Source organism: Haloarcula marina (assembly GCF_024218775.1).
Classification (GTDB): Archaea; Halobacteriota; Halobacteria; order Halobacteriales; family Haloarculaceae; genus Haloarcula; species Haloarcula marina.
In genome coordinates this window covers 2,638,362-2,747,378 of record NZ_CP100404.1, presented here as the reverse complement: position 1 = coordinate 2,747,378, position 109,017 = coordinate 2,638,362, and the positions used below count along the sequence as shown (strand labels likewise).

Annotated in this window: 120 protein-coding genes, 2 tRNA genes and 1 pseudogene (2 of these 123 running past the window's edge); 66 read left to right on the top strand and 57 right to left on the bottom strand. The window is 67.5% G+C overall.

Annotation, left to right across the window (positions count from 1 at the left end):
* The 5 genes from NJQ44_RS14455 to NJQ44_RS14435 all read left to right on the top strand — a co-directional run.
* On the top strand, positions 1-1,200 hold the 3' portion of the coding sequence (locus tag NJQ44_RS14455; RefSeq protein ID WP_254272057.1) for an ATP-binding protein. 663 nt of this gene lie to the left of the window's left edge; only the last 1,200 of its 1,863 coding nucleotides appear in the window; the start codon falls outside the window, past its left edge; it ends in the stop codon at positions 1,198-1,200.
* Positions 1,201-1,261: 61 nt separating this feature from the next.
* Positions 1,262-1,963: a Bax inhibitor-1 family protein gene (locus tag NJQ44_RS14450; protein ID WP_254272056.1), complete on the top strand. Its 702-nt coding sequence runs from the start codon at positions 1,262-1,264 to the stop codon at positions 1,961-1,963.
* 93 nt (positions 1,964-2,056) lie between these two features.
* Complete coding sequence (locus NJQ44_RS14445) at positions 2,057-2,485, top strand: ester cyclase (RefSeq protein WP_254272055.1); 429 nt, start codon at positions 2,057-2,059, stop codon at positions 2,483-2,485.
* Positions 2,486-2,533: 48 nt separating this feature from the next.
* A complete protein-coding gene (locus tag NJQ44_RS14440; protein WP_254272054.1) occupies positions 2,534-3,544 on the top strand; it encodes an N-acetyltransferase DgcN family protein in 1,011 nt (336 codons plus the stop codon).
* On the top strand, positions 3,541-4,584 hold the full coding sequence (locus tag NJQ44_RS14435; protein ID WP_254272053.1) for a dipeptide epimerase: 1,044 nt from the start codon (positions 3,541-3,543) through the stop codon (positions 4,582-4,584). The genes NJQ44_RS14440 and NJQ44_RS14435 overlap by 4 nt, the downstream gene beginning before the upstream one ends.
* Positions 4,585-4,638: 54 nt before the next feature.
* On the opposite strand, the gene NJQ44_RS14430 is transcribed toward NJQ44_RS14435, so the two are convergent.
* A complete protein-coding gene (locus NJQ44_RS14430) occupies positions 4,639-5,112 on the bottom strand; it encodes a redoxin domain-containing protein (RefSeq protein WP_254272052.1) in 474 nt (157 codons plus the stop codon).
* 98 nt (positions 5,113-5,210) lie between these two features.
* On the opposite strand from NJQ44_RS14430, the gene NJQ44_RS14425 reads away from it, so the two are divergent.
* A complete protein-coding gene (locus NJQ44_RS14425; protein ID WP_254272051.1) occupies positions 5,211-5,936 on the top strand; it encodes a hypothetical protein in 726 nt (241 codons plus the stop codon).
* Position 5,937: 1 nt separating this feature from the next.
* On the opposite strand, the gene NJQ44_RS14420 is transcribed toward NJQ44_RS14425, so the two are convergent.
* The 3 genes from NJQ44_RS14420 to NJQ44_RS14410 all read right to left on the bottom strand — a co-directional run bounded on the left by NJQ44_RS14420 (position 5,938) and on the right by NJQ44_RS14410 (position 9,136).
* Positions 5,938-7,854, bottom strand: coding sequence for a glutamate-cysteine ligase family protein (locus NJQ44_RS14420; protein WP_254272050.1), 1,917 nt, complete (start codon positions 7,852-7,854; stop codon positions 5,938-5,940).
* A gap of 254 nt (positions 7,855-8,108) precedes the next feature.
* A complete protein-coding gene (locus NJQ44_RS14415; RefSeq protein WP_254272049.1) occupies positions 8,109-8,621 on the bottom strand; it encodes a gamma carbonic anhydrase family protein in 513 nt (170 codons plus the stop codon).
* Between the two features lie 83 nt (positions 8,622-8,704).
* Positions 8,705-9,136: a universal stress protein gene (locus NJQ44_RS14410; RefSeq protein ID WP_254272048.1), complete on the bottom strand. Its 432-nt coding sequence runs from the start codon at positions 9,134-9,136 to the stop codon at positions 8,705-8,707.
* Between the two features lie 162 nt (positions 9,137-9,298).
* Between NJQ44_RS14410 and NJQ44_RS14405 the strand changes: the two genes are divergently transcribed.
* From NJQ44_RS14405 to NJQ44_RS14390, 4 genes are all read left to right on the top strand, one after another.
* On the top strand, positions 9,299-9,880 hold the full coding sequence (locus tag NJQ44_RS14405) for an HTH domain-containing protein (protein WP_254272047.1): 582 nt from the start codon (positions 9,299-9,301) through the stop codon (positions 9,878-9,880).
* A 61-nt stretch (positions 9,881-9,941) separates the two neighbouring features.
* Positions 9,942-11,870 (top strand): threonine--tRNA ligase, encoded by a 1,929-nt coding sequence (gene thrS, locus NJQ44_RS14400; RefSeq protein WP_254272046.1) that lies wholly within the window; start codon positions 9,942-9,944, stop codon positions 11,868-11,870.
* Positions 11,871-11,951: 81 nt separating this feature from the next.
* Entirely contained in the window at positions 11,952-12,995 is a 1,044-nt protein-coding gene (locus tag NJQ44_RS14395; protein WP_254272045.1) for a DUF7972 family membrane protein, read from the top strand.
* A 48-nt stretch (positions 12,996-13,043) separates the two neighbouring features.
* Positions 13,044-14,957: an SLC13 family permease gene (locus NJQ44_RS14390; RefSeq protein ID WP_254272044.1), complete on the top strand. Its 1,914-nt coding sequence runs from the start codon at positions 13,044-13,046 to the stop codon at positions 14,955-14,957.
* Here the strand turns inward: NJQ44_RS14390 and NJQ44_RS14385 are convergent, their stop codons facing one another.
* A complete protein-coding gene (locus tag NJQ44_RS14385) occupies positions 14,958-15,812 on the bottom strand; it encodes a PspA/IM30 family protein (protein WP_254272043.1) in 855 nt (284 codons plus the stop codon).
* Between the two features lie 38 nt (positions 15,813-15,850).
* Positions 15,851-16,117: a hypothetical protein gene (locus NJQ44_RS14380; RefSeq protein ID WP_254272042.1), complete on the bottom strand. Its 267-nt coding sequence runs from the start codon at positions 16,115-16,117 to the stop codon at positions 15,851-15,853.
* 2 nt (positions 16,118-16,119) lie between these two features.
* Between NJQ44_RS14380 and NJQ44_RS14375 the strand changes: the two genes are divergently transcribed.
* Positions 16,120-16,719, top strand: coding sequence for a dienelactone hydrolase family protein (locus tag NJQ44_RS14375; RefSeq protein WP_254272041.1), 600 nt, complete (start codon positions 16,120-16,122; stop codon positions 16,717-16,719).
* Here NJQ44_RS14375 and NJQ44_RS14370 read toward each other — a convergent pair.
* Positions 16,703-17,953 carry an outer membrane protein assembly factor BamB family protein gene (locus NJQ44_RS14370; RefSeq protein ID WP_254272040.1) on the bottom strand — a complete coding sequence of 417 codons (1,251 nt, stop codon included), beginning with the start codon at positions 17,951-17,953 and terminating at the stop codon, positions 16,703-16,705. The two genes, NJQ44_RS14375 and NJQ44_RS14370, sit on opposite strands and share 17 nt — an antisense overlap.
* A 102-nt stretch (positions 17,954-18,055) precedes the next feature.
* On the opposite strand from NJQ44_RS14370, the gene NJQ44_RS14365 reads away from it, so the two are divergent.
* From NJQ44_RS14365 to NJQ44_RS14340, 6 genes are all read left to right on the top strand, one after another.
* A complete protein-coding gene (locus tag NJQ44_RS14365) occupies positions 18,056-19,432 on the top strand; it encodes a hypothetical protein (protein ID WP_254272039.1) in 1,377 nt (458 codons plus the stop codon).
* 63 nt (positions 19,433-19,495) lie between these two features.
* Entirely contained in the window at positions 19,496-19,678 is a 183-nt protein-coding gene (locus NJQ44_RS14360; protein ID WP_254272038.1) for a hypothetical protein, read from the top strand.
* Between the two features lie 57 nt (positions 19,679-19,735).
* Positions 19,736-20,017 carry a DUF7972 family membrane protein gene (locus tag NJQ44_RS14355; RefSeq protein WP_254272037.1) on the top strand — a complete coding sequence of 94 codons (282 nt, stop codon included), beginning with the start codon at positions 19,736-19,738 and terminating at the stop codon, positions 20,015-20,017.
* A gap of 91 nt (positions 20,018-20,108) precedes the next feature.
* A complete protein-coding gene (gene pyrG, locus NJQ44_RS14350) occupies positions 20,109-21,770 on the top strand; it encodes a glutamine hydrolyzing CTP synthase (protein ID WP_254272036.1) in 1,662 nt (553 codons plus the stop codon).
* Positions 21,770-22,687, top strand: a complete 918-nt coding sequence (guaA, locus tag NJQ44_RS14345) for a glutamine-hydrolyzing GMP synthase (protein WP_254272035.1) — start codon at positions 21,770-21,772, stop codon at positions 22,685-22,687. Before pyrG ends, guaA begins: the two co-directional genes overlap by 1 nt.
* Entirely contained in the window at positions 22,684-22,995 is a 312-nt protein-coding gene (locus NJQ44_RS14340; protein ID WP_254272034.1) for a DUF7126 family protein, read from the top strand. The genes guaA and NJQ44_RS14340 overlap by 4 nt, the downstream gene beginning before the upstream one ends.
* Here the strand turns inward: NJQ44_RS14340 and NJQ44_RS14335 are convergent, their stop codons facing one another.
* Positions 22,996-23,670 (bottom strand): MBL fold metallo-hydrolase, encoded by a 675-nt coding sequence (locus NJQ44_RS14335; RefSeq protein ID WP_254272033.1) that lies wholly within the window; start codon positions 23,668-23,670, stop codon positions 22,996-22,998. It abuts the gene before it with no gap.
* Positions 23,671-23,741: 71 nt separating this feature from the next.
* Here NJQ44_RS14335 and NJQ44_RS14330 point away from each other — a divergent pair, with 71 nt between their 5' ends.
* On the top strand, positions 23,742-23,945 hold the full coding sequence (locus NJQ44_RS14330) for a hypothetical protein (RefSeq protein ID WP_254272032.1): 204 nt from the start codon (positions 23,742-23,744) through the stop codon (positions 23,943-23,945).
* Here the strand turns inward: NJQ44_RS14330 and NJQ44_RS14325 are convergent.
* From NJQ44_RS14325 to NJQ44_RS14315, 3 genes are all read right to left on the bottom strand, one after another.
* Positions 23,934-24,758 (bottom strand): aldo/keto reductase, encoded by an 825-nt coding sequence (locus NJQ44_RS14325; RefSeq protein ID WP_254272031.1) that lies wholly within the window; start codon positions 24,756-24,758, stop codon positions 23,934-23,936. The two genes, NJQ44_RS14330 and NJQ44_RS14325, sit on opposite strands and share 12 nt — an antisense overlap.
* Before the next feature lie 67 nt (positions 24,759-24,825).
* Positions 24,826-25,788, bottom strand: a complete 963-nt coding sequence (locus NJQ44_RS14320; RefSeq protein ID WP_254272030.1) for a WD40/YVTN/BNR-like repeat-containing protein — start codon at positions 25,786-25,788, stop codon at positions 24,826-24,828.
* Between the two features lie 207 nt (positions 25,789-25,995).
* The gene (locus tag NJQ44_RS14315) at positions 25,996-26,982 is read right to left on the bottom strand and encodes a MogA/MoaB family molybdenum cofactor biosynthesis protein (protein ID WP_254272029.1); all 987 of its coding nucleotides are present in this window, start codon (positions 26,980-26,982) and stop codon (positions 25,996-25,998) included.
* Positions 26,983-27,099: 117 nt separating this feature from the next.
* Between NJQ44_RS14315 and NJQ44_RS14310 the strand changes: the two genes are divergently transcribed.
* The 4 genes and pseudogenes from NJQ44_RS14310 to NJQ44_RS14295 all read left to right on the top strand — a co-directional run bounded on the left by NJQ44_RS14310 (position 27,100) and on the right by NJQ44_RS14295 (position 29,821).
* Entirely contained in the window at positions 27,100-27,264 is a 165-nt protein-coding gene (locus NJQ44_RS14310) for a hypothetical protein (RefSeq protein ID WP_254272028.1), read from the top strand.
* A 57-nt stretch (positions 27,265-27,321) separates the two neighbouring features.
* Positions 27,322-27,524 (top strand): annotated as a pseudogene (locus NJQ44_RS14305) (zinc-binding dehydrogenase); the annotation flags it as partial.
* Positions 27,525-27,643: 119 nt separating this feature from the next.
* Positions 27,644-27,958 carry a DUF7977 family protein gene (locus NJQ44_RS14300; protein WP_254272027.1) on the top strand — a complete coding sequence of 105 codons (315 nt, stop codon included), beginning with the start codon at positions 27,644-27,646 and terminating at the stop codon, positions 27,956-27,958.
* 60 nt (positions 27,959-28,018) lie between these two features.
* On the top strand, positions 28,019-29,821 hold the full coding sequence (locus tag NJQ44_RS14295; RefSeq protein ID WP_254272026.1) for a sensor histidine kinase: 1,803 nt from the start codon (positions 28,019-28,021) through the stop codon (positions 29,819-29,821).
* On the opposite strand, the gene NJQ44_RS14290 is transcribed toward NJQ44_RS14295, so the two are convergent.
* Genes NJQ44_RS14290 through idi form a run of 3 tightly spaced genes read right to left on the bottom strand, consistent with a single transcriptional unit; the run spans position 29,822 to position 31,982 of the window.
* Positions 29,822-30,520 (bottom strand): SDR family NAD(P)-dependent oxidoreductase, encoded by a 699-nt coding sequence (locus tag NJQ44_RS14290; RefSeq protein ID WP_254272025.1) that lies wholly within the window; start codon positions 30,518-30,520, stop codon positions 29,822-29,824.
* A 29-nt stretch (positions 30,521-30,549) separates the two neighbouring features.
* Positions 30,550-31,380 carry a hypothetical protein gene (locus NJQ44_RS14285; RefSeq protein WP_254272024.1) on the bottom strand — a complete coding sequence of 277 codons (831 nt, stop codon included), beginning with the start codon at positions 31,378-31,380 and terminating at the stop codon, positions 30,550-30,552.
* Between the two features lie 41 nt (positions 31,381-31,421).
* Positions 31,422-31,982, bottom strand: coding sequence for an isopentenyl-diphosphate Delta-isomerase (idi, locus tag NJQ44_RS14280; protein WP_254272023.1), 561 nt, complete (start codon positions 31,980-31,982; stop codon positions 31,422-31,424).
* A gap of 150 nt (positions 31,983-32,132) precedes the next feature.
* Here idi and NJQ44_RS14275 point away from each other — a divergent pair, with 150 nt between their 5' ends.
* The 3 genes from NJQ44_RS14275 to NJQ44_RS14265 are packed head-to-tail and all read left to right on the top strand — an operon-like array spanning position 32,133 to position 34,554.
* Entirely contained in the window at positions 32,133-32,771 is a 639-nt protein-coding gene (locus NJQ44_RS14275; RefSeq protein ID WP_254272022.1) for a helix-turn-helix domain-containing protein, read from the top strand.
* A gap of 59 nt (positions 32,772-32,830) precedes the next feature.
* Positions 32,831-34,270, top strand: a complete 1,440-nt coding sequence (locus NJQ44_RS14270; protein WP_254272021.1) for a lamin tail domain-containing protein — start codon at positions 32,831-32,833, stop codon at positions 34,268-34,270.
* The gene (locus tag NJQ44_RS14265) at positions 34,267-34,554 is read left to right on the top strand and encodes a DUF3006 family protein (RefSeq protein WP_254272020.1); all 288 of its coding nucleotides are present in this window, start codon (positions 34,267-34,269) and stop codon (positions 34,552-34,554) included. Before NJQ44_RS14270 ends, NJQ44_RS14265 begins: the two co-directional genes overlap by 4 nt.
* 19 nt (positions 34,555-34,573) lie before the next feature.
* Here NJQ44_RS14265 and NJQ44_RS14260 read toward each other — a convergent pair whose 3' ends face one another.
* Complete coding sequence (locus NJQ44_RS14260) at positions 34,574-35,023, bottom strand: TRAM domain-containing protein (RefSeq protein WP_254272019.1); 450 nt, start codon at positions 35,021-35,023, stop codon at positions 34,574-34,576.
* 254 nt (positions 35,024-35,277) lie between these two features.
* Here NJQ44_RS14260 and NJQ44_RS14255 point away from each other — a divergent pair, with 254 nt between their 5' ends.
* Positions 35,278-35,847 carry a hypothetical protein gene (locus NJQ44_RS14255; RefSeq protein ID WP_254272018.1) on the top strand — a complete coding sequence of 190 codons (570 nt, stop codon included), beginning with the start codon at positions 35,278-35,280 and terminating at the stop codon, positions 35,845-35,847.
* A gap of 179 nt (positions 35,848-36,026) precedes the next feature.
* Here the strand turns inward: NJQ44_RS14255 and NJQ44_RS14250 are convergent.
* The 3 genes from NJQ44_RS14250 to NJQ44_RS14240 form a co-directional block, all read right to left on the bottom strand.
* Positions 36,027-36,100: transfer RNA gene (locus tag NJQ44_RS14250), tRNA-Ile, on the bottom strand.
* A gap of 85 nt (positions 36,101-36,185) precedes the next feature.
* A complete protein-coding gene (locus NJQ44_RS14245; protein WP_254272017.1) occupies positions 36,186-36,749 on the bottom strand; it encodes an FxsA family protein in 564 nt (187 codons plus the stop codon).
* 164 nt (positions 36,750-36,913) lie between these two features.
* Positions 36,914-38,293, bottom strand: coding sequence for a cytochrome P450 (locus NJQ44_RS14240; RefSeq protein ID WP_254272016.1), 1,380 nt, complete (start codon positions 38,291-38,293; stop codon positions 36,914-36,916).
* A 97-nt stretch (positions 38,294-38,390) separates the two neighbouring features.
* Here NJQ44_RS14240 and NJQ44_RS14235 point away from each other — a divergent pair, with 97 nt between their 5' ends.
* Both NJQ44_RS14235 and NJQ44_RS14230 read left to right on the top strand, forming a co-directional pair.
* Positions 38,391-40,004 (top strand): DUF255 domain-containing protein, encoded by a 1,614-nt coding sequence (locus NJQ44_RS14235; protein ID WP_254272015.1) that lies wholly within the window; start codon positions 38,391-38,393, stop codon positions 40,002-40,004.
* A 91-nt stretch (positions 40,005-40,095) separates the two neighbouring features.
* Positions 40,096-40,902, top strand: a complete 807-nt coding sequence (locus NJQ44_RS14230; protein ID WP_254272014.1) for a TrmB family transcriptional regulator — start codon at positions 40,096-40,098, stop codon at positions 40,900-40,902.
* A gap of 36 nt (positions 40,903-40,938) precedes the next feature.
* Here NJQ44_RS14230 and mptA read toward each other — a convergent pair whose 3' ends face one another.
* The 3 genes from mptA to ahbB form a co-directional block, all read right to left on the bottom strand.
* Positions 40,939-41,865 carry a GTP cyclohydrolase MptA gene (gene mptA, locus NJQ44_RS14225; protein WP_254272013.1) on the bottom strand — a complete coding sequence of 309 codons (927 nt, stop codon included), beginning with the start codon at positions 41,863-41,865 and terminating at the stop codon, positions 40,939-40,941.
* Between the two features lie 62 nt (positions 41,866-41,927).
* Positions 41,928-42,521, bottom strand: a complete 594-nt coding sequence (locus NJQ44_RS14220; protein WP_254272012.1) for a response regulator — start codon at positions 42,519-42,521, stop codon at positions 41,928-41,930.
* Between the two features lie 90 nt (positions 42,522-42,611).
* On the bottom strand, positions 42,612-43,658 hold the full coding sequence (gene ahbB / locus NJQ44_RS14215; RefSeq protein ID WP_254272011.1) for a siroheme decarboxylase subunit beta: 1,047 nt from the start codon (positions 43,656-43,658) through the stop codon (positions 42,612-42,614).
* A 109-nt stretch (positions 43,659-43,767) separates the two neighbouring features.
* Between ahbB and NJQ44_RS14210 the strand changes: the two genes are divergently transcribed.
* From NJQ44_RS14210 to NJQ44_RS14185, 6 genes are all read left to right on the top strand, one after another.
* The gene (locus NJQ44_RS14210; protein WP_254272010.1) at positions 43,768-44,850 is read left to right on the top strand and encodes an anthranilate phosphoribosyltransferase; all 1,083 of its coding nucleotides are present in this window, start codon (positions 43,768-43,770) and stop codon (positions 44,848-44,850) included.
* 36 nt (positions 44,851-44,886) lie between these two features.
* Positions 44,887-45,492, top strand: coding sequence for an NADPH-dependent F420 reductase (locus tag NJQ44_RS14205; protein WP_256557218.1), 606 nt, complete (start codon positions 44,887-44,889; stop codon positions 45,490-45,492).
* Positions 45,493-45,586: 94 nt separating this feature from the next.
* Entirely contained in the window at positions 45,587-46,672 is a 1,086-nt protein-coding gene (locus tag NJQ44_RS14200; protein WP_254272008.1) for a S1C family serine protease, read from the top strand.
* A gap of 45 nt (positions 46,673-46,717) precedes the next feature.
* On the top strand, positions 46,718-47,647 hold the full coding sequence (locus NJQ44_RS14195; protein WP_254272007.1) for an alpha/beta fold hydrolase: 930 nt from the start codon (positions 46,718-46,720) through the stop codon (positions 47,645-47,647).
* A 247-nt stretch (positions 47,648-47,894) separates the two neighbouring features.
* Positions 47,895-48,647 carry a potassium channel family protein gene (locus NJQ44_RS14190; protein ID WP_254272006.1) on the top strand — a complete coding sequence of 251 codons (753 nt, stop codon included), beginning with the start codon at positions 47,895-47,897 and terminating at the stop codon, positions 48,645-48,647.
* Positions 48,648-48,700: 53 nt separating this feature from the next.
* Positions 48,701-49,249: a peptidylprolyl isomerase gene (locus tag NJQ44_RS14185; RefSeq protein WP_254272005.1), complete on the top strand. Its 549-nt coding sequence runs from the start codon at positions 48,701-48,703 to the stop codon at positions 49,247-49,249.
* Here the strand turns inward: NJQ44_RS14185 and NJQ44_RS14180 are convergent.
* The gene (locus tag NJQ44_RS14180) at positions 49,246-51,603 is read right to left on the bottom strand and encodes an amino acid permease (protein ID WP_254272004.1); all 2,358 of its coding nucleotides are present in this window, start codon (positions 51,601-51,603) and stop codon (positions 49,246-49,248) included. The two genes, NJQ44_RS14185 and NJQ44_RS14180, sit on opposite strands and share 4 nt — an antisense overlap.
* Before the next feature lie 150 nt (positions 51,604-51,753).
* Here NJQ44_RS14180 and NJQ44_RS14175 point away from each other — a divergent pair, with 150 nt between their 5' ends.
* Positions 51,754-52,530, top strand: coding sequence for an MOSC domain-containing protein (locus NJQ44_RS14175; RefSeq protein WP_254272003.1), 777 nt, complete (start codon positions 51,754-51,756; stop codon positions 52,528-52,530).
* Between the two features lie 96 nt (positions 52,531-52,626).
* Here NJQ44_RS14175 and NJQ44_RS19490 read toward each other — a convergent pair whose 3' ends face one another.
* Positions 52,627-52,755, bottom strand: a complete 129-nt coding sequence (locus NJQ44_RS19490) for a hypothetical protein (protein WP_256557173.1) — start codon at positions 52,753-52,755, stop codon at positions 52,627-52,629.
* A 294-nt stretch (positions 52,756-53,049) separates the two neighbouring features.
* On the opposite strand from NJQ44_RS19490, the gene NJQ44_RS14170 reads away from it, so the two are divergent.
* The gene (locus tag NJQ44_RS14170) at positions 53,050-53,391 is read left to right on the top strand and encodes a ferredoxin (RefSeq protein ID WP_254272002.1); all 342 of its coding nucleotides are present in this window, start codon (positions 53,050-53,052) and stop codon (positions 53,389-53,391) included.
* A gap of 40 nt (positions 53,392-53,431) precedes the next feature.
* Positions 53,432-53,516 (top strand) — tRNA-Leu (locus NJQ44_RS14165).
* Positions 53,517-53,648: 132 nt separating this feature from the next.
* Here the strand turns inward: NJQ44_RS14165 and NJQ44_RS14160 are convergent.
* Positions 53,649-53,891, bottom strand: a complete 243-nt coding sequence (locus NJQ44_RS14160; protein ID WP_254272001.1) for a hypothetical protein — start codon at positions 53,889-53,891, stop codon at positions 53,649-53,651.
* Between the two features lie 96 nt (positions 53,892-53,987).
* Entirely contained in the window at positions 53,988-55,730 is a 1,743-nt protein-coding gene (gene ilvD / locus NJQ44_RS14155; protein WP_254272000.1) for a dihydroxy-acid dehydratase, read from the bottom strand.
* Positions 55,731-55,905: 175 nt separating this feature from the next.
* On the opposite strand from ilvD, the gene NJQ44_RS14150 reads away from it, so the two are divergent.
* From NJQ44_RS14150 to NJQ44_RS14115, 8 genes are all read left to right on the top strand, one after another.
* Positions 55,906-56,082 carry a hypothetical protein gene (locus NJQ44_RS14150; protein ID WP_254271999.1) on the top strand — a complete coding sequence of 59 codons (177 nt, stop codon included), beginning with the start codon at positions 55,906-55,908 and terminating at the stop codon, positions 56,080-56,082.
* A gap of 134 nt (positions 56,083-56,216) precedes the next feature.
* Positions 56,217-57,182 carry a beta-ribofuranosylaminobenzene 5'-phosphate synthase family protein gene (locus NJQ44_RS14145; protein ID WP_254271998.1) on the top strand — a complete coding sequence of 322 codons (966 nt, stop codon included), beginning with the start codon at positions 56,217-56,219 and terminating at the stop codon, positions 57,180-57,182.
* Between the two features lie 241 nt (positions 57,183-57,423).
* On the top strand, positions 57,424-58,260 hold the full coding sequence (locus NJQ44_RS14140; RefSeq protein ID WP_254271997.1) for an RAD55 family ATPase: 837 nt from the start codon (positions 57,424-57,426) through the stop codon (positions 58,258-58,260).
* Between the two features lie 93 nt (positions 58,261-58,353).
* A complete protein-coding gene (locus NJQ44_RS14135; protein WP_254271996.1) occupies positions 58,354-59,274 on the top strand; it encodes a flagellar biosynthesis protein FlhF in 921 nt (306 codons plus the stop codon).
* The gene (locus NJQ44_RS14130) at positions 59,267-59,923 is read left to right on the top strand and encodes a DUF8135 domain-containing protein (RefSeq protein ID WP_254271995.1); all 657 of its coding nucleotides are present in this window, start codon (positions 59,267-59,269) and stop codon (positions 59,921-59,923) included. The genes NJQ44_RS14135 and NJQ44_RS14130 overlap by 8 nt, the downstream gene beginning before the upstream one ends.
* A gap of 38 nt (positions 59,924-59,961) precedes the next feature.
* Complete coding sequence (locus NJQ44_RS14125; RefSeq protein ID WP_254271994.1) at positions 59,962-60,285, top strand: transcription factor S; 324 nt, start codon at positions 59,962-59,964, stop codon at positions 60,283-60,285.
* A 24-nt stretch (positions 60,286-60,309) separates the two neighbouring features.
* On the top strand, positions 60,310-60,840 hold the full coding sequence (locus NJQ44_RS14120) for an NUDIX hydrolase (protein WP_254271993.1): 531 nt from the start codon (positions 60,310-60,312) through the stop codon (positions 60,838-60,840).
* 63 nt (positions 60,841-60,903) lie between these two features.
* On the top strand, positions 60,904-61,827 hold the full coding sequence (locus NJQ44_RS14115) for a hypothetical protein (protein ID WP_254271992.1): 924 nt from the start codon (positions 60,904-60,906) through the stop codon (positions 61,825-61,827).
* 23 nt (positions 61,828-61,850) lie between these two features.
* On the opposite strand, the gene NJQ44_RS14110 is transcribed toward NJQ44_RS14115, so the two are convergent.
* From NJQ44_RS14110 to NJQ44_RS14100, 3 genes are all read right to left on the bottom strand, one after another.
* Positions 61,851-62,900 carry a PAS domain S-box protein gene (locus NJQ44_RS14110; protein WP_254271991.1) on the bottom strand — a complete coding sequence of 350 codons (1,050 nt, stop codon included), beginning with the start codon at positions 62,898-62,900 and terminating at the stop codon, positions 61,851-61,853.
* Positions 62,901-62,997: 97 nt separating this feature from the next.
* Positions 62,998-63,870 carry a ZIP family metal transporter gene (locus tag NJQ44_RS14105; RefSeq protein WP_254271990.1) on the bottom strand — a complete coding sequence of 291 codons (873 nt, stop codon included), beginning with the start codon at positions 63,868-63,870 and terminating at the stop codon, positions 62,998-63,000.
* Positions 63,871-63,915: 45 nt separating this feature from the next.
* Entirely contained in the window at positions 63,916-64,605 is a 690-nt protein-coding gene (locus NJQ44_RS14100; protein ID WP_254271989.1) for an SDR family NAD(P)-dependent oxidoreductase, read from the bottom strand.
* A gap of 145 nt (positions 64,606-64,750) precedes the next feature.
* On the opposite strand from NJQ44_RS14100, the gene crtD reads away from it, so the two are divergent.
* The 4 genes from crtD to NJQ44_RS14080 all read left to right on the top strand — a co-directional run bounded on the left by crtD (position 64,751) and on the right by NJQ44_RS14080 (position 69,136).
* Positions 64,751-66,238, top strand: a complete 1,488-nt coding sequence (crtD, locus tag NJQ44_RS14095; protein WP_254271988.1) for a carotenoid 3,4-desaturase — start codon at positions 64,751-64,753, stop codon at positions 66,236-66,238.
* Positions 66,235-67,116: a prenyltransferase gene (locus NJQ44_RS14090; protein WP_254271987.1), complete on the top strand. Its 882-nt coding sequence runs from the start codon at positions 66,235-66,237 to the stop codon at positions 67,114-67,116. Before crtD ends, NJQ44_RS14090 begins: the two co-directional genes overlap by 4 nt.
* On the top strand, positions 67,109-67,969 hold the full coding sequence (gene cruF, locus NJQ44_RS14085; protein ID WP_254271986.1) for a bisanhydrobacterioruberin hydratase: 861 nt from the start codon (positions 67,109-67,111) through the stop codon (positions 67,967-67,969). The genes NJQ44_RS14090 and cruF overlap by 8 nt, the downstream gene beginning before the upstream one ends.
* A gap of 63 nt (positions 67,970-68,032) precedes the next feature.
* Positions 68,033-69,136 carry an NADH:flavin oxidoreductase/NADH oxidase gene (locus NJQ44_RS14080; protein WP_254271985.1) on the top strand — a complete coding sequence of 368 codons (1,104 nt, stop codon included), beginning with the start codon at positions 68,033-68,035 and terminating at the stop codon, positions 69,134-69,136.
* Between the two features lie 134 nt (positions 69,137-69,270).
* On the opposite strand, the gene NJQ44_RS14075 is transcribed toward NJQ44_RS14080, so the two are convergent.
* The 3 genes from NJQ44_RS14075 to NJQ44_RS14065 all read right to left on the bottom strand — a co-directional run bounded on the left by NJQ44_RS14075 (position 69,271) and on the right by NJQ44_RS14065 (position 72,302).
* Complete coding sequence (locus tag NJQ44_RS14075) at positions 69,271-70,275, bottom strand: DUF368 domain-containing protein (RefSeq protein WP_254271984.1); 1,005 nt, start codon at positions 70,273-70,275, stop codon at positions 69,271-69,273.
* A 91-nt stretch (positions 70,276-70,366) separates the two neighbouring features.
* Complete coding sequence (locus tag NJQ44_RS14070) at positions 70,367-70,618, bottom strand: Hsp20/alpha crystallin family protein (protein ID WP_254271983.1); 252 nt, start codon at positions 70,616-70,618, stop codon at positions 70,367-70,369.
* A 367-nt stretch (positions 70,619-70,985) separates the two neighbouring features.
* Entirely contained in the window at positions 70,986-72,302 is a 1,317-nt protein-coding gene (locus NJQ44_RS14065; protein ID WP_254271982.1) for a phosphoribosylglycinamide synthetase C domain-containing protein, read from the bottom strand.
* Between the two features lie 566 nt (positions 72,303-72,868).
* Between NJQ44_RS14065 and NJQ44_RS14060 the strand changes: the two genes are divergently transcribed.
* Positions 72,869-73,141, top strand: coding sequence for a DUF7553 family protein (locus NJQ44_RS14060; RefSeq protein WP_254271981.1), 273 nt, complete (start codon positions 72,869-72,871; stop codon positions 73,139-73,141).
* 22 nt (positions 73,142-73,163) lie between these two features.
* Here the strand turns inward: NJQ44_RS14060 and NJQ44_RS14055 are convergent, their stop codons facing one another.
* From NJQ44_RS14055 to NJQ44_RS14030, 6 genes are all read right to left on the bottom strand, one after another.
* Complete coding sequence (locus NJQ44_RS14055; protein ID WP_254271980.1) at positions 73,164-74,057, bottom strand: hypothetical protein; 894 nt, start codon at positions 74,055-74,057, stop codon at positions 73,164-73,166.
* Positions 74,054-74,482, bottom strand: coding sequence for a hypothetical protein (locus tag NJQ44_RS14050; RefSeq protein ID WP_254271979.1), 429 nt, complete (start codon positions 74,480-74,482; stop codon positions 74,054-74,056). Before NJQ44_RS14050 ends, NJQ44_RS14055 begins: the two co-directional genes overlap by 4 nt.
* Positions 74,483-74,725: 243 nt before the next feature.
* Positions 74,726-75,964, bottom strand: coding sequence for an ornithine cyclodeaminase, nickel-pincer nucleotide-dependent (locus NJQ44_RS14045; protein ID WP_254271978.1), 1,239 nt, complete (start codon positions 75,962-75,964; stop codon positions 74,726-74,728).
* A gap of 63 nt (positions 75,965-76,027) precedes the next feature.
* Positions 76,028-76,414 carry a hypothetical protein gene (locus tag NJQ44_RS14040; RefSeq protein WP_254271977.1) on the bottom strand — a complete coding sequence of 129 codons (387 nt, stop codon included), beginning with the start codon at positions 76,412-76,414 and terminating at the stop codon, positions 76,028-76,030.
* Positions 76,415-76,470: 56 nt separating this feature from the next.
* Positions 76,471-77,205 (bottom strand): class I SAM-dependent methyltransferase, encoded by a 735-nt coding sequence (locus NJQ44_RS14035; RefSeq protein WP_254271976.1) that lies wholly within the window; start codon positions 77,203-77,205, stop codon positions 76,471-76,473.
* 3 nt (positions 77,206-77,208) lie between these two features.
* Entirely contained in the window at positions 77,209-78,093 is an 885-nt protein-coding gene (locus NJQ44_RS14030) for an aldo/keto reductase (RefSeq protein ID WP_254271975.1), read from the bottom strand.
* Positions 78,094-78,174: 81 nt separating this feature from the next.
* Here NJQ44_RS14030 and NJQ44_RS14025 point away from each other — a divergent pair, with 81 nt between their 5' ends.
* On the top strand, positions 78,175-78,927 hold the full coding sequence (locus tag NJQ44_RS14025; RefSeq protein ID WP_254271974.1) for an SOS response-associated peptidase: 753 nt from the start codon (positions 78,175-78,177) through the stop codon (positions 78,925-78,927).
* 57 nt (positions 78,928-78,984) lie between these two features.
* Here NJQ44_RS14025 and NJQ44_RS14020 read toward each other — a convergent pair whose 3' ends face one another.
* Both NJQ44_RS14020 and NJQ44_RS14015 read right to left on the bottom strand, forming a co-directional pair.
* Positions 78,985-79,395 (bottom strand): hypothetical protein, encoded by a 411-nt coding sequence (locus tag NJQ44_RS14020; RefSeq protein WP_254271973.1) that lies wholly within the window; start codon positions 79,393-79,395, stop codon positions 78,985-78,987.
* Positions 79,396-79,467: 72 nt separating this feature from the next.
* Entirely contained in the window at positions 79,468-80,079 is a 612-nt protein-coding gene (locus NJQ44_RS14015) for a translation initiation factor IF-2 subunit beta (protein WP_254271972.1), read from the bottom strand.
* A 170-nt stretch (positions 80,080-80,249) separates the two neighbouring features.
* Between NJQ44_RS14015 and NJQ44_RS14010 the strand changes: the two genes are divergently transcribed.
* The gene (locus NJQ44_RS14010) at positions 80,250-81,425 is read left to right on the top strand and encodes a hypothetical protein (protein WP_254271971.1); all 1,176 of its coding nucleotides are present in this window, start codon (positions 80,250-80,252) and stop codon (positions 81,423-81,425) included.
* Positions 81,426-81,428: 3 nt separating this feature from the next.
* Here the strand turns inward: NJQ44_RS14010 and NJQ44_RS14005 are convergent, their stop codons facing one another.
* On the bottom strand, positions 81,429-82,532 hold the full coding sequence (locus tag NJQ44_RS14005; RefSeq protein WP_254271970.1) for a CapA family protein: 1,104 nt from the start codon (positions 82,530-82,532) through the stop codon (positions 81,429-81,431).
* A gap of 231 nt (positions 82,533-82,763) precedes the next feature.
* Positions 82,764-83,084: a DUF5658 family protein gene (locus tag NJQ44_RS14000; RefSeq protein ID WP_431357794.1), complete on the bottom strand. Its 321-nt coding sequence runs from the start codon at positions 83,082-83,084 to the stop codon at positions 82,764-82,766.
* A gap of 117 nt (positions 83,085-83,201) precedes the next feature.
* On the opposite strand from NJQ44_RS14000, the gene NJQ44_RS13995 reads away from it, so the two are divergent.
* Both NJQ44_RS13995 and pdhA read left to right on the top strand, forming a co-directional pair.
* Positions 83,202-83,858, top strand: a complete 657-nt coding sequence (locus NJQ44_RS13995; protein ID WP_254271968.1) for a sugar phosphate isomerase/epimerase family protein — start codon at positions 83,202-83,204, stop codon at positions 83,856-83,858.
* Positions 83,859-83,903: 45 nt separating this feature from the next.
* Positions 83,904-85,010, top strand: coding sequence for a pyruvate dehydrogenase (acetyl-transferring) E1 component subunit alpha (gene pdhA, locus NJQ44_RS13990; protein ID WP_254271967.1), 1,107 nt, complete (start codon positions 83,904-83,906; stop codon positions 85,008-85,010).
* 6 nt (positions 85,011-85,016) lie between these two features.
* Here pdhA and NJQ44_RS13985 read toward each other — a convergent pair whose 3' ends face one another.
* Complete coding sequence (locus tag NJQ44_RS13985; protein ID WP_254271966.1) at positions 85,017-86,354, bottom strand: cation:proton antiporter; 1,338 nt, start codon at positions 86,352-86,354, stop codon at positions 85,017-85,019.
* Positions 86,355-86,454: 100 nt separating this feature from the next.
* Here NJQ44_RS13985 and NJQ44_RS13980 point away from each other — a divergent pair, with 100 nt between their 5' ends.
* Positions 86,455-86,982 (top strand): Rrf2 family transcriptional regulator, encoded by a 528-nt coding sequence (locus tag NJQ44_RS13980; RefSeq protein ID WP_254271965.1) that lies wholly within the window; start codon positions 86,455-86,457, stop codon positions 86,980-86,982.
* On the opposite strand, the gene NJQ44_RS13975 is transcribed toward NJQ44_RS13980, so the two are convergent.
* Positions 86,983-87,228, bottom strand: coding sequence for a DUF7861 family protein (locus tag NJQ44_RS13975; protein ID WP_254271964.1), 246 nt, complete (start codon positions 87,226-87,228; stop codon positions 86,983-86,985). It abuts the gene before it with no gap.
* Positions 87,229-87,302: 74 nt separating this feature from the next.
* Between NJQ44_RS13975 and NJQ44_RS13970 the strand changes: the two genes are divergently transcribed.
* Positions 87,303-87,773, top strand: a complete 471-nt coding sequence (locus NJQ44_RS13970) for a nucleoside deaminase (RefSeq protein ID WP_254271963.1) — start codon at positions 87,303-87,305, stop codon at positions 87,771-87,773.
* Here NJQ44_RS13970 and NJQ44_RS13965 read toward each other — a convergent pair whose 3' ends face one another.
* Complete coding sequence (locus NJQ44_RS13965) at positions 87,774-87,929, bottom strand: hypothetical protein (protein WP_254271962.1); 156 nt, start codon at positions 87,927-87,929, stop codon at positions 87,774-87,776.
* Between the two features lie 169 nt (positions 87,930-88,098).
* Here NJQ44_RS13965 and NJQ44_RS13960 point away from each other — a divergent pair, with 169 nt between their 5' ends.
* Positions 88,099-88,827, top strand: coding sequence for a GIY-YIG domain-containing protein (locus NJQ44_RS13960; protein ID WP_254271961.1), 729 nt, complete (start codon positions 88,099-88,101; stop codon positions 88,825-88,827).
* Positions 88,828-88,903: 76 nt separating this feature from the next.
* The gene (locus tag NJQ44_RS13955; protein WP_254271960.1) at positions 88,904-89,098 is read left to right on the top strand and encodes a hypothetical protein; all 195 of its coding nucleotides are present in this window, start codon (positions 88,904-88,906) and stop codon (positions 89,096-89,098) included.
* 16 nt (positions 89,099-89,114) lie between these two features.
* On the opposite strand, the gene NJQ44_RS13950 is transcribed toward NJQ44_RS13955, so the two are convergent.
* Entirely contained in the window at positions 89,115-90,071 is a 957-nt protein-coding gene (locus NJQ44_RS13950; protein WP_256557171.1) for a nucleoside hydrolase, read from the bottom strand.
* 452 nt (positions 90,072-90,523) lie between these two features.
* Between NJQ44_RS13950 and NJQ44_RS13945 the strand changes: the two genes are divergently transcribed.
* The 3 genes from NJQ44_RS13945 (at position 90,524) to NJQ44_RS13935 (ending at position 92,981) form a co-directional block, all read left to right on the top strand.
* Entirely contained in the window at positions 90,524-91,525 is a 1,002-nt protein-coding gene (locus NJQ44_RS13945) for a DUF7972 family membrane protein (protein ID WP_254271959.1), read from the top strand.
* 197 nt (positions 91,526-91,722) lie between these two features.
* On the top strand, positions 91,723-92,376 hold the full coding sequence (locus NJQ44_RS13940; protein ID WP_254271958.1) for a DsbA family protein: 654 nt from the start codon (positions 91,723-91,725) through the stop codon (positions 92,374-92,376).
* Positions 92,376-92,981: a hypothetical protein gene (locus NJQ44_RS13935; RefSeq protein ID WP_254271957.1), complete on the top strand. Its 606-nt coding sequence runs from the start codon at positions 92,376-92,378 to the stop codon at positions 92,979-92,981. The genes NJQ44_RS13940 and NJQ44_RS13935 overlap by 1 nt, the downstream gene beginning before the upstream one ends.
* Here NJQ44_RS13935 and NJQ44_RS13930 read toward each other — a convergent pair.
* The 5 genes from NJQ44_RS13930 to NJQ44_RS13910 form a co-directional block, all read right to left on the bottom strand.
* Complete coding sequence (locus NJQ44_RS13930) at positions 92,978-94,621, bottom strand: methyl-accepting chemotaxis protein (RefSeq protein WP_254271956.1); 1,644 nt, start codon at positions 94,619-94,621, stop codon at positions 92,978-92,980. The two genes, NJQ44_RS13935 and NJQ44_RS13930, sit on opposite strands and share 4 nt — an antisense overlap.
* A gap of 131 nt (positions 94,622-94,752) precedes the next feature.
* On the bottom strand, positions 94,753-95,940 hold the full coding sequence (locus tag NJQ44_RS13925; RefSeq protein ID WP_254271955.1) for a redox-regulated ATPase YchF: 1,188 nt from the start codon (positions 95,938-95,940) through the stop codon (positions 94,753-94,755).
* Positions 95,941-96,030: 90 nt separating this feature from the next.
* On the bottom strand, positions 96,031-96,837 hold the full coding sequence (locus NJQ44_RS13920) for a response regulator (protein WP_254271954.1): 807 nt from the start codon (positions 96,835-96,837) through the stop codon (positions 96,031-96,033).
* A gap of 115 nt (positions 96,838-96,952) precedes the next feature.
* Entirely contained in the window at positions 96,953-97,459 is a 507-nt protein-coding gene (locus NJQ44_RS13915; RefSeq protein WP_254271953.1) for a GNAT family N-acetyltransferase, read from the bottom strand.
* A gap of 51 nt (positions 97,460-97,510) precedes the next feature.
* Entirely contained in the window at positions 97,511-98,515 is a 1,005-nt protein-coding gene (locus NJQ44_RS13910; protein WP_254271952.1) for a deoxyhypusine synthase, read from the bottom strand.
* A 103-nt stretch (positions 98,516-98,618) separates the two neighbouring features.
* Between NJQ44_RS13910 and NJQ44_RS13905 the strand changes: the two genes are divergently transcribed.
* Positions 98,619-100,196: a succinic semialdehyde dehydrogenase gene (locus NJQ44_RS13905; protein WP_254271951.1), complete on the top strand. Its 1,578-nt coding sequence runs from the start codon at positions 98,619-98,621 to the stop codon at positions 100,194-100,196.
* Positions 100,196-101,272 carry an SDR family oxidoreductase gene (locus NJQ44_RS13900; RefSeq protein WP_254271950.1) on the top strand — a complete coding sequence of 359 codons (1,077 nt, stop codon included), beginning with the start codon at positions 100,196-100,198 and terminating at the stop codon, positions 101,270-101,272. Before NJQ44_RS13905 ends, NJQ44_RS13900 begins: the two co-directional genes overlap by 1 nt.
* A gap of 3 nt (positions 101,273-101,275) precedes the next feature.
* Here the strand turns inward: NJQ44_RS13900 and thrC are convergent, their stop codons facing one another.
* From thrC to NJQ44_RS13865, 7 genes are read right to left on the bottom strand one after another with little or no spacing between them, the layout of a single operon-like run.
* Positions 101,276-102,466, bottom strand: a complete 1,191-nt coding sequence (thrC, locus tag NJQ44_RS13895) for a threonine synthase (protein ID WP_254271949.1) — start codon at positions 102,464-102,466, stop codon at positions 101,276-101,278.
* Positions 102,467-102,503: 37 nt separating this feature from the next.
* Entirely contained in the window at positions 102,504-103,067 is a 564-nt protein-coding gene (locus NJQ44_RS13890) for a SprT-like domain-containing protein (protein ID WP_254271948.1), read from the bottom strand.
* Complete coding sequence (locus NJQ44_RS13885; RefSeq protein ID WP_254271947.1) at positions 103,067-103,834, bottom strand: Nif3-like dinuclear metal center hexameric protein; 768 nt, start codon at positions 103,832-103,834, stop codon at positions 103,067-103,069. The genes NJQ44_RS13890 and NJQ44_RS13885 overlap by 1 nt, the downstream gene beginning before the upstream one ends.
* 40 nt (positions 103,835-103,874) lie before the next feature.
* Positions 103,875-104,582 (bottom strand): DUF8528 domain-containing protein, encoded by a 708-nt coding sequence (locus NJQ44_RS13880; RefSeq protein ID WP_254271946.1) that lies wholly within the window; start codon positions 104,580-104,582, stop codon positions 103,875-103,877.
* Between the two features lie 40 nt (positions 104,583-104,622).
* Positions 104,623-105,381: a LolA-like protein gene (locus NJQ44_RS13875; RefSeq protein ID WP_254271945.1), complete on the bottom strand. Its 759-nt coding sequence runs from the start codon at positions 105,379-105,381 to the stop codon at positions 104,623-104,625.
* Between the two features lie 49 nt (positions 105,382-105,430).
* Positions 105,431-106,234, bottom strand: a complete 804-nt coding sequence (speB, locus tag NJQ44_RS13870; RefSeq protein WP_254271944.1) for an agmatinase — start codon at positions 106,232-106,234, stop codon at positions 105,431-105,433.
* Between the two features lie 2 nt (positions 106,235-106,236).
* Positions 106,237-106,617 carry a translation initiation factor IF-5A gene (locus NJQ44_RS13865; protein WP_254271943.1) on the bottom strand — a complete coding sequence of 127 codons (381 nt, stop codon included), beginning with the start codon at positions 106,615-106,617 and terminating at the stop codon, positions 106,237-106,239.
* A gap of 157 nt (positions 106,618-106,774) precedes the next feature.
* On the opposite strand from NJQ44_RS13865, the gene NJQ44_RS13860 reads away from it, so the two are divergent.
* The 3 genes in view from NJQ44_RS13860 to NJQ44_RS13850 are tightly spaced (at most 3 nt apart) and all read left to right on the top strand, a layout consistent with a single transcriptional unit that may run on beyond the window.
* A complete protein-coding gene (locus tag NJQ44_RS13860) occupies positions 106,775-107,545 on the top strand; it encodes a phytanoyl-CoA dioxygenase family protein (protein ID WP_254271942.1) in 771 nt (256 codons plus the stop codon).
* Position 107,546: 1 nt separating this feature from the next.
* Complete coding sequence (locus tag NJQ44_RS13855) at positions 107,547-108,884, top strand: NRAMP family divalent metal transporter (protein ID WP_254271941.1); 1,338 nt, start codon at positions 107,547-107,549, stop codon at positions 108,882-108,884.
* 3 nt (positions 108,885-108,887) lie between these two features.
* Positions 108,888-109,017: the beginning of a hypothetical protein gene (locus tag NJQ44_RS13850; RefSeq protein ID WP_254271940.1), read on the top strand. It continues 416 nt past the right edge of the window; only the first 130 of its 546 coding nucleotides appear in the window; the start codon lies at positions 108,888-108,890; its stop codon lies off the right edge, out of view.

Here is a 109,017-nt window from a genome sequence, read left to right as displayed (position 1 = left end):
CGCACGAGCGCCGAACCGCCGACCATCGACTACCGCCTGAAGGACGACTACACCGACGGCGACCCCCTCATTTTCCGGCACACGCTGGTCGCCGGTGGCACGGGGTCCGGGAAGACCCACAGTTCGAAGAACGTCCTCCGGCAGTACCTCGGGCGGACCTACGAGATGAGCGACGGCCGCTCGCCCGAACTGGCCGTCGTCCAGTTCGACCCCCAAGACGAGTACGCCCAGATGCACGACGACAACCCCGACCTGACCGACGACTTCGCCCGCCGCTGTGAGCGCGAGGGGGTCGCCTACGGCGGGTACGACGACACTATCGCCTTCATCCCGAAGGTGGCCGGGACGAACTACAGCGCCAGTCACCACCACGCCGAACAGGTGGAGTTCACCATCCCCTTCTCGCTGGTCCACGGCAACCCGTGGCTCATCGCCGGGTCCAGCCTCAACGACAACCAGTACGGGGCCTTGGTCAACACCTTCCTGCCGCGGTTCAAGCGCGAGTACGGCCGGGGAGCCACCTACGACCAGTTCCTCACCTTCCTCGACGACCCGGCGCTGAAAGAGGAACTCCACGAGGCCGGTGACGTACACGAGGCAACCTTCGACGCCGTGAAACGGCGGGTCCGCGGGTTCGGGGCCGTCTTCGACCAGGACGCCGAACCCATCACCGACCAAGTCGCCCGCCTCGTCCGCGACGGCGGCCTCACCGTCATCCCCACCTACCACATCACCGATTCCCGGACGGCGTCGACCATCGTGCTCGCGGTGTCCAGCCTCCTCATCGACCAGAAACTCTCGAACGACCCGCGCTACGACCGCATCAAGGAGACGCCCCTCGTCCTCGGAATGGACGAGGCGCACAACTTCCTCACCGACGCCGACAGCGTCCAGGGCCGGAAGGTCATCGGGAAGTTCACCGAAGCAGCCAAACAGGGCCGGAAAGAGCGGTTGGGCCTGTACCTCATCACGCAGGACCCACAGGACATCGCCGACCCCGTGTTCAAGCAGATAAACACGACGATGGTCCTCAATCTGGGCGACGAGGACGCCATCAAGGCCGTGAACATCCCCAGCAACCTCGAATCGAAGGTGCCCTACATGGAGAAGGGCCAGCGCGTCGTCTACTCGCCGGACAACTCCGAACCCGTCGAACTCATCGGCCTCTCGACCTGTGTGACCCGCCACGGCCGGGACTGAGAGTCCGGTCACGGAACGCGGACAGAAAGCTCATGTGTCGGTGTCGATTCGACCACCATACATGAGTGGGACTTTCGAGCGGTCGCGAGCGACGCCCGGCGCGGCCGTCGACCAGAACGTGAGCAAAATCGTCGGGATGGGGACGGCCCTCGTCGCGGCGAACGTCCTCGTGATGTTGGCGCTGTCGTACACGCCCCTCGCGCCCCTCGGCGCGGCGCTGTTCTCGAACTTCTTCGTCGGCGTCGCCGCCTTCGCCGTCTCCGTCGGGGGCGGGTACTGGCTGGCGACGAAGGGCATCCAGCGGGACACTATGGGATTGGCCGCCGCTGGCGTCGCGCTGATTCAGAGCGGCTACGGCGTGTTCGGGGCGGCCTTGCTGTACGCCGTCGCGCCCTCGCTCCGCGTCCCGGCACTGGGTATCACAGCGGTCGTCACCGGCCTCATCACCGCCGCCATCACGCTGGTCGTCTTCCGCACCGACCACGACTTCTCGCGGTGGCAGACCTACGCGTTCGCCTGTTTCATCGGCGGCCTCGTCGTCGGCGCGGCGGGCGTGTTCGTCGCCTCGATACTGCTCGTCGTCGCCGGACTCCTCTTCTTCCTCGGGTTCGTCGTCGACCTGACCTACGAGATTTGGGCGGTGAAGACGAACCGCTACGCCAGCGACCTGCGCAACGCCATCGGCATCTACGTCGCTGTCATGGGCGTGTTCATCCACGTCCTCCAGTGGGTCCTGCGCGTCCTCTCGACGCTGGACCAGTAACCGACCATTCGGCGCGTATCTGTCGCTATCTGGCCTCTACTCCGAAGGAGTGTATATTCTGCCGCGAACCGAACTAGCACACGGTGTATCACGATGGTATCGATTACTCGCCGCGACGCACCGGCCGTCGTCGACGCGTATCTGGCCGTGTGGAACGAACGGGCGTACGAGACGATTCGGGACATCGTCGCGCCGTCGTTCGTCATGTACGAACCCGGCGCACCGGACGGGACGGTCCGCGGTCCGGGCGGCGTCGAAGAGTGGATACGGGAGTTCGCGACCGGGTTTCCGGACCTGCAGATAACCGTCGGCGACGTGCTCGCCGACGACGGCGTCGTGATGTTCGACGCGACGTTCACCGGGACCCACGACGGCGATTTCGACGGCATCCCGCCGACGGGTCAGCGGGTCGAAATAAACTTCATGGACAAGATGGAGGTCGAAGACGGACGGATTCAGCGCGAGTGGGTGTACTACGAGCCGCAGGAACTCGCCGCGCAACTCGACCTCGACGAGGAGTGAGGCACGTCCGACCATACTTTTACGCGGACCCCCCGCGTCAGTTCTCGTATGCAGGTCGCCGTCCTCGCCCACGAATCGTTCCCCGACCGCGCCAAGACGGCCGTCGGGTTGCTCCGCTACGGTGACCACGAGGTCCGCGCCGTCGTCGACAGAGAGCGCGCCGGAAGCCGCGTCGCCGACGTGCTCCCGGACGTACAGGACGCTCCCATCGTCGCATCGATGGCCGACGTGCCCGAGATAGACGCCCTCGTCGTCGGTATCTCGCCCATCGGCGGCCAGTTCGACGAATCGTGGCGTCCCGACGTGCGCGCGGCGCTGGAGCGGGGATGTACCGTCATGTCCGGCCTCCACGACTTCCTCGAAGACGACGAAGAGTTCGTCCGCCTCGCCGCCGAACACGGCGGGGCCCTCGACGACCTCCGGAAACCGCCCGACGACTTGACCGTCGCCGAGGGGACCGCGGGGGACGTGGACGCCACCGTCGTCACCACCGTCGGCACGGACTGCTCGACGGGGAAGATGACCGCCTCCTTCGAACTGCGCGACGCCGCGAGAGAGCGGGGCATCGAGGCGGCCGTCGTCCCGACCGGACAGACCGGCATCGCCATCACCGGATGGGGCATCGTCGTCGACCGGGTCATCTCGGACTACGCCGCCGGGGCCGTCGAGCGGTTGGTCCAGACGCCCGCGGACGCGGACCTGCTCATCGTCGAGGGGCAGGGGTCGCTCGCCCATCCGGCGTACTCCGGCGTGACGACGAGCATCCTCCACGGGTCCGCACCCGATGCGCTGGTGATGTGTCACAACGCCGGGCAGGAGGTGGTCCACGGCTACGAATCGTTCGCCATCCCGCCGCTCTCAGAGTACGTCGACCTCTACGAGCAGATGGCGGCCCCCGTCTCCGGCGCGGAGGTGGTCGCCGGGTCGCTGAACACCAGCAAACTCGACGCCGACGAGGCCGAGACGGCGGTGACCGACTACGCCGACGCCATCGGCGTCCCGGCGACGGACCCGGTCCGGGACGGCGTCCCCGACGAAGTGCTCGACGCGATTCTATGAACTGGCGCGTCGAACGCTACGACTTGCCGCTGTCGACGCCCTTCGGCATCGCCCGCCGGACCAGCGCCACGAGTCCCGCCGTCGTCGTCGAACTCACGCACGACGGCGTGACGGGGGTCGGCGCGGCGACGCCGACCGAGTACTACGGCGAGACGCCGACGAGCGTCGAGTCGACGCTCCCCACGCTGTTGGAGGCCGTCGCGGAAATCGGCGACCCCCACGCAGGGCAACGAATCGAGCGACGCTTGCGCGAACGGGCCCCGAAGGAACCGGCCGCGAGAGCGGCGGTCTCAATCGCACTCGCGGACCTCGCTGCCCGGTCGCTCGGTGTCCCCCTGTATCGCCAGTGGGGACTGGACCCCGACGCGGCCCCGCCGACGACCTATACGGTCGGCATCGACCCGCCGGAGAAGATGGCAGAGAAGGCCCGTGCGGCCGTCGACGCGGGCTTTTCGCGATTGAAAGTGAAACTCGGGGCCGAGGACGACCGGGCGCGGTTCGACGCCGTGCGCGAGGCCGCACCCGACGCCGAACTCCGCGTCGACGCCAACGCCGCGTGGGACGCCGAGAGGGCCGTCGAGAACGCCGGATGGCTGGCCGAGGCGGGGGTAACGATGCTCGAACAACCGGTTCCCGCCGACGACGTCGACGGGCTACGACGGGTCACGGAGACGACACCGATGTCCGTGTGTGCCGACGAGGCCTGCGTCACGGCGACGGACGTGCCCCGCGTCGCGGACGCCTGCGACGTGGTCAACGTGAAACTGATGAAGTGCGGCGGCCCGCGGGCGGCCCGCCGTATCGTCCACGCCGCCGACGCCCACCGCCTCTCGACGATGCTCGGGTGTATGGTCGAGTCCAACGCCTCCATCGCCGCCGCCGTCTCCCTCTCGCCGCTTGTCGACTACGTCGACCTAGACGGCGCGCTGTTGCTCGACGCGGACCCCTACGACGGCGTCCCCCTCGCCGACGACCGGTTCGACCTCCGGGCCATCGAGTCGGGGACGGGCGCGCGACCGACCCCCGACTTCGAGGCGTGACGGCGGCGCCGCTATCGGTCGACGAGCGAAAGAATTTGCTGGTGTAGGCCGGCGTCAGGCGCTCTCGGCGGCCTCGACCAATTCGGCGTAGTCCGGTTCGTTGGTCGGGTCGTCGGCGACCCAGTCGTAGGCGACGTCGCCCTCGTCGTCGACGACGAAAACGGCGCGGTTGGCGACGCCGAGGAGGCCGAGTTCCTCGATGTCGATTTCGAGGCCGTAGTCCTGAATGGCGTCCCGGTCCATGTCACTGAGGAGCGAGAATCCGAGGTCGTGTTCGTCGCGGAAGGCGTTGAGCGAGAACGCCGAGTCCGCGCTCAGACCGAGGACGGTCGCTCCGGCGTCGTGAAAGTCGCCGAGGTGGTCCTGCAGTGCGACCATCTCGTTGGAACACGGCGGCGTGAACGCGCCGGGGAAGAAGGCCAGCACGACGGGGCCGTCGTCGAGGTGGTCGTCGAGTTCGAACGCTTCTACCTCACCGTTCGCGACTGTCGCCGAGATGTTCGGCGCGGATTCGCCTGTGGAAACCATCACCCACGGCTTCGCGTTTGATTCGGATAAATGGTGGTAAGCCGGGAGCCGCTGCCCGAGTCCCGTAGCTACATGCCGAGAGCGGCCCAAGCGGGCGTATGCGACGGCTGCTGGCGGTCGCGCTCGTCGTCCTCGCGGGATGCTCGGGCGTCTTCGCCGACGACGGCCGACCGACCGAGACGGCCCCGGTGACGGCGGCCCCGGTCCCGGAGACGCCGCCAGCGCCGGTGACGCTCCCACAGAGCGAGGACGGGACGCCCGCCGTCGGTCAAATCGTCATCGGCCACCACCGGACGGTTAGCGAGCGGACCCTCCACCGCCGCGTGGTCACTGGGGGCGGCGAGACGGCCGTCGACGTGTGGGTCGACCGCGAGGCCGACGTGGCCCGCGTTCAGCGACGATACGGAAACTCGACGACGGACACCGTGGTCGCCGACGGCGTCCGCTACGAGCGGGGGGTCGAGCGACAGGTAGAGACGTCCATCGAAGTACCCTACGTCGAGACGGCGAGCGGGCTGTTCTTCCTCCAGCAACTCGTCTCGGGCCTCGTCTACAACCGGACGGGAACCGTCACCCGCAACGGGGAACGGTTGGCCGTCGTCAGCGCGAACACGACCAACTCGACCATCTCGCGGAGCGCGTTCAGAACGGTCGTCGCCGCCGACTCGCGCCTCTACGTCGACCGTCGGGGGGGCATCCGCTACGTGGACCACCGCGAGCGATACGCCGACGGGACGGTTCGGACGGTACGGATGCGCGTGCGGACCGACATCGACCGCGTGCCGATACCGCCGTGGCTGGACGGGACGGCCGTCTACGGCTGACTCAGAGCCATTCGTCGAAGGTGTGGTGCTCGCGGCTGTTCGCGATGTAGTCCCGCTGCATCGCCTCGATGGCGTCGCCGACGGCCTGCCCGTCGTCGAGGTACTCGCGGACGCGCCCGACCTTCCACGAACTCGGCGTCGCTCCGGCCTCGTAGCGGGCCTCGATGGGCGCGAGATATTCGTCGACGGTCGCCTCGGGGACGCCCTGCGCGTCGAGGCCGAGGCGGGCGTAGCGGAACACCTCGTCGAAGATGACCGAGTGGTCCGTCGTCCGCTCGCCGTGGGTCGACACCCACGAGAGGTCGGCGTCGAGGCCGTCCTCCGCGGCGGCGTAGAAACTCCGCTCGGCCTCCTGCCACGGCAGTTCCGCGAGCGGATGGTCCGCGACGACGAGGCCGCGAATGAGGCCAGCCGTCAGCGCCTGCAAGCCGACGATGTCGTCGACGTGCGGTTGGGTCGGCAGGGGCCGGTACTCGATGCGGAGCGACCGTTCGCTCGCGACGCCGTCGACCGGCGTGCCGCCGGCGACACAGCGGAGCCACCGCCAGTAGGTCCCGCGCTTGTGGTCGAACTCCCAGAACTCGTCTTCGAAGCCGCGTCGGTCGCCGTCTGCCAGCCACTCACGCAGGAACGGCGCGAAGAGTTCGTCCGCCACGACGCGGTCGACTACGTCGGTCACGTCGTCGATGTCGCTCGGGACCCGCACCTTCGGCCGGTCGCCCGTGTTGACCGACTGTTCGAAGGCCGCGATGCGCAGTTCGTGGTGGGTGTTGTCACACAGCCACGCGCCGTCGACGCCGTCGTACATGTCCGCCGGGAGGAACGGCGAGTTCGCCGACAGCGCAAGCAGGGGGCCGAGGGTCCGAATCGCGGCGTTGTAGTAGTCCGGGAACGCATCGCTGTCGGGAATCTGGAGGTGTGGCTGGATGGAGGTCGCCAGCGACTCGAAGAGGATGGTCGGAAACGCGCCGTCGTACCCCGGGACCGAGAAGTCGATTTCGCCACCGGCGTGGCCGAGTGCCTCGTTGTCCAGCGCGACATATCGGGGGGCCTGCCGCATGTTCTCGGCTATCACCACGCCCTCACGTTCCTCGTGGGCCGAGAGGTACGCCTCGCTTCCTTCCTCGGGAGGGATGGTCCACATCGCGTCCAAGACGAGTTCGCAGTTCTGGTTGCTGGCCTGTTGGCGGGCCTGCTTCGTCTGCATCTCGACGGCGGTGGTCTGGACCGCCATCCCGCTCCCGTCGAAACTGTTGGGTTCGGTGTTGACCTCGGCGTTGTGCAGGCCCAGTTCCTTGTTGGCCTCGCCCTCGAACACCACGTCGGGGAGACGCGTGAGTCGCCCTTCCCAGTCCGCTGGGTCCATGTACGGTTCGTCGTCGTCCGTGGCGGCCACCTCGACCGCGGGTTCGCTCTCGTCTTCGGTCGCTATCGTCTCGTCTTGGGCCAGCGGACTGTCCGGGTCCACGTCGAGCGAGGGTCCGTCGCCGCCGTTCTCGGTGTCGTCGGCGTCTTCCACGTCCAGTGACGCACCGGTGTCTGATTCCAGCGCGTCGTCGGCCCCTCCCTCGGGGTCTAACGACGCGCCGCTGTCCGGTTCGAGCGACGCACCGCCACCGCCCGACTCGGCGGCCGGTTCTAGCGAGTCGTCCCACGCGTTCGACCCGCCCGAGGGGTCGTCGTCGAGGTCCGCTTCGCTCACTTCCTCCTCGGCCTCGGGTTCGGGGTCCGGCGGGTCCGGTTCGCTGTTGATGGCGTACAACTCGATTTCGAGACCGACCGAGAACGCGTCGTTGTCGAACTCCCCCGCCTCGATGGCCCGTTCCAACTCTCTCGCCTGCGCGTCGACCCGGTCTTCGAACTCCGTGTACGTCTCGGCGGCGAGCGACCGGCGTACCAGGTCGACGATATCGTCCATGTGCTGTGTGTGTCGGTGCCTCCCTTATAACTGCCGCGGCGGTTACGGTGGCCGCGCGCTTCGGTCGCCGTCGAGAACCAGCACGTGGCTCGCCGTTTTGCGGGCCGTTCGCTACGCTCAGCGTTTCGCGGCGTACTCCACGGCCCACTCCGTTCGCCGTTCCGTCTCGAGGGCCGACTCCCTCACTGTCGCTCGCTCGTCGTTCCTCACCGCTGCGCTGTTCCGAGACGCTTCGGTACGCTCAGCGTCTCGCCCTACTCGAACAAATCTTCGTGCCGCGCGGCGAGATTGGCGTAGTCGCCCGAGGAGAAGGCCTCGAACACTTCGTCGGGGTCGATGTTCGTCTCCGAGAGCGGGGTCACCTGCGCGGGACTCCCGCGGACGAACGACTCCGGCGGGACTTCGTAGCCCGGCGGGACGACGGTTCCCATGGCGACGATTGACCTCTTGCCGATGATGGCGTCGCTGACGGTGGAGTTGAACCCGACGAGCGCGCCGTCGCGCACCTCGGCGTCGTTGAGGACGGCCCCGTGGCCGACCATCACCTTCTCGCCGACCGAGGAGGCGTGAAGGATAGCGCCGTCGCCGATGGCGCTCTGGCGGCCGACTTCCACGGGTCCCACGTCGCCGCGGAGGACGCACCCCGGCCAGACGTTGGCGTTCGGACCGATGCTCACGTCGCCGACGACGGTGGCTTCGCGGCTGACGTGCGCGTATCCGTGGATGTCCGGCGTGGCTCCCTCGAACTCGTACTCGCGGCTGTCCATACCGGTACAGCGTGTGGGTTATCCGAAAAGATACCGGTCACTTCACTCGACAGAGAGGTCTCCCTCGGGCCGGTACGGCGCGGTCAGTCGATGTGGACGACCAGCACCGGGACCGGCGCGTTCTCGACGACGCGTTCGGTGACGCTCCCGAGGTTCGCCACGCGGTTGCGGCCGGTGCGCCCGTGCGTGCCCACCACCATGAGGTCGATACCCTCCGCCTCGGCGTACTCGGTGATGACCTTGTGCGGGATGCCCTCGGCCATCTCCGTCACCGTCTCCAGTCCCGCTTCCTCTCCTCTGACGGCGACGTCGTCCAGCGCTACCTCCCCCTCCTCTTCGAGCGACTGCCGAACGTCGTCCTGTGTGTCTTTCTCCGCCGCGAGGTAGAGGCGTCTGTCGACGACGTAGAGACCGTGCAACACTGCGTCGTTGTCGCGGGCGATGGCGACGGCGTGGGTGAGCGTCTCCGTAGCGCCCGAACTGCCGTCTGTCGCGACGAGTACGTTGTCGTACATCGACACTCACGTCTCCGCGCCCCCGACACATAGAACTCCCTGTTGACACACCACACGACCATCTCGACTGAGGCGATTTACCACTGTTTACCGAATCGGTAAGCGCGGCATTACTTGTCAACCAGCATACTTTTACCCATCGGCCCGTACTATGGTATCAGTATGCACGGGAGTGACCAGAGACGGGGTGTTCGAGCGGCGTTGTACCTGCGGTCGCTACTACCGGAGAGCTACCATCAGCAACAGACCGCGGTCCTCGACCGGACGGCCGCGCTGGTCGAGGACGGACCCCTCGCCGAGCGGAACGTCCACGTCTGGGGCGACCGAGCGCCCGCGAATCGGGCGGACGCTCGGACCGCCGTCGGCGAGTACGCCCGCGACCGCGTCACCGTCTTCCGCGAGTGGGCGGCGGCCAACGGGCTTTCGCTGACGCCAGCCTTCGAGATGCGAGAGGTCGACGCGACGATGCACGACACCCACTACCGGGCTATCCGGTTCCCGGCGGTGCTGTTGGCCGAGTACCGCGGCGCCGACCTCGTCTGCGTCACGCCCCACACCGACGGCGACGAGGTGACGACCGTCTCCGACCGACTGGCGGAACTGGAGGCTGGCGACCCGACGCAGTACGAGGCGATAGCGCAGGCCGCCGTCGCGGACCCGCCAACCCGCGTCGCATCCGTCCGGTCGGTCACGGAGGAAGAGGACGCGGACGGGGCCGACCACGACCTCCTGACGACGAACTGATTCGAGGGCGGGCGTCCGCGTCTCAATACACTTATCCCCGGCGGCTATCGTATCCACGGGTATGAGTACGGTCACGGTCACGCTGCCGGACGGGTCCACGTTAGAGATGGACGCCGGTAGTACGGTCGAAGACGTCGCCTACGAAATCGGACCGGGACTCGGTGACGACACCGTCGCGGGCGTCGTGGACGGCGAGTTAGTCGACAAGCACACGGCCATCGAGACGGACGTCGAACTGGTCATCGTCACACCCTCCAGCGACGAGTACGTCGACGTGTTGCGCCACTCGGCCGCCCACGTCTTCGCACAGGCGCTCCAGCGCGAGTTCCCCGAGGCGACACTGACAATCGGACCGTGGACCGACGACGGTTTCTACTACGACATCACCGGCGTCGACTTAGACGAGGACGACTTGGAAGCCATTGAGGACGAGGCCGAGGCCATCATCGAGGAGGACTACGACATCGAACGCGTTCTCGTCGACCGCGATGAGGCCTTCGAGCGCTACGAGGACAACCCGTTCAAGCAGGACATCCTCGAAACCGAGGCCGCCGGTGAGGACCCCGTCTCCGTCTACGAACAGGGCGAGTTCTACGACCTCTGTCAGGGCCCCCACGTCGAATCGACCGGCGAAATCGGTGGGTTCGCCCTGCTGGAAATCTCGGCGGCGTTCTGGCGCGGCGAGGAGGACAACGAGACGCTCACCCGCGTCTACGGGACTGCCTTCCCCACCCAGAGCGAACTGGACGACTACCTCGAACGCCGACAGAAGGCCCAGGAGCGCGACCACCGCAAAATCGGCCAGGAGATGGACCTGTTCTCCATCGACGACACCACCGGCCCGGGCCTCCCGCTGTACGAACCGAACGGCAAGAAGATTCTCAACGAACTGTCGGACTACGTCGCCGAACTGAACCGCGACGCGGGCTACGACGAAATCGAGACGCCACACGTCTTCCGCACGGAACTGTGGAAGAAGTCCGGCCACTACGACAACTACGTCGACGACATGTTCCTGCTGGAGGTCAACGACGAGGAGTACGGCCTCAAGCCGATGAACTGTCCCGGCCACGCGACCATCTTCGACCAGAAGTCGTGGTCCTACCGTGACCTCCCCGTTCGCTACTTCGAGGACGGGAAGGTGTACCGCAAAGAACAGCGCGGCGAACTGTCGGGCCTCTCGCGGACGTGGGCGTTCACCATCGACGACGGCCACCTGTTCGTCCGGCCCGACCAGATAGAACAGGAGGTGCTGGCCACCGTCGACATCATCCTCGACACGCTGGACACGTTCAACCTCGACTACACCGTCCAGTTCGCCACCCGGCCCGAGAAGTCCGTTGGCAGCGACGAAATCTGGGAGAAAGCGGAGTCCCAACTCGAATCGGTTCTCGACGCTCAGGACATCGACTACGTCGTCGAGGAGGGCGACGGCGCGTTCTACGGTCCCAAAATCGACTTCGCCTTCGAGGACGCACTCGGGCGCAACTGGGACGGCCCCACGGTCCAACTGGACTTCAACATGCCCGAGCGGTTCGACCTGACCTACACGGGCGAGGACAACGAGGACCACCGCCCGGTGATGATTCACCGCGCGCTGTACGGCTCCTACGAGCGGTTCTTCATGGTGTTGACCGAGCACTACAACGGGAAGTTCCCGCCGTGGTTGGCCCCCGAACAGGTCCGTATCCTCCCCGTTTCCGACGACAACATCCCCTACTGTGAGGAACTGCAAGACGAACTTGGCGACTTCCGGGTCAAAATCGAAGACCGGTCGTGGACCGTCGGCCGGAAGATTCAGCAGGCCCACGACGACCGGGTCCCCTACATGCTCATCATCGGCGACAACGAGGAGAACGCGGGGGACATCTCGGTGCGCGACCGCAAAGAGCGCGAGGAGAAGGAAATCGACCTCGCCGAGTTCCGCGACCACCTCGAAACCGAAGTCGAACAGCAGCGGACCGCCGTGACGTTCCTCGCCGGACGGTAGCCGCCGTCCCGACGGCGCTGTCGGCGTGCCACGTCTTCGCACGAACGTGCGTTTTTATCGGAGGCGCGAGAGGCCCCCCGTATGGCAGATTCCGACCGCGACCAGCCCAGCGACACCATGCGCGGACGGGCCGACGAGCGGGCGAGCGTCATCTGGTTCCTGTTGGACGCGGACCGCCGACTCGTCGCCGCGCTGTTCTCGGCGCTGCTGTTCGCCACCATCCTCGTCTTCGGCGTCGCCCATCCCACGTCCGCGCACACGCTGCTGGTCCGCGGCGACCCCATCGAGACGCTGTACCAGGCGCTCATCACCGGCACGATTACCGCCGTCACGCTGATTCTGACGCTGAGCCAACTCGTCCTCTCGCAGGAACTCGGCGCGGCCGGTGACCAGCGCGACCGGATGAGCGGCGCGATGACATTCCGCGAGAACGTCGCCGACGCCGTCGGCGCGGCCGTCAGTCCGGCGGAACCGTCCGCGTTCCTCCGCTCGCTCGTCCGCGCGACCAAAGAGCAGGCCCAGGCCCTCGACGACGCCGTCGACAAAGGCGCGGTGAGCGACGACCTCTCGGACCTGCTGTCGACGTACCTCGACTCTATCGTCGGCAACGCCGAGACCGTCACGGAGCAACTCGAAGGCGCGAACTTCGGCGAGTTCGACGTTGTCAAAGCCGCCCTGAACTACAACTACTCGTGGAAACTCTACGCCGGGCGACGCATCCGACGGGAGCACACCGACGACCTCTCGCAGGATGCGCTGGACAAACTCGACGACCTCTTGGAGACGCTCGAACTGTTCGGCCCGGCCCGCGAACACTTCAAGACGCTGTACTTCCAGTGGGAGCTATCGAACCTCTCGCGGACGCTCCTGTACGTCGCCGTCCCCGCGCTCGCCGTCGCCATCTCGTCGCAGGTATTCTTCGACCCGCGGGACTTCGCCGGAACGACGCTCTGGGTCGCTGATTCGCTGTGGATACTGGTGACGACGACGACCATCTCGCTGGTCCCCTTCACCATCCTGCTCGCGTACATCCTCCGCATCGTCACCGTCACCAAGCGGACCCTCTCCATCGGCCCGTTCATCCTCCGGGAGACGGACCGCTCGGTCGACGTGTCGTGGGAGTAAGCAGCCGCCCACCAGCATTTATCCCACAGACGGTCGTTTCGCGTAGACATGGCCCCGCTATCGGCGGGCGCGCTCGTCGTGTTCGCGCTCATCGCCGCCGCGCTGACGCTGTTCGTTACCGAGTGGCTCTCGCCGGACATGACGGCCATCGCCGTCCTCGTCTCACTGGCCGTCCTCGAACCGTACACGGGCGTCCCGGCCCGCGAGGCCATCGAGGGGTTCGCCAGCCCCGCCGTCGTCACCATCGTCGCCATGTACATCCTGAGCGCCGGTGTCGAGCAGGCCGGACTGGTCGACTGGCTTGCCGCGCGACTGGCGACGCTGACCCGTGGGGACGAGAACCGGTTGCTGGCCGCCATCGTCGGCACGACGAGCGTCAGCGCCGGGTTCGTCAACAACACTCCTATCGTCGCCGTGTTCATCCCGCTGGTGACGAGTCTCGCCGAGCGCTACCGCATCTCGCCGTCTCGACTCCTCCTCCCCCTGTCGTTCGCCGCGATGCTGGGCGGCACGCTGACGCTCATCGGGACGACGACGAACTTGCTCGCGAGCGACATCTCGCGCGACCTGCTCGGCGAACCGTTCTCGATGTTCACGCTCACGCCCGTCGGCGTCGTCGTCCTCCTGGTCGGGGTCGCCTACCTCCTCACCGTGGGTCAATCGCTCGTCCCCGAACGGATCCACCCGGCCGCGGACTTCACCGAGGAGTTCGATATGGACCGCCACCTCGCGCAGTTGACGGTTCGAGAGTCCTCGCCGCTGGTCGGCCTGACCGTCGCGGAGGCGCTGGACGGCGGGGAACTCGAAGCGCTGGTCGACGAAACGGACGGAGTCGCCGCCACTGCCGACGAGGAAGCGCCGTCCGACGCGGTGGACCCCATCGACGTCGACGTGCTCCAAATCGACCGCGACGGCGAATCGTTCTTCGCGACGGCGACCGACTGGCCGATTGAAGCCGACGACGTACTGACGGTCCGGGGGAGCAAGCAGGCGGTCAACCAGTTCGCCGAGCGGTACGAACTCCGGCAACTCCCCCGCGAGTCGGTGACCGAGGAACTACTGGCCGAGAGCGGCCACGCCGGTATCCTCGCCGAAGCCGTCGTCGACGGCGAGTCCCGACTGCTCGGGCGGACGCTCGGCGACGTTGGCCTCCGCTCGCGGTTCGACGTGACCGTGCTGGCGATTCGCCGGGGCGACACCGTCATCCGCGAGGGGTTCGCGGGGGTCGAACTCGCCGCGGGTGACACGCTGTTGGTCCAGACGCCGGTCGACGAGATCCTCCACTTGGACGAGGAGGGGTATCTCGTCCTCACCGAGGGGCCGCCCGAACTGTTCGACGTCATCCACGACGAGGCCGCGCCGCCGACGCTCGGCCCGCGGGCACTGGTTCCCGTCGGTATCCTTGTCGCCGTCATCGCGCTTGCGGCCCTCGGTGTCGTCCCCATCTACATCGCCGCGCTGGGCGGCGTCGTGGCGATGGTCGCCACCGGGTCGCTGAGCGCCTCGCGGGCCTACGACGCCGTGAGTTGGAACGTCGTCTTCCTGCTGGCTGGCCTCCTCCCCCTCGGTGCGGCGATGCAGGCGACCGGCGGCGCGACGTTCGTCGGCGGCCTCCTCGCCGGTGCGGGTACCGTCCTCCCGCCGCTCGCGTTGCTGGCGCTGTTCTACCTCCTGACAGCCGTAATCGCTAGCGTCATCACCCCTGTCGCGACGGTGGTTCTGCTCGCACCCATCGCCGTCGCCACGGCGCAGGACGTGGGCCTCTCCGGCGCACCGTTCCTGTTCGTCGTCACGTTCGCCGTCGCCACCGCCTTCCTCACGCCCGTCGGCTACCAGACGAACCTGATGGTGTACGGGCCGGGCGGCTATCGGTTCACAGACTACGCCCGCGTCGGCGGGCCGTTACAACTCCTGCTGTGTGCGGTGACGACGGTCGGCGTCGCAGTCGTCTGGCCGCTGTAATCAGGCCTGCTCGTCGTCTTTCAGTTCTTCGAGTTCCGCCTCGACTTCGCTCTCGTCGACCTCGACGGATTCGACGGTGTCGTCGGCGAGTTCCGCCTCCAGTTCGGCTTCTTCCTCGCTCGGTTCGGCATCCGCGTCGCCCTCGTCGCTCTCGTCGGCCTTCCCCATCTCCCGTTTCAGCGTGTCGAGTTCGGCGTCGACGGCCCCCTGTTGCTGGATGTCGTCGAGTTCGCGCTCCAGCGAACTCTTCTCCGAGAGTTGGTCGTCCAGCACGCCGTCGTCGCGGAGTTCGTCCATCGCCTGGGCGCGGGCCTCCATGTCCTCGGTACGCTCCTCTGCGCGCTCGATGGCGCGGTTCACGTCCTCCATCTCGTCGCCCGCGCCGGTCATGGCCTCGTTGACCCGCTTGGAGGCCTCGGCGGCCTCGTAGCGGGCCTTCATCGTCTCTTTCTTCGTGCGGAACTGCTCTATCTGGCGCTGGAGTTCGTCTTTCTGCTCGACGAGTTGGTCCTGCTGGGACTGGAGTTGCTGAATCTGGCTGTCCAGTTCCTCTATCTGGGTCATCTTCTGTTTCTTCTTCTCAAGGGCCTGTCGAGCGAGGTCCTCTCGGTCCTGCTTGACCGCCTGTCGCGCCTGGTCGTTGTGCTTCTCGACGTTCTCTTCGAGGCGGCGCTTCTGAATCTCCAGTCGCTTCTTCTGGGTCGTGAGGTCGGCGATGCCCTGCTTGACGTCCTGCAGTTCGTTCCGCAACTGCTCGTAGCTGTAATCGAGGGTCTCGGCGGGGTCTTCAGAGCGATTGAGCACCGCGTTCACCTTCGACCGGATGATGTACGAGGCGCGCGAGAGGATTCCCATGGCACAAAGTTCGGTGCTGTCGACTTAAATTTCTTCCACTACTCGCCCCCCTGAGACGACTGGCTGCGGTCCCCCACCAGTCGAAACCACGTCCGCTCGACGGCCGCCCACTTCGCGTCGACCACCAGCGGGAGGGCGAGCAAGAACACGACCAGCAGGACCGAGAAGACGTCGTCGGGGAGGCCAAAGGAGGGGACGAGGCTCCCGACGAACGCGCCGGTGTGTGAACCCGCGATGATAAAGCGGAGTTGGCGGACGCTGCGGCGACGGCGACAGATACAGGCCCGCAGGGGCCGACCCGGCAAGTATGAGCGACCCGGTCCACGTCCCCGGCGGCCGCCGCGTCGTCGGCAGTCTCGACGCGCCCGACGCCGACCGAGTCGTCGTCGCGTGCCCGCCGCATCCGCGGCACGGCGGCCGCCGGTCCGACCAGCGACTGCGCGCGGTGAGCGACGCCCTCGCCCCCGACGCGGCCTGCCTCCGCTTCGACTACGGCCCGTGGGACGAGGGGCGCGGCGAGCGAGTCGACGCCGAGAACGCCCTGTCGTGGGCGCGCTACCGCTACGACACGGTCGGTCTGTTCGGCTACAGTTTCGGGGCGAGCATGGCGCTGTGTGCGGCCGCGAGCGTCGCCGAAGCAGACGCCCCCGACGCCCTCTCGGTACTGGCCCCGCCGAGCGAGTTCGGGAGCGGCGACACCGACCCGGTCGCCGCGCTCGACGGCATCGACTGCCCCGTACAGGTCGTCTACGGCGAGCGAGACGACACCGTCGACTGGCGACCCGTCGTCGACCGCGCCCGCGAACTGGGCCACGCAGTCGAGTCGGTCCCCGGCGACCACCACTTCGTCGGGCAAGCCGGGGCGGTCGCCGAGGTCGTGTCGAACTTTTTCAAAACCCGTCTGTGACCTGTAGCGCGCCGCCCGCCGCGGCACTGGTCCAGTCGAGTGCGACCACCCGGCCGTCGCCGTAGCGCACCAGCACCTCCGCGCCGCCGTCCCCGTCGAGGTCCGCTGCCGTGACGAACGTCCAGATGGGGACCGAGCGCTCGTAGGCCGCCCGCTCCTCACCGGTTCGGCCGTCCAGCACCGCGACGGTGCCCCCGTTTGTCAGCGCCACCACCTCGTCGCCGCCGTCGCCGTCCACGTCGGCGAGTCGCGGCGCGTACGTCGCCTGTCGCTCCCCGCCGCCGAGCGACGTCCGCCAGTCCGTCTCGCCGGTGGCCGTGTCGACGGCGAGTACGGTCCCGCCAGCCACGCCAGCGTACACCTCCGTCCGGCCGTCGTCGTCGGCGTCCCCCGCGTCGTGAAGCCGCGGCGTGCCCGCCACGTCGACCGTCCACAGTCGCTCGCCGGTCGCTCCGTCGAGGGCCATCAGCGTGCCGGTGGTCCCCGTCAGTATCGTCCCGTCCGACCCGACGGCGAGGGTGGTCGCCGACGCCTCGGTTCGCCAGCGCTCGGTCCCGTTCGATTCGTAGACGACGACGGCCTCGTCGCCGCCGACGACCACCTCCGTCTCGTCGTCGCCGTCCGCGTCGACCACTCGCGGGGCCGCCCACACCGTCATGTTCGTGTCCCGACGCCAGACCGCGGTGCCGTTCCCGTCGGCGACGACGAGCGTTCCCGCGATGTCGCTGGTGACGAGTTCCGGCGTGCCGTCCCCCGTCACGTCGCCGACCGCTGGCTTGCCGTAGCCGTACGTCGACAGCGGGACGCGCCACCGTTCGGTCCCGGTGGCGGCGTCGAGGACGACCAGCGCGTTCTGCGTCGTCCCGACGGCCACCTCCAGTCCGCCGTCACCGTCCACGTCGGCGATAGCCGGTTCCGTGAGCGCGTGGGTGAAACAGTCCTCGGCGGGGACGCTCCAGCGCCAGCGGGTCGCGCCGTCGCTCGGCCTGAGTCGTGCGAGCGAGCACGAGTCGGGACCGATAGGTTCGGCGTTCGGAACCGCCGCGACGGGCGCGACCACTACGTTGCCGCGCGGCCCGACGCCGACGGCGTGGTGGTTCACCTCGTTCTCTCGGGCGGTGTCGCTCACCCACGTCTGCGTGAGCGCCCCGCCGTCGGCCGCCACCCCAGCGACGGCGACGGAAGCGAGTGCGACACAGCACAGCACTGCGGCGAGAGCGGTCCGGGGTCGCATCACCGTACGTCGACCGTCGGCGGGTATAAGCCCGACCATCGCGCGGGCCTTCCGCAAGCGAGAGCGGTACGTACTTCCACGACGACGGCCGAGTGCCTGCAGATGAACGGCCGAGCGAGCCATCGTCGCCGGACCGCCCTCGCGGGAGCGACGGTGTTCGCGCTCCTCGCCGCGACCGGGACGGCCAGCGCCCACGGCGCTATCGGGGGCGGAATCGAGACCCCGATTCCGCTGTGGTTGCTGTACGTCGGGGCCGGTGGGACCGTCGCGCTGACCGCCGGGTTGCTGGCCCTCGGGGACCGAACGGGACCCGCCGATGCACCCCGCTCGCTCGCGGTCCCGTTTTGGGCGGCACAGACGCTGCGAAACGTCGGGCGGGCGCTCGGCCTGTTCGCGCTGGTCGCCGTCCTCGCCGGGGGCCTCCTCGGTCAGCAGATTCAGTCCGAGAACGTCGCGACGGTGCTGTTCTGGCCGGTGTGGCTGAAAGGCCTCGGCCTCTTCGCGCTCGTCTTCGGGAGTCCGTGGCGCGTCTGCTCCCCGTGGGGGACGCTCTACGCCGCGCTGACGTGGCTCGAAGGGGAGCCACCCGCCGTTCTCGGTTCGTACCCCGACCGCCTCGGGAGTTGGCCCGCCGTCGTCGGGTTCGGCCTCGTGGTCGGCGTCGCGGAGAACCTCACGACCCTGCCGCGGTCACCGCGGCTCACGGCGGCGCTGGTGGCCGCCTACGCGCTGGCGATGCTCCTCGGGGCGCTGGCGTACGGTCCCGCGTGGCTCCGGCGCGCCGACGCGCTCGCGGTCCTGTATCGCCTGTTCGGGCGGGTCGCGCCGGTTCGCGCCGACCGTGAACGTGGCGGGTACCGACTCTCGTTCCGCGCCCCGTGGCATGCCTGCACGCGCCCGGTCGGCGACGCCTCGATGGTGGCCTTCGTCGTCCTCGCGCTGTACACCGTCAGCTTCGACGGTCTGACCGAGACGGTGGCGTTCCGGAATCTGCTGGCCGCGGTCCCAGACTCCGTCGGACCCACGCCCGCGGCTATCGTCCTCTACGCCGTCGGGTTCGCGCTCTTCCTCGGGAGCTATCGGCTCGCCGTGGCCGTCGTCGCAGCACTTGGTGAGTCGGACGCGTCGCGACGTGCGACCGAGGCCTTCGCGGCCTCCTTGCTCCCCATCGCCGGGGCCTACGAAATCGCCCACACCTACCCGTTCGTCCTACGGAACCTCGGAGGACTCGTCGAACTGGCGAGCGGCGGCCTGTTCGGCCCGAACCCCGCCGCCGCCCTGTCGTTGCCGGTGTTCTGGGGGTCGCAAGTCCTGCTCGTCGTCCTCGGCCACGTCGTCGCCGTCGTCGCCGCTCACACCGTCGCTGTCTCTCGGTACGGCCGCGTCGGCGGCCGACGGGCACACCTCCCGCTGGTGGTCGTGATGGTCGGGTACACCGTCCTCTCGCTGTGGATTATCTCACAGCCCGTGGTAAACTGAACGCCCGTTGCCGTCAGTTCAGCGGGCATACACTTATGTTTGTAACAGACAATAGTGATATATATGTCGACAGTGGGACGAACACCGGTACGGCGACGGGCGAGTCACGGCGCGGTGTCGCTCGCGGCGGGCTTTCTCGCCGGGTTCGCGTTCTTCGTGACCATCGGGGCGGCGACGGGCGACGCCGTCTTCTCGGCGCTGTCGCTGGCGCTCCTCGTCGCGGCCCATCGGGCGTTGTTCCGGTAGCCGACGCTGCTGCCGAAACCCACAGGCTTTCACGCAGTCACGGCCCCGTAGCGGTAGATGAGTCCCGCGAGTCGCGCCGGGCGCGAGTTCGCCGCTCTCTCGAAAGGGTTGCTGTTCGTCTCCATCCCCGTCATCGCCCTGCTGGCCTTCTTCCTGATGCACCTGAGCGAACTCCCGGACACCCATCTGCTGGTCGTCGGCGGACACACCCTCGGCTATGCGCCGTTCGCCCTGCTCGCGGACTACGTGGACCGGGTGACGAGCGTCTCCCAGCGCACCGGCGCGGCCGGGCAGTTCGTCATCGACCACGCCGAGCGACGCCTCTCGCTGGACGAGTGAAACGGGACGCATGTCCAGTTTCTGACTGACAGTGCGTGACGAACCGGGGGTGTCCCGAAACGGTTTTGGCGACACGAAGTCCACCGTCGGTATGCCGACGGAACCCGAGACGGACTACGACCCGGAACTGGGTCGGAAGTTCATCTTTGTCACCGGTGGCGTGATGTCTGGCCTGGGGAAAGGCATCACCGCCGCCAGCACCGGACGCTTGCTCAAGAACGCCGGGTTCGACGTCACCGCGGTCAAAATCGACCCGTACCTGAACGTCGACGCCGGGACCATGAACCCCTTCCAGCACGGCGAGGTGTACGTGCTGAAAGACGGCGGCGAGGTCGACCTCGACTTGGGGAACTACGAGCGGTTCCTCGACATCGACATGACCTTCGACCACAACGTCACGACGGGCAAGACCTACCAGCACGTCATCGAGAAAGAACGCGCGGGCGACTACCTCGGTCGCACCGTCCAGATTATCCCGCACATCACCGACGACATCAAGCGGCGCATCCGCGAGGCCGCCGAGGGCAACGACGTGTGTATCATCGAAGTCGGCGGCACCGTCGGCGACATCGAGGGGATGCCCTATCTGGAAGCCCTGCGCCAGTTCGCCCACGAGGAAGACGAGGACGACATCCTCTTTACCCACGTCACGCTCGTCCCCTACTCGAAGAACGGCGAGCAGAAGACCAAACCCACTCAACACTCCGTGAAGGAACTGCGGAGCATCGGCCTCCAACCGGACATCCTCGTCGGTCGCTGTTCGGACAAACTCGACATCGACACGCGCGAGAAGATAGCGCTGTTCTGTGACGTGCCCACGGAAGCGGTGTTCTCGAACCCGGACGTGGACGACATCTACCACGTCCCGCTGATGGTCGAAGAGGAGGGCTTGGACGAGTACGTGATGGAGGAACTCGACATCGCCGACGAGGCCCTGCCCGAGGGCGAACGCGAGAACCGCTGGCGCGAACTCGTCACCCAGCAGACCGAGGGCGACGTGGACGTGGCCCTCGTGGGCAAGTACGACTTAGAGGACGCCTACATGTCCGTCCACGAGGCGCTGAAACACGCCGGACTGGAGAAGAACGTCGACGTGAACGTCCACTGGGTCGACTCCGAGAAGATGCCCGACCACCACGAAGACCGGATGCGCGAGGCAGACGCCATCGTCGTCCCCGGCGGGTTCGGAACCCGTGGCACGCAGGGGAAGATAGACGCCATCCAGTACGCCCGCGAGAACGACGTTCCCTATCTCGGTCTCTGTCTGGGCTTCCAACTCGCGGTCATCGAGTACGCCCGGAACGTCCTCGGCCTCGACGACGCCCACTCGGCGGAACTCGACGAAGACACGCCCGACCCCGTCATCGACATCCTCCCCGAGCAGTACGAAATCGAAGACATGGGCGGGACGATGCGACTCGGCGCGCACGACACCGACATCGAAGCCGGGACCCTCGCCGCGGCGCTGTACGGCGGCGAGTCCTGTACGGAACGACACCGGCACCGCTACGAGGTCAACCCCGAGTACATCGAGCGGTTGGAAGACGCCGGGCTGAAGTTCTCCGGGCGTTCGGGCAACCGTATGGAGATACTCGAACTCGCGCCCGACGATCACCCGTACTTCATCGGGACGCAGTTCCACCCCGAGTTCCGGTCCCGACCCACGAGAGCGAGTCCGCCCTTCGTCGGCCTGCTGGAGGCCGTCGTCGGTGACGACCCGCACGCCGTCGAGACGGAGGAGGTGAGCCACTGATGGTGAACGTCGAGGAGTTCATCGAGGAGGCCAAAGCCGAAATCGCCGAGGAAATCGGCGACAAGCACGCCGTCATCGGACTATCGGGCGGCGTCGACTCCTCTACCGCGGCGGCGCTGGCCTACGAGGCCATCGGCGACCAGTTGACCGCGGTGTACGTCGACACCGGCCTGATGCGGAAAGGCGAGACCGAGGAGATTCGCGAGACGTTCGACTACATGGACTCGCTCCGCATCGTCGAGGCCCAGGACCGCTTCCTCGACGCGCTGGAAGGCGAGACGGACCCCGAGGAGAAGCGCCACATCATCGGCGAGCAGTTCATCCGGGAGTTCGAGGAGGTCGCTCGGGAAGTCGACGCCGACTACCTCGTGCAGGGGACCATCTACCCCGACCGCATCGAGAGCGAGGGGACCATCAAGTCCCACCACAACGTCGGCGGCCTGCCCGAGCGCATCGACTTCGATGGCATCGTCGAACCGATGCGGGACCTCTACAAGGACGAGGTCCGGGAAGTCGCCCGCGAACTCGACCTCGAAGAGATAATCTCCGAGCGGATGCCGTTCCCCGGCCCCGGGCTGGCCGTCCGCATCATCGGCGAAGTGACCGAGGAGAAACTCGAAGTCGCCCGCGAGGCCAACCACGTCGTCGAGGAGGAGTTAGAAGAGTACGAACCGTGGCAGGCCCTCGCCGCCGTCATCGGCAAGGCCACAGGCGTCAAGGGCGACAACCGCGTTCACGGGTGGGTCGTCGCCGTCCGCTCCGTCGAGTCGCGCGACGGCATGACCGCCCGCGCGCAGGAACTGGACTGGGACACCCTCCAGCGGATGCAGTCCCGCATCACCGGCGCTCACGAGAACGTCGCTCGCGTCGTCTACGACGTGACGCACAAGCCACCGGCGACCATCGAGTACGAATGAAGGTCATCCTCGTTGGCTCGGACCCCGACGGTATCACGGACGCACTCGAAGCGGAGGGCCACACGGTCACTGTCGCCGACGTGGGCAACCGCCCCGGCCTCGAGGAGGGCGGCGTCCACGACGCCGACGTGTACCTCCTGACGGAGATGGCGCAGGCCACCTCTATCGCCGTCGCCAAGGACCTCAACCCCGACCTCCGCATCGTCGTCTACGCCGAAGGCTCCCTGCCGGACTTCGCCAGCAGGCAGGCGGACCTCGTGGTCGACCCGAACCTGCTGGACCCCGCGGCCGTCGCCGAGGAACTGTAACTACAGCGTCGCCGCCAGTTCGGCGAGACGCGCCTGCCCTCGTCTTTTGAACGGCACGCCGTGGCCCATCGCGGCCACGTCGAACGGCGGCGCGCGGTCGGCGAACTCGCGGATACTCCGCGTCACTTCCCCCGCGTCGTAACTGATGAGCCACGGCGACGGCGAGAGGGCGCCCCCACTCTCCCGGACGAGGTCACCGAGGAACGCCGTCGACAGCGTCTCGCTGACGTAGCAGACGTGGCCGGGCGTGTGGCCCGGTGTGTCGTAGACGGTGAAACTGCCGACGGTGTCGCCGTCGTCGACCGGTTCGACCGGGTTGTCTGGGACCGAGGTGAAGCGGCCTGCGAGTCGTTGAACGAGGCCCTTGTGGTTGGAGAGCGGCGACGCTCGCGCACCCGTGACGAGCGGTGCGTCGTCCGCGCCGACGTAGATGGTCAGGTCGCTCCCGTCGAACATCGGCAGGCCGCCGACGTGGTCCACGTCGTAGTGGGTCAGCAGGATGCGCTCCAGATCACGGACCTCGAATCCCGCCTCGCGGAGGCCCGCCAGCAGTTTCGTGCCGTGCCACGGCATCCCGGCGTCGACCAGCGTCAGCGTCCCGCCGTCGTCGACGAGGTACGCGTTCACGCCCGAGAGGTCGTACCACCAAACGTCGTCCGAGAGCGGCGTCACCATACCCGGTCGTAGGGGTGCCCGCGTCAAAACGCTTACACAAGAGCGGTATCGGTCGGTCAGGGAACGGCGGCATGGTCCGCGACACGATAGTCTCGTGGCGGACGTTCGCCCTCTCTCTGTTGTTCCCGCCGCTGGCAATCCTCGCCGTCGTTCTCTTTCCGCTGACCATCGCGGTGTTGCTGTGGCTCTACTACCGCGGGAAGACGCAGACACGCACCGAACGAGCGGCCGGTGTGAGCGGCGGAGCGGCCGACGGCCGCGAGTCAGAACGGTAACTGCGACCGGAGGTAGTGATAGCCGGTCTTGGCCTTCGACGGCGACCGAATCTCGGCCATCTCCTCGTCGGTCAACTCGAAATCGAAGATAGCGAGGTTCGCGTCCAGATGCTCGCGGCTGGAGGCCTTGGGAATGGCGGCGACGCCCGGTTGTTGAACAAGCCAGCGGAGCGCCACCTGCGCGGGCGACTTGCCGTAGCGGTTCCCGATTTGGACGAGCGCCGGGTCGTCCAACACGCCGCCGCGGGCCAGCGGACTGTACGCCGTCAGCAGCACGTCGTGGATGCGGCAGTAGTCGAGCAGTTTCCGCTGGTCCCAGTAGGGGTGGTACTGGACCTGGTCGGTGAGGATGGGGGCGTCGGAGAGTTCGCGCGCCTCGTCCAGCAGCGAGGGCGAGAAGTTACTGACGCCGATGTGGTCGACGAGGCCGTCGTCGACGAGGTCGTTCATCGCGCCGAGCGTCTCGGAGAGGGCGGGCATCCACGGCAGGTTCGGCCAGTGGATGAGCAACAGGTCGAGGGAGTCCGTCCCGAGTCGATTCATGCTCTCGCGGGCCGACTGCCGGACCCGCCGGGCACTCCGGTTGCCGCCGTCCAGTTTCGTCACCAGAAACACGTCCTCGCGGTCGACGTCTGCGGCTTGGATACCCATGCCGACCTGTCGCTCGTTGCCGTACGCCTGGGCGGTGTCGACGTGTCGATAGCCCATCTCGAGGGCCGTCTGGACCGTCTCGCGACAGCGAGGCCCGGTCAGTTGCCACGTGCCGAGGCCGAGGGCGGGGACCGAGGCGTCTTGGACCTGAATCACGTCCATGGACGAACTAGGTGGGCCACGGTCAAAACGCCAGTGCCGACGGCCCGACGACGGCCGAGCGGTGCCGCTACCGTTCGAGGATGGTTCCGCCCGCGCCGACGGCGATGTCCGTCGACCCGCGGACGACGGCCGTCAGATTCTGCCCGGCCGGCGTCTGGTTCTGCGTCCACTCCTCGTCGAGTTCGTACACCTTCCCGCCGCCACCGACCGCGTAGCCGTCCCCGTCGCGGTCGGTCACTTCGACGTCGCGCAGGCCCGCGTCACCGGTGTCGGTCGGCGTCCACTCGCTGCCGTCCCAGTGGAACACCATGCCGCCGCCACCGGACACCCACACGTCGTCGAACCCGTCCGAGTCGACGCCGTAGAAGTTCACGTTGGCGTCGGCCATGCCGATTTGCTCCCACGTCGTGCCGTCGGCCGTGCGGAACACCGACTTGTTCCCGTCGACGATGTGGCCGTTTCGGTCGTCGAAGAAGTCGACGGCGTTGATGGCCGCCCCGGACCCGGGCGTGACGTACTTCCACGTCTCGCTCGCGCCGTTTTCGAAGGAGTAGTACATCTTCCCGGAGTCACCGGCGACGTAGACGTTCGCGTCGCCCGACTCGCCCGTGACCGACACGTCGTTGAAGTTGTTGGTCACGTCCATCGGCGCGCTGTGGTCCGTGAGAACGCCGGACTCCACGTCGTACTCGCCGAGAGCGCCCGACGCCCCGACGAACCAGAGGCGCTCGCCGTCGTCGGTCACGTCCGCGCCGTAGAGGCTGTTTCCGTTGCCGGTCGGCCCGCCGTCGAGGACTTTCCGCCAGCCGAGTTCGGTCCGTTCGAGAACGACGCCGCCGCCCGCGACGGCGTACGCCCCCGCGTCCGTGTACGCAACGTCGTGGAGCGTGTTGCCCGTCGGCGACTCGACGGCCGTCCACGGACCGCTCGCGGCGGCCGACCCGGAGAGGACCACACCGCCCATCGCCGCAGCGACTGTCGTACCGATACCCTTCAGCACGCCACGTCGGGTCGCTTCGCGTTCGGACATTGCATCCGGGGCGTTGGCCGGATTTCACTTCAAAGGGGGAAGCGATTAACGACGTTTAACGGCGTTTACAGCGTTCAAATCGGCTATTCTTGGCAGAAGATGCGTCTGAACGTCTGAATTCCGCGCTCGGTCCGTTCCGGGTGGTAAACGGAATTAAATCGCGTAAAACGAGTGAACGCACGCCGGTCGAAACGACTGCGCGGCGGGTCAGTCGTCGAGGTGCGCGACGAGTTCCGGACCCTCGGCGGCGACGATTTCCTCGACCGCGAGGGTCGCGGCTTCGGCGTCGCTCGGCAGACAGAACACCGGCGTCCCGGCGGCGATGCCCGCGGTGGCCCGCACGGCGACGATACCGGTCCCGATGTGCTCGAACAGGAGGTTGCGGAACGCCTCGCCGAACCCGGGCAGGGCCTTCTCAAACAGCGGATGGACGGCCTCGATAGTCACCTCGCTGGCCGCGATGCCGACCCCGCCAGCGGTGACGACTGCCTCGACATCCCGCCTGCCGACGAGCGTGTCGACGGCCTGCTGGACGCCGTCGTAGTCGCCCCGAAGCCGTTCCCGAGCGGTGACGCTGTGACCCGCCGATTCGAGCGCCGTCGTCACCGTCTCGCCCGTCGGGTCCTCGCCGCGGTCCGTCGTCGTGCCGACGGTGACGACGGCCACGTCTATCGCCCGCTGTGGCGAGGCGGGCGCGTCGTCGGTCGTCGGTCCCGGGTCGGCGGTCGCGACCTTCGACCCGGCCGCCGGGCCGCCCCGAGTGTCAGCGGCCGGACCCGTGTCGGCGGCGCTCTCTGCGGTCGCGTCCGCATCCCCCGAGTCGTCGACCGGGGAAGCCGTCTCACCCGACGGGCGACCGACCGCCGATTCCGCCTCGCCCGTCGGGTCTTCGGTCGCCGCGTCCTCGCTCCCCTCGTCGAATGGGTCAGAGAGCGGGTCGGCGGCCTGTTCCCCGTCGGTGTCGCCATCGCCCGTCTCCGCCGACGGCATCGACGCGCCCGTCTCGGCTTCTTCGGTCGTCTCGGCCGTCGCGACGACATCCGATGTCTCGGACGCCGTCTGCTCCTCTGCCGCCTCGTCGCCTTCAGCAGCGTCGTCCGCCGCCGCGTCCGCCGTGTCTGTCTCGTCATCGTCGTCTTCGTCGGTTCCACCACCGACCCCCCGTCGCGTATCGCGAGACTGGAAATCGACCATGCCGGACGGACGGCGTCCGGGCGGTAAATCCTTCCGGCTACCCCGACCGAGGCTCCCGTCGTCGTAACAAATGAATCTTACACAACACTTATACTGTCCATATGTGACATGCGACCTATGGGTGGGTCATTTCACGTCACGTGTCACGGGTGCCGGTTCGAGGGTGTGTACGACGACCACGCGGAGGCGACTGCGGACCGCCAGCGTCACGAACTCGACAGCGACCACCCGGTGAGTCTCCTCGAAATCGACCGACCGGACCCGGCCGAAACGGACGACTGACCCGCCCGTCACCGGACGACCGCCAGCGTTTTGCGCACGCTGGCCCGAGGGATGCGCATGCAGGCAGTCCAGTACACCGAACACAGGGGCCGCGATGTCGTCACCTACGGCGACGCCCCCGACCCGTCGGTCGGTCGCGACGAGACGCTCGTCGACGTGAAGGCCGGTGCCCTGAACCACCTCGACGTCTGGACCCGCCGCGGTCTCCTCTGGGCCTCGACCTCGACTTGCCACACATCCCGGGGAGCGACGCCGCCGGGGACCTTCGCGGTCGAGAAACGCGCGACGCTGCCGATGAGCGAGACGGCCCGCGGCCACGAAATGCTCGAAGAACGCGACGGCCCCGAGAACGTCGTCGTCATCCCAGACAGTGAGTACGATGCCTAGAGACGACAGCGACCGACAGAGCAGTACCGACACCGACGGCGGCTACGTCCACCGACCCAGCGGCGAACCGCCCCAACAGGCCGAGACGAGCGACGAGTTCAGTTGGGAGGGGTGGGTCCTCGTCGGGATGATTCTCGTCGGCTTCCTCGTGATTCCGCTGGCGATTCTCCTCCTCCCGGCCGCACAGGGATTCGTCCGGTCGCTGGGGCTGACGCTCCGGGCGGCGTATCTCGCGCTCCCGCTGGTTCCGGCGTTCCTGTTGGGCGCTATCGCCGTCTGGTCGGCGCTGCGCTCCCGGCAGTCGTAGTATCGCGAGCGATACTCGGCCGAGAACGTTTATCCCGCAGTCTCCCGACCCTCGAATCGAATGGTGCTGTCGCCACTGTCGGTGGTTCTGCTGGCCGCCGTCGCCGGGATGGGGGTGGCCGTCCTCGTGTGGTTACATCGGGACCGGCCGGGGGCCGGACCGCTGGCGGCGTTCGTCGTCGCCGCGAGTTTCTGGGCCGTCGCCCACGGGTTAGAGCTAGCCGTCCCGGACGTGACCCTGATGGGCCGACTGCTACAGGCGCAACTGACCCTCTCCGTGGTGATTCCCGTCGCGTGGCTGGTGACCGTCGTCGAGTACACCGGCCATCCCCACTGGCTCACGCGTCGCCGCGTGGCGCTGTTGCTCGCCGAACCGGCCCTGTTCGTCACGCTCGTCTGGTCGAACGGTGCTCACGAACTCGTCTGGCGCGGGTCGCAGACGGTCGTCTTCGGCGACGTGAGCGCGCTCGTGCCGGTGTGGGGTCCGGCCCACTGGGCGCACCTCGCGTACATGCTCGCCCTGATTCTCGCCGGTGGCGTCCTCCTCATTCGGAACATGCTCCGGACGAATCAGTTGTTTCAGGCCCAGAGCCTCGCCCTGCTGGTCGCCATCACCGTCCCGACGACGGCTCAGTCGTTGCACGCGCTCGGCGTCCCCGACACGGCCGTCGACCCGACGAGTCTGGGCTACGTCGTCTCCGGTGTCGTCCTCTCGGTGGCGCTGCTGCGCGGCCAGTTGCTCGACGTCGCGCCGGTGACACGAGAACTCGGTCGCGAGGCCATCTTCGCCGAGATGGACGACCGGGTGGTCATCGTCGACGAGGGGGGCCGCATCGTCGACGTGAACGACGCCGCCGCGGCGCTGTTCGACGAGGACTCCGTCTCCCTGCTCGGGCGACCGCTCCGGGCGGAACTGCCCGAACTCGCGGCCACCGTGCCCGCGGCGGGCGAGCGCGCACAGACGGAGACGCGCCTCGAACACGACTCGACGACCCGATACTACGACGTGCGGGTCGCGCCGCTGTACCGGGCCTACGGCGTCGTCTCGGGCCACCTAATCAGCCTGCGCGACGTGACCGAACGTCGACAGCGCGAACAGCGCATCGACGTGCTGAACCGCCTGCTGCGGCACAACATCCGCAACGAGATGAACGTCGTCCGCGGGAACGCGGACCTCCTCCGTGACAGCGTGACCGGCCCGGAATGCGACCGAATCGACCGCATCGTTCGGACCGTCGACGAGGTGGTCGACCGGAGCAACAAAATCGGCCGCGTCTCCGAGGCGCTCGAAAGCGAGCGCCCCTACCCCGTCCGCCTCTGCTCGCTGTTGATTCCCGTCGTCGACACGGTACAGGGCGGCCACCCCGAGGCGACGATTTCGCTGTCCTGCCCGGACGACTGTTGGGTCGAGGGCGGACCGTCGCTGACGCTCGCGTTCGAGGAACTCGTCCGCAACGCCATCGAACACGGGGGCGACCGGCCGACGGTCGATGTCACCGTCGACACCGACCGAGCGGGCAGCGTCGCCGTCCGCGTCCGCGACGACGGACCGGGCATCGCCGCCCACGAGCGCGAGGTCATCCTCGTCGGAGAGGAGACGCCCCTGCAACACGGGTCCGGCGTCGGCCTCTGGTTGGTGAAGTGGGTGGTCCGCAACGTCGGCGGCACGCTCTCCTTCGCCGTCGAGGGCGGGACGACGGTCGAAATCGAGTTGCCGGTGGCCGACCCGCCCGCGGACCCCGAGTCGTCGGCGGTCACCGACGCCGACGCCGATGCCGACGGCGTCGACGCCGCCGACCGCGTGATGCCGGGCGCGGACCGATTGCGAGACGACCCCACGGACGTGACGATACCGGATAGCTGACTACCACGACGCGGGCGACTTGTCCCGCCAGAATCGCCCGCCCGGCGCGTCGGGCCGGAACCGCGACAGCCACACGGGCGTCTCCGCCCCTTTCTCTGGTGACCGACTGGCCGAGGGGCCGGTCATGTCGGTCCGGACGTATCCCGGACACACCGAGTTCGCCAGTAGTCCCTCGCTCTCGTACTCGCCGTCGAGATACCGCGTCAGACCGTTCACGCCCGTCTTCGAGACGCGGTAGGCCGGTGTCCCCCCGGACTGTGGCTCAGTAATCGCGCCGAGGCCCGAGGAGACGTTGACGACGCGGCCACCGGGTCGGTCCAACAGCAGGGGCAGGGCGTGTTTCGTCACCAGCATCGGCCCCCGGAGGTTCGTGTCGAGCGTTCGGTCGACGACTTCGGTGGGCATCGAGTCCAGCGGTTCGCGCGAGTCCATCACCCCGGCGTTGTTCACCAGAACGTCGAGACGACCCGCTTCCGCGTCGATGGTCTCGATAGCGGCGGCGATTCCGCCGTCGTCGGTCACGTCGAGTTCGACCGCGCGGCGGTCGCTCGCAGTGATGTCGTCTGGGTCGCGCGCGCCAGCGTAGACGGTCGCGTCGCGGGCCACGAGGCCGTCGGCGATGGCCTTCCCGATGCCGCGGGTCGCGCCCGTGACGAGCGCGACCTGCCCGTCCAGCGAGTCGTACAGTGGAACGTCCATACACCGCGTAGGGCGACGGCGCGGAAAAGTCAGACGACGCCCGCAGTCACGGCCATCACGCCGACGCCGACGAGGACGACGAACGGCCCGAGTTTCGCCAGTCGAGGGACGTTGCCCGCGAACCGGTCGACGTTGTGGTTCCCCGCGCTGGCGACGACCAGCGTCTCCGCGAGTCGCCCGCCTTCCGCGCGGCCCACGACGGTCACCGAGTCGCCGGGTTCGACGCGGCGTTCGAGGGTCCCGCCGTCGGTTTCGCCGACCACGAATCCGATGGTCGCGTCGGCCGGGTCGACCCGGACCGCGCCGTACTCGTCGGTCACCTCGAACGACCGGCCGACGCGTTCGGCGTCCAGCAGTTGCTGGGCCCGCCCCGTGCTCGCCGACGCCGCGTACTTTTCGCCGCCCGCCAATTGTCCCGCCTCGGCGACCAGCGCCGACTCGCCGCTCTGCGGGGCCGAGACGGTCCCGACGGCCGATTCCGCGACACCCGTGACCGCGACGGGACCGTCCGGGAGCGTGCCACTTGGGTCGACGTGCGCCGCCTTCCGGAGCGTCGTCGCGAGGCCGTAGTGGCGCAGGCCGTGGACGGTGATGAACACGCCGACGAGGAGGACGACGAACCCGACGTGGTACAGCGACACGTCGTAGCGACCGCCGATGGACGGCGGTGACCCGAGGGCGTACGTCGCACCGGTGACGACGAGGACGAACGCCACGCCGCCGACGAACGCGACGGTGCGCTCTCGGTCGGCGGTCAGGTACGCGAGGAGTCGCAGGTCCTGATAGCGGTCGATAGCGACGAGCAGTACCGCGATGAACGCGAGTGGCAGGAGGAACTCCCAGAGGAACGCCGAAAGCATAGTCTCCCTGCGACTGCCCAGTGGAAAAAACTACGTGCTGGCTACCGTTCGTCGTCGCGTCGCATCGCGATTTCGAACCACGGACAGAGACGGAGTTGGCGGTAGTACTCGGGGTGTTCGCGGAGGTGGTCGTAGGGGACCCACATGAGGCCGTCGACCTCCTCGGGGTTGGGGTCGAGGTCGGTGTCGGTCAGCGTCGCCTGCAGGACCGCACAGACCTCCCACTCCAGCCCGGCGTTCTCGTAGTAGCGCTTGTACTCGAAGCGGTCGGTCACGCGCAGGTTCTCGTACTGGTCGGGCGTGACGCCCAGTTCCTCTTCGAGGCGCTCCTCGGTCGCTTCGACCTGCGTCTGTCCCTCAACGGGGTGGGAGGCGACGGTGCCGTCCCAGTGGGTGTCCCACAGGCGCTTCGTGGCCGCACGCTGGGCCAGCAACACTCGGTCGTCCTCGTCGAACAGCAGCGCCGTGAACGCCCGGTGGCGGACGCCGTCGCCGGTGTGGGCCTCCAGCCGATTGACGAGCCCCTGCTCGTTGTCGTCGGCGTCGACGGCGATGACGTCCTGCTCGGCGTTCTTGTGCGTCTCGTCCGCGTCAGTGGTCATATATCGTATCAATCTCGGAGGGGATTCTTACGCGCTTCGACTTCCCACGCATCACGCATCCCTCAGCGGCCACGCGCTCGTCGACCGAGGGTTCTCAGCGGCTGGGAACGCGCCCCGTCCGTTATATTTGGGGCGTCCCGACCTCCAGACATGACAGATTCGGGCGTCAGTGCCGAACTCTCGGTGGCGTCGACCGAGGCCTGCCCGATAGCCGCCATCTCCGAGGAACCGGGGGCGACCGTGACGAGCGTCGCGCGAACCGCCCCCTTCGAAGACGGGGGTATCGTCGCGGAGTTCGCGGCAGAGACCGACAGCCCAAGAGCACTGGACAGTATCGAGGAAGCGGTCGACGGTGACACCGAACCCCGGTACCGCTTCGAGCGAGCGCGCGCCGACTGCGTCTGTGAAACCGTCGAGTCGGTCGACTGTCCGGTCAGCGACGCTCACGCCGCAGACGGCCGGTTACTGGTGACTGTCGACGCGCTGGACGTTGCCCGCGTCACTGCCATCGTCGCTCGATTGCGGGAACTGTCCGACGACGTGGTGCTCCGCTCGCTCCGGCAAGCGGACGACGCCGACCCGACCGACGCGGTACTCGTCGACCGGAGTCGACTCACCGACCGCCAGCGCGAAGTGCTGGAGACTGCCGTCGAGATGGGCTACTTCGAGTACCCGAAAGGTGCGAACGCCGGTGACGTGGCGGCAGCACTCGATATCTCCGTCTCGACGCTCGCCGAACACCTCGCGGCCGCCCAGACGAAACTGCTCGACCAAGTTCTCGCCGACTGACGAGCGCTCGCGGTCCATTGAGGCGACGATATATCGTGCTGGAAGTCCTAGCTGGGATGATGAGCGACACCTCGTGGGTCGTGACCGCGCTGGTCGCCTCCCTCGTCGTCCTCGCGGGATGCGGCGGTGCGGTGCCCGCCGACGCGGGGACTCCCTCGCCGACGCCGTCACCGACCGACCGCGTCGGGGCGACAGCCACGCCGCCCGACGGCGGCCCGACCGATACCGCGGCGAACGGGACGCTCGAAGTCCACGTCATCAACGTCGGCCAGTCCTCGGCCACGCTGGTCGTCAGTCCGAGCGGCGAGACGATGCTCGTCGACTCGGGCGATTTCACTGACGACGGCGAGTACGTCTTGCAGTACCTCGAGCAGCGGAACGTCACCCGCATCGACCACTTCGTCGTCAGCCACGCCGACGCCGACCACATCGGGGGTAACGCCGCCATCATCGAGTACTACGAGACACAGGCCGACGGCGTCGGGGCCGTCTACGACCCCGGCATCGCCGCGAACACGCGCACCTACGAGGAGTACTTGGACGCCGTCGTCGAGTACAACGTTTCGCTGTTCGAGACGCGGGCGGGCGACGCCTTTCCGTTCGCCGGGGTCGACATTCGAGTGCTCTCGCCGCCCGAACCCTATCTGGACGGCGGCGCGCGCAACGAGAACAGCATCGTTCTGCAACTGACCCACGGCGATACCACGTTTCTGCTCACCGGCGACGGCGAGGCGGACGCGGAGCGCTACCTCGTCGAGACGTACGGCGATAGCCTCCAGTCGACGGTCCTGTTGGCCGGACACCACGGGAGCGCGAGCAGTTCGACCGCGCCCTTCCTCGACGCCGTCCGGCCGCGAGTCACCGCGATTTCGAGCGCCTACGACTCGCAGTACGGCCACCCGAGTCCCGAGGTCCTGGAACGGTTCGCCGCGCGGGACGTGCCCGCCTACTGGACGGCCACGCACGGCCATATCGCCTTCGTCAGCGACGGCGAGCGAATCGCGATACGGACCCAACGGGCCGCGCCGACGGACCCGCTGGCGCTCCGCGGGGGCGATGCAACCGCTCCCGGAACGACCCTGCCGCTCACGACGCGAGCGACGCTCGACGCCGCGACCGGAACGCCCGTTGCGGCCGACGGCGGCACCACGACGACGGCCGACGATTCACGACTCACAATCGCGCGCATCAATGCCGACGCCGCGGGCGACGACCGGGCGAACCTCGACGACGAGTACGTCGTCCTGCGAAACGACGGCGACCGACCGCTGGACCTCACCGGGTGGACGATGGCCGATGCCGCCGACCACGAGTACGCGTTCCCCGACGGCTTCACGCTCGACCCCGGTGCGACCGTCACCGTTCACACCGGGAGCGGAGCCGACACTGCGACCGACCTCTACTGGGGCCTCGACCGACCGGTCTGGAACAACGACGGCGACACCGTCGTCCTCAGCAACGCTTCTGGTGACCGGGTGCGTACGGAGACCTATCCATGATTCCTGACGGCGTCTACACCGTGGTCGTCGACCGCATCGAGGAGTCACTGGCGACGCTCGAAGTCACCGACGAGGACAGCGACGACCGGTACAGCCTCGTCCTCGACGAGACCGAACTGCCCGAGGACGGCCGCCACGCCGACGCGATACTGACTGTCGAACTCGAAGACGAGGAGATAATCGACGCGGTCTATCGGAAGGCCGAGACGGCAGAACGAAAGGAGTCCGCACAGCGCCGCTTCGACAGACTCGCGAAGCGACTGCCGCGAGACGACGAGGAGTGACCCGTCGAGGCGACCGGCCCTAACTGCCCCAGAAGTTGTCGCGGCTACCGAGTCGCCGGTTGTCGTCCGCGTCGTCTTCGGCCTCGCCGTCGTCGGCGTCGGCCGCGTCGCTGTCGTCGTCCGCGTCGTCCTCGTCGCGTTCGAGTCGTTCGAGTTCGTCGGCGCGGGCGTGGTTCGACCGGACTTTCGTGATTTTGACGAGCGATTTCGCTGGCGGGAGGACGCCGTCGACCATCACGATAAAGCCGTCTTCCGTGCGGCCGACGCCCGCGCCGCTCTCGTGGATGTCGTCGACTTCGACTTCCACCTCCTGCCCGATTTTCACCGGTTGGCTCTTCAAGTCCGAAATCGGCTGGCTGTAGTGGTTACACCACTCCGCGCCGCCGCGGTCGCCGTAGTGCGTACACCCCATCCCCTCGATGCGTTCGGTGAAACTGGGACACTCGTCGGCGAGCGGACAGTCAGGCATACCGACGGTTAAACCGGCCGCCAGCAAAACGCTTGCGACCTCTCAGCGGACCGCCCCGCCCTCGTGGGAAAGCCGGACAGCACTGTCCGCCGTCCTCGACGCCGCGACGCGGCGACGGGTGGCCGGTCCCGACTGGTGGCGTCTGGCACGGATATCGTCGTTCGTGTGAGAGCGCGTTCGTATCGGCGCGTCTGCAAATAGCTCTAAGGGAGAGGACTCGGGTAGTGGTACTACGGGAGTGGGATTGACTATCTATGGCACAGCGGTCGACGACGAGCACAACCACGAGCGACGACGCGTTCGAGACGCTGGCGGCACTCGATAACCGAACCGAAGGGCCGTGGGTCCAGTGTGTCTGTACCGAGGCGGCGGGTGACACGGACAGCGACGGCGTGCGGTTCGTCTTCGAGACGTTCCACGGGCACCGCGACGTGAAGCGGTTCGACATCCCGACGACGCTGGACGGGACTCCCTTGGAGTCGTTTCTCGACGACATCGGCTACGCGGCGACCACCGCGAAGATGGCCGAAGGCGACCAGTTCTGGATGCACGCCGACTCTGGGGAGGTTCGGGCGACGCCACCGTCGTGGTTCGAACGGACCATTCGCTCGGTTCGTCCCCCGCGTGCCGACGCGACTCGCCGCCCGATATCGTCGAACGCGTTGCTGTGGGTCCTCTTCGCACCGCTCGTGGGCGTGTTCGGGTGGGCGGACTTCCTCCTCGGGAGTCCGATGCGGCGGACCGAACACGCGACGATGGGAGCCGGTGCGATGTTGCTGTGGGCGCTGGTCGCACTGGGGATCTGGTTCTACGTCGTCGGGTAACCGTCGCCGTGACTCGGGGTCGGTTCCACACGTCTCACGGCCGCTATGAGTCGATATCGTCTGTCGGACGGCCGACGACTGCGACACCTGCCGGTCGAGAGGAGTAGTGTACGGAAAGTGATTGGCTGGGGAGTTTTGACCCCATTTTCGCACCGGCACAAAACCGGGCGAATTTGGGATGGGCCAACTCGGATTTGAACCGAGAGCCTCCCGGTTATCAGCCGAGCGCTCAACCTGATTGAGCTATTGGCCCAGGTGAGCGCATCTTGGTGTACCCGAGGGGTATAGAAAAGGGTAACGTTTCGCGGACGTGCGGGTTGTGAAACCGCAACAGGGAGTCAGTTCTCGTCGCGTTCCTCGAAGTCGATGTCCGTCGCGTCGTCCGGGTCGAAGCCGCCGGTGGTGGCGCCGCCGGAGCCGCTGGGTCCGGGGCCGCCCGCCGGTCCCTGTCCCTGTGCCTGTCCCTGCCCTTGGCCGCTCTCGTTCGGGAAACCGCCGATGTAGACGTTGCCGCTGGCGAAGCCGCCGGTCTTGGCGTCGATATAGGGTTCGATGACCCAGCGGCGCGCGGCCGCACGGACGGGGTAGCGGGTGAACGGAATCGCCAGCAGGAGGCCGACGGCGTCCGTGACGAGGCCGGGGGTGAGGAAGAACGCACCGGCGGCGATGAGCAGGCCGCCGTCGATGAGTTCGTTCGTCGGCGCTTGGCCGGTCGCCAGTTTCTGCTGGATGGACTGGAGCGTGGCCCGGCCCTCGGCGCGGACGAGGAGCATTCCGACGAGGGCGGTGAGGACGACGAGCGCCACCGTCACCAGCGGCCCGAAGAACGGAATCGCCACCGTCACCAGCAGCACGATGTCGAACAGCGGGATGAGCAACAGCAGCCCGATGACCCGGAGCATACACCCGCTTGTAGGGCCGGACCCAAACGCCTTTCGAGAGGTGGCGAGGTGGCGAGCGAAGCGAGGGTCCTCGAAGCGACACCGGGAACGGAGTGCCCCGTGGCGCCGCGAGGAGAGTACCGCATTTGCGAGTGACGGCGGGAGTGAACGGGTGCTCCAGTCGCTCAGGTTCGCTCGTGAACCCGGGCCACCACGGGTTCGGTCGGCGAGAGCGTGATGCGCATCGCCAGTTCCAGCGGCGGTTCGGTGACGGCCTCGAACCGGTAGCGCTGGGCGATGGTCGCGAGGGCGAGTTTCGCCTCCATGCGGGCGAAGCGCATCCCGATGCAGTGACGCGGGCCGCCGCCGAACGGGTAGTAGGCGTAGTCGGGCAGGTCGGACTCGAACGCGTCTGTCCAGCGCTCGGGGCGGAACGCGTCCGGGTCGTCGTACCATCGCTCGTCGCGGTGGACCAGCCACTGCGGGATGGTCAACTGTGCGTCTGGTTCGATGTCGTATCCCCCGAGGGTCACCGGGCGGGTGGGCTGGCGGAACGTCGTGAACGCGGGCGGGTAGAGTCGCAGCGTCTCCGTGAGCACGTCGTCCAGGTACGGCAACTCGAACAGGTCCGCGGGCGTCGGGTCGGCGCCGCCGAGCGTCGCATCGAGTTCGGCCTGCAGGCGGCGCTGGGCATCGGGATTGTTCGCCAAGAGGAACCACGCGTACGTGAGCGTCAGCGCCGTCGTGTCGTGGCCCGCGACCAGAAACGTCAGGAGTTGGTGGCCCAGTCGCTCCCGGTCCATCGTCGATTCGTCGAGCGACAGCAACAGCGAGAGCACGTCGTAGCGGGCCTCGCGGTGGCGCTCTGCTTCGCCCTGTCGCTCGGCGATGATGTCGTCCAACGTCGCCTCGAAGGCGGCACGGCTCTCGCGGACCCGGCGGTTGGTCGGCGTCGGGACCCACAGCGGGAGATACGCCGAGAGCGTGCGCGGGTCCAGTCGCTCTCGGAGCGCCGACAGGAGCGGTTCCAGCGACTCGGCGGTGCGGTCGATGTCCACGTCCAAGAGCGTCTTCCCGAGCACCCGGAGCGTGTAGGTCCGCATCGCGGGCAGGAGGTCGACCCGCTCGCCGTCGGCCCACTCGTCGGCCGTCTCGTGCGCGAAGGCGGTCATGCTGTCGCCGTAGGTGGCGATGCGCTCGCGGTAGAAGGCCGGTTGGAGCGCGGTGCGTTGCTGTTTCCACTCCTCGCCCTCCAGCAGGAACAGGCCCTCGCCGATGAACTCCCCGAGTGAGTCCCGGAGTAGTTGCCCCTTCTCGTAGTCGGCGGCGTCGGTGACCAGAATCCGCTCGACGAGGTCCGGATGGGTGACGAAGTAGCCCGTCGTCCCGGCGACGTTGTAGCCGACCACGTCGGCGTCGACCTCGCCGACCGCGTCGTAGAACCCCAGCGGGTCCCGGAGCATCGAGACCGTGTTGTGGACGACCGGCAGGCGACCGAGTCGCGGGGGCGTCTCGTCCGGCGTGACCGGTCCCGATTCGCCGCGCGCCTCCTGTTGGGCGACCATGACTCGACGTAGGTGTGACCGACAAATCGGTCTTTCGACAGGTCGCGCTCGGTCCGGAGTGACAGCCCATTTGTACGCCCACCGCCGACACCTCCGCATGGACGAGTTCGCGGCGGAGACGAAAGTCGAGTGGCGCGAGTGGGGGTCGGCGGCCTTCGAACGGGCCGCCGACAGCGGCAAGCCGGTACTGCTCTCGCTGACGGTGCCGTGGAGCGCCGAGTGTCGGGCGATGGACCGCGGGACGTTCGGCGAACCGCGCATCGCGGCCAACATCAACGACGGGTTCGTGCCGGTTCGCGTCGACGCCGACCGGAACCCTCGCGTGCGCGAGCGCTACACGATGGGCGGGTTCCCGTCGACAGTGTTCCTGACGCCTGAGGGCGAGGTCATCACAGGGGCGACGTTCCTCGGCCCGGACGGGTTCCGCGGCATCCTCGACAGCGTGCGGCAGTCGTGGGACGCGAAGGGGGCCACCGCCGGGTCGATACCCCGGCAACTGCAGGACGAGGCCCCGCCCGCGGGCGAACTGCGCGCTCGCATCGAGGAACACATGATAGAGCAGTTGCTCGGGTCCTTCGACGAGGAGTTCGGTGGCTGGGGGTCTGACGTGAAGTTCCCGCTCCCCCGGACCATCGAGTTCGCGCTGGTGCGGGCGCGCGACCAAGCGACCCGGACCTTAGAGGCCGTCCAGACCCACCTGTTCGACACCTACGAAGGCGGCTTCTTCCGCTACGCGGCGGGTCGGGACTGGTCGAATCCCCGGCGGGAGAAACTCACCGACGAGAACGCGGCGCTCGTCCGAGCGTTCGCGCGCGGCTATCGCTACACCGGCAACGGCGCGTACCGAAACGCCGCCGAGAAGACCGTCGAATATCTGACGACGGACTGCTGGACGGACGAGGCCTTCGCCGGGAGTCAGGCAGGTGACGACGACTACTACCGCCTGAGTCCGAGCGACCGGGAGAGCGCAGACGCGCCCTACGTCGACGAGACGGTGTTCGCCGACCGGAACGGCCTCGCTATCGACGCCCTCCTGTGGCTGTTCGCCTACACAGACGACGAGCGAACGAAGCGCTACGCCGTCCGTGCCCGCGATTACGTCACCGAGACGCTGGTCGAAGGCGGCGAAGTGGCTCACTACGACGGCGAAGACAGCGACACCGGCCTCTTGCTCGACCAGGCCCAACTGCTCTCGGGGCTGACGACGAGTTGGCAGGTGCTCGGCGAGGGCGGCCCCGCCGAGACCATCGCAGACTGGACAATCGAGCACCGCCAGCAGGACAGCGGCGCGTTCCGTGACGGCCCCGACAGCGGTGCGGGCCTCTGTGGCCGCTCGCTCCATCCCCTCGACGCGACGGTCGAACTCGCGGACGCGCTGGTCGATTTGGCCGCGCTCACCGGCGAAGACCGCTACCGCGAGGTGGCCGTCGAGGCCGTCGAGTCCTTCGCCGGGGCCGCCGAGCGGATGGGCGTCGAAGTCGCGGGATACGCCGGTGTCGTCGCCCGCCTGCGGGACCCGCAGACGCTCGTCGTCGGCACCGACGCGGGGACGGACCTCCACCGGGCAGCGCTCCGACTGGCCGACCACGAGACGACCGTTGTCCCCGATTCCGAGGGCGACGGCGTCGCCCGCCGGTACGAGGGCGAGACGGTCACCGCCGAGGCGACGACGCCCGCCGAACTGGAGACGGCGCTGACCGGCGACGACTGACGGCGCGCCGCCGACCCGCGACAACTGACGGAAACGGTGAGAAACGGTAAACCTTCGATGAGTTTTTGACGGATGAGCGAGATGGTGGCGTATGGCAAGCCTACGGGACCTCGGACTCTCGGAGTACGAGGCGAGAGCGTACCGGTCGCTGTTGGAGACGGGGCCGACAACGGCCAAAGAGTTGTCACGAGCTAGTGACGTTCCGATGGGTCGTATCTACGACGTGCTCAACAGTCTGGAGACGTACAACCTCGTGCGCAGTCAGACCGCGAGTCGCCCGAAGAAGTACGTCGCCGTCGAACCCGACACCGCGCTCGACCGACTGCTCGACGACAAGAAACAGGAACTCGAAGCGAAGGCCGAACAGTACGAGGACATCGTCGACAACCTCTCGGAGCAACTGGAGACGGCCGACCCCGTCGACGAACCGTTCTGGACGGCCGCCGTCGGCCCCGAGGAGACGCTGGACCTCCTCTTAGAGCGGTTGGCCGCGGCGGACTCGCGCATCGTCGTCGTCGGGTCCTCGCCCGCCCGACAGGTCGACATCATCGAGGCGACCGAACGCATCGTCGACGAACTCGAAGCGGCCCTCGAACGCGGCGTCGAGGTGAACCTCCTCGTTCGCCCCGACCTCTTCGAGAACCTCCCGGCGGAGGCCAACCGCGAGTACTACGAACGGCTCTCGCCGTACGAGAACTACAACGCCCGAGCGAGTCCCAACATCACGACGACGTTCGAACTCATCGACGACATCGAAGTGTGCATCGAGGTGCCACACCCGCTCGGCCGCGAGGAGACGTTCGGCGTCATCGACCTCAAGGACCCCGATTTCACCGCCGACATCAGCCGCGCGTTCGACGACCACTGGGCAGAAGCGACGACCATCAACCCGCCCTGAGCGGCAGTCAGCGGTGGCCGTCCGGGCGGGCGCGATTCAGTCGTCGAGTTCCCCGCGCAGGTCGCCCAGTTTGGCGACGCGTTCGGCGTGGGCGTTGTGCTGGTGGATGGACTCGTCGTTGGACTGTTTCATCGTGACGACGGCGTCTTCGGGCAGGTCCGGGAACCGGTTGGCGACCCCTTCGGCCATCGCGCGAACGCAGTCCTCGACGAACTTCGCGTCCTTGTGGGCCTCGTAGGTCATGTGGTCCTCGTCGGGTCGTTTGGCGAGGTTGTAGATGCGTGCGCTCATCGAGTCCCGGGCGAGTTCGATGAGTTCGTTGAGGTCGACTTCCGGCGCGCCGTCGCTCTCGACGGTGAGCGTCGCGTGGCCCCGTTGGGAGTGACCGGCTTGGGGCATCTCTTCGAGGAACGCGTCGATGACCTCGTCTTCGACTTGCAGGCCTCGGAGCGTCTCTCGGGCGCGGGACGCCGACATCCCCTGCGAGCAGGGACAGACGGTCATGCCGGTGACGCGGGCGCCGATTTCCTCGCTGGTCCCCTTCTCGGTGGCAGTGGCCGAGGCGATGATGGTGGCCGTCGATTGGGTGGCGACCCCGCTCTCGGGCGTCTTCTCGTGGGTAACGTACTCCGCTTCCATCCGCACCTCGGCTTTCGTCGTGTAGTCGTGCTTCTCCAAGAGGAGTTCCGCGGCGTCGCCGCAGACGTCCTCGACGCGGTAGGCCTCCTCCGAGACGGCCGTCTCTAGCGTCTCGTCGATGACCTCCATGTTCCGCGACATGTCCGCTCCCTTCCGCCACGACGGCAGGTCGACGAACACTTCGAACTCCGCCATGAGGACGATGGGGTCGCGGTCCCGGCGGCCGAGTTTGACGAGTTTGTCCACGCCCGTTACGCCGACGCGGTTGAGGCCGACCGTCACGTCCGGACTCGACGCCTGTACGTCCGGGAGTTGCTGACTCATTGACCCGGCCTAGGGACGAGGTTCGGTTAGTGTTTTCGAAAGCCTCAGTCCGACTACGGGAGTTACTCGGAGGTAACGTAGTCTGCCGACCGGCCGACGTGCGCGAAGGCGCGCTCGTAGTCCGACACCTCGAACTCGGCCGTGATGTCGTCCAGTGACGCCCGGACCGCCTCGATGTCGGCTTCGAGGGACTGGAACGCCTCGCTGTCGTCGCGTTCGGCGTGCGAGGTGGTCTCGGTCAGCGCGGCGTGTTTCGCCGTCAGCGCGTAGTACTCCCGCAACCGGTCGTGGTAGGCGGAACACCGGTACAGTTGCTCCACCGTCTCGACGAGGGCGTCCTTCGAGACGGGCTTGACGACGTAGTCGTCGAACGGCATCTCGATGATGTCGAACGCCGGGTCGACGGCGGTCACCATCGCGACGCAGGCCTCGATGTCTCGCTCTCGGATGGCCGCGAGCACCTCCTCGCCGGAGATGCCGGGCATCCGGCGGTCCAGCAACACTACGTCTACCGACGCGTCCAGCGCTTCGAGCGCTGTGGTTCCGCTGTACGCTGTCTCGACCTCGTACCGGTCGCCCAGCTGTGCGGCGTACGCGTCGGCGACGTCGGCCTCATCGTCGACGACGAGGACCGTCCCCACCCCGGTCGCTGTCATACTGTCACAAGATATGGTCAGCGATTGTAAAGTTTGTTGCCACAGGTAATCGAATTGAACAGTCGTCGGTGAAGCGCCATTGAGGCGGCCTCAATCCGATTTTTCGCCGACGATGTCGTCGTACCGCGCCCCCGTCTGCTTCAGCGTCTCCGTCGAGTACAGGCGGTCGTGGTCGAACGGGAGATACTCCGTGGCGAGTTCGTCTATCTTCGCGTCGACGGCGTCGGCGTCCCGCCCGTGAATCATGGTAAAGAGGTTGTAGGACCAGTTCTGCTCGGGGCGGCGGGGCCGGTGGTAACACAGCGTCACGTAGGGCAACTCGCCGACTCGTTGGCCCAGTTCGTCCAGACGCTCGTCCGGCAGGTCCCAGACGACCATGCAGTTGTTGTCGAACCCCGTCGTGATGTGGTTGACCACACAGCCGATGCGCTTGATACAGCCGTCGTCTCGCAGGCGCTCGATGGCCGCCAGCACGTCCGTTACGTCGGCATCGACGGCCGCCGCGATGTCCCGGTACGGCGTCGCCGTCAGCGGGAACCCCTCCTGAATCGCCAAGAGGAGGCGGCGGTCCAGCGCCGAGAAGTCGGCGGTGGCGTCCTCGCTGATGCGCGTGGCGCTGGCGTCGGTTCCCTCGATTGATTCGCGAGCGAACCTGTCGCCGTTCACCACCGGAAATTCGAGGTCGATGTAGTAGTCGGTCAGCATCGGGAGGGTGAGTACCGCACACCCGGTCCGGGATTCGATGTCGGCGAGAATCTCGTCGCGCTTCTCCCGAGAGCCAGCGGTGACGACGAACCACATGTTCCACTCGTGGTCCCGGGCGTAGTTGTGGTTCACCTGCCGGTACTCGTTGATTATCTCGGCAACCGTCTCGAAGCGGTCCTCGGAGGCCGAGACGGCCGCGAGCGTCGACGACCCGATGACCGGCGGGTTCAGGACGGCGCCGAAGCGCCGGAAGACCCCCGCCTCACGGAGGCGTTCGACGCGTTCGAGGGCCTCCGTGTCCGAGATGCCCAACTCCTCGCCGACGGCCTCGAAGGGCCGTTCGCGGACGGGGAAGTCGCTCTGATACTCGTCGATGAGAGCGGCGTCCACGTCGTCGATACGCTCGCGCCAGTCACCCGACCGGAGGCTCATTGGTTCGCGTTAGGAGTGAACGGGTGTATCCCTTTCGGGCCTGTCGCGGATTCCCGCGAGTTTGGAACGAAACAGAGGGGCTTTCAAACTCCGACTCGAACGCGTTCGCATGGCACAAGCGACCCGGGAGTACGGCGAATGGCCCCTCAAACGGTTGATGACCGAGGTCGTCGGGTCCGGTCACAAATCCGCCGACGACATGACCCGCGAACAGGCCCGGGAGGCCTTCCAGCGCATCCTCGACGGCGAACCCGACCACACGACGCTCGGCGGGTTCTGGCTGGCGAACCGCTGGAAGCGAAACACCCCCGAAGAACTGGGCGCGTACGTCGACGTGATGGCCGAGGAATCCGTCGTCACCGCCGAACCCGACGCCGACCCCGTCGACTGCGGCGCGAACTACGACGGGAAGGGACGGTCGGCCATCTTCGGCGTCGCGGCTGGCGTCGTCGCCGCCGCCGCGGGCACGCCTGTCGTCGTCCACTCGGGCGACCGCGTCCCGACACAGAAACAGGACGCCTACAAGCACGTCTTGGACGAACTCGGCGTCCGCACGGAACTCGCTCCCGAGGCGAGCGCCGATATGGTCGACGAAACCGGCTTCGGCTTCTACTACCAACCCGAGTTCAACCCCGGCATCGACGCGCTGTTCGACCGCCGGGACAACATGGGGGTCCGCACCTTCGTCAACACCGTCGAGACGCTCGCCAACCCCGCTGGCGCGAGCGTCCACCTGGGCAGTTTCTACCACCTGCCGTTCGCGAAGAAGATGGTTCGCACGCTGAAGAACGCCGACTCCAGTTCCGTCGAGCGCGCGCTGTTCTTCCAAGGGATGGAGGGGTACGACGACGTGCGCCCCGGCGAGACCATCGTCGCCGAGTGGCCCGTCGCCGGAGACAGCGACGACGAGGACATCGCCGACTTCGAGATTCGCACCGCCGAGTACGGCATGGACGTGACGAGCGACGCCCTCCAAGTCGAGAACGTGGCCGCCGAGTCCGCGGCCATCACCGAGGCCGTCCTCACCGGCGACCGCGAGGACGGGTTCGCCGACGCCGTCGCGCTGAACGCCGCCCTGCGAATCTACGCCCGCGAGGACGCCGACAGCATCGACGACGGTCTCGAACAGGCACGGGAAGCTATCGCCGACGGGAGCGCGGCCGCGGTACTGGACGACCTCCGCGCCTTCTGAACTCGCCGACCGGACGTTTTTGTTCCTCTCGACCGTCTGTCAGGTATGCGCGTCGGAATCATCGGTACGGGGAGCGTCGGGAGCGCACTCGCACGCGGGTTCAGCGCGGTAGACCACGATGTCGTCCTCGGGTCGCGCAATCCGGCAGCGGCGACGCCGGACCTTGGCGAGTCCGCGGACGCTGTCGAGGTGCGGGACCAGCAGTCGGCCGCCGCCCACGGCGACGTGGTCGTCCTCGCCTTGCCAGCGAGCGTCGTGACTGAGGTGGCCGCCGACCTCGCCGAGACGATGGCCGGAAAGACGGTGGTCGACGCGGCCAACGAGTACCCCGAAGCGAAAGCAGGCCGCTCTCTCGCCGCCCGCGTCGCCGACGCCGCGCCCGACGCGACCGTCGTCAAGGCGTTCAACACCATCGGGGCGAACAGGATGACCGACCCGGTCGTCGACGGCCAGCGAGCGACGATGTTCGTCGCGGGCGCGGAGACGGCACCGGTCGAGACGTTGGCCGCCGACCTCGGATTCGACCCAGTGGTCGCCGGAGACCTCTCGGCGGCCGCTCACCTCGAACACCTCGCGCGATTCTGGATACATCTGAGTCGATCGGAGGGCCGAGACATCGCGTTCCGGTTCCTGCGAGAGTGACGAGCCTCGGGGAATAGATTAAATAGTAGTAGTCTTTACCTATAGTGAGTCTTGCTGGCACGGGCCAGTCTCGTGTGAGTGGACTCGGTGTGTGATGTCAGACGAACCAACCATCAAACAACTGTACGAGAAGACTATCCCCTCGGTCGTGTCGGTGTACGTCACCGACCCGTCGGGCGACGAGCGAAGGCGGGGCGGCGCTGGCTCCGGATTCGTCTACGACGACCGGCACGTCGTCACGAACCACCACGTCGTCGGCGACACCGATTACGTGGAACTGCGGTTCCACGGCGGCGACTGGCGAACGGGGGCCGTCGTCGGGACCGACCCCTACACGGACCTCGCTGTCGTCGACGTGACCGACCTACCCGACGACGCGGAACCGCTTCCGGTTGCCGAGGGGAATCCCGAACCCGGCGACCGCGTCGCCGCCATCGGCAACCCGATGGGGCTGGACGGGACCATCACCGTCGGCTACGTCAGCGGCACGAACCGCTCGAATCCGACGGGAACGGGCTTCGCCATTCCCGAGACCATTCAGACCGACGCGGCGGTCAACCCCGGCAACAGCGGCGGGCCGTTGCTCACGCTGGACGGCACCGTCGTCGGCGTGAACCGCGCGAAGGGCGGCGACAACATCGGCTTCGCCGTCTCGCCGGTCATCGTCCGGCGCGTCGTCCCGGCGCTTGTCGAGGACGGCGTGTTCCGTCCGGCGTACCTCAACGTCCGAACAGTGGACGTTTCGCCGACCGTCGCGGAGGCGAACCACTTAGACGAGGCGACGGGCGTCCTCGTCGTCGACGTGGGCCGAGAATCGGCGGCGGTTCTCCGGGGCTGTGACCGCGTGACCCGCGTCCGGGGCCGAGAAGTCCCCATCGGCGGCGACGTGGTCGTCGGCGTCGACGGCGACACGATTCGCTCGACGGAGGAACTGACGAGCTATCTGCTGACCGCGACCGACCCCGGCGACGAGGTGGACCTGACCGTCCGGCGCGACGGCGAGGAGTTCACCGAGTCGGTCACACTGGGCGAACGGCCGGAACCCGGCTCTCGGCCGCGTCGCGGTCGTGAGAGCGGTGAGCGCCGTCACGGGTCCGAGGGAAGGGACGGGCGTCGTGGCCCGGGTCGCCGGGGACCGAGCGGCGGCCACCCGGACGACGGCGACATCCCCATCCGCTGACGACCGGACGGAATCCACTTTTTTCGCCGGCCCGAAGCGTCGACGATGCCCGACAGCCCCGACGACGCGGCGACGGTCCCCGGCGACGAGGCGTGGAGTCACGAGTTCGTCGAGACGAACGGCGTCCGCCTGCACGCGGTGACCGCCGGTCCGGAGGACGGTGACCTCGCGGTCTTGCTCCACGGATTCCCGGAGTTCTGGTACTCGTGGAAACACCAGATTCCCGCGCTCGCCGAGGCGGGCTACCGGGTCGTCGCCCCGGACATGCGGGGCTACAACCGCTCGGAGAAGCCGCCTGGCGTCGACGCGTATCACGTCGACGAACTGGTGAGCGACATGGTGGGACTGGTGCGGGCGTTCGACCGCGAGTCGGCCTGCGTCGTCGGCCACGACTGGGGCGGCCTCGTCGCGTGGTACGCGGCCATCCAGCGACCGAGCGTCGTCGACAGACTCGCGGTGCTGAACGCGCCACATCCCGCGCGGTACGAGGAGGTCGCCACGCGGTCGCCGCGGCAACTGCTGAAGTCGTGGTACGTCGCCTACTTCCAACTCCCGTGGCTCCCCGAGTTCGGCTTCCGATGGAACGACTACGCGATTCTCGACGACGTGTTCCGGGAGTCGACGGTCCGCCCTGACGCGTTCAGCGAGGCCGACGTGGAGCGGTACAGAGCGGCGCTGTCCCGGCCCGGGGCGCTGACGGCGGCCATCAACTACTACCGAGCGATGGGGCGGGCGACGCTGAAGCGACGGCTCACCGGCGGCGAACTGGACGGGCGCGTCGAGACGCCGACCCTGCTCGTCTGGGGCGAACAGGACTTCGCGCTCGACCGCTCGCTGACCGATGGATTGGAGCGGTGGGTTCCCGACGTTCGGGTCGACCGGCTTCCGGACGCGAGCCACTGGGTCCAGATGGACGCGCCGGAGCGGGTGACGGACGCGGTGCTATCGCACCTCGGTCGCGGATACGCCCGATGACGAAATCGATATATTTTCCGGGTATTCTTTGAGGTGTTTAATGATAACGCGTATATATTGGTTCGGACGACCGTTTTCACGTAATGTTTGTGGACGTTCGAACCAGTCGTGTCCGGTATTATGGACGGTGTGCGGAGAGACGGTCTCCCGACGGGACGACAGCGTGGCCGAACGGCGGCGTCGCCCGCTCAGTCGCCGCTCTCCTCACGGGCCGGGTCGCTAGGGCCACGCTGACGAGTAGCACCGGATGAAGGGGTCGGCACTGCCGCTGGGCGCGGTCGTCGACCGGCCGCTGTTGCGGCGGATGCTCCGGCCCGTCGGCGGGTTCGTGGCCGTCGTCCTCGCGGGCGTGGTCGGGTTCAGCACGCTCGGCGGCGTCGGTGTCGTCGACTCGCTGTTCTGGTTACTCGACCCCACCAGTATCGAACTCCACTTCCAGAGCCACGAGGGCCCGGCCACGCTCGTGAAGGCCTACGCCATCGTGGTGCTGTCCGGTCTCGTCGTCGCCGGACTCTGGATCGGAGAGACGCTCGTCTCGGCGACGTTCGGCGGAAGGATTCAGGAGGAACTACGACAGATGCAAGTAGAACGCAGTATCGAGGAACTGGACGACCACGTCGTCGTCTGTGGCTACGGCACGTTCGGGAAGACCGTCTGTGCCGGTCTGGACGACGACCGGGACGTGGTCGTCATCGAACGACAGGAAGTGCAGTACGACCGGGCTATCGACGACGGGTATCTGGCGCTCACCGGTGATGCGCGTCGGGAGGAAATACTGGAAGCGGCCGGTATCGACCGGGCGGGAACGGTCGTCGGGGCCATCGACGACGCCGACACCAACATCCAGATAACGATTACCGGGCGTCAACTCGCGCCCGGCGTCGACATCGTCGTTCGGGCGGGCGACAGCATGCATGAATCCATCGCGCTCCGTGCCGGGGCCGACGAAGTCGTCATTCCGGAGGTGGTCAGCGGCCAGCAGGTCTCGACCCAACTGTGACCAGCGGACGCCCCATGGGCAGGCTTTTCTGCAGCGCTGCCGTCGGGCCGGGTATGAGCGACTTGACAGCGACGCTCCACACGACGGAAGGCGACATCGAAGTGGAACTGTACGACGACCGAGTCCCCAACACCGTCGAGAACTTCGTCGGCCTCGCGGAGGGCGCGAACGACTACGACGGGACCGAAGTCGGCCCCGGTACGGGCGCGTGGGAGGACCCGGAATCCGGCGAGAAGCGCATCGACCCGCTCTACACCGACATCGAGGTTCACCGCATCATCGACGACTTCATGATTCAGATGGGCGACCCGACCGGCACCGGTCGCGGCGGCCCCGGCTACACCTTCGACGACGAGTTCGACGACGAACTCTCCCACGACGGGGCGGGCGTCCTCAGCATGGCGAACCGCGGTCCGAACACCAACGGCTCGCAGTTCTTCATCACGCTGGGCGCGCAACCCCACCTCGACGGCAAACACGCCGTCTTCGGGAAAGTCGTCGACGGGATGGACGTGGTCGAGGACATCGGGAGCGCGGACACGGACATGAACGACGCACCGACGACGCCGATTCTGCTCGAATCCGTCGAAATCAACCGCTAACTCCGTTCGGGGCTTCCGGACTGCTGTGACCGTGACCGCGGGAATCGCTTTCTGAGGTATCTGACGACCGGGAAGAACCGTTCGCTCAACCGTCCGGAGACGCTCGTCTCGCTGGCGTAGACGAGCACCGGCACGTCCTTCTCGGCGGCCAGCGCGATGACCGAGTCGGGCGTGCTACCGAACAGCGCCTGTCTGAGCCAGCGGTCCCGGGACGCACCGATGACGAGGACGCCGCCGTTGTCTGCGGCCGTCTCGACCAGTCCCGAGGCCACCGAGTCCGAGATGATGCTGTGGACCTGCGTCGTCTCCACGCCCGCGAGGGCGTCGAGAGTCGTCCCCGGCGCTTCGTCCGACCCGCGGTCACCGGAAGAGACGTTGATGAGGTGGAGTTCGCTCCCGGCCTGTCCGAGGGCGTTGACGAGGGGGAGGAGCGCCTGGTGGTGCGGGCCGCCGCCAGCGCCGATGTTGATGATACCCAAGTCCTCGGCCGACACCGTCGTGTCCGCGAAGAACACGTCACACGGCGCTTCGCGCTCGACCGTCTCGGTCACGTCCTGATGGCGTTCGGGGTACCCCATCAAGATGAGGTCGGCCTCCTCGTCCCGGGCCGTCTGGACGATGTCGAAGGCCACGTCGCGGCAGGTGTGGCCCTCGACGGTGTAGTCGACGTCTAAGCCGACGTCGGCCAGTTCCTCCTGAATCCGCTCGGTCCGGGCGCGGGCGGTGTCTTGGACCGTCTCCCACGGCGTCTGGTCGGGGACCTGCGTGACGTTCAGCACGTGGACCAGCGGTTCTTCGTCGGAGACTTTCGCCAGCGCGGCCGCCAGTTTCGTGTACCGTAAGGCCCGGTCCGGGCGAGCAACGGGGATGAGGACCCGGAACTGCGGGGCCGTCGTTTCGGCGGCCGCCGCCTCGGGTTCCGGTTCCGTCTCCGGGACGACTTCCCGCAGGAGGTCCTCGGTTCCGGGTGCGCCGCCCCACACGAGATAGGCGACGACGAGGACGGCCGTCAGGACGAGGCCGGTGACGACGCCGATTCGCGGGAGGTTGTAGATGAGGCCGATGTTCGCCAGCACCCCGACGACGGGCACGACCGGCACGCCGGGCACGCGGAAGCCGCGCTTGATGTCCGGGAACTTCCGGCGGGAGTAGATGAGCGCGACGTTGACCACCGCCAGCGGCATGAGGAGGTTCAGCGTGGCGAACCCGGTCAGCGCAGTCAGGCCGAGTTCGGTGAGCGTGAGCGTTCCGAGCGCCGGAAGCGAGACGGTGAGGTCGAACGGCAGTATCCCGCCCTCGGCGGGGAAGACGGCGATGAACAGGACGATGAGGGCGACGATGGTCGCCGTCGCCGTCATCACGCTCCAGAACGGCGTCCCGTACTCGCGGTGGATGCGCGAGAACCGGCGGGGGGCCTGCCCCTGTCGCCCCATCAGCGACCCGATGGAACTGGCCGCGAGGATGGAGGCGTTCGACGCCGACACCATCGAGAAGATGGCCCCGGCGACGATGAGCGAGCGACCGATACTCCCGAGGAATCCGGCCGCGACTTCGCCCATCGCCGTCTCGCCCTGTTCGGCGATGACCTCCGGCGGAACGGGGGAGTTGACCATCGCGACGATGACCAGCGCGTAGAGCACAGTGACGGTGACCATGCTCGCGGCGATGGCCCGTGGGACGGTCTTCTGCGGGTCGATAATCTCCCCGGCGCTGGCCGCGATGGCCGAGAAGCCGAAGAACGTGATGAACGCGAGCGCGGAGATAGTGAGGATGCTGATGGCGTCCCCGCCGAAGTTGGTCGCGAACGTCGTGACCGCCGTCGACGGCCCTCGGAACGCGAACGCGCCGGCGATGAACGCGAAGAGGACGGCGACTTTCGCGCCGGTGACGATGAGTTGGAAGCCACCGCTCTCCTCAGTCCCACGGGCGTTGAGGACGCCCAAGAGGACCGCCGCGACGACACCGGTGGTTCCGTGGGGCAGGACGTGCAGCGACTCGGGGAGGACGAACTCGAACATCCACTCGTCCATCGTCGCCAGATAGAACGCCGTCGTGCCGGTGTAGCCCAAGAACAGGGACATCCCGATGGCGTAGGTCAGCAGGTCGCGGTCCTCGAAGGTCCGCGAACAGAAGAGGTAGCCGCCGCCGTTCTCGGAGTAGATGGAGGCGAACTCGGAGTAGGCCGCCGCCGTCACGCCCGCGATGAGCGCCGCGATGACGAACGCGACGACGGCGCTCGACCCGATGGCGGCGACGGCGGTGCCCGACAGCGAGAAGATACCCGCCGCAATCATCGTCCCGAGACCGATAGCGAACGCGATTTTGAAGTCGAGGGTCCGGGTGTGTTCGACCATTCGTCTGGGGTCCGGTTGTGCCAGTCGCTATGTAATGGTATCGCTTCCTGACATTCCGGGGGATTCTCGCCGACGCCGCCAAGTCGGGCGTTCCGAAGCGGACGCGGCGAGTGACAACGGCTATCACCGCCGACGACCTCCCGTCGAGCAGTGACGCACATCGAGCGACTCACCGTGTATCCGGTGAAGGCACTGGACGGTCACGACCGCGACCGAGTGCGGGTTCTCCCGGGCGGCACGCTCGCACACGACCGAGAGTTCGCCATGTTCGACGCCGACGGCGACGTGGTCAACGGGAAGCGGACGACGCGCGTCCACGACGTACGGACGGACTACGACCCCGACGACCGGACGCTCACCGCGACGGTGCCCGAGATGGGGGGTGACCGGTTCGCGCTCGGGACTGACGAGGGGCGGGACCGGGCGGCGGCGTGGTTCGGGGAGGTGTTCGACTGTGACCTCTCGGTCGTCCGCGATACGGAGACGGGCTACGTCGACCGCCGGGAGATGGGACCGTCGGTCGTCAGCACGGCGACCCTGGAGACGGTCGCGGGATGGTTCGACGAGGTGACCGTCGACGGGATGCGCCGCCGCCTCCGCGCGAACATCGAGGTGGGCGGCGTCGAACCGTTCTGGGAAGACCGGTTCGTCGGGGCCGACGCGCCGGCGTTCGAGGCTGGCGGCGTCCGCATCGAAGGCGTCACCCCCTGTGGCCGGTGCGTCGTCCCCGAACGGGACCCCGACACCGGTGAGACGACGGCAGAGTTCAGAGAGCGGTTCCTCGAACGTCGGGAAGCGACGTTTCCCGCGTGGGCCGACCGAGACGCGTTCGACCACTTCTACACGCTGATGCTCATCGCTCGCGTGCCGGAATCCGACAGAGGCGCGACGCTAGCGGTCGGCGACGTGGTAAAAACCGTCTCGTGAATGGGCCGCCCCGAGGCGGGGCGACCGGGCCATGACACGCGATGGACCTGCTGGGGACGAGGGGTGCCGTCGACGAGACAGCGACGGCGGAGTGTTTCAGTCGGCGCTGTGCCGCGGGACGTGCCCGCAGTGGGTGCAGTCCCAGGAGTTGTTGTCGAACGAGAGTGCGCCGGTGCACTTCGGACATTGGTACGCGTTCACCGCGGAATGCTGTCGGGTTGCCATTACTCACAGTTGCCCCGTCAGGGGTCAAGAAGGTTGTTATAATACTGACAATACAATATTAGGGTGTACAGACGACGCCGTGAGCGCCGTTCCGCGCCGTTCGTCTCCCTCCGCTACCGTCCAGCCCGGATAGCATCCCGACTGGGCGGTGAATCGCCAAAGCGTATTAGGTCCCTAGAGTGGACGGCGTCCGCGGCGGAGCGGCGACGCTCGGCCCCGCCGACGGGGGCGGTCCAAGCGCGTCCGAGCGAGCGAAACCGACAACCGAAAGTCCGTCGGTGGTAACGTACAGATATGACTGCCGCCGACGAGCCAGTCGACCCGAGCGAGGTCGGCGAACAGAACGCGCCGCCCGTCGAGGAGAAGCCCTACAAAATCATCTTCGAGGCCAACAAATGCTTCGGCGCGGGGAAGTGCGCCGAGGTGTCGGCGAACTGGTCGCTGGACCTCGATACGGGCATCGCCACGCCGAAGACGTACTTCTTCGGCGAGGACGAACTCGACCACAACGTCGCGGCGGCCGACATCTGCCCGGCGAAGAAAGACCGCGGCGTCATCCACGTCGTCGACCGGCGGACCAACGAGGAAATCGCGCCCGACCCGCACGGCGACGGCACCCTCTCGGTCGACTGGTAACCGAAACCCGTTTTGTCCCCCGGTGTCCAGGTTCGACTGCGCGAGGGTAGCCGAGCCTGGCCAAAGGCGGTGGGCTTAAGACCCGCTCCCGTAGGGGTCCATGGGTTCGAATCCCATCCCTCGCATCAAATCGCCCGAACAGACGTGAGGGACGTGTGATTGAAACGGGTGGTTTCGAACTACGGAAACGCGAGCGGAGCGAGCGTTTGCAATCGAGTGAGAATCCCATTCCTCGCATAGCAGTCGACGACGGCGCGCTACCCCCGCGTCAGTTGAATCAGGCCGCGTTTCAGCGCCAACTCGAACCGCTTGTCCAGCGGCAGCGCGTCCCAGTCGTCGGGGAGTTCGTCGGCGGGGAGCGAGGCGAGCGACTCGACGAGCGACTGGTGGAGAAAACGGCCGTTGGTCCCGCACTCGTCACAGGTACGGATGATGGAGCGAATCTCGAACGGCCGAGTGACGGTCGCGTGGCAGTTCGAACAGACGTACGTCTCGGTCACAGTGGGTCGGCTACGTGGCGGGGGCACTCGGGTGTTGCGGGTCTGGACGAGCGCCGGTACGGGTCCGTGAGCCCCCTCGCTTCGCTCGACGCTTCCCTACTCCCACTTCGCGCTCGGGTTCGTCACCGCGCCGTTCGCGGCGGACCCGAAGTCGCGGTGGTACTTCGCCAGCACACCGTCGGTGTAGGGCGGTTCGGGGTCGTCGCGGTCGGCGAGGCGATGTTCGAGTTCGTCCTCGGAGAGGTCGACGGCCAGCGTGCGGTCGGGGATGTCGATGGTCACGGTGTCACCGTCTTCCAGCGCGGCGATGGGGCCGCCGACGAAGGCTTCGGGTGCGACGTGGCCGATCATCGGGCCGCGGGTCGCACCGGAGAAGCGGCCGTCGGTCAGGAGCGCCACGTCGTCCTCGTGGCCCGCGCCGACGACGGCGGCGGTGACGCCGAGCATCTCGCGCATGCCGGGGCCACCGCGGGGGCCTTCGTTGCGGATGACGATGGTGTCGCCGGATTCGATGTCGCCCGACTGGACGTAGGCCATCGCGTCCTCCTCGTTCTCGAAGACGCGGGCGGGGCCTTCGTGGTGGAACTTATCGTCGCCGGTGACTTTCAGCACGGAGCCGTCGGGCGCGAGGTTGCCCGAGAGAATCTTGATCGCGCCCTCGTCCTGATAGGGGTCGTCGACGGGGTAGAGGTAGTCGGCGTCGATGTCCTCGTCGTCGGGAATCGCGCCGGTCTCTTCGAGGTGGGCGAGTTCCTCGGCGATGGTCCGACCGGTGACGGTCGGGGCGTCGCCGTGGATGAGGTCGGCCTCAAGCATACGGCGGAGGACGACCGGGATGCCGCCGACTTCGAAGAGGTCGTTCATGACGCGCGTGCCGCCGGGTTGGAGGTTCGCGATTTTCGGGGTGCGGCGGGAGATTTCGTCGAACTCGTCGATGGTGAGGTCCACGTCGGCCTCGGCGGCCAGTGCCAGCAGGTGGAGGACGGCGTTGGTAGAGCCACCGATGGCGACCTGTAGGGCGATGGCGTTCTCGAAGGATTCCTTCGAGAGGATGTCGGAGGGGCGGCGGTCGTTCTCGATGGCGTCGAGGACGATTTCGCCCGCCTCCTCGGCGATGTCGTAGCGGTCCTCGTGTTCGGCGGGGGCCGCGGCGGACCCGAGGGGAGCGAGTCCGAGGGCTTCGGACATCGAGGCCATCGTGTTGGCGGTGAACATCCCCCCGCAGGAGCCAGCGCCGGGGCACGCGTGGCGCTCCATCTCGTCGAGTTCGTCCTCGGTCATGTCGCCTTGGGCGACGGCACCGACGCCCTCGAAGACGTTCTGGACGGTGATTTCGCGGCCGTCGTGCTCGCCGGGCATAATCGAACCGCCGTAGAGGAAGACGCTCGGGAGGTCCGTGCGGATGGCGGCCATCATCATGCCGGGCATGTTCTTGTCACAGCCACCGATGGTGACGAGGCCGTCCATGCGCTCGCCGAAGGAGACGAGTTCGACGGAGTCGGCGATCATCTCGCGGGAGATGAGCGACGCCTTCATTCCCTCGGTCCCCATCGAGATGGCGTCGGAGATGGTGATGGTGCCGAACTCGATGGGCATCCCGTCGGCGTCGTCGATGCCGTCGTAGGCGGCGTCGGCCACGTCGTCTAAGTGGACGTTACAGGGCGTGATGTCGGCGGCGGGGTTGGCGACGCCGACCATCGGCGAGGTCAGGTCCTCGTCGTCGTAGCCCATCGCGCGGAACATCGCCCGGTGCGGGGCGCGTTCTGTCCCTTCGGTGACTTCGTTACTCCGGAGGCTCGGGTCCTTGCCCGATTCCTCGCGGTGTTCCTGCTGGCTCATACACGAAACCTGACGGTGTGGGGCCTTAAGCGCACGGCTACGACCGGCGCGGCGGGCGACTTTCGGTTCGCACGCGGAACCACGACAGCCCGCTATTCGAGTGTTTGAACGAATTGCAAACAATTATAGAAAACTTTTTACCAGATATTCGGTATCGTTAGCGTGGGGGGTAGGCATGGTAGATGGACACAATCGCTGTCGCCGCACGCTCGACGCGGGAGTGGGGGCTTCCGTGCGTGCCGACGACGGCTTGGTGAGGACGGCGTTACCGCGGCAGACCGGGATTCGAGTCACGAACGACGCGAGTCGGGACCCGAACGCCTTCGGGACACGACAGACCGACGAGAACTGACTGATTGACTGACTGACGGCGTGGAGTAACGCCCCGAGCGTGTTTCCCGGGGCGGTCGTGGGTCTCGACGCGGTTCGTCGACGTGACGGCGTCGAGCCGCTAGCTTCATTTTCGGGGGTCGCAAACCGGCGCGCATGGCGACGGTCACGACCGCCGCGCGGCTTCACTTCGGCTTCCAGAACCTCGCGCTCGCACACGACCGCTTGTACGGCGGCGTCGGTCTCGCACTCGACGAACCGCGACTCGTCGTCAGTGCCGACCCCGCCGACGCCGTCGAGTGCCCCGACCCCGCCGCCGAACCGTACGTCCGCCGCGCCGTCGACGCCCTCGACGTGCCCGGCGCGAGGGTCGAGATTCGAGAGCGGTTCCCCCGCCACGTCGGTCTCGGGAGCGGGACCCAACTGGCCCTGGCGTCCCTCGTCGCCGTCGCCCGCGCCCACGACACGACGGCCGACGCGCGGACGTTCGCCCCGCGACTGGGGCGCGGCGGCCGAAGCGGCGTCGGCGTCGCGACGTTCGAACACGGCGGGTTCGTCGTCGACGGCGGTCATCCGACGGAGCGCTTCACCGCGAAACCGCCCGCCGAGGGCGACTGGGAAGTACCGCCCGTCATCGCTCACCACGACGTGCCCGCTCACTGGCGGTTCCTCCTCGTCGTGCCCGATACGGACCCCGGGCAGAGCGGGAGGGCGGAGGACCAGAGCATGCGCCAAGCCGTCGAACGGGCCGACCCGGGTATCGGCGACGAGATATCGACCCTGCTCACCCGCCGTCTCCTCCCGGCCGTCGCGAACCGCGACCGACGGGCGTTCGGGGCGGCGGCGGCCCGCCTCGGCCGGTTGAACGGGGCGTGGTACGCCGACGAGCAGGGCGGCGTCTACCGCCCGCCCGCGGGGGCCCTCGTGGAACGACTCACCGACGCACCGGCCGTGACGGGCGCGGGCCAGTCCTCGTGGGGACCGACGGTGTGGGGACTGACCGATACCGACGGGATGGACGCCGCTCGAAAGGCTGGCGAGGCGGCGCTGGAGGCCGCTGGCGTCGACGGCGAGGTGTCAGTGGTCGCCCCGCGAAACGTCGGCGCGTCGCTCGACGAATAGGGGGTTTCGGGCGCCGACTCAACCACACGGGCGGACTGAAAGGGGCGAGTGGGGCCGGGAAGACGGCCGACGCAAGCACCGGAACGAACGGAGTGAGTGAGGAGCGCAGCGAGGGCATCGACCGGAGCCATTCGGGGCTTTCTGCGTGTTCGCAATGTCGCATCTGTCGCCGACCCACGGACGCCACGCGACTCCTGCCAGCAGGGCAAGCGTTTAAGCGACCCCACCGGACAATGGGTGTATGGAGCGTATCCCGTTCGGCGTGAAGCAACTCGATGCCATCGTCAACGGTGGCGCGCCGTCCGGTAGCGTCGTCTTGCTCTCCGGCGAATCGGGGGCGGGGGCGCGCGAGTTCATGCACACGAGCGCGGTCATCAACGGCCTCACCGATACCGACGAGGAACTGTACGACCTCTACTACGGGACGCCGTCGGCCGACGCCGTCGCCCCGGAGGAGGTCCACTACGTCTCCTTCACCGCCAGCGAGGACCAACTGGCCGACGAGATGCGACTGGCGATGGACGCGGAACTGCTGGAAGCGGGCCTCGACGGCGTCGAGTTCCACGACATGTCCGAGCGGTACTTCCACATGAGTCCGGTCCCCCGGTCGTGGTACGCCGAGCAGACGCCCAACATCAAGGACCTGCGAGCGCGCCACGAACGCGACGGCTTGCTGGGGGCCTTGGGGTCGAAACTCAGTCGGGTCGCCCCGGGCAACCTCGTCGTCATCGACTCGCTGTCGGACCTCGTCAGCGCGATGGGCGAAGACATCGACTGGGCGGACCTCTCCTTCCTCGTCTCGGGCATCCAGAAGGCGGCCCACCAGTGGGGGGGCCTCATCCTCTTACACCTCAACCACGAGACGCTGTCGGACACGCGCCAGGGCCAACTGAGCGAGGCGGCCCACGGGACGATGGAGTTCTCGTGGGAGTCCGGGGGGTCGACGCGTGCGCGGACGCTCGTCGTCAAGCAGTTCCGCGGCGTCCTCTCGCAAATCGAGGAGGAGAACATCGTCCAGTTCGAGACGGAAATCGGGGACGCCGGGTTCGACATCAGCGACGTTCGCAAGATTCGCTGACCCGGCGGTCACGCCGACGACGGCCCGCACCCAGTCTCGCGGGTTGAAATCGGCGGTAAACCCTTAACTATCCACTTCCTCAACCCGTACGTAATGGCCAGTGAGTCGGCGGAGGAGGGGGCGGTCACCGTCGAATTGCCGCCGGAACTCGACGAGTGGCTAAACGAGCACGCGGCGTCGCTCGACGCCCCCCGCGAGGTGGTGATTCGGCAGTTGCTGGCAGCGTACCGAACGACGGTCGAGATGGACGAAGCGGCGTCCCTGTCGGCGCTCGTCGACGTGGACGCGGCCACAGGCGACGCGATACAGGACCAAATCGAAGCGTCGGTCGCTGCGACGGTGGACGAGGTGGTCGCGAACCGACTGGACGAGTCGGTGGACTCGACCGTCGGCGACCGCTTGCCCCACATCACGGACGCTGTCGAGGGCCGCCTCGACGACCGGTTCGAGGCGCTCGACGCGGAGTTTCAGGGGAAGATAGCCGACGTTCGCGAGCGCGTCATCCAACTCAAACGCGAACTCGACGAGAAGGCCGCCGCGGACCACGACCACGACGAGTTCGCGACGGTCGACGAGTTGGAGTCGATGACCGCCGCGTTAGAGCGGGACCTCGACGCCCTCGGCGACGCGCTCGAAGCCGACCTCGACGAGCAGGGAACGCGCATCGACGACGTGGCGGCCCGTGCCGAAGACGTGGAACGTCGCTTGGCGGACATCGAAGAGAAACTGACCCGCGTCGCGTGGGTCGTCAGCGACCTCCGGGACAGTCAGGGCGGCCGGGACGCACAGCAGAAAGCCGTCGACCGAATCAAACGCGCGGCCGCACAGGAAGGCATCTCGACGGCCTCGTGCCAGAACTGCGGCGAGTCGGTCGACATCGGCCTGCTGACGGAACCGCAGTGTCCCCACTGCAACAGCACCGTCTCGGACGTGCGACCCGACGGTGGCATCTTCCGGAAGAAGGCGCGCCTCGTCACCGCCGCCCAACTGGAGGCCGGACCGAGCAATGACTGACGACGAGGACGACCCCTTCGCGGACCTCGGGGTCGACGACCGGGAGGGCGACCCCTTCGAGGCCCTCGGCGGGCCGCCCGACACGGACGACGAGAGCGGAGGGACTGCCGATGCCCCATCGGACGCTGACCCTCCGGACGCCGACCCTCCGGACGCTGGCGACCCGCAGACGGAGCCACCGAGGGGCAGTCCCGACGCAGAGACCGGAAGCACCTCGGCGTCGGTGGCCGGGCCGTCTACCGCCGACGAGTTCGGCCTACCGGTCGACACGAACGAGGCCGACGCGGATTCGCCGCCTACCCGTGCCTCCTCTCGGGACCCCTTCGACGGCATGGCAGAACGCGGCGGCGACCCGTTCGGCGGGAGCGGCGAGAGCGTCTTCGAGTCCGTCGACGTGGAGTCCGTCGACGCCGACGAGGTGTGGGCCTCGCTCGACGAGGACGCGCCGACCGACTCGGAGGGCGAGTCTCGCTACGCCGAGGTGTCGAAACACCGCTACTGCGAGCAGTGCGAGTACTTCTCTGCACCGCCCGATGTCCACTGCACGAAGGACGGCACCGAAATCGTGGAGTTTCTCGACGTGGAGACGGTCAAACTGCTGGACTGTCCGGTCGTCGCCGAACAGCGCGAACTCGGGAACGCCGAGTAAGAGAAACGTCTTTCTGCCGCCGCCGTCCAGTGGTCGGTATGCAGTTTTGCGACGACTGCGGTTCGATGATGCACGCGGACGGCGACGAGATGGAGTGTCAGTCCTGCGGCGCGCGCGTCGCGAAGGACGCCGACAGAGCGGCCGCGTTCGTCACGACGGACGAACAGAGCGACGACGACGTCATCGAGACGGAGGAGGGCGCGGACTTCGAGGGAAAACCCACCGCCGACGACGTGACCTGCGACGACTGCGGCCACGGGAAGGCGTGGTACACTATCAAGCAAACGGGCTCGGCAGACGAACCGCCGACGCGCTTCTTCAAGTGCCAAGACTGTGGGCACCGCTGGCGGGAGTACAACTAAGCCGCTCGCCCACCGCCATCTGCCATGACACTCGAAGCGCGGACCCGCGAGGCGGTCCGCGAGGAACTGGAGCGACTCATCGACGCCTACGGCGAGGTGCCGGTCAGGCGCGAGACGGTCACGAACGACCCGGAGTTCTTCGCTCGCGGTCGGGAACTCGCCGAGGAGGGATGGCTGGGCGACGCTGGGGCGTGGGTGACCGACGACGAGAACCGAGTCCTGCTCATCAGACACCCCGGCGCGCCGGAGACGTGGGGGACGCCGGGCGGCGGCCACGAACCCGGCGAGGGACTGGACGAGACGGCCCGCCGCGAGGTTCGCGAGGAGACGGGCGTCGAGTGTACGCTGACGGGCCTGTACTACGCGCGCTGGAAGACCATCGCCCACGCGGAGGACCCGGAACGACGGCTCCACATGCTCACCGTGGAGTTCGAGGGCGAGTACGACGCCGGCGACGCCGACGCGAGCGGTGACGGCGAGGTGCTCGAAGCCAGGTGGTTCGCCGAGGTGCCCGACGCCCTCCACGAGATTCCGGCGACGAACGTCGACGAGTGAGGACGGTCAAAATGGCGTCGAAGCCTCCTGAAGACACTTACAGCAATCGGCAGAAGTCGGGGTATGCGACGCCGCCGCCTCCTCGCCCTCTGTGGCTCGCTGCTGGCCGCGCCCGGTTGCATGGGACCGGCGAATACGGGTGACAGCGAGACGACTGACAGCGTAACGCCCGTCCCCTCGCCGGAGAGCGGGACCTGGACGAAAGACGACGAACGCACGACCACTAGCGAATCGAGCGTCTCGGTCCGGTCGGCCGCGGTCCAGCCCGGCGTCGTCGGGCCGAACAGTCCGGACTCCATCGGTGTCTTCGACGACGCCGGACAGTACCTCCTGTTGGATGTCGGCGTCGAGGGGCCGACACCGGCCTACGAGGACTTCGTCTTCCGGTTCGATGGGTCGAGACACCCGCCCGAGTCGATTTACGACGGCCTCTACCGAGAGGGTGAGTGGGCGGTGCAGTACGGCGACGGCGGCGGGCCGGTCGTCGTTCCGTTGCCCGAGACCGGCGACGCCAGCGACGCCCGCCTGTCGTGGCCCGGCGGCGAGTGGGTCCCGTCGGAGCGCGTCCGTTCGCGACTGCGTGCTCCGTTACCTCCTTTTTCGGTCACGCTCGACGGCCCGGAGACGGTGACGGTCGACGACGACCCGACCGTCAGAGTCCACGTCGAAAACGTCGGGGACGCTCCGGGCCGGTTCGTCCTCGCGTTGAACGTCAGCGGCCCGCGGGTCGCGTACGCGCCGGTCGGGCGTATCGTCGGTGACCTCGACCCCGGCGAGACGGCCACGCGGACGTTCGACGCGAAGAGTCCGTACCTCGCGGACCCGCCGCACGAGGCGGTCTATCGACTCGACGCCCCGGGCGACTCACAGGACGCGACGGTGCGAATTTCGCCCGCCGAGGACGGGACCGAGACGAGGACGGAATCGGGGACGCCGACGGACACGCCGGTCGGGACGGCCCACGGGACGGCCACCGAGACGCGGTAGGCCGGTAGCCCGTCGGCGTCCGCTCACTCCGCGTCGTCGTGGGTCTCCAGCGACGGCAGGGTGAACTCGACGACGTTGCCGCCCGCTTCCCCCTCGTAGATATCGAGCTTTCCGCCGAGGGATTCGGCGCACCACTTCATGACGAACAGACCGACACCGCTCCCGTGGCGCACGTCCGAGACATCCCCCTCCGCGTTGACGGCGTCTATCTCCGACTCGGGAATCGGCGGCCCGTCGTCGACGATTCGTAAGTAGACCCGACCGGCCCGGGTGTCCGCCGTCGCTTCCAGCGTGACCGTCGGGTCGTCGGCGTCGTTGTGAACGACGGCGTTCTCGATGGCGTGTTCGATGGCGTACCGCAGGCCCTGGTCGGCAAAGACCCACGCCTCCTCGCCTCTGTCGCCGCCAACCGTGATGGTCGCCTCGGGGAACTCCGACGCTAACTCCGCGGCGTACTCGTCGAGGAGTCCCGTGATTTCGACGGGGATGAAGTCGGTGGAGTCGTTGGTCGCGATCTCCTCTATCTGGGCGACGGAGTCGGTGATGTCGCCGACCTTCTGTGCGACTTCGCGAATCAATTCGGCCTGTCGCTCGTAGTCTTCGTCTTCCAGCGCGTCCTCGAGGTAGCCCGCACGGCCCATGACGACGGTCATCTCGTTGCGGAGGTTGTGGCGGATGATGCGGTGGAGTAGTTGCAGTCGGCGGGTGCGACGCTTGAACTCGGTGATATCCTGTATCTCACCGAGGACGTAGGCCGCGCCGCCGAGACGGACGCGGCTGAGGCTGACGAGGACCCACCGGACCTCGTCGTCGGCGCGGCGTATCTGCCACTCGAACGAACGGGAGTCACCGTTCGCCGCGTCGCTGATTCGCTGCTCTGCCTTCGACTGGTGAAATCGCGGGGATTCGGTGCTGATGTCGGAGATAGTCAATTCTCGCAACTCGGTACGGGAGTAGCCGTACAGCGACTCGGCGGCGGCGTTGGCGTCGAGAATCTCGTCGGTTTCCGGGTGATGTATGAGAAGTGTAACGTTCAGCAAATCGGCAAATTCGGGCAGTAATCCGCCACTCATACCCGGGTTTCGAACCGGGAGGTTATAGCTACCGCCCCGAATCGACGGGGGATACGACAGCCGACCGTCTGGTCAGTTTACGGACAGGTGAACCGAGTCAGGGAGCGACGACCACCCACGCGGCGACGACGAGGGCCGCGCCGACGACGGTAGAGCCAACGGCGTGGGTTCGGAGTTCGTCCAGTAGGTCGTGGGAGTGCTCGTGGAGCGAGCAGACCTCGTCTATCTCGCTGCCCGCCTCGCAGTTGGGGAGGAAGTCCATCGCGACGTGGAGGAAGATACCGGCGGCGAAGCCAAAGACGAGGGCGTTGGTCAGCGGTGTCTGCGGGACGGGCAGCATCGCCGAGGGGATGCCAGTCAGGCCGACGCCTGCGGCGGGGAGCAACAGGGCCGTAGGGGACTTGCCCTCCCGTCGCAGGCGGCGAGCGGCGGCGTACCCGGCCGGGCCTTTGTGCGAGACGATTGCGAGGCCGAGCAACAGGCCGAGCGTCGGCATCGATGCGTAGACGATACCGATGATGAGGCCCGCCGAGAGGGCGTGAGCGGCGATGGCGGCCGTCGTCGTGTCGAACGACGTCTCGACGTGGGTGAGTCGGTGGCCGATGGTGTGGGTTCCGTACCCGGCGATGATACCGACGGCGATACCGATGCCGCCGATGCGGGGCGTCCCCGCGGCGGTCCCCAGACCCATCGCCTGCGGGACCAGAAACATCGCCGCCGAGGTGACCATCGCCCCGCTTGCGAGGCCGTAGCCCCACACCAGACGGTAGGGACTCGTGTCGGTGGACCGGCCACCGAGCCACGCGCCTACTCCCATCGCGAGGAACGCGACCCACGAGATGACCAGCACTTTCCGCGCGTCGCCGGTCACCGCGAGGGCCGACAGCGCGACCAACGCGACGACGCTCCCGAGGCCGACGACCGACAGTTTCTCGCTGTTATTAAAAACAGGAATTTCGTTAATAGCCATTAGTTATTCACAGCTACGCATTAGTAATAAATCCCCCGGTCGGCGTTACCGGGTCGCCTGTCGGTAGTCGCCCCAGTCGAGGACTTCGCCGTCGAGGTGGGCGGTCGGCGCGTCGGTGAGCGCCCACAGGACCATGCCCGCTACGTCCGCGGGGGCACGCCCGCCGTCGCCGGAGAGGGGCGTCGCCACCTTGCCGGGGTCGACGGCCCCCACCGTCGCGTCGAGGTCGGCGGCGAACCCGCGAGCGACGGCCTCCGCGGCGGCCTTCGACACGGCGTAGGACCCGTACCCGGGCATCCCTTCGCGGGCGACGACCCCCGTCGGGACGACGACGCGGGCGTCCGTGGCGAGGTGCGGGACCGCCTCGCGAACGGTAGCGAACACCCCGCGGGCGTTCGTCCGGAGGTGGTCGTCGAAGGCCGCGTAGGACTCTTCGTGGAGGGGCGTCTCGCCCGGTATTCCGTGGTAGACGCCTGCGTTGGCGACGATACCGTCGACGGCCCCGTTCAGGCGCGCGGCGGTTTCGAGCAGTCGCTCCACGTCGAACTCGTCGCGCACGTCGGCGCGCACCGCCGTCGCTTGGCCGCCCTCGGCCCCGATGTCGTCGGCGACGCGTTCGATTGCGTCGGCGTCGCGGGCACAGATGACGGCGTGCCCGCCCGCGTCAGCGACTGCCCGCGCGACCGCTTCGCCGATTCCCCGACTCGCTCCGGTCACGACCACTGTCGCGTCCATACCCCTCGTTGTCGCGCCAGCCGTATCTCCGTTGTCACTTCGCGGGTCACCCGCGATACGGCCACCCCGGCGCCGTGTCTTACTCTCGCACACCCATCCTGTTTGGCCGCGTATTTATTGTCGTTCCGAACTTCACAGATAGGTAATGAGTGACGTGTCCGGAGACGACGTGGTCGTGGTCGGCGGCGGGTTCGGTGGCCTCTCTGCGGCCTGCTTTCTCGCCGACGCCGGTGTGAACGTCCGGTTGCTGGAGAAAAACGAGCAGTTGGGCGGCCGCGCGTCCCGCTTGGAGGAAGACGGATTCAAGTTCGACATGGGACCGTCGTGGTACCTGATGCCCGACGTGTTCGAGCGATTCTTCGCGTACTTCGGGAAGGAACCGGGCGACTACTACGACCTCACCCGACTGGACCCCCACTACCGCATCTTCTTCAAGGACGGCGACCGGTTGGACGTGACCGGCAACAACGACGAGATGCGCCAGAAGTTCGAGGAGTACGAACCCGGCGCGGCCGAGGCGTTCGACGAGTACCTTGCGACCAGCGAGCGTCACTACGAGACGGCGATGAACAAGTTCGTCTACGAAGACCGCTCCACCCTGCGCGACTGGGTGGACTTGGACGTGATGACCGCCGCGCCCATCGGTCTGCAACTGATCGGGTCGATGCAGGGCCACGTCGAGGACTACTTCGAGCACCCGAAACTCCAGCAGATAATGCAGTACACGCTCGTGTTCCTCGGCGGGTCGCCGAAGAACACGCCCGCGCTGTACAACATGATGAGTCACGTCGACTTCAACCTCGGCGTCTACTACCCCGACGGCGGCATCGGGGCCGTCGTCGACGGCCTCGTCGAACTCGGTGAGAGCCTCGGCGTCACCTACGAGACGGACAGCGAGGTCAGGGAGATTTCCCGTCGGCGGGAGGGCTTTCTGGTCGAGACGGTCCACGGCGAGACGCACCACCCCGACGAGGTGGTCGTCAACGCCGACTACGCCCACGCCGAACGCGAACTCCTGCCCGACCACGAGCGACAGTACGACGACGACTACTGGGACGACCGGACCTACGCCCCGTCGGCCTTCCTGATGTACATGGGCGTCGAGGGCGACGTGGACCCCTTGGAGCACCACACGCTCGTCCTGCCGACGGACTGGGACCCGCACTTCCAGAACATCTTCGACGACCCGGACTGGCCGGACGAACCGGCGTACTACCTCTGCGTGCCGAGCGAGACGGACCCGACGGTGGCCCCGGAGGGCCACTCGAACCTGTTCGTCCTCGTCCCCATCGCGCCGGGCCTGCACGACGGCGAGGCGATTCGCGAGGAGTACCGCGAGAAGATTCTGGCCGACATCGCCCAGAACACCGGCGTCGACCTCCGCGACCGCATCGTCTACGAGAAGCAGTTCGCCGTCTCGGACTTCGGCGAGCGCTACAACGCCACCGAGGGGACCGCATTGGGACTGGCCCACACCCTCCGTCAGACCGCGCTCCTGCGGCCGAACAACCGCTCGTCGGCCGTCGACGGCCTGTACTTCACCGGGTCGTTCACGACGCCCGGTATCGGCGTCCCGATGTGTCTCATCAGCGGCGAACACACGGCACAGCGCCTCATCAGCGACAACGAATGAGCACCGTCACGGACCGTCTGCGCGGGGTCGCTCCCTCCCGAGAGACGCGCCTGGGCTACCTGTTCTGGCTCTCTCGCCCCCGATTCTGGCTGTATCAGGGCGGTCCCGTCGTCGTCGCGGTGACCTACGCGGCCGCGGGGCCGAGCGAACTGTTCTCGCCGCTGGCCGTCGCGCTGTTCCTGTACTTCACGATTCCGGCGAACGTCTTCCTCTACGGCGTCAACGACGTGTTCGACCGGGATGTCGACGAACACAACCCGAAGAAAGACGAGGGTCGCGAGGTCAGCTATCGCGGCGACGCCCTCACCGTCGCCGCTATCGTCGGGTCCGGACTGCTCGCGGCGGCGTTCCTCCCGCGGTTGCCGACGCTCGGCGTCGTCGCGTTGCTCGCGTGGGCGGCCCTCTCCGTCGAGTACTCCGCGCCGCCCCTGCGCTTCAAGACGACGCCGTTTCTGGACTCGCTGTCGAACGGCCTGTACATCCTGCCGGGCGTCGTCGCCTACGCCGCCGTCGCGGGCGTCGCGCCGCCCGCCGCGGCCGTCGCGGGCGCGTGGCTCTGGACGATGGGGATGCACACGTTCTCGGCGATTCCGGACATCGACCCGGACCGAGAGGCGGGCATCCAGACGACGGCGACGTACCTCGGGGAGTCCCGGACGTACTACTACTGCGCGGCGTGTTGGCTCGCGGCCGCGGCCACGTTCGCCCTCACGCACTGGGCGTTCGGCGCGCTTTTGCTCGTCTACCCCGCCCTCGTCTTCGGTATCCTTGCCGTCGGCGTCGACGTTGAGGAGGCCTACTGGTGGTATCCCGCCATCAACGGCCTCGTCGGGATGGCCTTCACGCTCGTCGGCCTGTGGGTGATGCTGTATGGCTGAGACGCGGCGACTGCCCGCGAACCGACGCGAGGCGGGCGCGCGACTGGACGCCCTCGTCCGCGAGCACCGCTTCACCATCGCCGTCGTCTTCCCCCTCGTCGGCGCGGTGACGCTGTTGGCGAGCGCCGAGGGACTGCTCCCGCCGCCGCTCGCGTACAACCCGTTTTTCGTCCTGTTCGGGACGCTCGTGATGCGTCTGCCGCTGGTCGCCGGGGTGTTCCCCCTCTTGGACCGGAAGGCGACATTCGCCCTCGTCGCGCTGACGGCCTATTCGTACGGCATCGAACTGTACGGCGTGACGACGGGGTGGCCCTACGGCGAGTTCGCCTACGGCGTCGACTTGGGGCCGATGCTGTTCGGGGAAGTGCCGCTCGGCCTCCCGGTGTTTTTCTTCCCGTTAGTGTTGAACGCCTATCTGCTGGTCCTGCTCTTGCTCGGCCGCCGCGCGGAGTCGGCGCTCCCGCGACTGCTGGCGACGCTGGCGGCGGTCATGCTCGTCGACTTGGTGCTGGACCCGGGTGCCGTCGCCATCGGCTTCTGGGAGTACGAGGTCCAGCAGTTCTACGGCGTCCCGTGGTCGAACTACCGCGGCTGGCTCCTCTCGGGGACCGTCGCCGTCCTGCTGTTCGACTGGGGGTTCGACCGTGCTGGCCTGTACCGACGGCTCGACCAGTGCGAGTTCATGCTCGACGACCTCGTGAGCTTCGTCGTCCTCTGGGGCGGTATCAACGCCTTCTACGGCAACTGGATACCGGTCGCGCTCGCCGCGCTACTGGGTGCGGGTCTGTTGTGGACCGACCGCTTCGACTTCGACCTCTCGGAGACGCGACTGGGCAGCGCGGTCTGGAGATAGCGGGTTCCGGCAGAGCCGACAGCCGTCCGTGCGGTTATCCGACTCCGCGGCTAACCTCCGCCGATGACTGCGCTGTTCTCACCGCTCGACCTCCGCGAGACGACGATACCGAACCGCGTGATGGTGTCGCCGATGTGCCAGTACTCCTGTGAAGACCGTGACGGCCTCGCCACGGACTGGCACCGCACGCACCTCACGTCCCGCGCCGTCGGCGGGGCGGGACTGGTGATGACCGAAGCCACCGCCGTCGAACCGCGCGGCCGCATCTCGCCCGAGGACCTCGGCCTCTGGAGCGACGAGCACGCCCGCGCGCTCGAACCGATAACCGAGTTCATTCGCCAACAGGGCAGCGTCCCGGCCATCCAGTTGGCCCACGCGGGGCGGAAGGCCGCGACCAGTCGCCCGTGGGAGGGGCACGACCCGCTTCAACCCGACGAGGGCGGCTGGGAAGCCGTCGGTCCGAGCGGCGACCCGTGGCCCTACGAGGACGGTGAGGCGCCGCCCACGAAGAAACTCGACCGAGACGGCATCGACGACGTAATCCAGTCGTTCCGGACGGCCGCCGAACGCGCCTGTGACGCCGGATTCGAGGTCGCGGAGGTCCACGCCGCCCACGGCTATCTCCTTCACGAGTTCTGCTCGCCGGTGACGAACCACCGCGAGGACGGCTACGGCGGCGACTTCGAGGGCCGAACCCGACTCGTCCGCGAGGTCACCGCCGCCGTCCGCGAGGTGTGGCCCGACGGCAAGCCCGTGTTCGTCCGCATCTCCGCGACCGATTGGCTCCCCGACCGCGAGTCGTGGACCGTCGACGACTCCGTGCGACTCGCCGACCGCCTCGCAGACGCCGGTGCGGACCTGATAGACGTGAGCGGCGGCGGCATCCACCCCGAATCCCGCCCCGACTACGCTGGCCCGAACTACCAACTGGCCTACGCCGAGCGCATCCGCGAAGAGACCGAGTCGGACATCGCCGTCGGCGCGGTCGGCGGCATCACCACCCCCGAACAGGCCGAGGCAATCGTCGCGAACGACCGCGCCGACCTCGCTATCGTCGGCCGCGAACACCTACGAGACCCCTACTTCGCCATGCACGCCGCCGAGGCGCTGGACGCGACCGACGAAGTCGAGGGGCCACCCCAGTATCGACGCGCGTTCGGGTTCTAGAGACGGTCGCCGCGCCGGTGTCGGACTGTGAGGGCGAGTCCGTGACCGGTCGAAACGTCACGCTCTATGGGGTGTCTCACTCGCTCCGATTCCGTCGGTTTGCGAGGCTCACAGATGACCGCTTCAGCCCGCTCTCACACCGAATCGAGGTCCAGGTCGACGGCGTACCAGTCGAGCAAGAGTAGTGCGACCGCTCCGACGAGAGCGGCGGCGGCGAACGCCAGTAGCGTGTCCGCTGAGAACCCGGCGGTCGATTGGACCTCCGAGATGGGGGCACGAAGCGCGCCGACGACGAGGGCGACCAGAAACGCCATCGTGGCCCGGCGGTTCCGGTCGAGCGCGCGCCGGACCGCCCGGGAGATGGTGAACAGGCCGACCAATCCCCCGAGGACGAACGTCACGACGACGGTCCCGCTCTGGATCGTCTGGGCGAGCGACCCGCCCGTCACGAGGCCCGCGAGGCTGTCGACGAACGTGCTCAGCGTCGTCGACATTCGGGTGTACTGACCGAGGATGACCAGCAGGAGCGACCCCGAGATGCCCGGGAGAATCATCGCGCTGACGGCGACGGCCCCGGCGACGAAGACGACGAGCAGGCCGCCGCCGTCGAGGAAGGCGACCGGTCCCGACAGCAGGAAGGCGATACCGAACCCGACGACGCCCGCGGCGGCCTGAAACGCCGTCTCGATGTGCAACTCTCGAAGCAGCACGATGGCGGAGGCGGCGATAAGGCCGAAGAAGAAGCCGAACAGGAGCGTCGGGACTTCTTCGCTGGCGACGTGGACGATGCGGGTGACGACGATAATCGCCGTGAAGACGCCGATCGCCAGTGCGAGGCCGAACCAGCCGTCTATCTCCTCCCAGACGGCCAGCGCCTCGCGAACGGAGACGCGGCCGTCGGTCGGGACGAACGCCCCGAGAAACGTCCAGACGCGCTCGGGGGTGATGGCGGTAATCATGGCGATGAGGCGGCCGTAGATGCCCGCGATGAGCGCTATCGTTCCGCCGGAGACCCCCGGGACGGCGTCGGCGCTCCCCATGCAGATACCGATTGCGAACGTGCGGGCCCACTCGCGAACCGGCGGGACTGACCCGCGGAGCGTCGGCGACTCCTCGGCCGTCTGGTCGGCAGTCGTCATTGCCCCTCCCTACCGCCATGAGGCAGAAGTCTCTTGTGGAGTCACAGCACGACATCGGCGGCAGAAACGGCGGCGTTCGCCGGGTCGGTACTCAGTCGCGTTCGTCGCTCTCGACGACGAGGACGCCGTTGTTCAGCGACGCCGTCGCGTCGGCGTCGGGGAGTTCGAGGTCGAACTCCGTCCGGAGGGGCGGGGCGTCGACGGCGACGATGGCCGTCGCACCCACGAGTTCCACTGTCACTTCGTCGTCGTCGACCGGGCGGAGGTCGGCGGCGACCGTCCAGCCATCCTCGTGTTCTGACTGCGAGACGTGTAACTCGCTTTGTTCGGTGGTTGCGTCCATCCGAATGCGAATACGTGCCACACACGTATAGGTGGTCGGTCGGCCTGTGCCGAACGAGTCGACGTGTCGTACACGCTGTGCTTCCGGCGGCGCTCGAAGCGGCCTATCTCGAATCGGGCGCCAGCCACCAAACCGACGGTGGCTTCGAGAAGGACGGCCACGTCTTCGGCTACGTCGAAGTGGAGCGCCCGGAAGCGATTCGGACGATCGTGGCCGACAGCGAGGCGAAAGCGGCGTGGGCCCGGAGATGGCCGGAATTACGTCGGGTCCGACGACTCGTGGATGGACGAGGTGTACCGCGCGAAAGGAGTGTCAGTATGACCGATGTCGTTCCCCGTCGCGACTCGGCGGCGACCGACCGCGAGAGCTACGTCTGCGGACCGAGGTATCCCCACGCTTGCAGGCGGTCGCCGTCCCCGTCTATCCATCGCTCACCGATGTCGTCACGGTAGTACATGTTCGGCATCACGATGTCGTCGATGCGGCCGTATGCCTGTTCCCGGGCTTGCTGCATCGTTTCGCCTTTCCCGGTGACGACCAGCGGCATCCCGTTGCTTCCGGCCGACCGCCACTGTCCGTCGACGTTCTTCGCGTCTTCCAAGTGGATGCCGTCGCGACTATCAGTCTGGAAGACGATTGCGGCGTTGCGCGAGTTCTCGTCGTAGGTCTTCTCGTCGTCGAAGGGAAACGGCGGCAGCACGATTCGCACTCCGATTTGGTAGCCGTTGTGTACCGTCAGTTCCGGGTCGTTTCCGTGTGCGAGGTCGTAGAAGAACTGGCCCGTCCCCGACTCGAAGGACTCCTCTTGGAGCGCAATCGTCGGGTAGCCAAAGCGCGGCGTGAACTCCAGCGGATAGATGCCCGTCTCGTTGACGATACAGTTGATATCGATGCTCCCGACGTAGCCCTCGTCGGCGAGCCAGCCTTCGACCTTTCCGAGGGTCTCCGCGAACAGTTTGTTGTGCCCCGCCCAGAACATCGACGTTCCCATCTCGCCGGTCGACGGCCCGATGTTCCCCGGAAACAGTTTCTTGTGCTCGAAGTTGAAGTTCACCGCATCGACGAACGATTCGCCGTCGAAGAAGCCACAGATGGCGACTTCGACGCCGTCGACCTTCCGCTGCAACTGGAAGCCCTTCATTCGATGTCCCCACGCCTTCTTGTAGGCTTGAAGCACGTCGACGACGTCGCTCCCGTCGTCCTCGTTCCCGACGTAGAGGAGGCGTTTGACGTTCTGCACCTCGCCGAGGGGCTTGATGACGTAGGGGACGGGATTCTCCCGGACGTGCTGAATCGCCTCGTCGAAGTCGTGGAACACGTGGTGCTCGACGGTATTGACGCCGTGGTCTTCGAGGACCTCCATCGCGTAGCCGCGGTCCTCTTCGAGGCGGTCGGTCGCCGGTGTCCCACCGACGACGGCCGTGCCCTGTGCGCGGAGTTCCTGCGCCAGTTCGCCGGTTCCGACCTCGTCTCCGACCCAGATGTCGTCGAAGACGACGACATCAGCCCACTCGACTGACGCCCGCCAGTCGTCGGTCTTCGGGACGAATCCGTCGCCGATTTCGGTATCGTTCTCGGATTCGATGTAGTATTTCACGTCGTGGCCCTCTTTGTGGACTTGCCACGCGAGGTCGGTAATCAGTGCGGCGTCAGCAGAGACGAACAGGAATCGTTTGGTATCCATTAGTTATTTTTGGTTGTGATTGGGTCTGTTAGCCATTCAAATAGTGTATTACGAGACTGAAAATTGGAATGTGGGTGTGAATATCTCCGAATAGAGAATATATCTGCCCAATTCTGGCAGCACCGACTCTCGAGCATATTCAAGAGGCGCCTGCTGTCTCTTTGGGCGTCCATCGCTCGTCCGGTGTCACCACCGACGGGGTCGCTCTCCGGACGCGGTACTGCAGTAATCTTGCCGGTAGCTACGTCGCCGCCGTTCCGGGGGTCTCTCGAGATGACACCGGAACACTCGGGGCCGGTCCGGCGGTCGTCGCGTTTCGCGACAGCGCCGTCGGGGATTCCCGCACCCGTCCGACGACGGGCGTTGCCGTAGTACCACACGTGGTGGTCTTTTCGCCCGGACCGACGTGCGGTGTCGGAGACGCACGCGGGGGCCAGCGAGCGACTGAGGAAGTTCGCCATGCCTTGCCTCGGACCCCCTGTCGCCTAAACGTTCGCCCGTCGTCGACAGGTGCAGCATTCTCCACGACGGGAACCGTTTTATCACCGTTGGCTGAATTCCCATGCATGACACGCGAAACACTCGCCACCGCGAGCGACCATCTCGAATCGGCCGCCGAAGACACCGCCAACGACGACGCCAGCGAGCGTCTCACCGAACTCGCCGAGCAACTCGACCGCCTCTCGACGGCCGACCGCGGCCCCGACCACGGCCGTCTCGCCCGCATCCAGTCGGCCCTGAACGACCTCTCGGGCGGCGACGGCGAGGACGTGGCCGAGGCTATCGACGACGCGAACGACGCCATCAACGAGTATCGCTCGACCCTCGAAGGGGTCTGAGCGCACACGGAGACGACAGTTTTCAGTACACGCTGAGGTCGGTTCCCGCACTCGCCAGTCGGTTCTGTAGCGTCGTCTCCACGTCGCCGGTGGGCCGCGGCGCGGTGGCGGTCCCGTACTGGTCGAACTCGGTGACGATGCGGTAGCCGACGGTCCGCGCTGTGGTCCCGTTGTCGTCGGCCGATTCGACGGTCACGACTCGGTCGTCGACGATGCGGGAGAGTCGCCCGTCGGCGTCCAGTCGGACGAGGACACGACAGCCGTCCCGTAGGCCGTCGACGCTGGCAGGGAGCGTGACGACTTCGGCGTAGCCGTCCGGGGCCGTCACTTCGTAGCCGCCGTCGTCTCGCTCGGCCCACTCGGTCTGATGTGGCAGGACGAACTCCCCGTTCATCCCGGACCGCGGCTCCGAGTTCGGCGCGCTGATGCCGTCGTCGCCGAGTTCGGGCGGGTTCGGCGCGTCGCCCGCCTCGGGCGTCGGCGCGTCCCAACTGGACCGTATCTCGCCGTCGGTCACGTGGACGACGGAGGTCTTCGGCAGGCGGTCGCGGTCGGCGGTCCCCCAGTGAAAGTACCCGAAGAGGCCGTGGAACGGGTTCGGGACGTGTTCGGCAGGCCGTCGCCGGGTCGTGAACACGTGCGTGTGTCGCCGCCGGGAGTGTTCGTGGTACTCGCGGTAGGTGGCGGCGTCGTACCCCGCCGCCCCGTTCGAGTCGTGGGTTATCCGCACCTGCGTCACGGCGCGGTGGTCGGCGGCGTAGCGGTGGCGCGCGGCCGCGACGATTCGCTCACGCGGTGTCTCGCCTGTCGGGGAAGCCGGGTCGTACGGCCGAATATCGGCCAGTCGGACCCCGGCGTATCCCCCGAGGACGCTCACCCCGCCGCCGATGCCCGCGAGAAAACGGCGGCGGTTCATCGCTCGCTCTCCGTCGTTGCCGTCGTCGTCTCGCTCGGCAATCTGTGTCGGCCGACGAGGATGCTCCGGTCCTCGTCGGGCGCGACCCAGACCACTCTGACGCCGTGGCGGTCCGACACGGAGTGGGTGAGCGTCGCGCCCGGCGTCAGCGGAAAGTCGGCGACGCCGTCACGTTCGCCGCTGACCCACACCGTCTCGCCGTCCCCTTCGACCGTACGGGCCAGCAGTTCGCCGGTGTTCTCCGGGGTGACGCGACTCCCGCGGCTGAATCGGATTTCGTGGACCGACCGCTCGGGGTCCCACGCAAACGAGAGGAGGACGTTCGGCGGCGATTCGGGATACGACTCGGTGGAGGGCGGCGACGGCGCGAGTCCACACCCGGCGAGTGTGACCGACGCGGCCGTCAGGAACGAACGACGGAACACGGTTCCAGTTCCCGACAGTGCGGAATAAGTCTTCTCCGCCCACCGTTTTCTTCGTCGGGTTTCCTCGCGGCGCGATGCGCCGCTGTGGGACCCATCCTCGAAAAATCTGGACCAAAAAGGCCGAACTCGCGTCGTCGCCGCGAGTTCGGTACAGTGTCGGTTTCTACCGCACCGCGACCGACGCGATAGCTTGACTCACCGTTCCGCTTTCGAGGGCCGCTCCTCGCAGTCGCGCCTCTCGCCTCACTCGCGCCCCTCGCTCCCCTCCAACTCGTCGGCCAACATCGGGACGAACGTACCGATGTCGGTGACCATCCCGACGGCCTGCGCGGACCCGCGGTCCAGCAGTTGCGTCACCGTCGAGGGGTTGATGTCCACGCAGACGACGCGCGTCGTCGACGGGAGGCAGTTCCCGACGGCGACGGAGTGAAGCAGCGTGGAGAGCATCAGCACCATGTCGGCCTCGTGGGCCTGTTCGCGGATGGCGTTCTGGGCCTCGACGGCGTCGGTGATGGTGTCGGGCAGGGGACCGTCGTCGCGGATGGACCCCGCGAGCACGAACGGCCGGTCGTTGGTCACGCACTCGTACATCACGCCGGACTCGATGGTGCCCGACTCGACGGCCGCCTCGATGCCGCCCTCGCGGATGACCTCGCTGATGGCGTAGATGTGGTGTTTGTGGCCGTGGCGGGCGTGGTCCAGCGTCTCGGTGTCGACGCCCAGCGACGTGCCGTAGATGTCGCGTTCGATGTCGTGGACGGCGAAGCCGTTCCCGGCCGAGAGCATGTCGACGTACCCCTCGCGGACGAGGTGCGCCATGTCCTCGCGTGCGCCGGAGTGGATGAGCGCCGGGCCGCAGACGGCCAGCACCTTCCCGCCCTCCTTTTTCGTCTCTCGAATGGCGTTGGCTATCTTCTGGATGGTCGACTCGGAGGGCCGTTCGGCGGAGACGCCGCCCTGCATGAACCCGAACGCGCCGCCGGAATCGCGGGGGCGCTCCGGCGGTTCCACCTTGATGCCCGTCTCGCCGGTGACGATGCGGTCCCCCTCCTCGACGGCGTTGAGGACCTTGGTGAAGGCTCTCGGCTCCGCACCATCTTCGACGACGACGGCGCAGTCCATCTCCATGTTCTCGACTTCGACCCACTGGCCGTCGTAGCGGATGAACGTCGGGTGGTTCGTCGTCGAGTAGAAGCCGTGGGGCACCACTTGATCGGCGGGGGCGGGGTTGAGCGTCGCGTCTTTCGGGTCGGCGGGGTTCGCGCCGTTCTGGTGGAGTTCGTGGACGATGGACTGAAGCGTCGATTCGTCGTCGGCCTCGACCAGCATCCGGGCGTAGGACTCCTGGTCCTTGCGGCGGCCGATGTCGAACTCCTCGATGGAGAACGCGCCGCCCATGTCCATGATGATGCCGAAACAGGACTGCATCATCCCGGAGTCGATGATGTGGCCTTCGAGTTCCACTTCGCGAGAGACGGTCATGGACGGGGAATGGAGGCAGTCCGGTAAGACGGTTTTGGGTCCGTGGCGACCACTGGCACGCGGTCAGCCGTCGAGTATCGTCCGTTCGACGGTCCACGAGCGGTCGACGTCTGTCTCGCGGAGTCGCTCGTAGAAGCGCCGCAACCCCGCCGACTCCGTGGCGGGCAGGACGTGCAGACGGACCGTGCCGTCGCGAACGACGACGCGGAACACGTCGGCGGTCCCCTCGTCTCGGACCAACCACACCGGCATCGGCAGGTCGTGGAAGTCGCCGAAGCGGTACGGGCCGTCGGTGAGGAGTTGGGCGACCGTGTCGGTGAGCGTACTCGTCGCCACGTCCGCGTCGGGCCGGAGTTCGAACACCGTCCCGCCCTCGTACTCGACGCCGCTCCCGTGTGGGAAGCGCCGTTCGGGCCACCGCGGAATCGAGAACGAGGGCTCACTCGTCATGTGGCTTCGTGCCACGGTAGGTCGGCATCGTGTTTAAACTCGCGGGCGGGTCGCACTCACGCGCCGTCGGGTAGTCGCATCGCGACGCTGTACATCCGTCCGGCCGACTCGCTCCCGATGGCCTCGACGAGTCGGTCGGCGCGCCGTCCGAGCGGCCGCCCCAGTTCCGGCGAGAGACGGCCTGCGGCCTCCGTCGCCACCGCCGCGTGCGCCGCGAGGTGGCGCTCGGTCCACGGCACCGGGTCCAACAGCGTCCGCTCGCGGTCGAACCGCCAACCGTGCCCCTCGAAGACGCTCCGGAGCGTCGACGCGGGATAGAAGGAGAGCGCCGGGCGGCCGTCGGCGAGTTCGACGGCGGCGTTCTCGACGGCGAAGAGGTCCCGGACCGCCGCACCCTCGGGAAGTGGTGCGTAGTCGTCGACGACGAGGTGCGCGCCCGGCGCGGCGACGCGGGTCAGTTCGGCGGCGACGGCGTCCAGCGCCGCCGGAGAGAGGACGTTACAGAGGGCGTGGGCGGTGACGAGTTCCACGCTATCGTCGGCTATCGGCGTCTGCCGGAGGTCCGCTTCCAGCACCGCGAGACGGTCGGTCGCGTCGCCGCATCGCTCGCGGACGGCGTCGGCGTGGCCGGAGTCGTCGGTGACGGCGTAGACGCTCGCTGCGCCCGCATCGAGCAGTCCGGCGGTAGCGTTGCCGCGGCCCGCGCCCGCTTCAAGACAGACGCGGCCATCGACCGGTCGGTCCGAGAGCGCCGCCGCGACCGTCTCGGGGACCGACCACCGTTCACGCACGTCTCAGTGGTGGAGTTGCTCGGGGACGGGGCTGTCGTCGTGACGGGCTTCCTCGACGAGCGAGCGCTGTGCGGCCTCGTCCATCCCGTCGTAGCGGTCCGCGGCGTCTAAGACCATCTGGACGAGTTTCGGGTCGCCCGGTGTGACGACGGAGTCGAGGCCCCGCGAGGCCGCGAAGTCGAACCGGTCGCGAATCTCGCCGGGCGTGCCGACCGGTTCGTACCAGTTCGCGTACGGCCGGTCTTCCTCGGGGAGTTCGGCGGTGTCGGGCCACGACCCCTTCGCGAAGGCCTTGATGCCCAGTGTGCCGATGTCTTCCTCGGCCGCGCGTTCGAGGACGCCCTCGTAGTCGTACTCGTCGCCCGACTTCGCGGCGACGACAGGATTCAGCGGGAACATCAACGTCTCTAAGTCGTCGATGCGGTCGATTGCATCCTTGATGAGTCCCGGGTTACCGTGACTCGTGAGGCCGATGTGGTCGATTTTGCCGTCGGCCTTCGCGTCGCGAATAGCGGCGAGTGCGCCGTCGTCGCCGGTAATCTCGTCGAGTTCCGACTCGTACTCCAGCCCGTGAATCTGGTAGAGGTCGATTTTCTCGATGCCCATCCTGTTCAGCGACTGCTCCAGTTTGCGGGTCGCGCCCTCGTAGCCCCGCTCTTGGGTCTTACAGCCGAGGAAAATCTCGTCGCGGTGCTGACGGAGTTTCGGTCCGAGTTTCAACTCCGCGTCGCCGTACATCGGGGCTACGTCGAAGTGGTTGACGCCGTGGTCCAAGATGAGTTCGACCATCTGATTCGCTCCCTCCTGTTCGAGCCAGTTGAGGGCGATAGCGCCGAACGTCGCCACGGTGCTGTCCTGTCCGGTCGCGCCGAGCGGTCGTGTCTCCATACCGGGTGGGTCGGTCCGGACGCGCAAAACTGTTTGTGACCGACGGCGGGACTTTTGCGCGTCGGACCCCTTCGATGACATATGTGTGGTCGCTACAGTCTGTTCGCGCCGCCGGAGACGATAGAGGCGCGGTTCGACGCCACCTTCGACTTCACGTTCGAGCCCCGATACAACGCCGCGCCGAGTCAGTCCCTCCCGGTCGTCACCGACGCCGACGCCGACACCATCCAGCGCATGGAGTGGGGCCTCGTCCCGTCGTGGGCCGACGACCGCTCGGACCACGGCTACATCAACGCCCGCGCCGAGACGCTCGCGGAGAAACGGTCGTTCGCGGCAGCCTACGAGTCTCGGCGCTGTTCTGCCGAGCAGAGCGAGGCAGGGCCCGACACGCCGACGGCGGGTCGGTGTCTCGTCCCGGCCGACGGTTTCTACGAGTGGGTCTCGGGGGACGGCGGCAAACAGCCGTATCGCGTCGCCCTGCCCGACGACGCGCTGTTCGCGATGGCGGGCCTCTACGAGCGGTGGGAACCGCCACAGCGGCAGACCGGACTGGGAGAATTTGGCGCGAGCGACGACGACGGCGGCCAGGACGAGGTGATCGAGACGTTCACTATCGTGACGACCGAACCGAACGCGTCGGTTCGGGACCTCCACCATCGGATGGCGGTCGTTCTCTCGCCCGACGAAGAGGAGACGTGGCTCACCGGTGACACCGACGCGGTTTCGGACTTGCTGGACCCCTACGACGGCGAGATGCGTACCTATCCCGTCTCGACGGCGGTCAACAGTCCGGCGAACGATGACCCATCGATTATCGAAGAAATCGAGGTGTAAACCGTCGCGCTATGGAGTTCGCCGTCGGACCGTCGCTGAATCGACGGTAATAGGTCCTTACCGGACGAACTCGTGGGGGTTCGTGTCCTCGGTGAGGACGCGTTCGTCGTCGGTCCCGAACGCCTCGCCCGCGAGCGCGAGGTACAGCGCACAGGCGGTCGACAGGAAGACGCCCGCGAGCGGTACCGCGAACGTCTCGCCCGAGAGCAACGGAAGCAGTTGCACGACGGCGACGCCGCCGAACGCGACGATGCCCAGCAACCGGCCCCACGACGCCCGCATGGCGATACCGACGCCAGCGGGGAGCAAGAGGACGCCCAGCGCGGCCTGCGCGCCAGCGACGACGAGCGACGCGACGCCGATGGCCGTGAGGAAACCGCCCGCTCCCGAGAGGACGGTGACCACGCCATATCCGAGCGCCAGTACCGCGACCACCGGTAACCCCGTACTGCTACTGCGAGGACTCATCGGTCGTGCTGTGGGTGCGAGAGATAAGTGCTTGATGGCGACCCGGCGGGAAGAGAGACCGGAGTCCGGTCGTTACTGGACGCGACCGAAGGCGAGCGTCCCGCTGATGCTCTCGATGTAGGCGTCGACGACCTGCCCCTCGCGGGCGCCGGAGACGAAGATGGTGTACTTGCCCTTTTCCGCGACGCCGTCGCCTTCGCGGCCGGTGCCGGTGATCTTGACCTCGTAGGTCTGCCCCTCTTCGAGCGTGGGGGTCTGCTGTTGGGTGTTCTTGCTCGCGCTCTTCGAGACGGGGCGGAACGCACCACAGGCCTGACAGCGGAGCATGTCGACGCCGTCCTCGTTTTTGAGGATGGTGTCGGGTAGGCCACACTCCGAGCAGGTGACGTACTCGGCGACGTAGGCGTCCACGGCCGCCTGGAAGTCCGCGATGTCGAACGACCCGTTGTAGCGGGCTTCGCCGCCGTCGAACTGGCCGTTGGTCCCGAACTCGCGCTGGATGGCGCTGTGGAGGTGCTGCGGGTCGCGCGAGAGGGCGTCGGCGATGGCCCCGAGGTTGGTCAGTCGTGTGAAGGCCCCGTCGGTCTGTCCCTCGGGGTCCGGGATGGAGAGGCGTTCACCGGCCTCTCTGGGTTGGTCGGGAAGCACGTCGTACGCGCGCTGAAGTGCGGCCTCGTAGTTCATACAAGATACAGCAGATTGGGACGTATATGGGTTCCGTGATAGGTCCTCGCAGGTCGACACGTCGGCGTCGGCCATCGAGGTGAACCGTCCGGACTGTTCAGACTGTTCAGACCGTTTACCGTGCCGATATGCTCAGAATAACAATCGGCATTTGGGCGGTCCGTTTCGCTATGACGTTCGACCCTCCGGAATCGCGGACGCGCAGACAGTTCCTCGCGAGTGCGACGGCCACGGTCGGCGGTCTCGCCCTCGCCGCCGGGAGCGCGAGCGCCCGCGAGCACAATTACGTCGTCGAACAGGATGGCCGGTGTCGCTCGATTACGCCGCTTTCGGGCGACCGTCCGGTGACGGAGTTCTACCGATGGGGACTAGAAGACCGCTACTTCAGTTCGACCGGGACGACGGCCCTCCAGAAGCAGGACACGAGCATCGTGTTCCTCTACGACGGGCCGAACGGTCTGAGCCTCGTGTTGGTCCACGACGCGTTCGACGACGGGACGAACGGCGGCGCGGTGTCGTTCGCCATCGACGGCATCCCGTCGTCGGCCGAGTGGGTCGTGAAAGACGACTTCTACGACGCCGACAGCAACTACGACCGGTGGGACATCCGCGACGAGTCGGCCGACATCGACTGGACGTGGGCGGCCGAACGGACGGACGGCGGCGTCCTCGACGGTCTCGACGGGCGCTCGTTCTCGCTGACTATCGACCCCATGTTCAACGAACAGGCCGCGCTGTTCGGCGAGTACTACGACGGCCAACTCTCCGGCTGGGAGGTCCTCTCTGGCGATTTGGACGACCCCGATCGATACGCCCTCGAGTTAGACCACAGGGTGACGATTCGAACTGGGTCGTGCGAGCGAGACGACGACCACGACGACAAAGACGCGGAGGACGACGACCACGATGACGAGGACTACGACGAGAGAGACGACCACGACGACAAAGACGAGGAAGACGACGAGGGCGAGAAGGACGACGACCACGACTACGACGAGAGGGACGACAGAGACGACGATGACGAAGACGACCACACCGGGCCGCCGGACCACGCGGGGCCGCCGGACCACGCGGGACCGCCGGACCACTCGAACGCCCCCGACCACGCGGGGCCGCCGGACCATGCCGGGCCACACGGAAAGAGTGAGGAGAAGCGGAAGAAGCGGAAGAAGAAGCGGAAGAAGCGGAAGAAGAAGCGGAAGAAGCGGAAGAAGAAGCGGAAGAAGAAGCGAAAGAAGCGGAAGAAGAAGCGACGGAAGAAGCGAAAGAAGCGGAAGAAGAAGCGAAAGAAGAAGAAGAAGAAGAAACGAAAGAAGAAGCGAAAGAAAGGCAAGGACGACGACTGACGCCTAACACTCGTCGAGCGGGATTCGCAGGCCCGTGCCGTTCCGCTCGACGGTCGTCTCGAACGGTTCTGAGAGGTGGCGAATTCGGTCGCGGAGCCAGCGCGCCGCCGTCTCGCTGGCCGGTGTCACGCGAGAGTCGACGATTTCGACCGGGACGAGGGTTAGTGCAGACAGCGTCCCCTCGGCGACGACGAGTTCGAACAGGAAGCTCCGGTCGTTGTGGAGAGTCGGTTTCACCACGTAATCGTCGACGAAATCCCCCGCGTCGTAGATAATCGGCCGCCCTCGGTACGTCTCGACACCCTGAATCACGTGCGCGCTGTGGCCGTGGACCACGTCGGCCCCGCGGTCGACGAGCCATCGAGCGAACGACTGTTGTGTCGCCGAGGGTTCGACCTCCCAGTTCGGCCCCCAGTGCAGCGAGACCACGAGGAGGTCCGGGTCGCGCTGTCGGGCCTGCGCCAGCGCGCCACCGACCCAGTTGCGGGTCAACTGGTCCGTCGGGGAGAGCGGGGCGTAGGCGGTCCCGCCAGCGTCGGCGCGGGCGGCGTAACTCGGCGACTGGTCGGTGAGGGCCACGACAGCCACGTCGAGGCCGCCGACCTCGGTTTCGAGAGGTTCGAAGGCACTCTGTCTGTCCGTCCCGGCACCGGCCGTGGGAATCCCCGTGTCGTCCAGCGCGAGCGTGTCGGTCAGTGCGTCCGGCCCAAAGTCGAGGACGTGGTTGTTTGCGAGACTGGCGAACGCGGTGCCGACGTGATTCAACGCCGGGATTGCCCACGAAGGACTCGCTCGGAAGTGGTAGGTACGACCGGGTCGAGGTCGGCCGCGGTCGGAGACACAGCACTCCAGATTCAGGAAGAGGCCGTCGAGTTCGCGGAGTCGGTCGGTCATGCCGCCCCACACGCCGGTCGGGTCGTCGCGCCACCGGTCGTCGACGTTTCGACCCAGCATCACGTCGCCGACGAATCCGAGGCGGGTAACGTCTCCGTCGCCGACCTGTGGCGGGCAGTCGACCGGCACGCTGCCGATGCGTCCGAGACAGCCCCCGAAGCCAGCGATGCTGGCGGCCGACGACGCGAGGACGGCGCGACGGGTTTGGGTCACGGTTGCCCGGGCAGACGGCGGGAAGGGTCTTGAATCTCGGTCTCTCCCTGGTTTATCTCGTCGTCCTCGGTCAGGTCGACTCGGACCGTCCGTTCCCGGTTTCGAGGAAATCTCGCATGAGAGAAGGTAGGTGCCGTGAACGGATTAGAGGTCGAGCGGGTGCGCGCGAGACCGCTGAACAGTCGGTGTATTACAATGACAAACAGAGCATACGCTCGCTGTTGTCAGGAGTCACCCGAACAGCAACACGGCGTTGTAGGCGACGACGCCGACCGTGACGGCGGCGAACAGCGCGAGGAAGACGGCGGCGTCGCGGTCCGAGAGGACGGTCCACCCGGCGACCAGCCACAGCATCGCCGCGAACTTCACGAGCCACAACCCGGCCGCGCCGAACTCCCCGAGGAGGGCGGCGACGACGGCGTTGCCCTCCCGGTAGCCAAGCGACAGGCCGACCATCGTCAACAGCACGTCGGCCACCGTCGACGTGAGGATGAGCGTCCACAGGACGGCGTGGGTGCGGGTTATCCGGCGCTCGCGCCGGAGCGTGAACAGAGCGTCGTCGTCCGCGTCCGTCGAGACAACGGGCACGACCAGGCGAGGCGCTGGACCGACAAGAGCGCTCGGGTGGCGGGCGCGGCTTTTTGTCACAGTCTGGCGTACCGTCGCCCGATGGACCTCGTCGGCAAATGCCCGCCCGACCCCGACTCGCTCGCCGCCGCGGCCGACCGCGGCTTCGACAGCGTCGAACTGTACCTCCGCCCCGAGGACTTGAACGACGTGCCATCGACGGCCCGGGCGGTCGAGGACTCGCCCGTCGACGCCGCGACGGTACACACGCTCCACGCCCACCCCGACGACGAGCGCCCGTTCCGCCGGAGCGACGACCTCGCGGTCCGTCTGGACGCCTATCTCGTCGTTCACAGCCAGTACGCCCAGCACACCCACGTCGAGCGACTCGAGGCCTACGACTTCTCGGCCCCCTACGGTTACGAAAACAACCCCGGCGCGAGCGTTTTCCACCTCCAGAATCTCGTTCTCGACCGCGGGCACGACCTCGTCCTCGATACGGCCCACCTGTTCATGTCGCAACCGGACTACGAGGCGGGGCTGACGGACCTCCTCCGCGAGAACGGCGACCAGATTCGGGTGGTCCACTGCAACGACGCGACGCCGACCGTCGACGGCCTCGCGTTCGGTGCTGGCGACGTTGCCCTCGAACGAACTGTCCGGGCTCTGGACGACCACTTCGACGGGCGGGTCGTCCTCGAAGTGATGCCCGACGCGCAGGCCGACGCGCTCTCGCGGGTCCGAGAATGGGTCGCGTGAACGCGGGCCACCTTTTTGCCGGTCTGCCGTGTCTGTAGAGACGAGATGGAAGACGTCCTCGACCGGAGTCCCGACGACCGCGTACAGGTTCTCGACCCCGACGGCGAGGTCGTCGCACCCGACCTCGTGCCGGACTTGGGGGACGAGCGACTGGTCGGGATGTACCGGGACATGAAACTCGCCCGCCGCTTCGACGAGCGGATGATTAGCCTCCAGCGACAGGGCCGCCTCGGGACCTACGCGTCGCTGGCCGGACAGGAGGGGTCGCAAATCGGGTCGACGTACGCGCTCTCGGACGCGGACACCATCTTCTATCAGTACCGCGAACACGGGGCCGTCGTCGCCCGCGGCCTCCCGTGGGAATACCTGCTGTACTGGATGGGCCACGAGCGAGGGAACGCCGCGCTCGCCGACGTGAACGTCTTCCCGCTGAACATCTCTATCGCCGGGCACATCCCCCACGCAGTCGGGTGGTCGTGGGCGGCGAAACGGGACGGCGCTGACCGGGTCGGCGTCGCGCACTTCGGGGACGGCGCGACCTCTGAGGGGGACTTCCACGAGGCGATGAACTTCGCGGGCGTGTTCGACACGCCGACTATCTTCGTCTGCAACAACAACCAGTGGGCGATTTCGGTCCCGCGGGAGCGACAGACGGCGAGCGAGACGTTCGCGCAGAAAGCGACCGCCTACGGGTTCGACGGCGTGCAGGTCGACGGCATGGACCCGCTGGCGAGTTACGTCGTCACGAAGGCCGCCCGCGACCGGGCGCTGGACCCCGAAGACGGGCAGTTGCGGCCCACGCTGTTGGAGTTCGTCCAGTACCGCTTCGGGGCGCACACGACCGCCGACGACCCCGACGTGTACCGCGACGAGGAAGAGGTCGAGGCGTGGCGCGAACGGGACCCGCTGGCGCGGTTCGGCGCGTTCCTCTGGGACCGCGGCCTCTTGGACCGCGAGCGAGTGGACGCGATAGACGAAGCGGTCGACGACAGACTGGCCGAGATGGTCGATAAGGCCGAGGCGTACGACGGCGACCCGGACGACCTGTTCGCCGACGCCTACGCCGAGATGCCCGCGGCGGTGGCCGAACAGCGCGAGTACCTGCGGACGCTGCGGGACCGGCACGGCGACGACGCGCTACTGGACGAGTGACGCAGGTCACCCCCGAGCGGTCGGTGGGAGGCGGTCGAGCGAGCGCCTGAGAAGCGGCGGGGTCATCACCGAGGTGAGGACGGCGACGAGGACGACGACAGCGTACAGCAACGGCGTGAGAACACCTAGCGAGAGTCCGACGGCGGCGACGACGATTTCCATGGCGCCACGGGCGTTCAGGCCGACCGCGAGTGCGACGGTTTCGCCGCGGGTCAGGTCCGTCACCGCCGCGCCGAGGGCGACGCCGACGAACTTTCCCGCGATAGCGACCGCAAGCGTGGCGAGGGCGACGCCGACGAACTTTCCCGCGATAGCGACCGCAAGCGTGGCGAGGGCGACGCCGACGAACTTTCCCGCGATAGCGACCGCAAGCGTGGCGAGGGCGACGGCGAACGCGCCGGGCGTGAGTAGGCTGGTCAGGTCCGCGCGGAGGCCCGCCGTCGCGAAGAACACCGGCGCGAACAAGCCGAGCGTGACGGTCTGGAAGACGTGACGCGGGCCGACTTCGAGTCGATGACTGACGACCAGTCCGGCGAGAAACGCCCCGACGACCGCCTCGAGGCCGAGCGCGACGGCCCCGGCGGTGACGCCGAGGGCAACCACGATGACCACCGAGAATTCTGTCAGTGCCGGTGACCGGGTCCACGCCGTCGCGTCGAAGAGCGCAGCGGCGACGCGTCGACCGACCACGGTGACGAGGAGTGCGAACCCGACGAGGAGCACGACGGTCTCACCGATTCGCGCCAGTTCGGGCCGACCGGTCCGGACGACGTCCGCGACGACGGTGAGGAGCAACCACCCGGCGGCGTCGATGACCACGGCCGTCGTGAGGGTGAGTTGCCCGACCCGCGTGTCGAGGGCGTCGAGGTCGACCAGCACCCGAACCGCGACCGGCAGGGCGGAGATACTCAGCGCGGTGCCGAGAAACAGCGCGAACTCGAAGCGCCGCGCCGGGTCGGCGAGGAACGACGCGGGGAGGACCCATGCGAGCGCGAATCCCCCGAAGAAGGGAACGACGGTGCCACCGATGGCGACGGCGGCCGTCGGGCCGAGCGAGCGTTTGAGGCGCGCTCCGTCGATCTCCGTTCCCGCGAGGACCACGAGGAAGACGAGTCCGAGCGACGCCACACCGGCGACGCGTTCGTCCACCGGGAGGAAGAGCGCCGCGACGCTAGGGGCGACTACGCCCAACAGCGACGGACCGAGGACGAGGCCGGTCACGAGTTCGCCGACCACCGGGGCAAACCCGAGTCGGCCGCTGAGACTACCCAGCGTGTGCGCGACGACGAGAATCACCGCCAGCGTCCCGAAGAAGGGAAGCAGCGACGATAGCGAATACGCCATACCCGGGACGAGGGGCGGCGGACGGATGAAACTCCGCCGACGCCTCGCAGAAACGACCGCGGACCCACACACATATCACCGTCGTCCTGATAGTGCCGGTATGGTCCAAATCGACCTGACCAGCAGTCAGGAGCAGTCGCTCACTGCGCTGGTCAATCGTCACCGCTCTGAAGACGGGCCGGTGAAGGGACAGACCATCGCAGACGACGTCGACCGGAGTCTGGGGACGGTCCAGAACCAGATGCAGAGCCTCGCCCAACTCGGCCTCGTCGAGAGTCTCTCCGGGCCGGACGGCGGGTATCTCCCGACGGACTTGGCCTACGAGTCGCTCGGCCGGGACCCGCTGGGAGAGACGGAGACGGTCACGATGGCCCGCGAGTTCGAACGCATCGACGTGACCGTCGACCGGATTCGATTCACCTCGGTCAACCACCCCGACGCCTGCCGCGCGCAACTCCACCTCCAGCAGTCGGTCAATCAGTTCTCGGTCGGACAGGCCGTCGCCGCCGGACCGACGCCGCAGTTCGGCCTCGTCGTCGCGGGCGAAATCGAAGCCATCGACGACACGAGCAACACGCTCATCGTCGACATCGCGCAACTCGAAGCGCCCGTCGAACCGCCGGCGTAGTCACCCGCCCCGCTTTCTGTACCACACCCGCTCGCCGACCGGCGACTCACCTTCGTCGATGTCGAGTCGACCGAGGAAGAGGTCCCGGACGGCGAACGTGACGACCAGTTCGACCGTCTCGCCGGACGCTGACTGCACGTCGACGACGCAGTGCCCGTCTCGCTCGCCGATTCGCTCGATGGTCCCCACCGACCACTTCTCGACGTGATGGCTCGGTTCGCGGGCGTGGATGCGGTCGTGGTTCACAGGCGGCAGTCGGGACGGCGAGCGGGTGAGTCTGTCGCCGGGCGATTTAGGCCCGTCCGTCCCGTGGTCCGACCATGACCGACGCCGACGTCGACTTCGACGCCTTCGACCACGAATCCCACATGCGACGGGCGCTCGACCTCGCACGGGCCGCGATGGACCGCGGCGACCGCCCGTTCGGGTCCGTCCTCGTCCGAGACGACGCGGTGGTGATGGAAGCCTCGAACCGCGTCGTCACCGAGGACGACGTGCGTCGCCACCCGGAACTGGACCTCGCGACGCGCGCCCGCCGCGAGCTATCGTCCGAGGAGCGGGCCGAGACGGTCATGTACACGAGCACGGAGCCGTGTCCGATGTGCGCGGGCGGTATCCGGCACGCTGACCTCGGGCGCGTCGCCTACAGCGTCAGTGGCTGTGACGTTGGCGAGTTCACCGACCAGGGGGCGCCCGTCCAGTCGGCGGCGATTCTCGCTGGCGTCACCGAGGTAGTCGGGCCGGTTCTCAACGAGGAGGGGCGAGAGATTCACGCGGCCTACGACTGGTAGTCATCGCTGCCACTCGTAGAACCACCACGCGCTCCCGAGCAAGAGCAGGCCCGCACCGAGCGCGGAGGTGGCCGGTTCGGGGAAGATGAACAGGGCGAACCCGACGAGGAGCATCGTCGCCGGACCGACTTCGTCGAAGTGGTCTTGGAGTGCCATATCTGCTCTTCGACGGCCCACAGCAAAGAGGTTCGTGGCGGTGCCGCCTCGAACTGGGGCCGCGAGTCGCACGATGCCTCGACTCCGACGAGGCCGCGTGACTCGGGCGTCGCGCACCGACACCGTGGGAAAGACACATTACCCAGCTGGACGACCGACTGCCAACACGATGGGACGGGCCGACGACGTCGACCGATTCTACCGACTGCTCGGTGACCTCAGCGACCGCGTCGGCGGTCCGCGGCGACTCAAAGACTGCACCGGATTCATGGACTGGCCGGACCGGGGCGTCTACCTCTTCCTCGAACCGGGCGAGACGCACGCTGACACGGCGCTCAATCGCGTCACACGGGTCGGCACACACGCCGTGTCGACGGGGAGCGGAACGACCCTCTGGGACCGCTTGAAACAGCACTACGGGACCGGCGACGGTAGCTCCGCCCACCCGCACGGCGGGAATCACCGCGGCTCGGTCTACCGCCTGCGCGTCGGCGAGGCGCTGGTCCAGCGCCACGCCCTCCACGCCGAGTATCCGAGTTGGGGAACTCGCTGGCGCGGCCTCGAAAGAGAGCGAAGCGCGGTCCGCGACGAGGAGTACCCGCTCGAACGCCGAGTCAGCACCTATCTCCGCGACCAGCCGTTCCTGTGGGTCGACGTTGACGACGAACCGGGTCCCGACAGCGACCGCGCGTTCCTCGAACGGAACGTCATCGCGCTGTTGAGCAACGTCGGTGACGGACTGGTCGACGCGCGGGCGAGGGATTGGTTGGGTCACCACAGTCCGAGTCACGAGATTCGGGCGTCGGGACTCTGGAACGTCGACCACGTGAAAGCGTCGTACGACCCGGCGTTTCTGGACCGCTTCGAAGCCGCCGTCGCAGAGACGGACCCGCTGTGACCCGCCCGGGACGGGACTGCTTGCATTTTCCGGCCGTGGCTATTTCCCCCTCCCGCCGATTGGTACTGTCGGAACGATGACTACTGTCACTACCTCACCGTTGAACAAAGTCGGGGTCGTCTCGACGCTGGTCGACGCCGCGCTCGCGTTCGTTCGCGGCCGTGAAAAGAGCGGGCTGTTCCTGTTAGGTGCCGCCGCGCTGTCGAGTCGGATTCCGGGCATCGGCGTCGTCGCGTCGGTACTGCTGCGACTGATTCGGTGGCTTCGCTAGGGAGACCACATCCCGTTCACCGCGAGCGCTCGGGGTCGCCGTGGCGGAGCATGTCTTCGAGCATCCGCCGGAACGCCGACTCGTCGACCGACTCGACGACGCGCGTCCGCGGGTCGCCGTCGGTGATGCCCAGTTCGTCGACGAGGCTGTACCCGCGGGTCATCCCCTCGCGCTCGTCCACGTCGACGAAGTAGGTGTCCGACTCGGCGACGATGTCGGGTTCGAGCAGGCACGCCATCGCCAGGGCGTCGGGGACGGTGATGCTGTCGACGCCGCGGCGCTCCTTCGAGAACTCGCGCGTGTGGTCGGTGATGGTCGCGAAGAAGTCGGCGTAGGGCGTGTCGAACCCGGCGAACGCGTCCAGCGTCTCGCCGCCGATAGCGCCGTCTCTGACGGTCACGCCCCAGTCGACCAGCGTCACGTCCAGTTCTCCCACCACGATTTTGGCGGCGTCGGGGTCGACCCAGAAGTTGAACTCCGCCGCGGGCGTGTCGTTGCCCAGCGTGTTCACCGCGCCGCCCATCACCCACACCTCGTCCAGCAGGTCGTTCAGGTCGGGTTCGCGCCGGACCGCCAGCGCGACGTTCGTCAGCGGGCCGATGCAGGCGAGACTCACCTCGCCGGGCGACTCGCGGGCGGCGTCGACGATGGCGTCGACGGCGTGACCGTCGGCCGACGGGACACCCGTGTCCGGGAACAGGTCGCCGCCCAGTCCCCCTTCGCCGTGAACGTAGTCGACGTGTTCGAACTCCTTGAGGAGCGGCCGCCGCGCGCCCTCGTACACCGGGACCGAGTCCGCGGCGTCGGCGAGTTCGAGCGTGTATTTGGCGTTCTCGACCTCGTAGTCGAACTCGACGTTCCCGGCGACGACGGTCAGCGCCTCGACGGCGACGGAATCGGCGAGGACCGCCATGAGAATCGCTTGGGTGTCGTCGCCCGCGGTGTCCGTGTCGATGATGAGTCGCTGTACCACGGTACTACGTCTCTCGGCAGAGACTTAACAGTCCCGACGGGACCGACCGGGGCGTCGTCGGTGAGCGTCGCCTCGGTGAACCCGGACTCTCGCCGCCTCCGGTGGTGATGTTGTGACTCTGGGCGTCGAAGATGCCGGTGTCGGAGATGTCGAGTTCCGTCCCGCTCTGGTCCGGAGGCACTCGATTTCCGAGCCAGCACGCAGGCCCTCGACAACGAGGTCGCCGTGCTGAGCCACGACGTTCCCAACGGAGCCGAAGTAGCTGCCATGGCCCTTACAGAAGTTTACGTATATCCGGCCGAATCCGGGACGCCTCTCGGCGTCGCCGTCGAGCGCCGACCGAATTCCCCCGCTGAGGGGAACGCCTATCAGGGCGCGCACTGAAATGTAAACGAAAGTGTATTTTCGGCGGCCACACCTGCAACAATGTCGCGCCCTCTCCGAGAGTGTCGATGAGTGAGGCAGTGACGACGGCGAGTTCCGTCCGGAGCATCGGCGGCGTCCGGGGGCGGGCGGTGCACTGGTTCGTTCTCGGCGGAAATCGAATCGCTGTCGCGGGAGTTCTCGTCGCGGCCGTCGTGAGCGTCTTTCTCTCGCTGACGCTCCTCGACGCTCTGGCTATCGGCCCGGGAAGCGCGGCGGCGTCGGCCTTCGCGAGCGGTCTCATCTCCGGGACGGTGACGCTCGTCACTATCGCGCTGTCTATCAACCAACTCATTCTCTCGCGCGTGTTCGGGTCACCGAACGAACTGTTCGACCAACTGCGCGGGACGCGTGACCTCCGCAGCCGAGTCCGGGACCACGCCGGTGAGTCCATCGTGCCGAACGACCCGGCGGCGTTTCTCGCGTTGGTCGCGGAGACGCTCACCGAGCGTGCGACCCGCCTCGGGTCGGCCGTCGACGCCGCCGATGGCGACCAGCACATCGAGGTGGAGGACTACGCCGAGGGCATCGCCGCCTACGGGGAGAGCATCACGGCGAAGATAGAGAGTCAGACGGCCATCGTGAACGTCCTCGAAGTCATTCTGGGCACCGAATACGCCCAGAACATGACCGCGACGGAGCACGTCCGCAACGAGCACGGTGACCGTCTCTCGGACGTGGCCGAAGCGGAACTCGCCGCTATCGACGACCTGCTGGAAGCTATCGCCGTCACGCGCCAGTTCTTCAAGACGCTCTCGCTCCAGCAGGACTTCGCGCGCCTCTCCCGCGTCGTCGCCTACAGCGGCCTCGTCGCCCTCGCCGTCAGTATCGCGATGGCGCTCATCTACCGCCCCGACTCGGTCACCGTTCCGGCACAGTCTCTCCCGGTCGTCTTCAGCCTCGGTCTCGGCGTCATCCTCACGCCGCTGGCCGTGTTCATCGCGTACGTCTTTCGGGCCGCCACTATCGCCCGCCACACCGTCTCGGTCGGCCCCTTCGTCCCGCCGGAAGAGCGGTCCGACACGGGATGACGTGGTTCGTCAGTGCAGGGTGGAAAATCGATGGCCTCGGCACTCATAGGGTTCGTCACCGTCGAGGAGTCACCTCGACTCGGAACGCACTGTCGTCATCGGCCGGGCCGACCTACCGCCCGCGTCGGCAAGACGGTTGCCCCTCGGCGGCACACGCATGAACAAACGCTAAACGGCAGGGGGCCATTCAATCGACCATGGACAGACGACGGTTCTTGACGCTCGCGGGGGCGGGCGTGGCGGGGGGAGTGGCCGGGTGTGGGGGAAGCGAGGCGAGCGGTGAGTCCGTCGAGGACCACCCGGCGGCGGCGGGCTATCGGGACCAGCCACGACAGGGGGAACTCGGCGGGCACGTCGTCCTCGCCTTCGAAGACCCGTCCTGCGAGCGCTGTGCGGCCTTCCACGAGAACACGGTACCGGACCTGCGCTCGAATCTGCTCGAACCGGGGCGGGCGGCCTACGTCGTCCGAACGTACCCCGTCGTCTTCCCGTGGGGCGAACCCGCGACGCAGGCGTTGGAGGCGACGTTCGCGCGGGACGGCGCGGCGTTCTGGTCGCTGTTCGAACACTACTTCGCCACTCGCTCGGCGTTCGACCGCGAGAACGTCCTCGACCGGACGGCGTCGTTCCTGAACGCGGAGACGGGCCTGGACGGCGACGCGGTGGCCGAGGACGCCCGGAACGAGGCCTACGACGACGCGGTGCAGGCGGACATCTCGGCGGCCGAGAACGCCGGGTTGGGTGAGACGACGCCCATCGTCCTTCTCTTTCGGGACGGCGAGTTCGTCACGAAGGTCAACGGGAGCGTCAGTTACGAGGTCATCGCGGAGGCGCTGGGAGAGGGCGGCTGATGGGCGCGCGCCGTCGGGTGAGTCGCCGCCTGCCGCTTCGCCGACGAGACTGGCGGCTGATGGGTCGGACCGCTCGACTCGTCCTCACACTTCCCGAGTACGCCGTGGTCGCGCTCCTCGCTGGCGTCGCCTCGCTGACGGCCTTCGTCGTCTCGCTGAACGTCCCGCTCGTCCTCGATTTGGTCGTCGGCGGGTCACTGCCGCTGGCGAGTCGACTGGTCGTCCTCGTGGAACTGTACCCCTTCGTCGGGACGTTCTTCGCGCCGGTACAGGGCGTCCTGCTGGTCGTCGTCGCCCTGCTGATGGGCGTCGACGTGGCGATGGCGACGTACCACTTCCGCGAACACGGCCTGAACATCCAACAGGGCGGGGCCGGGGCGGCCGGAGTCCTCCTCGGGACGCTCGGCGCTGGCTGTGCGGCCTGTGGGTCCGCCGTCCTCTTGGGACTGCTCTCGTTGCTCGGCGTCTCCACCTCGCTTCTGTTCCTGCCGCTGGACGGGTTGGAGTTCGCGCTGGGCGCGCTGGTGGTCATCACGCTCTCGATATACTGGCTCGCCGACGGGATGCGCGGCGGCGAGATAAACGGCTGTCCGGTCGACTTCTAGTCCGTCGTGGCGTGTCCGCCGCGAGCGACCGTCTCGGCCGCCTCGACTACCGCATCCGTGTCGAACTGCCCGAGTTCGCGCTGTAACTCGTCGGCGTCGGCGGCGAAGTCGGTCACGGTCCCGACCATCTCGCCGACCTGTGCGTCCTGTTCGTCGACGACTTCGGCGACGCCCTCGGCTTCGGTCGCCGTCTGTTCGGCGATGGCGCTGATGTCGTCGATGAGGCCGACGACTTCCTGCGCGGTGTCCGCTTGCTGGTTCGTCGCTCGGTCTATCTCTTGGATGCTGTCGTTGACCGACACCGTCGCGTCGACCACGTCTTCGAGCGTGGTGATGGTCTCGGAGATGGTGTCGCTGCCGCGGCCGACGGCGGACTCCATCGTCTCCATCGCGTCGACGGAGTCGCCGACCTGCGAGCGCAGGGTGCGGATGAGTCCCTCGACGTCGGTGGTCGCCTCTTGGGTCTCGCTGGCGAGTTGCTTGATTTCGTCGGCGACGACGGCGAATCCCGCACCGGCCTCGCCCGCGCGAGCGGCCTCGATGGAGGCGTTCAGCGCGAGCATGTTCGTCTCCTCGGCGATGCTGTCGATGACCTCGACGATTTCGGCCATGTCGTCGGCGATATCGTCCAACTCCCCGACTTCGTTCGCGGCGGTCATCGACTGGTGCCGGATGGCGTCGACGGCGCTCTGGGCCTCGGACGACGAGCGCTGGGCGTCGCGGCCGAGTTCGGCGGCGGTGCTGCTCCGGTCGGCGATTTGGGTCACCGAGGAGGCCATCTCCTCGACGGTGGCCGAGAGGTCGCTCAGTTCGTCGGCGGCGTCACCGAGTTGGCGGCGCTGGGTCTGTGCGCCGTCGGCGATTTCCGAGACGGCGTCGGTGACGCGTCCGGTTTCGGTCCGGACTGCGTCCCCGTCTCGGGCGACGCCGTCGCTCTCGTCGGCGATGCGGGTCGAGATGGTCTGTCCCTGCGCGACGGTCCGCTCTAAGGCAGCGAGCGTCTCGTTGATGGCGTGGCCCACCTCCGCCATCGCGTCGCTCATGCTGTCGGTGTCGACGCGGGCGGTCAGGTCCCCCTCGGCCGCGGCGTCGAGGGCGTCCCGATACTGGGTGGCTTTGAGTTCGAGGTGACTGCTCAGCGCCTCCATCTCGTTGCGTTCCCGTTCGACGCTCGTCTTCGCCTCTTCGGCCTCTTTCCGGGCCGCTTCGGCGTCTTCGCGGGCGGCCTCGGCGTCGGCGATAGTCTCGCCCATCGAGGCGGCGGTCCGTTCGAGGGTGTCGTACGTCTCGCCGATTTCGTCGAGACGGTCGACGCCGAAGTCGATGTCGTAGTCGCCCTCGTCGACTGATTTTGCCTTCGAACGAATTTCTGATATCGCCCGGTACAGCTCACAATAGCCCAGAAAACCGGTACAGAGAACGATAGCCGCGGCGAAGGCGACGGCCGGAAGCGCGTCGCTGAACAGCGTCGCGGCCATCGCCGGGCCGACGACCACGGAGATGACGGCGAGCAAGAACAGGCGAACGCCGAAGTCTCGGCGGAGGAAGTCGGGAAGATGCGGTTCGACGGTCATCGGGACGGCCCCGACGGCGACGAGCAACCGGCCGACGACTCGGTCGTCACTCGCGTCGGTACTCACGACACCACCTCGGCGGGGCGACTCCGGGTTCGGTATCGCCGATAGCGGCGGATGCGGACGGACATATCCCGAGTAGCGGTCCGGACCTCAAAAGCGCCGACCCCGGATTATCAGAGATGATGCTCGGTAGGTCAGTTCGTCGTCGTAATCTCGACCACGTCGCGGTGGTCCAGTTCCGTGTCGGCCCCGACCTGTCGCCCCGAGCGCACGTCGTGGGCGTGGAGGAAGCCGTCGCCGATGTCGGTGTGCAGGAAGTACGCGAAATCTTCGGCAGTCGACCCGTCGGGCAGGACGAAACAGTCCTGTAAGAACGTGCCGTCGTCCTGGGGCTTGCGCGCGCCGGGGAAGACGGCGATGGCTTCCAGTTCCTCGAACAGCGCGATTTCGAGGGCTTGCTGGACGCCGGTGCCGTCGAACTCGCCGACGAACTCGCGAATCTGTTCGAGACCGGCGGCCTTCTCGTCGGGGAGGTCCGCGGTCACCTCGAAGTCGTCGTCGCCGGGCCGGTAGTCCAGCACGCCCTGTTCCTCGCCGTTCTTCAGCGCCTTCTCGGCGTGGGCGGAGACGGGGACGAACGTGAGGTGTTCGTACTCGGGGTCCGCGGTCACCTCGTCCCAGTTGTCCTGTGCGGCGGGCGTGTCCATCTTGTTGGCCGCGATGACCATCGGTTTCGTGCGGATGCGGATTTCGCGGGCCAGCGTCTCCCGGTCGTCGTCGTCCCACGCGTCCGGGTCGAGTTCCATGTCCAGCGAGAGGATGACCTGCTTGATTTCGTCTTCGTTGATTTTGAACGCCGACATCTGCTCGGCGAGGTCAGTTTCGATGTCCTTGTCCTCGCCGTGGTAGCCGGAGCGATAGCGCTCGATGCCCTTCTCCAGAATGTCGAGGTACCACATGTCGAGTTCGTTCTCCAGGAAGTCGATGTCGTCTCGGGGGTCGTGTCCCTCCGTGGGTTCGCCCTCTAAGTCCGTCTCGCCGGTGAAGTCGACGACGTGGATGAGCACGTCGGCCTCGTTGAGGTCCGAGAGGAACTGGTTCCCGAGCCCTTTACCCTCGTGGGCACCCGGGACCAGACCGGCCACGTCGACGAGTTTCGTCGGGACGAACCGCATCCCGTCCTCGCAGTAGCCGTGGTTGGGCGTGCAACTGTGTTCGAACTCCGGCGCGGCACACTGGACGCGGACGTACGCCTCGCCCATCGAGGGGTCGATGGTCGTGAACGGGTACGCGCCCTCGGGCACGTCGTTCATCGTCGCCGCGTTGAAGAAGGTGGACTTGCCGACGGAGGGTTTGCCGACGAGTCCGATTTTGTAGCTCATTGGAAACCTAGAGACGAATCGGCGGCTAAAACGTTGTCAAACTGAGAGACAGCGTGTGTGACTAGCAAACGCACCCGCGCCGGGCGTCGCTCAGGGGACTCCGAAGACGATGACTGCGCCGTCGAGTGCGCCCGTCTCGGTCTGGAGCGGTGCGCCGTGGACGACGATTGGTTGCCGCGTGCCGTCCTCGCGGCGGACGACGTACGCCTCGTCGTGTATCGGGGCTTCGGCGGCGAGAACGCGGCTGAACGGGAGCGAGTCGCGGTCCACTGCCGTTCCATCGGGGCGTTCGAGTTCCCACGGCGCGTCGGAGTACGCCGACACATCCATCGCGTCGGTAGTCGTTCCGAGCAGTTCGCGGGCCCGTTCGTTGCGAAGTTCGACCGCTCCGTGTCGGTCGTGGACGACGATGCCCATCGGCGTCGCTTCGAGGATTCGGTCGCGCCGATGGGTCTCTCGCCTGAGTTCGGCCACCGTCTCCGTCCGCTCCACGGCGTTCCGGATGCGGTTGGCCAGCAGTGTGAACTGGTCGAGACCGGGTTTCTTCTGCAGGTAGTCGGTGACGCCGATGGAGATGGCGTCGCTCGCGACCGCTTCGCTCCCCTTTCCGGTGAACACGAAACACGGGAGGTCCGGATGCGCCTCACGAACCGATTCGAGGAGCGCCAGTCCGTTCCGCTCGGGCATCTCGTAGTCGCTCACGACCGCGTCGAACTCGGGGAGGTCGAACCGCTCGCGAACTGCAGTTGGGTCCGTCGTCGTCGTGACGGCGAACCCTCCCTCGCGTTCGAGCGCGTCGGTCGCCAAATCGAGGAACGCCGCGTCGTCGTCGACGTGGAGTACCCGTATGTCGCGGGTCACGACTATCTCGTCGTTACTGTTGGCGGAGAGTCGCATATAGACCGGGGGTCCATACGGGCACAGACTTTGCTCGCCGTTGCGCTCCGTTCCTACGCGTCGCGTCGTCGGGCGACAGTCATAGCTCGACTGACCGTGTGCAGTCCTCCGTCGCTCAGATTCTCGCTAACGAGAGTTCGTACACGTTGACCGGCAGTTCCTGGCCCCCGAACTCCGCGGTACGCTCGCCGACGTGGTCGAAGTGCTTGCGGTAGAAGGCGTTCCCCATCTCGTTGTCGACCAGCACTTCGTCCCGCACCGTCCGGACCGAGAGGCTCTTGAGGTGTTTCTCGCCCCGTTCGAGCAGTTCGGTCCCGACGCCTTCGCCCCAGTAATCGGGGTGGACGTACAGGTCGAGGTCGCCGATACCGGCCGGGTCGGTCATGCCGCAACTGGCGTAGCCGACCACGTCGCCGTCCGCTTCGGCCACGAACAGGCCGATGTCGTCTACGTCCGCCATGCGTTCGAGGACAGAGGGCGCGTACCCCTGCCCGAGGAGTTCGTCGACCGTCTCCGCACCGAGGATGCCGTCGTAGACGGCGTGCCACGAATCACGCGCGACACGCTGGATGCCCGGCACGTCGTCCGTCGTCGCTGGCCGCACAGTCAGTTGGAACGACATGTCTACGACTCAGACGGCCAGCGCCAAAGAACTATGCGTCGTGGTACCACCCTACTCGCCAGCGCGTTCGCGGGCGGCCGCCACCACGAGCGGAAGGGTGATGGTCGCGTCGGCGTACACCGAGACGTTGCGGGCGTCTTTCTCCAGTTTCCCCCACGACCGCGCCTCGTCCAGCGTCGCCCCGGACAGGCCGCCGGTGTTCGAGGAGTCCATGGTCAACTGGACGGCGTAGTCGTAGGCGTCCGGCGAGACGAGCATCGTCTGGAGGACGTAGTTCTTCGGGACGCCGCCGCCGACGAGCATCGCGCCCGCGCTGTCGGCCTCGTAGGCGATGTCCGTGATGTCGGTCATGTCGGCCAGGGCGTCGACGGTGAACTCGCTCGTCTGGGAGTACATCCACGCCTGCAAACCCAGCACGGAGTCCTGGAAGGCCGGACAGTAGACGGGCACGTCGTTCTCGTAGGCGGCCGCCAGCACACCGGCGTCCTCGGCCACGTCCTCGCGCTCGTTGACCTCGCTGTTGGCCCGGCCCAGTTCCTCGGTCATCCGCTGGATGGGCACCGTCCCCTCGTCTTCGAGGACGGTGAACACCTCGTCGCGGAGGTGGGACTCGAACAGCGCGAAGTGTTCCTGCGGGAGATAGACGTTGTAGATGCGGTCGACGCCCTCGTCGCGGAGCGTCTCGTCGTGTTCGCGCTCGGTTCGCTCGGGCGGCGTCACCTCGCCGTGGTGGTGTTTGCCGCCGATGGCCTCGATGGTGTCGTGGGTCAGGTTCGCGCCCGTCGTCACCAGCACGTCGATGTGGCCGTCCCGAATCAACTCCGAGACGATGGCGCGCATCCCGGTCGGTACCATCGCGCCCGCCAGTCCGAAGAACGTCGTCACGTCGTCGTCGAGCATCTCGGCGTACACGTCGACGGCCTCGTGGAGGTCGTTCGCGCCGATACCCGCGTCGCCGTAGCTCTCTGCCAATTCGCCGACGGTCATCCCGGCGCGGGCCTCGGCGTGGCCGATGGGGTCGTGACTGAACGTCTCGCGGTCCTCGTGGTCGCTCATTGGTCCCCTGTGGTCCGTCGGGGGGCTTGAACCACGTGGTTCCCACCGATGTTGCGAGTCGGTGGCGAAAGGACATTGTGTGCGCCCGCCCTGGATACGGGCAATGAAGGCGTCGAGTGGGTCGCTCTCGGAGCGAACCGTCGAGCGACTGCGAGAGGGCGTGACCCGCGTCGACGACCGACCGCCACTCGTCGTCCGGAGTCCGTTCACCGACGAGCGAGTCGGGGCCGTCCCGGCCTGCCAACCTGCCGACGTAGCGGCGGCCGCCGAGCGAGCGCGGGCCGCACAGGAGGCCTGGGCCGCCCGCCCAATCGAGGAGCGCGCGGGGGTTCTCCAGCGGTTCGCCGACCGCGCTATCGAGGCCCGCGAGGAACTGCTCGACGTGGTCCAACTGGAGGCCGGGAAAGCGCGCCTCGACGCGCACGTCGAGCTATTGGACGTGGTCCTCACGGCGGACTACTACGCACGGAGGGGGCCAACCCACCTCGACGCGGCGCGGCGAGCGGGCGGGATTCCGCTGTTGACGACGGCCGTCGAGCGCCACGACCCGGTCGGACTCGTCGGCCTCATCGAACCGTGGAACTACCCCCTGACCCTCGCCATCTCGGACATGCTCCCGGCGCTACTGGCCGGTAACGGCGCGATACTCAAGCCCGCCGAGGCGACGCCGTTCTGCGCGCTCCGGGCCGTCGAACTGCTGACAGAGGCGGGCGTGCCCGAGGACCTCGTGCAGGTGGTCACCGGCGAGGGACCGACGCTCGGCGAACCGCTCGTCTCGAACGTCGACCACGTCACGTTCACCGGGAGCACGGAGACGGGCCGCACCGTCGCGGCGCTGGCCGGGGAACACCTCGTCGACGCCTCGATGGAACTCGGCGGGAAGAACGCCGCCGTCGTCCTCGGGGACGCCGACATCTCGCAGGCGGTCCGGGGCCTCGTCCACGGCTGTTTCGCCAACGCCGGTCAGCTGTGCATTTCCTTCGAGAGAATATACGTCGAAGAGGGGTTGTACGACGATTTCATCTCGGAGTTCGTCGATGCCACCGAGGCCCTGACCCTCGGCGCGTCGCTCGACTTCGCGGCCGATGTGGGGTCGCTCATCGGCCAGCACCAACTCGACACCGTCGAGGACCACGTCGCCGACGCGCGCGAACGAGGCGCGACCGTCGAGACCGGCGGCCGCCGCCGCGAAGACGTGGGACCGCTGTTCTACGCGCCGACGGTGCTGACCGACCTCCCCGAGGACGCGACGGCCGCCTGCGAGGAGACGTTCGGCCCGGTCGTCTCGGTGACGCCCGTGGCCGACGCCGACGAAGCCGTCGTGCGGACCAACGACACGCCGTACGGCCTCCACGCCAGCGTGTGGACGGATGATACCGACCGCGGGGAGGCGCTCGCTCGCCGCATCGAGACGGGGTCGGTGTCGGTCAACGACGCCTTCCTCGGGATGTGGGCCGCGACCGATGCCCCGATGGGCGGCGTCGGCGATTCGGGTATCGGGCGTCGGCACGGGGGCGACGGCATCCGGAAGTACACGGAAACCCAGACCGTGGCGACCCAACGAGTCCATCCGCTCGCGCCCGTCGACGGCGTTCCGAACCGCGTGGCCGCCGTCGCGACCACCTACGGGATTCGGGCGCTCCGTAGACTTCGGCGCTTCTCGCCGCTGGAGCGCGAGTGATGCAGTTCCTGACCGGCTTTCCCGGGTTTCTCGGGTCGGCACTCGTCGGGCGACTGCTCGACCGGAGCGACGAGGGCGTGACCTGTCTGGTCCAGTCGACCTACCGCGACACCGCCGAGCGTCGCGCCCGGGAGATAACCGCCGAAGTCGGCGTCCCGCGCGCCCGCCTCTCGCTCGTCGAGGGCGACATCACCGACCCGTCGCTCGGAGTGGCCGACTACGACCGCCTCGCCGACACCACCGAGGCGGTGTATCACCTCGCCGCCGTCTACGACCTCGGGGTCGACGCAGACCTCGCGGACCGAGTCAACGTCGACGGGACCAACCACGTCCTCGACTTCGCTGAGGCCGCCGAAGTCCGGCGGTTCCACTACGTCAGCACCTGCTACGTCAGCGGGCGCTACGACGGGACGTTCACCCACGCCGACCTCGACGTGGGCCAGTCGTTCCACAACCACTACGAGCGGACGAAGTTCGCGGCCGAGGTCGAGGTCCAGCGCCGCATGGACGCGGGGCTTCCGGCGACGGTTTACCGCCCGGCAATCGCCGTCGGCGACAGTCGCACCGGCGAGACCCAGAAGTACGACGGGCCGTACTACCTCCTCTCGCTCCTTCGCCGCCAGCCGAGAGTGGCGTTCGCGCCCGCACCGATTCGTCCGAACGCCCGTCGACTGAACGTCGTCCCGCGGGAGTTCGTGGTCGACGCCCTCGCGGAACTCTCCCGACGAGAGGACACCGTTGGCGAGGTGTACCAACTCTGTAACCCGCATCCACCCACAATCGGTCGTCTGGTCCGGGCACTCGGGCGGGCCGCCGACCGCGTCGCGGTCCCGGTCCCGGGAACGGTCGGCCTCTCGAAGGCGGTTCTCGACGCCGCGCCGTGGCTGGCGAACCGATTCGGCGTCGACCCGGCGGCACTGCCGTACCTGGCCCATCCGACGACGTACACCGACGAGAACACGCGCCGGGCGCTGGCGGGAACGGGGATTCGCTGTCCGCTGTTCGAGAGCTACGTCGACCGCTTGGTCGCGTACGTCCGCGACCATCCGGAACTGGACGACGCGGCGATGGTCTGACGGTCAGTCGAGGTGCGCGGCGACGGCCGTTTCGAGGTCCGCCAAGGGGACCGTCTCCGCGTCGACGGTCGGCGTATCGAGATCCCGTTCGGTGTAACCGGTGCCGGTCGCCACCAGCACCACGTCCTCGTTCGGGGCGAACGAGCCACGCTCGGCGAGGCGGTTCGCACCGGCCAGCGCCGTCGCGCAGGCGCTCTCGACGAACAGGCCCGCGCGCTCGGCGAGTGCGCGGCGAGCGGCGAGGATGGCGTCGTCGTCGACGGCGAGAACCGCGCCGTCCGTCTGGCGGGCGGCCGCCAACACCCGATTGCCGCTCGGCGGGTCGGCGTTCGCGATGGAGTAGGCGACCGTCTCGCCGCCCTCGACGGCGGTCACGGCGTGGTCGCCGCGGTCCCACGCGTCGGCGATGGGCGCGCAGGCCGCCGCTTGCACGAAGTACAGTCGCGGAAGGTCCGAGTGGAGGCCCGCCGCACGAACTTCGCGGAACGCCTTCCAGATACCGCTCGCGTGGCCGCCGCTGGAGACGGGAAGGACGATGGCGTCCGGGCCGTCGGGCGCGAACGACTCGGCGATTTCGAGGCCGGTGGTCTTCTGCCCGGCGACCCGAAGCGGCGTATCGGAGTTGACGAACGCGACGGCCTGCTCACGGTCGACCCGGACCGACTCCTCGTACAACCGCCCGTAGTCGCCGTCGACCCGGAGTATCGTCGGGTCGTGACGCGCGATGAGGCCGAGTCGCGCTGTCGGGATGTCCGCCGGGACCAACACCAGACAGTCCAGTCCGGCGCTGGCGGCGTGGGCCGCCATCGACCGCGCCATGTTGCCGTGGGAGACGGTCCCGACCGCGTCGTAGCCCGCCCGTTCGGCGGCGGCGACCCCGACCGCGCTCCCGCGGTCTTTGAACGTCCCCGTCGGATTCGCGCCCTCGAACTTCACGTGGACGGTCGCACCCACCGAGTCGTCGAGGCGCGGCGCGCGGACCAGCGGCGTCCCGCCCGCGCCAGCGGCCAGTCCGGCGGGGTCCACGTCGGGGAGGAGTTCGCGATAGCGCCACAGCGACCGCTCGCCGGTCGTCGGCCACTCGAAGTCGGTCGGGTCGGTGTCGAGCCAAACCGGTTCGCCGCAGGGGCACCGCGGGCCGTCGGCCAGCGCCCCCTCTCGTCCGCAGGCGTAACAGGCCACTGAGAGGTCCATACCGTCGCTTCGAACCCGGCGCTCGTAGCGTTGTGCCTCAGTCCACGGCCAGCGACGCGCCACAGCAGTCCGAGCGGTACCGCTCCCGTTCGCGGACGAGTTTGCAGTCCCGATACCGGCGGGCGACGACGTCGCCGCAGGACTCGCAGGTGAGGACGTGCTTCGCTTCGGCGAAGGCGGGACAGTGGACCTCGGTGTCCAACGCCGCGGCGCGCGCCCGGAACGCCGCGCCGTGGTCGGTCGTCCCGTCGCGCTGGTACTGCTCGACGTGAATCAGTTCGTGGCGCAGGGTCGCTTCCCACTCCGCGCGGTCGAACGAGTCGAAGGCTTCGCGGGTCAGCGAGAGGGTACACGGGAGCGGGCGGCCGTCGGCGCCGTCGACACGCTCCCAGTCGTACGGTTCCCCGACGGTCGCGTCGGGGAGTTTCGGCCGCTTGACCGCCGCCGCACGGCGCTTGGCCCGCGAGGACACCTCCCACTCGACGAGGTCGAAGCGCACGTCGACGCCCCACTCGCGGCGCACCTGCCGACAGTACTCGCGCGACCACGCGACGATGTCTGCGTCCGACGATACCGACTCGTAGGCGACCGTCGCGCCCATCAGAGACCGGTCGGGCAGTCGACGAACGTCGTCTCCAGCCCCCACGAGTCCAGCGTCGACTGGAGCGACCGGACGCCGAACGTCTCGGTGGCGTAGTGGCCCGCCAAGACGACGTTGATGCCCGCCTCGCGCGCTTCGTGGTAGGCCTGCTGTTTCCCCTCGCCGGTGACGAGTACGTCAGCGTCCGCGTCGACAGCCTCGTCCAGCCAATCGACGCCGCTCCCGGTGACGATGGCGACGCTCTCTATCTCGTCGGGACCGAACTCGAGCGTCTGGACGGATTGACCGCCGGTGTCGAGTTCGTCTTCGAGCGTCGCGGCGAGGTCGTCGAGCGTCATCGCCTCCGCGAGGGTCCCGCGCTGGCCGATGTACTCCGGGCCTATCGCGCCGAAGGGCGCGCGGTCGTTCAGTTCGAGTAAATCCCCGAGACCGGCGGCGTTGCCGAGGGACTGGTGGCCGTCCAGCGGGAGGTGCGCGACGTACAGCGCCATGTCGTCCTCGAGAAGCGGCGCGACTCGGCGGTAGGTCGTCCCGGTGACTCGCTCGACGCTCCCCCAGACGATGCCGTGGTGGGTCACGAGCAGGTCCGCACCGGCGTCGCTGGCTCGGGCGATAGTCTCGACGGCCGCGTCGACGGCGACGGCGACGTGTTCGACCGACTGGTCGGCGGGACCGACCTGTAGCCCGTTGGGACTCGCGTCGATATCGGCGTACGCCGCCACGTCGAGTTCGTCGTCGAGTCGGGCGGCGATGTCTCCTGCGTGCATGGCCGGGTGTTGCCCGTCGGGGGTGGTAGGCCTTCCCCCTCTACTCGGCGGCGACGAACTGCCCGTCCTCGACGCCGATGAGGTTGCGCTCGACGGCCGCCTCGATGACGGCGTCGAACTCCGCCGGTTTCAGGTCGTAGGCGTTGATGGCGACCTCTCGGATCTCGTTGCGGTCGACCGGGAACTGGCGGTTCTGGAGCAGGCGCATCACCTTGTTGTACTCCAGTCGCGTCAGTGAGGGGCCGTCGTCGCCGGTCCCGGTGTCGTCGTCGGCCGCGTTGGCGGCCGTCTCGGCGGCTCTGTCGGCCGTCTCATCGTCCGCGCCCGCCTCGGCTATCGGATGCGCTTCGTCGGCGGGGTCCGATTTGGATTCAGGTTCGGAGGCCGGTACAGAACCCGACTCGGTCTCGGTCACCGCGTCGGCGGCCTCCGCGTCTGTATCCGTACTTTCGCCCTCGTCCACGCCGTCGATGAGGCCCGCGTCCGTCTCGTTGGCGTCGCCGACGGCGTCCGGGTCGGGTTGGGGTTCCATGCCGGACTCGTCCATCGCGCCGCTCTGGTCCTCGGGGTCGACGGCGGCGACGACTTCCTTCAGCACCGTCGCGAGTTTCCGGCGGCAGGTGGGACAGAGGACGACCGTCTGGTCGGTCGCGTCGTCGGACTGGAGGCGTTTCGGAACGACCGGATACTCCGTCAGGGACGCGTCGAGGGCGGCCCCGCAGAAGTAACAGGAGGAGAGTCGGTCCATATCCTCGCATCTCCGCGCGCCGACTTAAAACCGGTACGAGTTACCCTGGACACCCGCCGGAAAAGGCGTCCGCTCGCGCGTCGGCCGGAACCGTCACCCGGACTCGGTCCCCGTAGTCCCGATACCGAGTAGTCACCGTCGCCGTGGCCGTCTCGCCGTCACCGCTGACGACGACCCTCACCTCGCTCTGGACCGGTCGGTTCGTCGCCGCGTCCACCCAGAAGTCGACGGTGACGCTGTCGACGTTCGGCCCGCCGAACACCGGACTGGCACTCGTCCCGTCGCTGTACGCGTCGAGCGCGTCCTTCGAGGGCGACCCCGTGAGGTGAACGGTCTCGTGACCGTCGACCGTCTCCGTGCCGTTGTGGTAGAGGCCCCCGGTCGAGAGCAGGGCCAACTGCCGACCCAGCGGCGTCGCCTCGGTCCAGTTACGCTCGGACGGAATCTCCTCTTCCCCCCAGAAACCGGTCGGCATGGTCGTCCGACACTGCGTGTACGCCGTTCGGTTGTCGAGGTAGGTCCGGGTGGTCGCGCCGTCGACGGTGACGTTCGTCACGGCGCGGCGGGTCGTCACGTTGACCGTCCCGGTCCCGGTGCCCGAGACGCGGTCACCGCTCGCCGTCGTCGAAACGTCGAACGAGAGGTCGTACCGGTACGATTCGACGGTCTGCGCGCGGTCGCGGACGCTGTCTAGCCGGTCGACGGCCTCGGCCTCGCGGACCGGGTCGCCCCCGAGGAGGGAACACCCGGCGAGGACGAGACAGACAGCGAGCGCTACGTGGAGGGCGGGGCGGCGCATCGCTCAGCGGTTTTCGTGAGAGCGAAATGAATCTTGTGGCGACCCGGGGCTACGACTCGGCGGCGTGGGCAAAGGCGAACGCCCGCAGGAGTTTCGCCGCAAGCGTCGCCGCTTGGCCGTCGTCCCGGTCGTTCACCTCGACGGCGTCGAACCCGACGGCGTGGGGTGCGACCGACCGGACCACGTCGCGCATCTCCCGGGGCGCGAGGCCGAACGGTTCGGGCGTCCCGGTCCCCGGCGCGAACCCGGGGTCGGCGGCGTCGATGTCCACCGAGAGATAGGCGCGTTCGTCGCCGAAGTCCGGCGTCCAGTCGGCCACGTCCTCGGGGGGAACGACCGTCACGTCCGTCTCCGAGGCGCGCTCCCACTCTGCCTCGCTTCCGGTCCGTGCCCCGAGGACGACGGCGCGGTCGGCCACCGACAGCACGTGGTGGGTTACCGTCGCGTGGGAGCGCTCGTCGCCCGCGTAGGACTCTCGTAAATCGAGATGGGCGTCCAGGCAGACGAACACGTCGGGGTCGAGGGCGCGGACGGCGGCGACGGTGACGGTGTGTTCGCCGCCGACCAGTAACGGCGTCGCGCCGTCGCCGTCGAACTCCCGGAACAGGCTTTCGAGGAAGGTCAGGTACTCGCCCGTGTCGGCCGTCGGCCCCACGTCGCCGTGGTCGTACACCGACAACTCGGTGAAGTGCTGGTCGGTGCGGTGGTCGTAGTCGTCGAACTGCTCGCCGAACTCGCGAACGCGGCGCGGGCCGAAACGAGCGCCGGGACGAAAAGAGGTCGAGGCGTCCAGCGGCGCTCCCACGAGAGCGTAGGCGGCCTCGCGGCGGTCGGCGACCGCACCGGGGAACATCGTTACGTGCGGGTGATCTTGCGCTGTTCCTCGTACTCGAGGTATTCGATTTCGTCGTCGGGTTCGAGGGCCACGTCGTCGGGCATCAGCATCGTGAACGTCTCGTAGGTGTCGAGGTCCATGACCTGCGCGTCGTCGCCGTCGGTGGAGACGACCTGCCCCTGCTTTCGCGTGATGATGGGGACCCAAATCTTCGCGTCGACGGGTTGGGAGAGCGACCGCTTCTTGTCGTCGAAGACGCCCCGGGCGTCGATACGGGCCTTGGCGCTGCCGTGCTTGCCGGGCTTGGCCGTGCTGTAGGAGTCGATTTTACACGGCGCGTCCTCTATCATGACGTAGCTCCCTTCGTCGAGTTCGCGAACTTCAGTCTGCTCTCTTGCCATACCGCCGCGTTACCCCTGTTGCAGTATAAACGGTTTGGAATGGCGCAGTCCGAGGGCAGGCCGACCGGAACGGCCCGTACGTCGGTCGCTCGTCGGTGATTCCGCGGCCACAGCGCGAGTTAGAAGTGCTTATTACTCGCGAATAGCACCAAGTGGTATGCCACTCACCGACGAACAGTTCGAACAGTACCAGCGGGACGGCTACGTCGTCGTCGAGGACTGCCTCGACGGTGCGACGGTCGAGGCCGTCACTGAGCGAATCGACGCGTACGTCCGGAACGACCGCGACGCGACCCAGTTCGAGCGGATGCTCGAACCGGACGCCGAGGACGCGGCCTTGGGCGACGCCGACCCGGTCCGGAAGTTCGAGGGCGTCGGGATGGTCCGCGAGGACGACGTGTTCGCCGAGTTGGTCCGCGACGAGGCCATCGTCGACGTGGTCCGGCAGTTGCAGGGGCCGAACCTCCACCTCCTGCGGAGCGCGGCGATGCTGAAACCGCCCCGCGTCGGCAGCGAGAAGAAGTTCCACCAAGACGCCGCCTACTACCCGATTCACCCGATGGACCACGTCACCGTCTGGGTCGCGCTCGACCAGTCGACGACCGAGAACGGCTGTATGCAGGTGGTTCCGGGCGCGCACACGGACGGTTTGCTGGGTCACGAGGCCGTCGAGTACGACACGGACATCGCCATCTCGGAGGCCGACTACACGCCCGAAGACGCCGTCGCGTTACCGATGGAACCCGGCGACGTGCTCTTCCAGCACTGCCTGCTCCCCCACTACACCGCGCCCAACGAGACCGAGGACTGGCGGCGGGCGTTCATCGCGGCGTACATGCGCAGTCGCTCGCGCTTCACCGACCAGAACCCGCCGGAGTGGGTCGACAGCTACGACGTGACCGGCGACTCGTTCCGGGGGTGCGTCTGAGATGGCGACCACGGACGCGGGTCTCCGATCGCGCCTCTCCGAGATGGGGCCGACCTGGCTCGCGGGCGCTATCGCCACCGGTCCGGCGACGATTGGCGCGCTCGTCACTGCGGGCGCGAGTTTCGACTACACGCTCCTGTGGGTCGTCGTCCTCTCGGCGGTGATGGGCGCGACGGCACAGTACCTCGCGATGCGCCTCGGCCTGCTGACCGAGGCGGGTATCGTCGCCGTCGTCGAGGACAACCTCGGCGAGGCGTGGGCGTGGCTGCTGGTCGCCGACGCCGTCGTCGCCGCCGGACTGGCCCAACTGGTCATCATGAAGACGCTCGCGGCCGTCTCCGCGGAAGTCGCGGGCCTCACCCCGGTCACCTGGGCGGGTATCTGGGGCGTCGTGCTGGCCGTCGGCCTCGCTGGCGGTGGCTACGAGTACGCCGAACGCGGCGCGAAGGTGCTGGTGTCGCTCGTCGTCCTCCTGTTCGTCGCCTCGCTGTTCGTCGTCCCCATCGACTACGGCGCGGCCGCCGCGGGCCTCGTTCCCACCGTCCCGGCGGGCGTCGAGGGGGCGCTACTCGCCGCCGGTATCCTCGGCGGCGCGGTCCACATCGCGCTGGTGACGATGCAGTCGTACACGATGCGGGCGCGTGGCTGGACAACCGACGACTCGGCGCTCGCACGCTTCGACGTGGGCGCGTCGATGCTCGTCGCCTTCGGCGTCGCCAGCCTCGCCATCTTCCTCGTCGCCGCCTCGGTCCTCAGCGACCCGAGTCTCGGGGCCGTCGGCGCGGCCACGGCGCTCGGCCCCCTCGTCGGGTCGAACGCGAAGTGGCTGTTCCTGTTGGGTCTGTGGGGCGCGGCCGTGACGACACTCGGCGGCAACACCGTCGTCCCGCCGTACCTCATCGCCGACAAGATGGGGTGGGAACAGGACACCGACGACTCGCGCTACCGTGCCGCCATCGCCGCGTTCGCCTTGGTCAGCGTCCTCGGCGTGTTCGTGCCCGGCGCGGTGTTCGGACTGCTGATTCAGGCGCTCGCCGTCGGGTTCGTCGGGACGCCGTTCGTGCTGTTGCTCGTCCTCTATCTCCTCAACGACCCGACCGCCGTCCCGCAGACGAACTCCCCGCTGGAAAACGTCGGCGGCGTCCTGCTGGTCGGTATCAGCACCGTCGTCGCCGGACAGTGGGTCCAGCGCGTGGCGGCGGGCGGCGTCGCCGACCCCGTCTCGCTGGCGATTCTCGCCTTCGCCGCCGTCCTCGCCGCCGCCATGCTCGGTCTCCTCGGCCTCACGGTCAGAAACTGGCTGGCCGACGACCCCGAGCGAGCGGTGGCGGCCGACTGAGCGATGACTGTTCCGCCCCTCGACGGCGCGACGCTGGTCGTCGGTCCCTCGAACACCGGGAAGACGCGGCTGACGGCGGCGGCGCTCGACGCGTGGGTCGAGCGACACGGTCCCGATGGCTGCGTCGTCCTCG

Bases quoted from the DNA above. Each gene is read 5' to 3' on its own strand.
- NJQ44_RS14450 (WP_254272056.1), top strand. From the start codon at position 1,262: ATGAGTGGGACTTTCGAGCGGTCGCGAGCGACGCCCGGCGCGGCCGTC.
- NJQ44_RS14445 (WP_254272055.1), top strand. From the start codon at position 2,057: ATGGTATCGATTACTCGCCGCGACGCACCGGCCGTCGTCGACGCGTAT.
- NJQ44_RS14440 (WP_254272054.1), top strand. From the start codon at position 2,534: ATGCAGGTCGCCGTCCTCGCCCACGAATCGTTCCCCGACCGCGCCAAG.
- NJQ44_RS14435 (WP_254272053.1), top strand. From the start codon at position 3,541: ATGAACTGGCGCGTCGAACGCTACGACTTGCCGCTGTCGACGCCCTTC.
- NJQ44_RS14430 (WP_254272052.1), bottom strand. From the start codon at position 5,112: ATGGTTTCCACAGGCGAATCCGCGCCGAACATCTCGGCGACAGTCGCG.
- NJQ44_RS14425 (WP_254272051.1), top strand. From the start codon at position 5,211: ATGCGACGGCTGCTGGCGGTCGCGCTCGTCGTCCTCGCGGGATGCTCG.
- NJQ44_RS14420 (WP_254272050.1), bottom strand. From the start codon at position 7,854: ATGGACGATATCGTCGACCTGGTACGCCGGTCGCTCGCCGCCGAGACG.
- NJQ44_RS14415 (WP_254272049.1), bottom strand. From the start codon at position 8,621: ATGGACAGCCGCGAGTACGAGTTCGAGGGAGCCACGCCGGACATCCAC.
- NJQ44_RS14410 (WP_254272048.1), bottom strand. From the start codon at position 9,136: ATGTACGACAACGTACTCGTCGCGACAGACGGCAGTTCGGGCGCTACG.
- NJQ44_RS14405 (WP_254272047.1), top strand. From the start codon at position 9,299: ATGCACGGGAGTGACCAGAGACGGGGTGTTCGAGCGGCGTTGTACCTG.
- thrS (WP_254272046.1), top strand. From the start codon at position 9,942: ATGAGTACGGTCACGGTCACGCTGCCGGACGGGTCCACGTTAGAGATG.
- NJQ44_RS14395 (WP_254272045.1), top strand. From the start codon at position 11,952: ATGGCAGATTCCGACCGCGACCAGCCCAGCGACACCATGCGCGGACGG.
- NJQ44_RS14390 (WP_254272044.1), top strand. From the start codon at position 13,044: ATGGCCCCGCTATCGGCGGGCGCGCTCGTCGTGTTCGCGCTCATCGCC.
- NJQ44_RS14385 (WP_254272043.1), bottom strand. From the start codon at position 15,812: ATGGGAATCCTCTCGCGCGCCTCGTACATCATCCGGTCGAAGGTGAAC.
- NJQ44_RS14375 (WP_254272041.1), top strand. From the start codon at position 16,120: ATGAGCGACCCGGTCCACGTCCCCGGCGGCCGCCGCGTCGTCGGCAGT.
- NJQ44_RS14370 (WP_254272040.1), bottom strand. From the start codon at position 17,953: ATGCGACCCCGGACCGCTCTCGCCGCAGTGCTGTGCTGTGTCGCACTC.
- NJQ44_RS14365 (WP_254272039.1), top strand. From the start codon at position 18,056: ATGAACGGCCGAGCGAGCCATCGTCGCCGGACCGCCCTCGCGGGAGCG.
- NJQ44_RS14360 (WP_254272038.1), top strand. From the start codon at position 19,496: ATGTCGACAGTGGGACGAACACCGGTACGGCGACGGGCGAGTCACGGC.
- NJQ44_RS14355 (WP_254272037.1), top strand. From the start codon at position 19,736: ATGAGTCCCGCGAGTCGCGCCGGGCGCGAGTTCGCCGCTCTCTCGAAA.
- pyrG (WP_254272036.1), top strand. From the start codon at position 20,109: ATGCCGACGGAACCCGAGACGGACTACGACCCGGAACTGGGTCGGAAG.
- guaA (WP_254272035.1), top strand. From the start codon at position 21,770: ATGGTGAACGTCGAGGAGTTCATCGAGGAGGCCAAAGCCGAAATCGCC.
- NJQ44_RS14340 (WP_254272034.1), top strand. From the start codon at position 22,684: ATGAAGGTCATCCTCGTTGGCTCGGACCCCGACGGTATCACGGACGCA.
- NJQ44_RS14335 (WP_254272033.1), bottom strand. From the start codon at position 23,670: ATGGTGACGCCGCTCTCGGACGACGTTTGGTGGTACGACCTCTCGGGC.
- NJQ44_RS14330 (WP_254272032.1), top strand. From the start codon at position 23,742: ATGGTCCGCGACACGATAGTCTCGTGGCGGACGTTCGCCCTCTCTCTG.
- NJQ44_RS14325 (WP_254272031.1), bottom strand. From the start codon at position 24,758: ATGGACGTGATTCAGGTCCAAGACGCCTCGGTCCCCGCCCTCGGCCTC.
- NJQ44_RS14320 (WP_254272030.1), bottom strand. From the start codon at position 25,788: ATGTCCGAACGCGAAGCGACCCGACGTGGCGTGCTGAAGGGTATCGGT.
- NJQ44_RS14315 (WP_254272029.1), bottom strand. From the start codon at position 26,982: ATGGTCGATTTCCAGTCTCGCGATACGCGACGGGGGGTCGGTGGTGGA.
- NJQ44_RS14310 (WP_254272028.1), top strand. From the start codon at position 27,100: ATGGGTGGGTCATTTCACGTCACGTGTCACGGGTGCCGGTTCGAGGGT.
- NJQ44_RS14300 (WP_254272027.1), top strand. From the start codon at position 27,644: ATGCCTAGAGACGACAGCGACCGACAGAGCAGTACCGACACCGACGGC.
- NJQ44_RS14295 (WP_254272026.1), top strand. From the start codon at position 28,019: ATGGTGCTGTCGCCACTGTCGGTGGTTCTGCTGGCCGCCGTCGCCGGG.
- NJQ44_RS14290 (WP_254272025.1), bottom strand. From the start codon at position 30,520: ATGGACGTTCCACTGTACGACTCGCTGGACGGGCAGGTCGCGCTCGTC.
- NJQ44_RS14285 (WP_254272024.1), bottom strand. From the start codon at position 31,380: ATGCTTTCGGCGTTCCTCTGGGAGTTCCTCCTGCCACTCGCGTTCATC.
- idi (WP_254272023.1), bottom strand. From the start codon at position 31,982: ATGACCACTGACGCGGACGAGACGCACAAGAACGCCGAGCAGGACGTC.
- NJQ44_RS14275 (WP_254272022.1), top strand. From the start codon at position 32,133: ATGACAGATTCGGGCGTCAGTGCCGAACTCTCGGTGGCGTCGACCGAG.
- NJQ44_RS14270 (WP_254272021.1), top strand. From the start codon at position 32,831: ATGAGCGACACCTCGTGGGTCGTGACCGCGCTGGTCGCCTCCCTCGTC.
- NJQ44_RS14265 (WP_254272020.1), top strand. From the start codon at position 34,267: ATGATTCCTGACGGCGTCTACACCGTGGTCGTCGACCGCATCGAGGAG.
- NJQ44_RS14260 (WP_254272019.1), bottom strand. From the start codon at position 35,023: ATGCCTGACTGTCCGCTCGCCGACGAGTGTCCCAGTTTCACCGAACGC.
- NJQ44_RS14255 (WP_254272018.1), top strand. From the start codon at position 35,278: ATGGCACAGCGGTCGACGACGAGCACAACCACGAGCGACGACGCGTTC.
- NJQ44_RS14245 (WP_254272017.1), bottom strand. From the start codon at position 36,749: ATGCTCCGGGTCATCGGGCTGCTGTTGCTCATCCCGCTGTTCGACATC.
- NJQ44_RS14240 (WP_254272016.1), bottom strand. From the start codon at position 38,293: ATGGTCGCCCAACAGGAGGCGCGCGGCGAATCGGGACCGGTCACGCCG.
- NJQ44_RS14235 (WP_254272015.1), top strand. From the start codon at position 38,391: ATGGACGAGTTCGCGGCGGAGACGAAAGTCGAGTGGCGCGAGTGGGGG.
- NJQ44_RS14230 (WP_254272014.1), top strand. From the start codon at position 40,096: ATGGCAAGCCTACGGGACCTCGGACTCTCGGAGTACGAGGCGAGAGCG.
- mptA (WP_254272013.1), bottom strand. From the start codon at position 41,865: ATGAGTCAGCAACTCCCGGACGTACAGGCGTCGAGTCCGGACGTGACG.
- NJQ44_RS14220 (WP_254272012.1), bottom strand. From the start codon at position 42,521: ATGACAGCGACCGGGGTGGGGACGGTCCTCGTCGTCGACGATGAGGCC.
- ahbB (WP_254272011.1), bottom strand. From the start codon at position 43,658: ATGAGCCTCCGGTCGGGTGACTGGCGCGAGCGTATCGACGACGTGGAC.
- NJQ44_RS14210 (WP_254272010.1), top strand. From the start codon at position 43,768: ATGGCACAAGCGACCCGGGAGTACGGCGAATGGCCCCTCAAACGGTTG.
- NJQ44_RS14200 (WP_254272008.1), top strand. From the start codon at position 45,587: ATGTCAGACGAACCAACCATCAAACAACTGTACGAGAAGACTATCCCC.
- NJQ44_RS14195 (WP_254272007.1), top strand. From the start codon at position 46,718: ATGCCCGACAGCCCCGACGACGCGGCGACGGTCCCCGGCGACGAGGCG.
- NJQ44_RS14190 (WP_254272006.1), top strand. From the start codon at position 47,895: ATGAAGGGGTCGGCACTGCCGCTGGGCGCGGTCGTCGACCGGCCGCTG.
- NJQ44_RS14185 (WP_254272005.1), top strand. From the start codon at position 48,701: ATGAGCGACTTGACAGCGACGCTCCACACGACGGAAGGCGACATCGAA.
- NJQ44_RS14180 (WP_254272004.1), bottom strand. From the start codon at position 51,603: ATGGTCGAACACACCCGGACCCTCGACTTCAAAATCGCGTTCGCTATC.
- NJQ44_RS19490 (WP_256557173.1), bottom strand. From the start codon at position 52,755: ATGGCAACCCGACAGCATTCCGCGGTGAACGCGTACCAATGTCCGAAG.
- NJQ44_RS14170 (WP_254272002.1), top strand. From the start codon at position 53,050: ATGACTGCCGCCGACGAGCCAGTCGACCCGAGCGAGGTCGGCGAACAG.
- ilvD (WP_254272000.1), bottom strand. From the start codon at position 55,730: ATGAGCCAGCAGGAACACCGCGAGGAATCGGGCAAGGACCCGAGCCTC.
- NJQ44_RS14150 (WP_254271999.1), top strand. From the start codon at position 55,906: ATGGTAGATGGACACAATCGCTGTCGCCGCACGCTCGACGCGGGAGTG.
- NJQ44_RS14145 (WP_254271998.1), top strand. From the start codon at position 56,217: ATGGCGACGGTCACGACCGCCGCGCGGCTTCACTTCGGCTTCCAGAAC.
- NJQ44_RS14140 (WP_254271997.1), top strand. From the start codon at position 57,424: ATGGAGCGTATCCCGTTCGGCGTGAAGCAACTCGATGCCATCGTCAAC.
- NJQ44_RS14135 (WP_254271996.1), top strand. From the start codon at position 58,354: ATGGCCAGTGAGTCGGCGGAGGAGGGGGCGGTCACCGTCGAATTGCCG.
- NJQ44_RS14130 (WP_254271995.1), top strand. From the start codon at position 59,267: ATGACTGACGACGAGGACGACCCCTTCGCGGACCTCGGGGTCGACGAC.
- NJQ44_RS14125 (WP_254271994.1), top strand. From the start codon at position 59,962: ATGCAGTTTTGCGACGACTGCGGTTCGATGATGCACGCGGACGGCGAC.
- NJQ44_RS14120 (WP_254271993.1), top strand. From the start codon at position 60,310: ATGACACTCGAAGCGCGGACCCGCGAGGCGGTCCGCGAGGAACTGGAG.
- NJQ44_RS14115 (WP_254271992.1), top strand. From the start codon at position 60,904: ATGCGACGCCGCCGCCTCCTCGCCCTCTGTGGCTCGCTGCTGGCCGCG.
- NJQ44_RS14110 (WP_254271991.1), bottom strand. From the start codon at position 62,900: ATGAGTGGCGGATTACTGCCCGAATTTGCCGATTTGCTGAACGTTACA.
- NJQ44_RS14105 (WP_254271990.1), bottom strand. From the start codon at position 63,870: ATGGCTATTAACGAAATTCCTGTTTTTAATAACAGCGAGAAACTGTCG.
- NJQ44_RS14100 (WP_254271989.1), bottom strand. From the start codon at position 64,605: ATGGACGCGACAGTGGTCGTGACCGGAGCGAGTCGGGGAATCGGCGAA.
- crtD (WP_254271988.1), top strand. From the start codon at position 64,751: ATGAGTGACGTGTCCGGAGACGACGTGGTCGTGGTCGGCGGCGGGTTC.
- NJQ44_RS14090 (WP_254271987.1), top strand. From the start codon at position 66,235: ATGAGCACCGTCACGGACCGTCTGCGCGGGGTCGCTCCCTCCCGAGAG.
- cruF (WP_254271986.1), top strand. From the start codon at position 67,109: ATGGCTGAGACGCGGCGACTGCCCGCGAACCGACGCGAGGCGGGCGCG.
- NJQ44_RS14080 (WP_254271985.1), top strand. From the start codon at position 68,033: ATGACTGCGCTGTTCTCACCGCTCGACCTCCGCGAGACGACGATACCG.
- NJQ44_RS14075 (WP_254271984.1), bottom strand. From the start codon at position 70,275: ATGACGACTGCCGACCAGACGGCCGAGGAGTCGCCGACGCTCCGCGGG.
- NJQ44_RS14070 (WP_254271983.1), bottom strand. From the start codon at position 70,618: ATGGACGCAACCACCGAACAAAGCGAGTTACACGTCTCGCAGTCAGAA.
- NJQ44_RS14065 (WP_254271982.1), bottom strand. From the start codon at position 72,302: ATGGATACCAAACGATTCCTGTTCGTCTCTGCTGACGCCGCACTGATT.
- NJQ44_RS14060 (WP_254271981.1), top strand. From the start codon at position 72,869: ATGACACGCGAAACACTCGCCACCGCGAGCGACCATCTCGAATCGGCC.
- NJQ44_RS14055 (WP_254271980.1), bottom strand. From the start codon at position 74,057: ATGAACCGCCGCCGTTTTCTCGCGGGCATCGGCGGCGGGGTGAGCGTC.
- NJQ44_RS14045 (WP_254271978.1), bottom strand. From the start codon at position 75,964: ATGACCGTCTCTCGCGAAGTGGAACTCGAAGGCCACATCATCGACTCC.
- NJQ44_RS14040 (WP_254271977.1), bottom strand. From the start codon at position 76,414: ATGACGAGTGAGCCCTCGTTCTCGATTCCGCGGTGGCCCGAACGGCGC.
- NJQ44_RS14030 (WP_254271975.1), bottom strand. From the start codon at position 78,093: ATGGAGACACGACCGCTCGGCGCGACCGGACAGGACAGCACCGTGGCG.
- NJQ44_RS14025 (WP_254271974.1), top strand. From the start codon at position 78,175: ATGTGTGGTCGCTACAGTCTGTTCGCGCCGCCGGAGACGATAGAGGCG.
- NJQ44_RS14020 (WP_254271973.1), bottom strand. From the start codon at position 79,395: ATGAGTCCTCGCAGTAGCAGTACGGGGTTACCGGTGGTCGCGGTACTG.
- NJQ44_RS14015 (WP_254271972.1), bottom strand. From the start codon at position 80,079: ATGAACTACGAGGCCGCACTTCAGCGCGCGTACGACGTGCTTCCCGAC.
- NJQ44_RS14010 (WP_254271971.1), top strand. From the start codon at position 80,250: ATGACGTTCGACCCTCCGGAATCGCGGACGCGCAGACAGTTCCTCGCG.
- NJQ44_RS13995 (WP_254271968.1), top strand. From the start codon at position 83,202: ATGGACCTCGTCGGCAAATGCCCGCCCGACCCCGACTCGCTCGCCGCC.
- pdhA (WP_254271967.1), top strand. From the start codon at position 83,904: ATGGAAGACGTCCTCGACCGGAGTCCCGACGACCGCGTACAGGTTCTC.
- NJQ44_RS13985 (WP_254271966.1), bottom strand. From the start codon at position 86,354: ATGGCGTATTCGCTATCGTCGCTGCTTCCCTTCTTCGGGACGCTGGCG.
- NJQ44_RS13980 (WP_254271965.1), top strand. From the start codon at position 86,455: ATGGTCCAAATCGACCTGACCAGCAGTCAGGAGCAGTCGCTCACTGCG.
- NJQ44_RS13970 (WP_254271963.1), top strand. From the start codon at position 87,303: ATGACCGACGCCGACGTCGACTTCGACGCCTTCGACCACGAATCCCAC.
- NJQ44_RS13965 (WP_254271962.1), bottom strand. From the start codon at position 87,929: ATGGCACTCCAAGACCACTTCGACGAAGTCGGTCCGGCGACGATGCTC.
- NJQ44_RS13960 (WP_254271961.1), top strand. From the start codon at position 88,099: ATGGGACGGGCCGACGACGTCGACCGATTCTACCGACTGCTCGGTGAC.
- NJQ44_RS13955 (WP_254271960.1), top strand. From the start codon at position 88,904: ATGACTACTGTCACTACCTCACCGTTGAACAAAGTCGGGGTCGTCTCG.
- NJQ44_RS13945 (WP_254271959.1), top strand. From the start codon at position 90,524: ATGAGTGAGGCAGTGACGACGGCGAGTTCCGTCCGGAGCATCGGCGGC.
- NJQ44_RS13940 (WP_254271958.1), top strand. From the start codon at position 91,723: ATGGACAGACGACGGTTCTTGACGCTCGCGGGGGCGGGCGTGGCGGGG.
- NJQ44_RS13935 (WP_254271957.1), top strand. From the start codon at position 92,376: ATGGGCGCGCGCCGTCGGGTGAGTCGCCGCCTGCCGCTTCGCCGACGA.
- NJQ44_RS13925 (WP_254271955.1), bottom strand. From the start codon at position 95,940: ATGAGCTACAAAATCGGACTCGTCGGCAAACCCTCCGTCGGCAAGTCC.
- NJQ44_RS13920 (WP_254271954.1), bottom strand. From the start codon at position 96,837: ATGCGACTCTCCGCCAACAGTAACGACGAGATAGTCGTGACCCGCGAC.
- NJQ44_RS13915 (WP_254271953.1), bottom strand. From the start codon at position 97,459: ATGTCGTTCCAACTGACTGTGCGGCCAGCGACGACGGACGACGTGCCG.
- NJQ44_RS13910 (WP_254271952.1), bottom strand. From the start codon at position 98,515: ATGAGCGACCACGAGGACCGCGAGACGTTCAGTCACGACCCCATCGGC.
- NJQ44_RS13905 (WP_254271951.1), top strand. From the start codon at position 98,619: ATGAAGGCGTCGAGTGGGTCGCTCTCGGAGCGAACCGTCGAGCGACTG.
- NJQ44_RS13900 (WP_254271950.1), top strand. From the start codon at position 100,196: ATGCAGTTCCTGACCGGCTTTCCCGGGTTTCTCGGGTCGGCACTCGTC.
- thrC (WP_254271949.1), bottom strand. From the start codon at position 102,466: ATGGACCTCTCAGTGGCCTGTTACGCCTGCGGACGAGAGGGGGCGCTG.
- NJQ44_RS13890 (WP_254271948.1), bottom strand. From the start codon at position 103,067: ATGGGCGCGACGGTCGCCTACGAGTCGGTATCGTCGGACGCAGACATC.
- NJQ44_RS13885 (WP_254271947.1), bottom strand. From the start codon at position 103,834: ATGCACGCAGGAGACATCGCCGCCCGACTCGACGACGAACTCGACGTG.
- NJQ44_RS13880 (WP_254271946.1), bottom strand. From the start codon at position 104,582: ATGGACCGACTCTCCTCCTGTTACTTCTGCGGGGCCGCCCTCGACGCG.
- NJQ44_RS13875 (WP_254271945.1), bottom strand. From the start codon at position 105,381: ATGCGCCGCCCCGCCCTCCACGTAGCGCTCGCTGTCTGTCTCGTCCTC.
- speB (WP_254271944.1), bottom strand. From the start codon at position 106,234: ATGTTCCCCGGTGCGGTCGCCGACCGCCGCGAGGCCGCCTACGCTCTC.
- NJQ44_RS13865 (WP_254271943.1), bottom strand. From the start codon at position 106,617: ATGGCAAGAGAGCAGACTGAAGTTCGCGAACTCGACGAAGGGAGCTAC.
- NJQ44_RS13860 (WP_254271942.1), top strand. From the start codon at position 106,775: ATGCCACTCACCGACGAACAGTTCGAACAGTACCAGCGGGACGGCTAC.
- NJQ44_RS13855 (WP_254271941.1), top strand. From the start codon at position 107,547: ATGGCGACCACGGACGCGGGTCTCCGATCGCGCCTCTCCGAGATGGGG.